The 115,343-nt window shown below is 61.1% G+C and carries 84 protein-coding genes and 2 riboswitches (1 of these 86 running past the window's edge); of the genes, 43 read left to right on the top strand and 41 right to left on the bottom strand.

Going from position 1 to position 115,343, the window contains the following annotated elements:
* The first annotated feature begins 234 nt into the window (after positions 1 to 234).
* The 3 genes from AC27VU_RS03065 to AC27VU_RS03075 all read left to right on the top strand — a co-directional run bounded on the left by AC27VU_RS03065 (position 235) and on the right by AC27VU_RS03075 (position 5,997).
* Positions 235 to 924, top strand: coding sequence for a GntR family transcriptional regulator (locus AC27VU_RS03065; RefSeq protein ID WP_045122485.1), 690 nt, complete (start codon positions 235 to 237; stop codon positions 922 to 924).
* Positions 925 to 1,057: 133 nt separating this feature from the next.
* The gene (locus AC27VU_RS03070) at positions 1,058 to 3,169 is read left to right on the top strand and encodes a hybrid sensor histidine kinase/response regulator (protein WP_488723371.1); all 2,112 of its coding nucleotides are present in this window, start codon (positions 1,058 to 1,060) and stop codon (positions 3,167 to 3,169) included.
* A 194-nt stretch (positions 3,170 to 3,363) separates the two neighbouring features.
* Positions 3,364 to 5,997: an excinuclease ABC subunit UvrA gene (locus AC27VU_RS03075; RefSeq protein ID WP_488723372.1), complete on the top strand. Its 2,634-nt coding sequence runs from the start codon at positions 3,364 to 3,366 to the stop codon at positions 5,995 to 5,997.
* A 243-nt stretch (positions 5,998 to 6,240) separates the two neighbouring features.
* Here the strand turns inward: AC27VU_RS03075 and AC27VU_RS03080 are convergent, their stop codons facing one another.
* Genes AC27VU_RS03080 through AC27VU_RS03105 form a run of 6 tightly spaced genes read right to left on the bottom strand, consistent with a single transcriptional unit; the run spans position 6,241 to position 11,668 of the window.
* Positions 6,241 to 8,184, bottom strand: coding sequence for a response regulator (locus AC27VU_RS03080; RefSeq protein ID WP_488723373.1), 1,944 nt, complete (start codon positions 8,182 to 8,184; stop codon positions 6,241 to 6,243).
* Positions 8,174 to 9,049 carry a sensor histidine kinase gene (locus AC27VU_RS03085; RefSeq protein ID WP_003225574.1) on the bottom strand — a complete coding sequence of 292 codons (876 nt, stop codon included), beginning with the start codon at positions 9,047 to 9,049 and terminating at the stop codon, positions 8,174 to 8,176. Before AC27VU_RS03085 ends, AC27VU_RS03080 begins: the two co-directional genes overlap by 11 nt.
* A complete protein-coding gene (locus AC27VU_RS03090; protein WP_473020066.1) occupies positions 9,042 to 10,052 on the bottom strand; it encodes an ATP-binding protein in 1,011 nt (336 codons plus the stop codon). Before AC27VU_RS03090 ends, AC27VU_RS03085 begins: the two co-directional genes overlap by 8 nt.
* Positions 10,049 to 10,453 (bottom strand): anti-sigma regulatory factor, encoded by a 405-nt coding sequence (locus tag AC27VU_RS03095; protein ID WP_003225570.1) that lies wholly within the window; start codon positions 10,451 to 10,453, stop codon positions 10,049 to 10,051. The genes AC27VU_RS03090 and AC27VU_RS03095 overlap by 4 nt, the downstream gene beginning before the upstream one ends.
* Positions 10,450 to 10,812 carry an STAS domain-containing protein gene (locus AC27VU_RS03100; protein ID WP_003225568.1) on the bottom strand — a complete coding sequence of 121 codons (363 nt, stop codon included), beginning with the start codon at positions 10,810 to 10,812 and terminating at the stop codon, positions 10,450 to 10,452. Before AC27VU_RS03100 ends, AC27VU_RS03095 begins: the two co-directional genes overlap by 4 nt.
* A 4-nt stretch (positions 10,813 to 10,816) precedes the next feature.
* The gene (locus AC27VU_RS03105; protein ID WP_201137441.1) at positions 10,817 to 11,668 is read right to left on the bottom strand and encodes an STAS domain-containing protein; all 852 of its coding nucleotides are present in this window, start codon (positions 11,666 to 11,668) and stop codon (positions 10,817 to 10,819) included.
* 249 nt (positions 11,669 to 11,917) lie between these two features.
* On the opposite strand from AC27VU_RS03105, the gene AC27VU_RS03110 reads away from it, so the two are divergent.
* Positions 11,918 to 12,187 carry a hypothetical protein gene (locus AC27VU_RS03110; RefSeq protein ID WP_262143391.1) on the top strand — a complete coding sequence of 90 codons (270 nt, stop codon included), beginning with the start codon at positions 11,918 to 11,920 and terminating at the stop codon, positions 12,185 to 12,187.
* Between the two features lie 65 nt (positions 12,188 to 12,252).
* Here AC27VU_RS03110 and AC27VU_RS03115 read toward each other — a convergent pair whose 3' ends face one another.
* Entirely contained in the window at positions 12,253 to 12,774 is a 522-nt protein-coding gene (locus AC27VU_RS03115) for a DUF4142 domain-containing protein (protein WP_338802166.1), read from the bottom strand.
* A gap of 204 nt (positions 12,775 to 12,978) precedes the next feature.
* Between AC27VU_RS03115 and AC27VU_RS03120 the strand changes: the two genes are divergently transcribed.
* Complete coding sequence (locus tag AC27VU_RS03120) at positions 12,979 to 13,221, top strand: DUF465 domain-containing protein (protein ID WP_027613686.1); 243 nt, start codon at positions 12,979 to 12,981, stop codon at positions 13,219 to 13,221.
* Between the two features lie 108 nt (positions 13,222 to 13,329).
* Complete coding sequence (locus tag AC27VU_RS03125) at positions 13,330 to 13,494, top strand: hypothetical protein (RefSeq protein WP_488723374.1); 165 nt, start codon at positions 13,330 to 13,332, stop codon at positions 13,492 to 13,494.
* A gap of 152 nt (positions 13,495 to 13,646) precedes the next feature.
* On the opposite strand, the gene AC27VU_RS03130 is transcribed toward AC27VU_RS03125, so the two are convergent.
* The 4 genes from AC27VU_RS03130 to AC27VU_RS03145 form a co-directional block, all read right to left on the bottom strand.
* Positions 13,647 to 14,717 (bottom strand): SMP-30/gluconolactonase/LRE family protein, encoded by a 1,071-nt coding sequence (locus tag AC27VU_RS03130; protein ID WP_262143392.1) that lies wholly within the window; start codon positions 14,715 to 14,717, stop codon positions 13,647 to 13,649.
* Complete coding sequence (locus AC27VU_RS03135; RefSeq protein ID WP_488723375.1) at positions 14,714 to 15,859, bottom strand: sterol desaturase/SRPBCC family protein; 1,146 nt, start codon at positions 15,857 to 15,859, stop codon at positions 14,714 to 14,716. The genes AC27VU_RS03130 and AC27VU_RS03135 overlap by 4 nt, the downstream gene beginning before the upstream one ends.
* A gap of 112 nt (positions 15,860 to 15,971) precedes the next feature.
* Positions 15,972 to 16,835: a LysR family transcriptional regulator gene (locus AC27VU_RS03140; RefSeq protein ID WP_045122483.1), complete on the bottom strand. Its 864-nt coding sequence runs from the start codon at positions 16,833 to 16,835 to the stop codon at positions 15,972 to 15,974.
* Between the two features lie 239 nt (positions 16,836 to 17,074).
* Positions 17,075 to 18,793 carry a hydrogenase maturation protein gene (locus tag AC27VU_RS03145; protein ID WP_488723376.1) on the bottom strand — a complete coding sequence of 573 codons (1,719 nt, stop codon included), beginning with the start codon at positions 18,791 to 18,793 and terminating at the stop codon, positions 17,075 to 17,077.
* Between the two features lie 296 nt (positions 18,794 to 19,089).
* On the opposite strand from AC27VU_RS03145, the gene AC27VU_RS03150 reads away from it, so the two are divergent.
* The 10 genes from AC27VU_RS03150 to AC27VU_RS03195 all read left to right on the top strand — a co-directional run bounded on the left by AC27VU_RS03150 (position 19,090) and on the right by AC27VU_RS03195 (position 33,288).
* Entirely contained in the window at positions 19,090 to 19,599 is a 510-nt protein-coding gene (locus AC27VU_RS03150; protein WP_003225554.1) for a sigma-70 family RNA polymerase sigma factor, read from the top strand.
* Positions 19,596 to 20,543, top strand: a complete 948-nt coding sequence (locus tag AC27VU_RS03155; RefSeq protein ID WP_003225552.1) for a FecR domain-containing protein — start codon at positions 19,596 to 19,598, stop codon at positions 20,541 to 20,543. Before AC27VU_RS03150 ends, AC27VU_RS03155 begins: the two co-directional genes overlap by 4 nt.
* A 90-nt stretch (positions 20,544 to 20,633) precedes the next feature.
* Positions 20,634 to 23,555: a TonB-dependent receptor domain-containing protein gene (locus AC27VU_RS03160; RefSeq protein ID WP_488723377.1), complete on the top strand. Its 2,922-nt coding sequence runs from the start codon at positions 20,634 to 20,636 to the stop codon at positions 23,553 to 23,555.
* A 269-nt stretch (positions 23,556 to 23,824) separates the two neighbouring features.
* Positions 23,825 to 24,301, top strand: a complete 477-nt coding sequence (locus AC27VU_RS03165) for an antitoxin Xre/MbcA/ParS toxin-binding domain-containing protein (protein ID WP_488723378.1) — start codon at positions 23,825 to 23,827, stop codon at positions 24,299 to 24,301.
* Complete coding sequence (locus tag AC27VU_RS03170; RefSeq protein ID WP_003225547.1) at positions 24,298 to 24,801, top strand: RES family NAD+ phosphorylase; 504 nt, start codon at positions 24,298 to 24,300, stop codon at positions 24,799 to 24,801. Before AC27VU_RS03165 ends, AC27VU_RS03170 begins: the two co-directional genes overlap by 4 nt.
* Positions 24,802 to 24,917: 116 nt before the next feature.
* Positions 24,918 to 27,560: a TonB-dependent receptor gene (locus tag AC27VU_RS03175; protein ID WP_488723379.1), complete on the top strand. Its 2,643-nt coding sequence runs from the start codon at positions 24,918 to 24,920 to the stop codon at positions 27,558 to 27,560.
* A 228-nt stretch (positions 27,561 to 27,788) separates the two neighbouring features.
* On the top strand, positions 27,789 to 29,639 hold the full coding sequence (locus AC27VU_RS03180) for an extracellular solute-binding protein (RefSeq protein ID WP_488723380.1): 1,851 nt from the start codon (positions 27,789 to 27,791) through the stop codon (positions 29,637 to 29,639).
* Complete coding sequence (locus tag AC27VU_RS03185; protein ID WP_103484770.1) at positions 29,626 to 30,690, top strand: microcin C ABC transporter permease YejB; 1,065 nt, start codon at positions 29,626 to 29,628, stop codon at positions 30,688 to 30,690. Before AC27VU_RS03180 ends, AC27VU_RS03185 begins: the two co-directional genes overlap by 14 nt.
* A complete protein-coding gene (locus AC27VU_RS03190; RefSeq protein ID WP_488723381.1) occupies positions 30,690 to 31,712 on the top strand; it encodes an ABC transporter permease in 1,023 nt (340 codons plus the stop codon). The genes AC27VU_RS03185 and AC27VU_RS03190 overlap by 1 nt, the downstream gene beginning before the upstream one ends.
* 1 nt (position 31,713) lies before the next feature.
* Positions 31,714 to 33,288, top strand: coding sequence for an ABC transporter ATP-binding protein (locus AC27VU_RS03195; RefSeq protein WP_488723382.1), 1,575 nt, complete (start codon positions 31,714 to 31,716; stop codon positions 33,286 to 33,288).
* 233 nt (positions 33,289 to 33,521) lie between these two features.
* On the opposite strand, the gene AC27VU_RS03200 is transcribed toward AC27VU_RS03195, so the two are convergent.
* Together AC27VU_RS03200 and AC27VU_RS03205 are read right to left on the bottom strand one after the other, a co-directional pair.
* Positions 33,522 to 33,839 carry an SCP2 sterol-binding domain-containing protein gene (locus AC27VU_RS03200; protein WP_007967870.1) on the bottom strand — a complete coding sequence of 106 codons (318 nt, stop codon included), beginning with the start codon at positions 33,837 to 33,839 and terminating at the stop codon, positions 33,522 to 33,524.
* A 64-nt stretch (positions 33,840 to 33,903) separates the two neighbouring features.
* Positions 33,904 to 34,614, bottom strand: a complete 711-nt coding sequence (locus AC27VU_RS03205; protein ID WP_488723383.1) for a histidine phosphatase family protein — start codon at positions 34,612 to 34,614, stop codon at positions 33,904 to 33,906.
* 205 nt (positions 34,615 to 34,819) lie between these two features.
* On the opposite strand from AC27VU_RS03205, the gene sohB reads away from it, so the two are divergent.
* A complete protein-coding gene (sohB, locus tag AC27VU_RS03210; protein ID WP_003225526.1) occupies positions 34,820 to 35,851 on the top strand; it encodes a protease SohB in 1,032 nt (343 codons plus the stop codon).
* 189 nt (positions 35,852 to 36,040) lie between these two features.
* On the top strand, positions 36,041 to 40,870 hold the full coding sequence (locus tag AC27VU_RS03215; protein ID WP_488723384.1) for an NEL-type E3 ubiquitin ligase domain-containing protein: 4,830 nt from the start codon (positions 36,041 to 36,043) through the stop codon (positions 40,868 to 40,870).
* A gap of 57 nt (positions 40,871 to 40,927) precedes the next feature.
* Here the strand turns inward: AC27VU_RS03215 and AC27VU_RS03220 are convergent, their stop codons facing one another.
* Entirely contained in the window at positions 40,928 to 41,422 is a 495-nt protein-coding gene (locus AC27VU_RS03220; RefSeq protein WP_003225515.1) for a DUF934 domain-containing protein, read from the bottom strand.
* Positions 41,406 to 43,064, bottom strand: coding sequence for a nitrite/sulfite reductase (locus AC27VU_RS03225; protein ID WP_003225514.1), 1,659 nt, complete (start codon positions 43,062 to 43,064; stop codon positions 41,406 to 41,408). The genes AC27VU_RS03220 and AC27VU_RS03225 overlap by 17 nt, the downstream gene beginning before the upstream one ends.
* Before the next feature lie 524 nt (positions 43,065 to 43,588).
* Here AC27VU_RS03225 and AC27VU_RS03230 point away from each other — a divergent pair.
* A complete protein-coding gene (locus tag AC27VU_RS03230; protein ID WP_488723385.1) occupies positions 43,589 to 44,662 on the top strand; it encodes an ABC transporter substrate-binding protein in 1,074 nt (357 codons plus the stop codon).
* 6 nt (positions 44,663 to 44,668) lie between these two features.
* On the opposite strand, the gene AC27VU_RS03235 is transcribed toward AC27VU_RS03230, so the two are convergent.
* On the bottom strand, positions 44,669 to 44,887 hold the full coding sequence (locus AC27VU_RS03235; RefSeq protein ID WP_003225504.1) for a DUF2970 domain-containing protein: 219 nt from the start codon (positions 44,885 to 44,887) through the stop codon (positions 44,669 to 44,671).
* A gap of 165 nt (positions 44,888 to 45,052) precedes the next feature.
* Between AC27VU_RS03235 and AC27VU_RS03240 the strand changes: the two genes are divergently transcribed.
* Positions 45,053 to 52,108: an NEL-type E3 ubiquitin ligase domain-containing protein gene (locus AC27VU_RS03240; RefSeq protein ID WP_488723386.1), complete on the top strand. Its 7,056-nt coding sequence runs from the start codon at positions 45,053 to 45,055 to the stop codon at positions 52,106 to 52,108.
* Positions 52,109 to 52,156: 48 nt separating this feature from the next.
* Here AC27VU_RS03240 and metH read toward each other — a convergent pair whose 3' ends face one another.
* Positions 52,157 to 55,867 carry a methionine synthase gene (metH, locus tag AC27VU_RS03245; RefSeq protein ID WP_488723387.1) on the bottom strand — a complete coding sequence of 1,237 codons (3,711 nt, stop codon included), beginning with the start codon at positions 55,865 to 55,867 and terminating at the stop codon, positions 52,157 to 52,159.
* 155 nt (positions 55,868 to 56,022) lie between these two features.
* On the opposite strand from metH, the gene AC27VU_RS03250 reads away from it, so the two are divergent.
* From AC27VU_RS03250 to nfuA, 3 genes are all read left to right on the top strand, one after another.
* A complete protein-coding gene (locus tag AC27VU_RS03250; protein ID WP_488723519.1) occupies positions 56,023 to 58,305 on the top strand; it encodes a fatty acid cis/trans isomerase in 2,283 nt (760 codons plus the stop codon).
* Between the two features lie 182 nt (positions 58,306 to 58,487).
* Complete coding sequence (locus AC27VU_RS03255; RefSeq protein ID WP_488723388.1) at positions 58,488 to 59,513, top strand: acyltransferase family protein; 1,026 nt, start codon at positions 58,488 to 58,490, stop codon at positions 59,511 to 59,513.
* Positions 59,514 to 59,570: 57 nt separating this feature from the next.
* On the top strand, positions 59,571 to 60,155 hold the full coding sequence (gene nfuA, locus AC27VU_RS03260; RefSeq protein WP_003225494.1) for a Fe-S biogenesis protein NfuA: 585 nt from the start codon (positions 59,571 to 59,573) through the stop codon (positions 60,153 to 60,155).
* A gap of 188 nt (positions 60,156 to 60,343) precedes the next feature.
* Here nfuA and cobM read toward each other — a convergent pair whose 3' ends face one another.
* The 4 genes from cobM to AC27VU_RS03280 form a co-directional block, all read right to left on the bottom strand.
* Positions 60,344 to 61,090, bottom strand: coding sequence for a precorrin-4 C(11)-methyltransferase (gene cobM / locus AC27VU_RS03265; RefSeq protein WP_488723389.1), 747 nt, complete (start codon positions 61,088 to 61,090; stop codon positions 60,344 to 60,346).
* An 81-nt stretch (positions 61,091 to 61,171) separates the two neighbouring features.
* On the bottom strand, positions 61,172 to 61,585 hold the full coding sequence (locus AC27VU_RS03270; RefSeq protein WP_003225490.1) for a cobalamin biosynthesis protein: 414 nt from the start codon (positions 61,583 to 61,585) through the stop codon (positions 61,172 to 61,174).
* On the bottom strand, positions 61,582 to 62,280 hold the full coding sequence (locus AC27VU_RS03275; protein ID WP_003225489.1) for a CbtA family protein: 699 nt from the start codon (positions 62,278 to 62,280) through the stop codon (positions 61,582 to 61,584). Before AC27VU_RS03275 ends, AC27VU_RS03270 begins: the two co-directional genes overlap by 4 nt.
* 11 nt (positions 62,281 to 62,291) lie before the next feature.
* Positions 62,292 to 62,489 carry a CbtB domain-containing protein gene (locus tag AC27VU_RS03280; RefSeq protein WP_003225486.1) on the bottom strand — a complete coding sequence of 66 codons (198 nt, stop codon included), beginning with the start codon at positions 62,487 to 62,489 and terminating at the stop codon, positions 62,292 to 62,294.
* A gap of 122 nt (positions 62,490 to 62,611) precedes the next feature.
* Positions 62,612 to 62,832: riboswitch (cobalamin riboswitch) on the bottom strand.
* A gap of 1,053 nt (positions 62,833 to 63,885) precedes the next feature.
* A riboswitch (cobalamin riboswitch) is annotated at positions 63,886 to 64,098 on the top strand.
* A 98-nt stretch (positions 64,099 to 64,196) separates the two neighbouring features.
* Between AC27VU_RS03280 and cobW the strand changes: the two genes are divergently transcribed.
* The 6 genes from cobW to AC27VU_RS03310 all read left to right on the top strand — a co-directional run bounded on the left by cobW (position 64,197) and on the right by AC27VU_RS03310 (position 74,714).
* Positions 64,197 to 65,267: a cobalamin biosynthesis protein CobW gene (cobW, locus tag AC27VU_RS03285; RefSeq protein WP_103485159.1), complete on the top strand. Its 1,071-nt coding sequence runs from the start codon at positions 64,197 to 64,199 to the stop codon at positions 65,265 to 65,267.
* A 3-nt stretch (positions 65,268 to 65,270) separates the two neighbouring features.
* The gene (gene cobN, locus AC27VU_RS03290) at positions 65,271 to 69,119 is read left to right on the top strand and encodes a cobaltochelatase subunit CobN (RefSeq protein WP_488723390.1); all 3,849 of its coding nucleotides are present in this window, start codon (positions 65,271 to 65,273) and stop codon (positions 69,117 to 69,119) included.
* A 143-nt stretch (positions 69,120 to 69,262) separates the two neighbouring features.
* Positions 69,263 to 70,261, top strand: a complete 999-nt coding sequence (locus AC27VU_RS03295; protein ID WP_488723391.1) for a magnesium chelatase ATPase subunit I — start codon at positions 69,263 to 69,265, stop codon at positions 70,259 to 70,261.
* A complete protein-coding gene (locus AC27VU_RS03300; protein ID WP_488723392.1) occupies positions 70,189 to 70,920 on the top strand; it encodes a vWA domain-containing protein in 732 nt (243 codons plus the stop codon). Before AC27VU_RS03295 ends, AC27VU_RS03300 begins: the two co-directional genes overlap by 73 nt.
* A gap of 172 nt (positions 70,921 to 71,092) precedes the next feature.
* Entirely contained in the window at positions 71,093 to 72,739 is a 1,647-nt protein-coding gene (locus AC27VU_RS03305; protein WP_488723393.1) for a phospholipase D-like domain-containing protein, read from the top strand.
* Positions 72,740 to 73,154: 415 nt separating this feature from the next.
* Positions 73,155 to 74,714, top strand: coding sequence for a TerC family protein (locus AC27VU_RS03310; protein WP_488723394.1), 1,560 nt, complete (start codon positions 73,155 to 73,157; stop codon positions 74,712 to 74,714).
* A gap of 103 nt (positions 74,715 to 74,817) precedes the next feature.
* On the opposite strand, the gene AC27VU_RS03315 is transcribed toward AC27VU_RS03310, so the two are convergent.
* The 7 genes from AC27VU_RS03315 to AC27VU_RS03345 form a co-directional block, all read right to left on the bottom strand.
* On the bottom strand, positions 74,818 to 75,894 hold the full coding sequence (locus AC27VU_RS03315) for a GGDEF domain-containing protein (RefSeq protein ID WP_488723395.1): 1,077 nt from the start codon (positions 75,892 to 75,894) through the stop codon (positions 74,818 to 74,820).
* Positions 75,878 to 76,756, bottom strand: coding sequence for a DUF4434 family protein (locus AC27VU_RS03320; protein ID WP_488723396.1), 879 nt, complete (start codon positions 76,754 to 76,756; stop codon positions 75,878 to 75,880). Before AC27VU_RS03320 ends, AC27VU_RS03315 begins: the two co-directional genes overlap by 17 nt.
* On the bottom strand, positions 76,756 to 79,917 hold the full coding sequence (locus tag AC27VU_RS03325) for an NfrA family protein (RefSeq protein ID WP_488723397.1): 3,162 nt from the start codon (positions 79,915 to 79,917) through the stop codon (positions 76,756 to 76,758). The genes AC27VU_RS03320 and AC27VU_RS03325 overlap by 1 nt, the downstream gene beginning before the upstream one ends.
* On the bottom strand, positions 79,914 to 82,088 hold the full coding sequence (gene nfrB / locus AC27VU_RS03330; protein ID WP_262143415.1) for a cyclic di-3',5'-guanylate-activated glycosyltransferase NfrB: 2,175 nt from the start codon (positions 82,086 to 82,088) through the stop codon (positions 79,914 to 79,916). Before nfrB ends, AC27VU_RS03325 begins: the two co-directional genes overlap by 4 nt.
* On the bottom strand, positions 82,085 to 83,239 hold the full coding sequence (gene wecB, locus AC27VU_RS03335; protein WP_045122482.1) for a non-hydrolyzing UDP-N-acetylglucosamine 2-epimerase: 1,155 nt from the start codon (positions 83,237 to 83,239) through the stop codon (positions 82,085 to 82,087). The genes nfrB and wecB overlap by 4 nt, the downstream gene beginning before the upstream one ends.
* A 176-nt stretch (positions 83,240 to 83,415) precedes the next feature.
* The gene (locus AC27VU_RS03340; protein ID WP_262143416.1) at positions 83,416 to 83,847 is read right to left on the bottom strand and encodes a thioredoxin family protein; all 432 of its coding nucleotides are present in this window, start codon (positions 83,845 to 83,847) and stop codon (positions 83,416 to 83,418) included.
* Positions 83,848 to 83,945: 98 nt separating this feature from the next.
* Positions 83,946 to 84,350: a hypothetical protein gene (locus AC27VU_RS03345; RefSeq protein WP_262143417.1), complete on the bottom strand. Its 405-nt coding sequence runs from the start codon at positions 84,348 to 84,350 to the stop codon at positions 83,946 to 83,948.
* 394 nt (positions 84,351 to 84,744) lie between these two features.
* Here AC27VU_RS03345 and AC27VU_RS03350 point away from each other — a divergent pair, with 394 nt between their 5' ends.
* The 8 genes from AC27VU_RS03350 (at position 84,745) to AC27VU_RS03385 (ending at position 91,494) form a co-directional block, all read left to right on the top strand.
* On the top strand, positions 84,745 to 85,593 hold the full coding sequence (locus tag AC27VU_RS03350) for a transporter substrate-binding protein (RefSeq protein WP_003225457.1): 849 nt from the start codon (positions 84,745 to 84,747) through the stop codon (positions 85,591 to 85,593).
* A 50-nt stretch (positions 85,594 to 85,643) separates the two neighbouring features.
* Positions 85,644 to 86,306, top strand: coding sequence for an amino acid ABC transporter permease (locus AC27VU_RS03355; RefSeq protein WP_003225455.1), 663 nt, complete (start codon positions 85,644 to 85,646; stop codon positions 86,304 to 86,306).
* A gap of 9 nt (positions 86,307 to 86,315) precedes the next feature.
* Complete coding sequence (locus AC27VU_RS03360; RefSeq protein ID WP_488723398.1) at positions 86,316 to 86,978, top strand: amino acid ABC transporter permease; 663 nt, start codon at positions 86,316 to 86,318, stop codon at positions 86,976 to 86,978.
* Positions 86,975 to 87,772: an amino acid ABC transporter ATP-binding protein gene (locus AC27VU_RS03365; protein ID WP_473019809.1), complete on the top strand. Its 798-nt coding sequence runs from the start codon at positions 86,975 to 86,977 to the stop codon at positions 87,770 to 87,772. The genes AC27VU_RS03360 and AC27VU_RS03365 overlap by 4 nt, the downstream gene beginning before the upstream one ends.
* A gap of 30 nt (positions 87,773 to 87,802) precedes the next feature.
* Complete coding sequence (locus AC27VU_RS03370; RefSeq protein ID WP_007912330.1) at positions 87,803 to 88,192, top strand: RidA family protein; 390 nt, start codon at positions 87,803 to 87,805, stop codon at positions 88,190 to 88,192.
* Positions 88,193 to 88,403: 211 nt separating this feature from the next.
* A complete protein-coding gene (locus tag AC27VU_RS03375; protein WP_047598577.1) occupies positions 88,404 to 89,168 on the top strand; it encodes an IclR family transcriptional regulator in 765 nt (254 codons plus the stop codon).
* Between the two features lie 43 nt (positions 89,169 to 89,211).
* A complete protein-coding gene (locus tag AC27VU_RS03380; protein WP_488723399.1) occupies positions 89,212 to 90,426 on the top strand; it encodes an amino acid deaminase in 1,215 nt (404 codons plus the stop codon).
* Between the two features lie 132 nt (positions 90,427 to 90,558).
* Positions 90,559 to 91,494 (top strand): sugar kinase, encoded by a 936-nt coding sequence (locus AC27VU_RS03385; protein ID WP_488723400.1) that lies wholly within the window; start codon positions 90,559 to 90,561, stop codon positions 91,492 to 91,494.
* A 123-nt stretch (positions 91,495 to 91,617) separates the two neighbouring features.
* Here AC27VU_RS03385 and AC27VU_RS03390 read toward each other — a convergent pair whose 3' ends face one another.
* Positions 91,618 to 91,893, bottom strand: a complete 276-nt coding sequence (locus AC27VU_RS03390; protein WP_003225447.1) for a peptidylprolyl isomerase — start codon at positions 91,891 to 91,893, stop codon at positions 91,618 to 91,620.
* A 39-nt stretch (positions 91,894 to 91,932) separates the two neighbouring features.
* Positions 91,933 to 94,482 carry a PAS domain-containing hybrid sensor histidine kinase/response regulator gene (locus AC27VU_RS03395; protein ID WP_488723401.1) on the bottom strand — a complete coding sequence of 850 codons (2,550 nt, stop codon included), beginning with the start codon at positions 94,480 to 94,482 and terminating at the stop codon, positions 91,933 to 91,935.
* A 133-nt stretch (positions 94,483 to 94,615) separates the two neighbouring features.
* On the opposite strand from AC27VU_RS03395, the gene AC27VU_RS03400 reads away from it, so the two are divergent.
* The gene (locus tag AC27VU_RS03400) at positions 94,616 to 95,728 is read left to right on the top strand and encodes a PilT/PilU family type 4a pilus ATPase (protein WP_488723402.1); all 1,113 of its coding nucleotides are present in this window, start codon (positions 94,616 to 94,618) and stop codon (positions 95,726 to 95,728) included.
* A gap of 113 nt (positions 95,729 to 95,841) precedes the next feature.
* Here the strand turns inward: AC27VU_RS03400 and AC27VU_RS03405 are convergent, their stop codons facing one another.
* The 10 genes from AC27VU_RS03405 to AC27VU_RS03450 all read right to left on the bottom strand — a co-directional run bounded on the left by AC27VU_RS03405 (position 95,842) and on the right by AC27VU_RS03450 (position 108,919).
* Positions 95,842 to 97,797 (bottom strand): acetoacetate--CoA ligase, encoded by a 1,956-nt coding sequence (locus tag AC27VU_RS03405; RefSeq protein WP_488723403.1) that lies wholly within the window; start codon positions 97,795 to 97,797, stop codon positions 95,842 to 95,844.
* Positions 97,798 to 97,964: 167 nt separating this feature from the next.
* On the bottom strand, positions 97,965 to 98,738 hold the full coding sequence (hbdH, locus tag AC27VU_RS03410; protein WP_488723404.1) for a 3-hydroxybutyrate dehydrogenase: 774 nt from the start codon (positions 98,736 to 98,738) through the stop codon (positions 97,965 to 97,967).
* A gap of 7 nt (positions 98,739 to 98,745) precedes the next feature.
* Positions 98,746 to 100,137: a GntP family permease gene (locus tag AC27VU_RS03415; RefSeq protein WP_400505397.1), complete on the bottom strand. Its 1,392-nt coding sequence runs from the start codon at positions 100,135 to 100,137 to the stop codon at positions 98,746 to 98,748.
* A 278-nt stretch (positions 100,138 to 100,415) separates the two neighbouring features.
* Positions 100,416 to 101,831 carry a sigma-54 interaction domain-containing protein gene (locus tag AC27VU_RS03420; protein ID WP_488723405.1) on the bottom strand — a complete coding sequence of 472 codons (1,416 nt, stop codon included), beginning with the start codon at positions 101,829 to 101,831 and terminating at the stop codon, positions 100,416 to 100,418.
* A gap of 169 nt (positions 101,832 to 102,000) precedes the next feature.
* A complete protein-coding gene (locus tag AC27VU_RS03425; protein ID WP_488723406.1) occupies positions 102,001 to 103,575 on the bottom strand; it encodes an ABC transporter ATP-binding protein in 1,575 nt (524 codons plus the stop codon).
* Positions 103,576 to 103,584: 9 nt separating this feature from the next.
* Positions 103,585 to 104,607 (bottom strand): ABC transporter permease, encoded by a 1,023-nt coding sequence (locus AC27VU_RS03430; RefSeq protein WP_400496399.1) that lies wholly within the window; start codon positions 104,605 to 104,607, stop codon positions 103,585 to 103,587.
* A complete protein-coding gene (locus AC27VU_RS03435; RefSeq protein ID WP_003225430.1) occupies positions 104,607 to 105,668 on the bottom strand; it encodes a microcin C ABC transporter permease YejB in 1,062 nt (353 codons plus the stop codon). Before AC27VU_RS03435 ends, AC27VU_RS03430 begins: the two co-directional genes overlap by 1 nt.
* A complete protein-coding gene (locus AC27VU_RS03440) occupies positions 105,668 to 107,536 on the bottom strand; it encodes an extracellular solute-binding protein (RefSeq protein WP_488723407.1) in 1,869 nt (622 codons plus the stop codon). The genes AC27VU_RS03435 and AC27VU_RS03440 overlap by 1 nt, the downstream gene beginning before the upstream one ends.
* 135 nt (positions 107,537 to 107,671) lie before the next feature.
* Positions 107,672 to 107,953 carry a peptidylprolyl isomerase gene (locus AC27VU_RS03445; RefSeq protein WP_007912303.1) on the bottom strand — a complete coding sequence of 94 codons (282 nt, stop codon included), beginning with the start codon at positions 107,951 to 107,953 and terminating at the stop codon, positions 107,672 to 107,674.
* A 96-nt stretch (positions 107,954 to 108,049) separates the two neighbouring features.
* Positions 108,050 to 108,919, bottom strand: coding sequence for an esterase/lipase family protein (locus AC27VU_RS03450; RefSeq protein WP_488723408.1), 870 nt, complete (start codon positions 108,917 to 108,919; stop codon positions 108,050 to 108,052).
* Positions 108,920 to 109,256: 337 nt separating this feature from the next.
* Here AC27VU_RS03450 and AC27VU_RS03455 point away from each other — a divergent pair, with 337 nt between their 5' ends.
* On the top strand, positions 109,257 to 110,435 hold the full coding sequence (locus AC27VU_RS03455; RefSeq protein ID WP_488723409.1) for a hypothetical protein: 1,179 nt from the start codon (positions 109,257 to 109,259) through the stop codon (positions 110,433 to 110,435).
* Positions 110,436 to 110,507: 72 nt separating this feature from the next.
* On the opposite strand, the gene AC27VU_RS03460 is transcribed toward AC27VU_RS03455, so the two are convergent.
* Positions 110,508 to 111,572 (bottom strand): 3-deoxy-7-phosphoheptulonate synthase, encoded by a 1,065-nt coding sequence (locus tag AC27VU_RS03460; RefSeq protein WP_226499214.1) that lies wholly within the window; start codon positions 111,570 to 111,572, stop codon positions 110,508 to 110,510.
* 618 nt (positions 111,573 to 112,190) lie between these two features.
* Here AC27VU_RS03460 and AC27VU_RS03465 point away from each other — a divergent pair.
* The 4 genes from AC27VU_RS03465 to uvrC form a co-directional block, all read left to right on the top strand.
* Positions 112,191 to 112,952, top strand: coding sequence for a carbon-nitrogen hydrolase family protein (locus tag AC27VU_RS03465; RefSeq protein ID WP_488723410.1), 762 nt, complete (start codon positions 112,191 to 112,193; stop codon positions 112,950 to 112,952).
* Positions 112,949 to 113,392, top strand: a complete 444-nt coding sequence (locus AC27VU_RS03470) for a GNAT family N-acetyltransferase (protein ID WP_488723411.1) — start codon at positions 112,949 to 112,951, stop codon at positions 113,390 to 113,392. The genes AC27VU_RS03465 and AC27VU_RS03470 overlap by 4 nt, the downstream gene beginning before the upstream one ends.
* A gap of 127 nt (positions 113,393 to 113,519) precedes the next feature.
* The gene (gene gacA, locus AC27VU_RS03475) at positions 113,520 to 114,161 is read left to right on the top strand and encodes a response regulator transcription factor GacA (protein WP_024012761.1); all 642 of its coding nucleotides are present in this window, start codon (positions 113,520 to 113,522) and stop codon (positions 114,159 to 114,161) included.
* Between the two features lie 2 nt (positions 114,162 to 114,163).
* Positions 114,164 to 115,343, top strand: the 5' portion of a protein-coding gene (gene uvrC / locus AC27VU_RS03480) for an excinuclease ABC subunit UvrC (protein ID WP_103486481.1). It continues 644 nt past the right edge of the window; the window shows 1,180 of its 1,824 coding nt (coding positions 1-1,180); the start codon lies at positions 114,164 to 114,166; the stop codon falls past the right edge of the window.

A 115,343-nucleotide genomic window follows, 5' to 3' on the forward strand; every position in this document is an offset into this window, starting at 1 on the left:
GGGAAGGCGTTTCGCAGCCGATTTATTTGGCGTCGGCCAAAACCGCTCGCCAACGCCCGGTGCTTCCGTCCACGCTTGCAATGAGCGGGTCGGCAAATCGAAATCATCCCGCCGACCAATCGTATCCAGATCCTGCATCTCGACGCCGAAGGCGATATCCTGCGCCACACTTATCTGTGCAACGGCGCATAACGCTGGAACACCGTGTTCGCCCGAGGCTAAAGGAGTGTTCGAATGACCGAGAAGAAACTGGAAACCACGGTCGACCGCGTCTACCAAGGGATTTACCAGGCGATCAGCAAGCGTTCGCTGCGTCCGGGGATGAAGCTGGGCGAAGCGTCGCTGGCCGAACTGTTCAATGTCAGCCGCACGTCGGTACGCGCCGCGCTCAAGCAACTGGAAGCCGAGGGGCTGGTCACCACCGAACCCAATAAAGGTGCATCGGTGTCGCTGCCGAGCAACGAAGAGATCCGCTCGCTGTTCGAAACCCGTCGGCTGATCGAGATCGGTATGGTCACCGAACTCTGTCGGCGTAAGGACACCGCTGCCATGCAGGTCCTGCGCGAGCACCTGCTACTGGAAGACGCAGCCCACGCGGCGGGCGATCACGAGCAACTGATTTACCTGCTCGGCGAGTTCCACCTCAAACTGGCGCGCAGCCTCAATAACCCGGTGCTGCTCGACTGGTTCCAGAAGCTGATTTCCCGCGCCTCGCTGTACGTCGCCGCGCTGGATGACGACAGCCATGAAGCCTGCCGCGACAACGAACATTTGCGCTTGATCGAATACATTGAAGCGGGTGACCAGAGCGCCGCCATCGAACTGACCTGCACGCATTTGAACGGCATCGAGAAGGCGATTCTCGACGTCGCGGCGAAGATGAAAACTGGCTACCATCCGCTCAAGCACCTGATCGGGGTTTAAAGTCGAATCGGGTGTGAAATCGGCTATAACCTAATGAAACCATTACGGCCGGTGACGCTCGAAACAGACGGGCGTCGCGGCGTTCTGCCGTCGCGATGTATCGGGCAAACACCACAGGACACCGAGTCAATCGATGCAGTTTTTATCCGATAGCCACGGTTGTGAGGGCTGGAAAGGCGAGATGGCCGGGCGCATTTGTGCGTTCGACTGGAGTCAGACCGAACTCGGCCCGCTGGACGCCTGGCCCGCCAGTCTGTGCAGCGCCGTGCAGTTGATGCTGGCGTCCCCCTTGCCGATGGTGATGCTCTGGGGCCGCGCCGGCTACATGATCTACAACGACGCCTACTCGCAGTTTGCCGGTGGCCGCCACCCGTATCTGCTGGGGGTGCCGGTGGAACTGGGCTGGCCGGAAGTCGCCGAATTCAATCGGCATGTGGTCGATACCTGTCTGGCGGGTGGCACCTTGTCGTTTCGCAACAAGGAACTGGTGCTGTTGCGTGATGGCGTGCCCGAAGACGTCTGGATGGATCTGTATTACAGCCCGGTGGCGAACGATGACGGTGTGCCGGCCGGGGTAATGGCGATGGTGGTCGAGACCACCGACCTAGTGCGCTCCGAGCGCCTGCGTCAGGCGGCTGAAGATGCCTATCGCGCCGACAACGAGCGGGTGCGTCTGGCGCTGAATGCCGGAGCCTTGCTTGGCTCGTTTGTCTGGGATGTGAAGAACAATGTGTTGTCGGCGGACGAGCGTTTCGCCCGCACGTTTTCGTATCCACCGGGTCAGGACCTGAGCAATCTGCCGCAGTCCTACTGCGAAGCGCGGATCCACGCGGATGATCTGGCGTGGGTGAACGATCGGGTCAGCCATTCGCTGCAGACCGGTGAGCCCTACAACGCCGAGTACCGGGTACAGCGCCCGGACGGCAGTTATCTGTGGGTGCTGGCCAGCGGCGCCTGCGAGTTCGACGAACACGGTTCGCCGTTTCGATTCCCCGGGGTGTTGATCGACATTCACGAGCGCAAGAACGCCGAAGAGTCCCTGCTCAAATTCACCCGCAACCTCGAACAGCGTGTGGCCGATGAAGTCGGGGCGCGGCTGGCGGCCGAGGAGCAATTGCGTCAGTCGCAGAAGCTCGAAGCCATCGGCGGACTGACCGGCGGCGTGGCCCACGACTTCAACAACCTGCTGCAGGTGATCGCCGGCAATCTGCACCTGCTGGCGCGGCATGAGCCGGACAATGCCAACGTGCAACGGCGGGTTAGCGCGTCGCTGGCGGCGGTCGAGCGTGGGGCCAAGCTGTCGTCGCAATTGCTCGCCTTCGCCCGGCGTCAGCCGTTGTCACCGGCGGTCTGCGATCCACGGCAGATCTTCGATGGTGTCGGCGAACTGCTGCAACGCGCCCTCGGTGAGACCATTCAAATCGACGTGCAGTTGCCGCATGAGCCGTGGCACATCAACGTCGACCGCAATCAACTGGAAAACGCCATTCTGAACCTGGCGATCAACGCCCGGGACGCGATGAAGGGCGAAGGCACCATTGTCCTCAGCGCCGTCAATACTCGGCTGGACAGCAGCTTTTGCACCGGCAAAGGCATCGTTGCCGGCGATTTCGTGCGGGTGATGGTCAGCGATACCGGCGTCGGCATTGCACCGAAAATGCTCGAGCAAGTGTTCGAGCCGTTCTTCACCACCAAGGCCGATGGTCAGGGCACCGGGCTCGGTTTGAGCATGGTGTTCGGCTTCGTCAAACAGAGTGGCGGCCACGTCGAGATCGAAAGCACCGTGGGCGAAGGCACTCGAGTGCAATTGTACTTTCCGCGCAGCCTGCGCCCGATCCTCGAAGAGTCACCGAGCCTCGGCAAGCAGGAGGGTGGCGGCCATGAAACCATTCTGGTGGTCGAGGACAACGACGCGGTGCGCGCCTCGGCCGTGGAGTTGCTGCGCGAAGAGGGTTACCGCGTGCTGACCGCCGGCAATGGCGACGTGGCGATGCAGATGCTGCTGGACGGCGCGAAGGTGGATCTGATTTTCACCGACGTGGTGATGCCGGGGCTGATCAAAAGTTCTGATCTGGCCGCGTGGGCCAAGGTGCAGAGGCCAGCAGTGGCGGTGCTGTTCACCTCCGGCCACACCCGCGACATCATCTCGCGCAACCACCAGTTGAGCCCGGACACGCACTTGCTGGGCAAACCGTATGGCCCGCAGGCGTTGTTGCAGATGATTCGCTCGGTGCTCAGTGCCTGACTGGCTAATTCCCAATTCCCTGTGGAATGGGAGCTTGCTCCCGCTCGGCTGCGCAGCAGTCGTAAACCCGGGAACCGCAGTTTACCTGCCGGGTTGATTCGTCTGGATTTGGGGCCGCTTCGCAGCCCAGCGGGAGCAAGCTCCCTCGCCACAGGTTTTGGGTTCGACTTACATTTTCCGATCAAGGCCCGCCAATGACTTCCAAGCGTAATTCCAAGGCACCCACCGGCATGGTCCGGGTGCGTGGCGCCCGGGAACATAATCTGAAAAACGTCGACGTCGATATCCCCCGTGATGCGCTGGTGGTGTTCACCGGTGTATCCGGTTCGGGCAAGTCGTCGTTGGCCTTTTCGACCTTGTACGCTGAAGCGCAGCGGCGCTATTTCGAGTCGGTGGCGCCGTATGCGCGGCGGCTGATCGACCAGGTTGGCGTGCCGGATGTCGATTCCATCGAAGGCCTGCCGCCCGCCGTGGCCCTGCAACAGCAGCGTGGCACGCCGAGCACGCGTTCGTCGGTGGGCAGCGTGACCACGCTGTCGAGCCTGATCCGCATGCTCTATTCCCGCGCCGGCAGTTACCCGCCGGGTCAGCCGATGCTCTACGCCGAGGATTTTTCGCCGAACACGCCACAGGGTGCGTGCCCCGAGTGCCATGGCCTTGGGCGAGTCTATGAGGTGACCGAGGCGCTGATGGTGCCCGATCCGAACCTGACCATCCGCCAACGCGCCGTGGCCTCCTGGCCGCTGGCCTGGCAAGGGCAGAACCTGCGCGACATCCTCGTGACCATGGGCATCGACGTCGATATTCCCTGGAAGAAACTGCCGAAAAAACAGCGTGACTGGATTCTGTTTACCGAAGAAACCCCGACCGTGCCGGTGTACGCCGGGCTGACCCCGGAAGAAACCCGGGTCGCCCTTAAGCGCAAGATGGAGCCGAGTTATCAGGGCACCTTCACCGGCGCCCGCCGCTACATCCTGCACACCTTCACCCACTCGCAAAGTGCGCTGATGAAGAAGCGTGTTTCGCAGTTCATGCTCGGCAGCCCGTGTCCGTTGTGCGACGGCAAGCGCCTCAAGCGCGAAGCGTTGTCGGTGACCTTTGCCGGTTATGACATCGGTGAACTGTCGCAGATGCCGTTGCTGCAAGTGGCCGAAGTACTGCGGCCAGTCGCAGCTGCAACGTATCTGCAGCAGTCCGAAGAAAGCGGCGAAACCCTCAGTCATGCGCAAACCCGCGAAGCCCGCCAGCAGCGTGTCGCTCATGGTGCCAGCGGCCACACCAGTGCGCCGGACGTGCGCCACACACCGAACCTGTCGCTGGAAAAACGCCTGGCGGCGCAACGGATTGCCGAGGACTTGCTGGAACGGGTCAGCACCCTGACCGATCTGGGGCTGGGTTATCTGGCGCTGGAGCGCAGCACGCCGACGCTGTCGTCCGGCGAGCTGCAGCGTCTGCGTCTGGCGACGCAATTGGGTTCGCAGTTGTTCGGCGTGATCTATGTGCTCGACGAGCCGTCCGCCGGTCTGCATCCGGCCGATGGCGAGGCGCTGTTCGAAGCCTTGCAGCGCTTGAAGGCCGACGGCAATACGCTGTTTGTGGTCGAGCACGATCTGGAAACCATGCGCCGCGCCGACTGGTTGATCGACGTCGGCCCGGCAGCGGGCGAGAAGGGTGGGCAGGTGTTGTACAGCGGCCCGCCGGCCGGGCTGGCCGAGGTTGCAGCGTCGCAGACCCGCGCCTATCTGTTCGCTGATAGCCAGCGGCAGATCCGCACTGTGCGCAAGCCGACCGGGTGGCTGAAACTCGATGGCATCAGCCGCAATAACCTGCACAACCTCAGCGCTGAATTTCCCTTGGGCTGCTTCACCTCGGTGACCGGGGTTTCCGGTTCGGGCAAGTCGAGTCTGGTCAGTCAGGCGTTGCTGGAGCTGGTCGGCGCGCAACTCGGGCGGCCGGTGGTGGAGGACGAGCCGGAAGAACTCAGTCTGGAAGACGATGCGCCACAGACCAGCAGTGGTCAGGTGACAGCGGGGCTGGAGACGATCAAGCGCCTGGTGCAGGTCGATCAAAAACCCATCGGCCGCACGCCACGCTCCAACCTGGCGACCTACACCGGGCTGTTCGACAACGTGCGCAAGCTGTTCGCCGCCACGCCCGAGGCACGGGCGGCGGGGTATGACGCCGGGCAGTTTTCCTTCAACGTCGCCAAGGGCCGCTGCCCGACTTGCGAGGGCGAGGGTTTTGTCAGCGTCGAGTTGCTGTTCATGCCCAGCGTGTATGCGCCGTGCCCGACCTGTCATGGCGCGCGCTACAACCCGCAGACGTTGGCGATTGAGTGGCAAGGCCTGAGCATCGCGCAGGTGTTGCAACTGACCGTGGATGAGGCGGTCGAGGTGTTTGCCGAGCAACCGGGGATTCGCCGTTCGCTGGAGGTGCTGAGGGATATTGGCCTCGGATATCTGCGTCTGGGCCAACCGGCCACCGAGTTGTCGGGGGGTGAAGCGCAGCGGATCAAACTGGCCACCGAGTTGCAGCGCAATCAGCGTGGCGCGACCTTGTATGTGCTGGATGAACCGACCACCGGGCTGCATCCGCGGGACGTCGATCGGTTGTTGGAGCAACTGGATACGCTGGTCACGGCAGGACACACGGTGATCGTGGTCGAGCATGAAATGCGCGTAGTCGCGCAGAGTGACTGGGTGATCGACATCGGCCCGGGGGCCGGGGATCAGGGCGGCAGGATTGTTGTGGCGGGCACCCCGCAGAAAGTCGCAGCGAGCAAGAGGAGCCGCACCGCACCATTTCTGGCCCGGGCCTTGAGCCGATAGCACCCGCCCCATCGCCAGCAGGCTGGCTCCCACAGGTTTTGAGTGTGCACACGGTTGGTGATCAACACAGATCCAGTGTGGGAGCTGGCTTGCCAGCGAAAGCGGTGTGTCAGGCAATGATGATGCTGGATGTACCGACGCCTTCGCGAGCAAGCTCGCTCCCACAGGATTTTGTGGTGTGCTCACGGTAGTTGATCACCACAGATCCAATGTGGGAGCGAGCTTGCTCGCGAAGGCGGTGTGTCAGGCACCATCAAGTGTGCGACGGACCTTGTCCAGCAGTTCGCTTATCTGGAAGGGTTTGACCAGCATATCCATGCCGCTGCCGAGGAACACCTGACGATTGATCGCGGTTTCGGCATAACCGGTCATGAACAGGATCGGCAAGCCGTCACGCCAGCCCCGCGCCACGTCCGCCAGCTCGCGGCCACTCATGCGCGGCAGGCCAACGTCGCTCAGCAGCAGGTTGATCGTCGGGTCATTCTGCAAACGCTCCAGTGCGGTTTCGATATCCGCCGCCTGGGTGCAACGATAACCCGCGTCCTCCAGCACTTCGGTGACGAACATGCGCACCGCCGGCATGTCCTCGACAATCAGCACATGCTCGCCTGAACCCTGCGGGTCGACCACCACCGGAGCAACATCAGCTCCAGTCGGGTCGCTGGTGGCCGGCAGCATGATCGTCACTTCAGTGCCGCGCCGTGCCACGCTGCGAATGTGGGCATCGCCGCCGGACTGGCGGGCGAAACCGTAGATTGTCGACAGTCCCAACCCGGTGCCCTGACCCAGCGGCTTGGTGGTGAAGAACGGGTCAAACACCTTGTCGATCACACTGTGCTCGATGCCGGTGCCGTCATCGCGCACCGACAGTGCGACATAGGCGCCATCGGCCAGGTTCGGATCACCATGGGAATAGGCGGCATAGGTGTTGACCCAGATATTGCCGCCCTTGGGCAGCGCATCCCGGGCGTTGATTACCAGGTTCAGCACCGCGCTTTCCAGTTGCACCGGATCGACCAGGGCAATCGCCGGTTTGCTGGTCAGTTCAAGCTTGAGGGTGATGCGTTCGCCGATGGTACGCACCAGTAATTCTTCCAGTGAGCGCACCTGCTCGTTGATGTCCACCGGTCGCGTGTCCAGCGGCTGTTGGCGGGCGAAAGCCAGCAGGCGATGGGTCAGGGAGGCCGCGCTCATCGCCGAATTGAGTGCCGCTTCGGCGTAGAACTGCACTTTGTCCGGACGCGCATCGGCCATGCGTTTCTGGATCAGTTCGAGGCTGGTGATGATCCCGGTGAGCAGGTTGTTGAAGTCGTGGGCGATGCCGCCGGTGAGCTTGCCCAGCGCGTCCATTTTCTGCACTTGCAGCAGTTGCGCTTCGGCGCGCACCCGCTCGGCGACTTCCTTGGCCAGTTGCGTGGTGGTGTCATCCAGTTGCGCCAGATGCGAGCGCTCGCGATGGCGGTGTTCAGTGACGTCCTCGACAAACACCAGGCTCAACTGCGGCGTGCGGTACGGCGAAATCTGCCACTCGGTTTCGCGGATCTCGCCCTGCACGCGCATGTTCAACGTGCCTTTCCAGCGCTCGCCATCGACCAGCCGCAGGCGCAGCTCATTGAGGATCGCGCCCTGGTCTTCGTCGAAGCATTCGCTCAGGGTTTCGGGGTTGCGATTGTCCTGAATCATCTGCGTGAAGGCGTGGTTGCACTCATGCACCTTCAAGTTGGCATCGAGTACGGCAATTGGCGCCGAGACGTTGACGAAAATCTCGCGGAAACGTGCCTCGCTCTCGCGCAGCGCGTTTTCCGTGTCGCGCACCCGCAGCAGGGTGCGCAGGGTCGCCAGCAAGACGTCCGGGTCCACCGGGTGAATCAGGTAGGCATCGGCGCCGGCGTCGAGGCCGGTGATGATGTCGCCCGTCTGAATCGACGCGGCGGACACGTGGATCACCGGCAGCAACGCAGTGCGTGCATCGGCGCGCAGGATACGCACGATGTCGAAGCCGCTCATGTCCGGCAGGTTGACGTCGAGGATCAGTGCATCAAGTACCTCGCTTGCGATCAGCGCCAGGCCCTCGCTGCCGGTGCCGGCCTCCAGCACTTCGTAGCCATGGCGCTCCAGGCGCCGGCGCAAGGCGTAGCGGGTGGCGACGTTGTCGTCGACGATCAACAGACGGATGTCACGTTTCATCGACGTTCTCCAAGGCGAGCGCCAGTGGAATGATCACGAAAAAGGTCGAGCCGACCCCCGGTGTACTGTCCATCCCGACCTCGCCGCCGAGCAGCGCCGCGAAGCGCTTGCACAGCGACAAGCCGAGGCCGGTGCCGCGCAGGCGTTTCTGCAGTGGCGAGTCGACCTGCGAGAAGTCCTCGAACAATGCACCATGCAGCTCCGGCGCGATACCGATACCGGTGTCGCTGACGGCAAAACGTACTTTGTCCGAGCCTTCAAGTCGCGCCGAAACCCGCACTTCGCCACGTGTGGTGAACTTCAGCGAGTTGGAAATGAAATTGCGCAGGATCTGCGCGAGTTTCTTGTCGTCGGTGTACAGGCGCGGCAGGCCGACCGGTTCTTCGAAGATCAGGTCCACCGCCGAGGCATCGACGATCGGCCGGAACATCCCGCGCAGGGCGGAAAACAGGTCGAACATGTCGAACCACGCCGGGGAAATGGTGATTCGCCCGGCTTCGATCTTCGCCAGATCGAGCAAGTCATCGACCATGTCGCTGAGTTCACGGGCGGCGCTGCTGACGAATGCCACCTGCTTGTGCTGCTCGGGGCTGAGCGGGCCGTCGAGTTCGTCGGCCAGCAAACTGTTGATGCTCAGGATTGAGCCCAGCGGGGTGCGGAACTCATGGCTCATGTACGACAGGAAACGGCTTTTCAGGTCCGAGGCTTGCTTCAGCTCTTCCGCCTGGGTATCGAGTTCGGCGTAGAGCGCCAGCACGCCCTGGTTGGTTTCGTCGAGTTCTTCGCGCAGGGCGGCGGTCTCGCTCTGCAACTGGGCAATCAGCGCAGCCTGCTCGGCGGGGTTCAGGGTTGGCGACTCAGCCATGGGCGGCCTCCAGGGCAACGACCAGCACCGTTACATCGTCGCGCCCGCGACAGAAGTCGCGGTGCAGGACGCTGGCTATCACGGCGGGATGGCGGTGCACCAGGCCGGGGTAGTCTTGAAGATTCCAACGGGACTGCAAGCCGTCGCTGTACATGATCAATAGATGTCCGTTCACGTGAGCATAGTCAAAAGGCTGGGCTTTCCGGTATTGGCCGCCGACGATGCCCGGATGCGAGGCCAGGCCCCGCGACTTGTCGGCGGTGATCAGGCTGGCGCCGATGTTGCCCACGCCAGTAAAGGTCAGGCCGTCGCGGGCGGCATTGAACTGGGCGAACGCGGCGGCGCCGCCACGGCTGCCGATCATGTCGCGGTGCATGTCCTCCATCAGCAGAACCGGGCTGGCGAACGGGGTCGCGGCGAACACCCGCTCGCCGGCCTTGGCCGCGCGCTCGGCATCCTCACCGTGACCGAGGCCGTCGATGATCAGCGCACTGACATTCGCGTCGTTGTACGCCAGATGCCAGGTGTCGCCGCACGCCGGGTCGTTGTGCAACGAGTGCTGGCTGACGCCGTAACGCAGGTCCGGTTGACGGTCGCCGCGCGGGTACAAACGCGCCAGCAGCACCGCGCCACGGGCGTCGGCGTGGACGTCGAAGACTTCGGTCTGCCGCGCCACGGCACCCAGTCCAATGCCCTGGGTGCCACCGGTGGAAAAACCGTCGGTGAGGCAGGCATCGAGGTCAAAGCCCTGAGCACGATCCACCGCGAGCATCTCGATGCCGTACCCGTTGGGGCGCGGCAGCAGGCGCAGGTGAACTTCGCCGCGGCTGGCGTGCTTGAGCACATTGCTGGCCAGTTCGGTGGCAACCAGCGCCACCCGCCCGGCATCGATTGCATCAAAGCCGTGTTGCTCGGCCAGCCGTTGCGCGGTGCGCCGGGCATGGCCGATCTGGCTGCTGTCTTCGATCAGCAGCACCTGGGTCAGCGACCCTGCGATATTCATGTCCATCGGGTGATCGTTATTCGCGTGCCCTTGCCCGGCTCGGTGTCCAGTTCGAACTCCTCGACCAGGCGTTTTGCCCCGGTCAGGCCCAGGCCCATGCCGCTGCCGGAGGTCCAGCCGTCGGTCATCGCCAGTTTGATATCGGCAATACCGGGGCCTTCGTCACGGAACGTCAAGCGCAGACCGACCTTGTGATCTTCATCGAGAATCTGCCAGTCCATGTCGCCGCCGCCACCGTAAACCATGGTGTTGCGGGCCAGTTCGCTGACCGCCGTGACCATTTTGGTCAGGTCGATCAGGCGCATCCCGCATTCGGTGGCCAGTTTGCGGGCGGTCTGGCGTGCGAGCACGACATCCTGCTCGATATGGATGGGTTGAGTACCGCTGCTGCGTACGGTCATTGCCGGTTTACTCGTTCCTGCAGCAGTTTCATCCCGCGCTCGACGTTCAGTGCGGTGCTGACACCCGGCAGGGTCAGGCCGAGTTCGACCAGGGTGATCGCCACCGCCGGCTGCATGCCGACCAGCATGGTTTCGGCGTCCATGATTTTCGACAGGGCGGAAATCGTGCTGATCATCCGGCCAATGAACGAGTCGACCATGTCCAGCGCCGAGATGTCGATCAGCACACCACGCGCCGAGGTGTTGCTGATGCGCTCGGACAAGTCGTCCTGCAACGTGAGGGCGAGCTGGTCATGCATGTCGACCTGAATGGTGACCAGCAGGAACTTGCCCATTTGGAGAATCGGGATACGTTCCATCGGCTCAGACCGCTTGGCCGAGGCTGATGCCCAGGCGGGTGAGGGCGAGTTTCAGTGCGTCGGCCAGGTTCGCCTTGGTCACCACGCCTTGCAGGTCGAGGCCGAGGTGGACGATGGTCTGGGCGATTTGCGGACGTACGCCGCTGATGATGCAGTCGGCACCCATCAGACGAATCGCGGTCACGGTTTTCAGCAGGTGCTGGGCGACCAGCGTGTCGACGGTCGGCACACCGGTGATGTCGATGATGGCGATTTCCGAACCGGTGTCGACAATGCGTTGCAGGAGCGATTCCATCACCACCTGGGTACGTTGCGAATCGAGGGTGCCGATCATTGGCAGCGCCAGCACGCCGTCCCACAGCTTGACCACCGGAGTGGACAGCTCCAGCAGTTCTTCCTGCTGACGCTTGATCACCGCCTCGCGGGATTTCTGGAAGGTGCGGATGGTGTGCAAGCCGAAGGCGTCGAACAACTCGGAAATTTCCCAGAGTTGTTCGGCCAGCAGCGCGGGTTGTTCGCGGTAGTGACTTTGCAGCAGGGAGAACAGCGGGCCTTTGAGGGCGAAGATGAAACTGGCGGTCTGTTGCGAATCCTGACCGAGCAGGGCACGGCTATGGGAGAGCTTTTCGAGGAACTGGCGGGTGGACTCCCAGCCCGGCGCATTGATGTTGGTGCCATTGTCGTCCTGCAGGCCGTTGATCACCAGTTGCAGGAATTCGCTGGTCTGCTGTTGCAGGTCGTGTTCTTTGAGGTTGCGGTTGGCGCCGCTGGCTTCCAGTCCGTTGATCCATTCGCCCAGCAGTTGTGGTTGTTTGTTCTTCATCGCATCGAGTGTGCTGTTCTGCAGTGCTGCCATGTGCCTGTTGCTCCGTAGCGTATTGGGGCCGGTTCTGTAAAAAATGACCGGTGCGAAGTCAGTGACCTTTGCCGTTCGAAATAGTTGTTCGAGTCCGGAAGGATATTTTTGATCTGAGGCATGGAACGCAACGGTATTCTAGTTGGCGAGTTGGCAACCAGCGATGTTTTGAACGTTGGCGCTACCCAGGCTTCGAATCTTCAAGGCCGGCCGGTTTCAGTCGCGCCGGTAGTGAAAAACGAGGTAGCCATGAACGAGCAAACCAAGCAACAACAGAACCAGGGTTCAGAACCGATCAATCGCAACGACCCGGCCATCGACCCGCAAGTGCCGGGCCAGAGCCCGCCAACGCAACCCACGGGTGGTACCGAGCAGGCGCAGAGCGCCGATCCGGCGGTGGATCAGAAGAACAAACACACCGATAACGACAACGAGTTCAGCCCGGGGTTTGAACCTGAGCCAGATCGTCCGAAGCCCGGTGAAGAAACCGATGCCGACATCGACACCGACGGCGGTTAAATCGCCCTGAAACGACAAAAGGCCGCATTCAATGAATGCGGCCTTTTTAGTGTGCAGCGCCCGGTCTATTTGCTCGGGTGTTTGGCCTGCAACTCTTTGGCGGCGGTCAGGTGTTTTTCCAATGCCGGGAGCATTTTCTGCGCAAAGGCCTTCAGCTCGGGGGCGCCTTTGACTTTGTCGTCGGTCACGGTATTGGCCTCTTTCTTGAACAGCTCGATGGTTTCTTCGTGGGCCTTGACCTGGTTGTTGGCGTAGGCCGCATCGAACGATTCATCGCGCATGTCGAGGATCTTTTCCTTGGCCTGCTTGACCAGGGTGGTGGTGTCCGGAACCTTGATGTCATGGGCCTGGGCAATGCTGGCCAGCTCATCGTTGGCCTTGCTGTGGTCAGTGATCATCATGTTGGCGAAGGCCTTGATGTCGGCCGACTGGCTTTTTTCCAGGGCGAGACGGCTGGTTTCGATCTCGGAAATGCCACCGGCTGCGGCGTTGTCGACAAAGCTGTTCGAGGTAGCGGCGAAGGCACTGCCCATGCCGGCGCTCAGGGCGACAGCCAAAACGAGATGACGCAGGTTGAATCCGTCCATTGATGTTTCTCCACACAGGTTTTTGTTGACGTTATGCAATGGAGGGAGTGGAGCGGGAAAAGGTTTGATCGCGTTTCCGACAGGGCGACGAACGGCCACCGCTGGTCTGACAGGAGGTCGACAGAACGGCCCGACCAAGGCCATTCTGATAACTGCCAGCGCAATCGGTCGCGTTGGCTGCCGATCAACTGACGGAGGTGTTCCATGCCGGTGACTCATGACCTGTATCAGGATTTGAAGCTAACGAAGGAAGAGGTCCAGCAAAAACGCACCGAGGATCCGTTTCTGGATGCGCTGATCAACAAGTACTCCCAGGCGGACGCCGAAGTAGTCAAGGCCGAGACGGCGACCTCGGATGCACCCAGCGATGACACACTGAAAAAGCTCAAAGAGAAACGCTTGCAGGTCAAAGACAAGATCGTCGCGCAGTTACAGGCTCGATCCTGACCGTCAGTCGCTTCACCGATCCGCGATGGTGAAATGACTGAACGCAGCCCCCGACCGGCACCTCGAATGTACAGAGTCTTCACTCAGCGACTCTTTGCGAGGTGCCCCATGAACAAACCCAGATTCCCCAGTGAAGAGCAGGGCGGTTTTGACCCGGTTCCCACGCATCCCGAACCCAACAGCCCGGCGCACACCACCACCCACCCCGAAGAGCCGGATGAGGATCTGCCTGAAGACGAAGATCCGGACAAATTCGACAGGTCCGGTAACTGATAGACCGCTATCGCGAGCAGGCTCACTCCTACAACTGGAATGTAATCCCCCTGTGGGAGCGAGCCTGCTCGCGAAGAGACCTGCACATTCAACATCATCGTTGCTTGACACACCGCCTTCGCGAGCAGGCTCGCTCCCACATTGGCCCGGACTCACTTCAACGCATCCGCCAACGGCAACCGCGCCATGTGCGTAGCCTTCAGCGACCCCAGATACAACCAGTCCCCATACTCGCGTGCCGTGGTGATCGGCGAGTAATTTCCGCTGCTGGCGTCCTGCAGATTGGCGATCACCTTGCCCTCAAGATCCAGCCCCAGGACAAACCCGCGTTTCTCCACCGGTTTGGGCAACACCGTCAGCGCGCGCACGATCATCTTGCGTACGAACGGATGCCCGGCGGTGCCATCGAGCAAGGCACTGCGCGGCGCGTAGAGCGCGACCCAGAAGCGGTTGCTGCCGTTGAAGGCGAGGTTGTCCGGCAGGCCGGGCAGGTTGTCGATGAACAGGTCATGGGTGCCAGCCTTGGGCCCCGTCAGCCAGTAGCGGCTGATGCGGTAGGCACCGGTTTCGTTGACCAGCACATAGGCGTCATCCGGGCCGAGGGTCACGCCGTTGGCAAACTCCAGTTTATCGAGGAGTACGCTGGTCTTGCCGGTCTGAAAGTCATAACGCAGCAAACGACCGTCGCCAGCGTGTTCGATGATCGCTTCGCCGTCATGGCCATAGCCCCAGCGGCTGCTGGCGTCGCTGAAATAGGCGTAGTGCCCGGACTTGTCGATCGCCACATCGTCGGTAAAACCGAAGGGCAAGCCATTGGCCTCGGTGGTCAGAGGAATCAATCGACCCTGAGCGTCGAGCGACAGCAGACCTTTGACCGCATCGGCGATCACCAGCAAACCATTGGGATGTCGCGCCAGACCCAGCGGCCGGCCGCCGGTGTCGGTCAGCACCTTGCGCTCCTTGCCATCGAGGCTGGTGCGGATCAGTCGCCCGTCATGCAGGCCGGTGATCAGGAAGTCGCCCTCCAGCAGCAATGCTTCGGGGCCGTCGATGTCGCTCGGGCCTACCTGTTTGGCGGCCTTGAGGCGCTGGTTTTCCGCGTACGGCCCTTCGCTCAGAGACGGCGCCGCTGGCGGCTTCCACGCCACCGGCTGCACCTTGGTCGGCATCAGCAGCAGAAACGCGATGACGAGGATCACCAGCACTGACAGCAGGCGCTTCATGAACGGTGTCCCGTCAGCGCCAAGTGTTTTAACGCCATATCACGCAGGGCCTGCATCGAGGTCGCCGATTCACGTTCGATGCGGCGCTTGAGCAACAAGCGATTGGCAAGGCGCATGCCCAAGCCATCGAATTGGTAATCCAGGGTGCGCACGAACCGCGTGCCATCGGCTTCTGCCGCGCATTCGTAGGTCAGCAGCAGCGATAAACCGTGATCGCCTCGCGCTTTTGCGCACCAGCGTCGACCGGGCAGGTACTCGGTGACCTCCCAGCGCAAATGGCCGGCGCGCCCACCGGCATGAATGTCTTCTTCGAAACGCGCACCGGCATGCAACGGGCCTTGCGGGCCGTCGATTTTCAGCGACGACGGGTGCCATTCGGGCCAGTGGCTGACGTTGGCGGCGTAGCGGAGCACGGCAATCGGCTCGCCAGCGATGTCGATCTGGTGCTGCATGCGGGTCATGGGCGATCTCGAATAGAGCAACGGGGCGGGTTGCGGCTCCCAGTACAGGGTGCCGAACAGGTAATCCATCAGCGGGAAAACGATATTGAAATTGCGTTCCTGCATGCGCTCGCGACGGTGATGCAACTCATGCAGATGACGCATCTGACGGATCCACGGCAGGCGGGTCAGCAGGTTGTGCGGTGGCAAATGCTCGCAGGCGTGAAACACCTCGTAGGCCAGATAGCCCAGCACCATGCAGCCGCCGAACAGCCCGGCGACATTGGTGTTGAGCTGCGCGAGCAGCCACCACAACGGCAGGGTAATGACTAGCGTATGCACCACGATCAGCCAGGCCGGAAACAGAATCACCCGCCAGTCGCGAGCGCCGTCATAGGTCATGTGGCCGGGGGTGAAAAAGCTGTGATGATCGCCGGCGTGCCGGGCGTAGAACAGCTTGGCGAAAGTCTTTTTGTGATGGCCGAGATGGCGATGGACCATGTACACGCCGAAGTTTAAGAACAGCAGGGTCAGCGGCACGCTCAGCCATTCCAGCGGCTGCACCTGATGCGCGCTGCTCCAGAATGTGCCGATCGCCAGCACGCCGAACAGCAGCACGAAGGCGCCGTGCAGCCACGGGTTGTACAACGGATGAATGGCCGCACGGTAGCGGCTGCGGAATGCCTCGGTGGTCTGCCTCACTGCGTTCACCTGTGGGTATTGTTGTTATACCCGGCAGATTAGTCGATCCGGCCGTTTGTGCAGGCCGCACCTTGAGGTCACTTGCGCCATGCTCCGGTGTAAAGCGGCCGATTCAGCTCAACGGGTTCCAGCGTTGCGACCAGTCGTCATCGGTGGCGATCACCTGGCGCAGCAGATCGAAGGCCTGTTGCAGCGTGGCCGAGTCACGTTCGCGGGCGTACACCAGATAGGTCGGGTAACCGAATTCCGGGGCCTTGGTCACCGCTTCCAGCGCCCCGGTTTCCAGATAGCTGCGCACCACGCGCGTGCGGAAGTAGCCGCTGCCGCCATGTTCGAGGATGTATTGCAGGGCCAGCGGGCCGAGGTTGAAACTCAGCGCGGCTTTGGCCTTGTCCGGCAGGGCGGCGTCGTGCTGGCGACGGAAATCCGGACCCCAGTCGATGTAGACGTAGGGATCCGGGCGGTTCGGCGCACGCACCAGAATCAACTTCTCTTCCAACACCTGCTCGACCTGCAGGCCCGGCCAGTATTCGGGCTGATAGACCAGTGCGGCATCGAGCACGCCAAGTTCGAGTTGACGCAGGAGGTTTTCGCCGTCGCGGATTTCCATGCGCAGGGCATGCCCGGGGATCTTCTCGCGCAGTTCGGCGGCCCAACTGAGCATCAACGGATTGCACAGGCTGACTTCGCCGCCGATGTGCAGCACGTTGTGATAACCGTCCAGCAGCGGCAGGTCGCGCCGCGCGGCTTCCCAGGTCTGCACCAGTTGATTGGCATAGACCACGAAGGCTTCGCCATTGGCGGTGAGTTTCGCCCCTGCACGGTTGCGCACGAACAGCGTGCTGCCTAACTGACTTTCAAGTTTCTGCACCCGGGCGGTGATCGCCGTCTGCGTGACGAACAGCTTCTGCGCCGCCGCAGCGAGACTGCCGTGGCGAACGATTTCCAGAAAGGTGCGGGCGAGATCGATGTCCATGGGCGGGCCGGTGTCTGAGGTGCGGGCATTGTAAAGGCAAAAGCCCCTCACCCTAACCCTCTCCCGGAGGGAGAGGGGACTGATTGGGGAATATTGAAGAAATACACCGACTTGAACGATCAGCGTTGAATCCATAATCGACCGAGATATTTCAGGTCGATGCGGGGCGCCAGACACTTTGGTCAGTTCCCTCTCCCTTGGGAGAGGGCCAGGGTGAGGGGAAGGCAGTCACCGCAAAATCAACTGGCCAACTCGGTCGAACGCACCCGCGCCCAGTCTTCCACCAACCGCGCCGGTGTGCCGCAGGCCTTGCGCTTGTAGACGAAGTGGCGGCACTTCTCGGCAAACTGGTTGCGGTTGTAGAGCATGTCTTCCTGCATTTCCTGCAGTTCGTTTTCCCGGCACTGCTGGATCAGCACCTGATCGACCCGCAACTTGCGCTCGCGCACGGCTGCGTAGGTCGGATCGCTCAGCGTTGCGTTGGCCCTCTGCAGCAGCCACAGTGAAAACTCATCCGGGCAGCGCGGACCGATTTCCTGGACCATGCCCAGTTGCAGCGCCTGCGTGGCACTGACCGGCAGACAGGCCTGGGTCAGTTGCTCTGCCATCGCCGGGCCGACGGCGCGGGGCAGGCTGTAGGTCCAGTATTCCGAGCCATACAGGCCCATGCTCTTGTAATGCGGATTGAGCACGATGTCGGCGCGGGCAAACACGATGTCGGCGGCCAGCGCCAGCATCACGCCGCCGGCCCCGGCATTGCCGGTTACGCCGCTGACCACCAGTTGCCGCGCGCTGAGCAGTTCGGCGCAGACATCGTCGATCGCCTGAATATTCGCCCACGCTTCGGCACCCGGGTCCTGCGCAGCCTGGATCACGTTCAGGTGCACACCGTTGGAGAAGCTGCCGCGCCCGCCCTTGATCAACAGCACGCGAGTGTCCCGAGACTTGGCCCAGCGCAGCGCCTCGACCATGCGCTGGCACTGTTCGGTGCTCATCGCGCCGTTGTAGAACTCGAACGTCAGCTCACCGACATGCCCGGATTCGCGATAGCGGATCGGCTGATAGGCCTCGTCGCTGAACGGCTGGCTGGCAATCGACCAGTCGAGGGTCGGTACGTCGGCCAATTGCCCGGCCAGCACATGCCGCGCCGGTTGCTTGAAGGTTTCTTCGCCGGGTAGCGGTTTGCGCCGCAGCGAGCCGATCCACAAGCTGTGATCGCCGGTTGCGACCAGCACCGCGTCGTCATGCACGGCGAGAATCTTGCCGGGAATGCCAGTGCGCTGATCGAGGTGCGCGTCGTACACGTAATACTGCCCGCCGGCCAGACTCGCCAATACCCCGGGCTGGCCGTCGGCGGCGTCGATGCAGCGTTTGATGAAGCGCGAACAGTCGTGCCAGCTGAAGGTACGGTCGTCCTGCTTCATGTTCGGCTGCAAGCGGCCGCGGACTTTGGGGTCGGTGTAATCCAGTGCGACCGGTTGCACGCCGTCGATGAATTTCTCGACCACTTCGCGAATACAGCGAATCGCCGCATCGCTGACCCGACCGTTGTACAGCTCGGACTTGCGCAAGCCCGAGGGCAGATTGAATTCGCAGGTGGCCCAGACCGGGCCGGCGTCCATTTCTTCCACCGCTTGCAGGGCGGTCACGCCCCAGCGCGTCAGTTCATTGCTGATCGCCCAATCCAGCGCGCTGGCGCCACGATCGCCGACGATTCCCGGGTGGATGATCACCACCGGACGCCGGGTATTGCTCCACAGCGCATGCGGCACGCGATCCTTGAGGAACGGGCAGATCACCAGATCGGCGCCGCTGTGTTCGATCTGTTCGCACACCGAGGCTTCATCGGTGAACACCACAACGCTGGGCGAGTGCCCGGCCTGGCGCAGCTCCAGCCAGGCGCGTTGGGTCAGGCCGTTGAATGCCGAGGACAGCAGAATAATCTTCAGTGATCGCATGGTTTTCTTCCTTGAAGGGATAGCCGCGGGCTCCCGGTGAGCCGTCCTTGGCGTTCGATGGAGCGCGCAGATTAGAGAGTGCTTCAGGGCGGGCAACTGACCGGGATCAACGTTGTGTCAGTCAATATTTCTGCGGCGACGGCGCGTCTTATTCTCAATAGTTTGCTTATACTGATTTTTAATTACTTCAAATGTAAGCGGCGCTATTGCACAGTCGCCCCCTGATCTGGAGCCGGACGATCCCGGCAGAACGATGGTTTTTCGCAGCGGGTGGGACCCGTTTCAGGGAGCAAGACATGGGTGATGTTCAAAACCCGCATTACCGGATGATTGGGCAAATGTTCCAAAAGGACTATCGCTGGCTGTGCGCTGCCGTTGGCCGCACGCTGGGTTGCCCGCACAGTGCACAAGACATCGCATCGGAAACCTTCCTACGGGTGTTGGCCCTGCCGGACCCGACCGCCATTCGCGAGCCGCGGGCGTTGCTGACCACCATCGCCCGGCGGCTGGTCTATGAAGGCTGGCGCCGCCAGGACCTGGAACGCGCCTATCTGGAAAGCCTGGCGCTGGCGCCGGAACCGGTGCATCCATCGCCGGAGGAGCGGGCGCTGGTGATCGAGGCGCTGCTGGCGGTCGATCGCCTGCTCAACGGTTTGTCGGCCAAGGCCAAAGCCGCGTTTCTCTACCATCAGCTCGACGGTTTGACCTACAGCGAAATCGGCGAACGGCTGGGGGTTTCCACCAGCCGGGTGCAGCAGTACATGGTCGAGGCCTTCAAGCGTTGCTATCAGGCGATGCAGGCATGAGGCCGGACGAAGCGGTGATCGATGAGGCGGCGCAGTGGATGGCACTGTTGCAGTCCGGCGAGGCCAGCGCAGGCGAGCGTGCCGCGTTCGAAGCGTGGCGCGCGGCCGACCCAAGGCACCAGCGGATCATCGAGCAAATGGGCGGCGGCCTTAACCTGCTGCGTAATCCGACCTTGCGCGGGCTGCCGCGTAACAGCCTGCTGCACAGCCTGAACGCACCGTCGAGTCGACGGCGCTTTCTCAGCGGCAGCTTGAGTGTGCTCGGCATCGCGGTGCTGGCCGGGTTGCTCGGGCGTCGCTACGGCTGGCTGCCGGAAGCCGGAGAACTGGCGACCGGCACCGGCGAACGACGCGATTTCACCCTGGAGGATGGCAGTGCGCTGAGCCTGAATGCGCGGACGCGCGTAGTGACGCAATTCGATGCGGTTCAGCGCTTGTTGGCATTGCGTACGGGCGAGTTGTTGGTGGATGTCGCCAAGGATCCTGCGCGGCCATTCGTGGTCGAGACCGAGCACGGCCGGATGCGTGCGCTGGGGACGAAATTCCTCGTGCAACAAAACGATGATTTCACCCGCCTGGTGATGCTGCACTCGCAGGTCGAAGTGGTTACCGCCGGCGGTGCGCGGCAAGTGGTGGAGGCGGGGGAGAGTCTGCGGTTCAACGCACAGGACATTCTGGCTCTGGAACGCAGTACCGGGCAGGAAAGTGCCTGGGTGCAAGGTCGACTGGAAGTGCGCGACCGACCGTTGAGCGAAGTGATCGACGGCCTGCGCCCATACCGACGCGGCATCCTGCACCTGAGCCCCGAAGTGGCCGATCTGCGCCTGAGCGGTCTCTATCCGCTGGACGATAGCGACCGCACCCTGCAACTGCTGGAGCGCTCGCTGCCAATCCGCGTCACCTGGCACAACCCGTACTGGGTCAGCATCGGTGCACGGTTATAGCGTCATAACTTCTTGGCCTAATCGCCGCCCTATAAAAAGCGCCGGCCCGCTGCTCATTCCCTGCAGACGCCTTCAACAGGGAAGCCCTTGATGATTTCATTCAAACAACAATTACCGCGCCTGACCCTCGCCGCCGCACTGGCGATGGGGTTCGGACCGACAGTGGTTCATGCGCAGGATTCTGCCGCCCAGGTGTACACCTTCGACATCGCCAGCGGCCCGCTCGATGAGGTCCTGCTGGACATCTCGCGTCAGACCGGCGTCCCGATCTCGTTCAGCCAGAATCTGGTGCAAGGCAAACGCAGCAGTGCGGTGCGCGGTGCGTTGGGTGGACGTCAGGCAGTCGAAAAGGCGTTGCTTGGCAGCGGCCTGCAAGTCGAGCAGAGCGCCCAGGGCCTGAGTGTGCGCGAAGGCGAGGCGAACACGCCGGTGGCGGCCAAAGTCAGCGCCGTGGCCCCAGCGACCAGCGCCGATTACCGCATGGAAAAAGTCACCGTCACCGGCTCGCGAATCGCTCGCGCGCAAAGCGATGGTGCGACCCCGGTCAACGTCATCACTCACGAAGAGATGGAAGCGCGCGGCTACAAGAACGTCTACGACGCCCTGGCGACCCAGACGCAAAACACCGGCATGACCCAGGGCGAAGACTATGGCAACACCTGGCAGCCGGCGGCCAGTGCGATCAACCTGCGCGGACTCGGTCCCAATCACACGCTGGTGCTGATCAACGGCCGACGCGTCGCCGATTACCCGACCCCGTACGACGGCAAGGTCAACTTCACCAACTTGGCGAACATTCCCTCGGCGGTCATCGAACGCATCGAAATTCTCAGCAGCGGCGCCTCGGCGATCTACGGTTCGGACGCGATTGCCGGGGTGGTCAACATCATCCTCAAGAAGCAGATCAATGGCATTGACGTCAACCTCAAGGGCGGCACCAGCGAGCGTGGCGGTGGCGACAATCAGCGCCTGCAAATCAGCGGCGGCGGCAGTTGGGGCGACTTCGACGGCTTGTTCGGCCTGGAGCTGACCAACCGCGATCCGATCTGGGCCGACGACCGAGGCTTCATGCAGAGTGGCCCGCTGGCGGACGTCGGTTACCGTCGCGACCTGAGCAACAACCGCTACCTTGGCCCCGGTTGCGGTGCCTATCAAGGCACTTTCGATAACAAGCTGTTGAACAACGGTGGGCGCTGCCGCACCGATCAGATGTACAACGATTACTGGACCATTCAGACGCAAAAGGAAAACTACGACGGCTACACCCGCGGCACGTGGCACTTCAGCGATAGCGGCCAGGTGTTTGCCGACTTGATGTATGGCCTCGATCACATCCAGAACAACACCCGGGGCCCGACCTTCACCTCACCGGATTTCATCAACCAGAACAGCGGCAATCTTGAGCGCTGGTATCGCCGTTACGGAGAAGAGGAAATCGGTGGCCGTACCAGCAACAACAGCAAGTGGACCGACACGTCGTGGACCGGCACCCTCGGCCTCTCGGACAAGATCGCCGACACCGGCTGGAACTACGATCTGGCCGCCAACCGCTCGGAATACCGCAGCGTCAGAACCACGCGCTACACACCGCTGTCATCGATTCAGGATTTCTACCTCGGCCCGCAATTGGGCACACGTAACGGTTACCCGGTGTTCTCTACCGATGCCTCGCGTCTCGATCGCCCACTGACGCCACAGGAATGGGATCAGTTTCGCAGCAACCTGACCCAGAACAGCAAGTCGGTTTCCACCAGCTACAACGCCTCGGTCAACGGCGATCTGTTTGACTTGCCGGCCGGCCCGGTCGGATTTGCCGGTGTGCTGGAGGCGGGCAAGCAGGAATATCGCGTCGACCCGGACGACGGTCTGAATGACGGCACTTTCTATGGCGTGAGCCCGGCACAAAGCTCCGGCGGTTCGCGCAAGCGCTATGCGGCCGGTGGCGAGTTCAGCATTCCGCTGACCGACACCGTGCTGGCCACCGCTGCTGGGCGTTGGGACCAGTACAAATTCAGTGGCCGCAGCGAGCAGCAAAAGACCTATAACCTTGGGCTTGAATGGCGTCCGGTCACCAGCCTGTTGCTGCGCGGCAGCTATGGCACCAGTTTCCGCGCACCGGACCTGAACTACATCTACCAGTCCGACAGCAACGGTTACTACCCGGCGCAGATCGACTACTACGGTTGCAGCCAGGGTGTGCAGGGGGCGTGTGATCGCGGGCGGGTCGACTACACCCAGAGCGGTACCCCGGACCTTGAGTCCGAACGCGGTAAATCCTGGACCTATGGTTTTGTCTGGTCACCGTCGCGCAATTTCGATTTCTCCACCGATTTCTGGCGTGTGGAGATCGACGACCTGCTGACCACCGTCGACGAAAACCGCCTGCTGCAACAAGAGAACGAATGCCGCAACGGCACCCAGGACATCAACTCGGCCAACTGCCAGTCGACCCTGGCGCGCATCGACCGCAACCCGGGCAATGCCGCTATCGATCCCAACCAGTTGCAACGGGTGCGAGTCAATGCGATCAATGCCGCCAGCGAGCGGGTCAGCGGTCTGGACTTCAAGAGCAACATTCGTTGGGGGACCGGCCAGTACGGCGCATTCAGCTCGGCGCTGGGCTACACCCTGGTGCTGTCGCATTTCTACAAGGAGTCGGACGAGGCGCCGACTCAGGACTGGCGCACTTCGCGAACCAATTACGACTGGCGCAGCAAGGTCAACGCCAGTCTGACCTGGGATTACCAGAAAGCCACGGCGACGCTGATGGGCATTCGCTATGGCTCGGTGACCAACGGCGCGGGCGACGGGCGTCTGTCGCCATGGACGGTGTTCAATGCCAGTGCGCGCTACAAGCTCAATGACCGCGCCAGTGTCGGCCTGACCGTGAACAACGTGCTCAACCAGATCAAGCACGATGACTCGGCCGGCTGGCCGTATTACCCGACCGGTAACTATGACCCGTACGGGCGGCAGTGGTGGCTGGATGTGAGTTATCACTTCGGCAGTTGAGCAGGCGTTATTCGTCAGTAACGTCCTACGGAAACAGGTGGGGTTTTCGCATAAGTGGGGATATTTCCGACGACATTCTCAGGTTGGTCGTCGGAAGCGCGATCTATAGCATCGGACATGACATTGAAGTCGTACATGGCCTGGACGCTCAGGCCTCTGATAACGGATGGATCATGCGAACTCATCACCTCGAATACGAAACGCCTGCTTATTCCCATCGCCTTCAATGGCGTGACGATCGTGCCAGATGCCCCGTGGAGGATGTCGCGATGCCCAGCGTCAAGATACCCCGGCTGACGGGTGTGAAGAGGGCCGAGGGCAAACCTGTCGACTTGCTCGTGCATGGCCAGAACATAGGTGACGACGCCTTTCTGATCGTTCAACTTACCGACGAAGGTTTTGAACTGAACGATGTGGTCAACATGCTTTCAACCTCTGAACTGTATCTGCAAGGCGATATGGTCAAACGTATCACCGGCAAGTCGGTCAGAACCGTACGGCGATTACTGAAGGAAGGTAAACCGGTACGGCTTGATCCCCAGCAGAGCGTCGTCGCCTACCAATATGCCTTGGTGCTGGAAAAGGCCATTCACGCCTTCGGGAGGCAGTCACGGGCCGAAGAGTGGCTGCGCAAACCCAGCACCTACCTGAGCGGTCGCGTACCAATGGAGTTTATCCGGCACTCACTGGGATTTCAGATGGTGGAGCAGTATCTGGGGCAGCTGATATACGGGGTTTACCCATGAATCCCTTGCCCTGGGACGAGCATTGGTATGCCTGGCGGCTGGACCCCGAGATTTACGGAGGGACGTGGGACAGCGGGATGGGTTCGAATCTCAATGGTGGCCGATGGAACATACCCGGGCGGCGAGTCGTTTATGCATCAGTCGATCCGTCCTCGGCGATTCTGGAAGTGGCAGCCAATCGCAGTTTTGATGCGCTCGACAGCGAACGTTATGTACTCACGTGCTTTGAGGTCATCAGCGAAGCAAAGGTGAAAATCGTCCAGCCGGAGGAGGTGCCGAATCCTTACTGGTTGAGCCCCGCAAAGCCTTCGCCCAATCAACAACTGTTTGCCGATGCGTTACTCGCTGAGCATCCGTTTGTACTGATCCCCTCGGCGGCGACCCGGCACTCCTGGAATCTGCTGGTGAGCTGCGAATTGGCAGAGGGGCAGTTCAAGATGGTTTCCCAGGAGCGGTTTGGGCTGGATACCCGGTTGCTGAAGGAGAGGGAACTGGCTTGATCCACGCCTGCCATTTTTTGCATAACCTCATCACCCAACGGTCTAAATCGGGCTCTATAAAACGCTGCTGTCCATTGCACATCCCTGCATAAACCAAAACGCAGGGATGGCTGTTCATGATCCATTTTTTACCCGTTCGATCTCGTTTGAGCCTGGCCTTGCTGCTGGCAGTCAACACCTTGCCGGCGGTCGCCGCTGACGAGCCGACAACCCAGCTGCAACGAGTCGAGGTCACCGGCACGGCGATTCGCCGGGTCGATGCTGAAACGGCGGTGCCGGTCACCATTCTGCGAGTTGAAGAACTGCGCGAGCAGGGCGTGACCACCACCGAAGAACTGGTGAGCCGGATTTCCGCAAACCAGTCCTCAGTCGGCTCGGGGCGTTCGGTGGGTTCGAGCAGCGGCGGTGCGTCGTATGCGGATTTGCGCGGCATCGGCCCGAACAAGACCCTGGTGCTGCTCAATGGCCGGCGGCTGAGCAACAACGCGACCAATGCGATCAATGGTTCCGGGGTTGACCTGAATACCATCCCGTTCGCCGCCATCGATCGTGTCGAGGTGCTGCGTGATGGCGCCTCGGCGCTGTACGGCACCGATGCGATCGGTGGGGTGATCAACTTCATCACCAAGACCAGCCTCACCGAAGGGCAGCTCAGCACCAACTACGACACGCCGACCCATGCCGGCGGTGGTGAAAGTCGTAATTTCAGCGGCAGTTGGGGTTTTGGCGATTTGCAGGATGACCGTTTCAACGTGTTCGGCGTGGTCAGTTATGACAAGCAGCAACGCCTGGCTGCCGAGGATCGTGGCTACACCTACAACTATCAGCCTGGACGCGGCCTCGATTACACCTCCGGCACTGCATCACCGGCGAACTGGAGCCAGGGCAGCAACGCCACCAACCCGCTGGCCAGTTCCGGCTGCAACGCCCCGGGCCTGCTGGCGCGCAATGGCATCTGCCGCCAGAGTCTGTGGAACTACCTCGACCTGGTGCCGGAAACCGAGAAGACCTCGGCCTTCGCCAAAGCTACCGGCAAGCTTTCGGACGACCACAACGTCAGCCTCGAATACTTCTGGGCGCGCAACGAAAACCGCACGCAGATCGGTCCCGGCACGTTGATGGGTAACCAGGTCAATCCCGGCACGGCGTTTTATCCCGGCAACGGCATTACCCCAGGCCCGAACAGCTTCGCTCTCGACCCGACGCAGCCGGTCGATGTGAATTGGCGCGAAAGCGCTGTCGGCGCCCGTCAGCATGAAGACGACAACACCGGGCAGCGTTTGCTGCTGAGCTTTGACGGTAGCGTGGTCGGTTGGGACTACAACGTCGGTGCGTCGTACAACCAGAACAAAGTGGTCAATAGTATCGAGGCCGGCTATGTCAACGACCGCGCCGTCAGCGCCGGCATTGCCAATGGCATCATCAACCCGTTCGGTGCGCAGACGGCTGCCGGGCAGGCGCTGCTGGCAGCCAATTCCGTAGACGGCGATTACGGCACGGCGGTCGGCCGCGTGAAGGCGATTGACGGACGTGTCAGCCGCGAAATCGGTGACTGGTTCGGTGCCGGCCCTTCGGCGCTGGCGCTGGGTGGCGAATACCGCAAGGAAGATTTCCATCAGGACTTCGCCCAGTTCGCCGCCGACGTGCAGAGTCTGGGTGTCGACCCCAATGCCAGTGTCGCCGGGGATCGCAGCGTCTCGGCGCAGTACGCCGAGGTCAACGTGCCGGTGCTCGACAGCCTCGAATTGTCCGCCGCCGTGCGCCACGACAAGTACAGCGATTTTGGCAGCACCACCAACCCGAAATACTCGTTCCGCTTCCAGCCGTTCAAGGAACTGGTGGTGCGTGGCGCCTACAGTGAAGGTTTCCGCGCGCCGTCACTGTACGAGTTGTACAACCCCAACTTCACCACATTCACGGTCGCCAACTACAACGACCCTCGGCTGTGCGCAGGCGGCAACCCGAGCAACGGCGGGATCGCCAACCGTGACTGCGCCCAGCAGTTCTACAGCAGAACCGGTGGCAACACTGACCTGAGCCCGGAAACCGCACGCAACGTTACCCTCGGCTTCGTCTATCAGCCGTTCGAACGCCTGACCACCGGGCTGGATTTCTGGTGGATCAACATTGCCAACCAGATCGCGGAGTTCCCGGAATCGGCGGTGTTCGAGAACCCGGAGCTGTATCCGGATCGCCTGATTCGCAAGCCTGACGGTTCCATCGATCACATCGTCACGGGCCTGGCCAACCTCGGCAAGATCAAGACCAATGGTGTCGATGTCAGCTTCGACTACCGTTTGCCGAGCACTCCGTACGGTAACTTCGGGATCGGCCTGCAGGGCACTTATGTCAGTCGGTACGAGTACCAGCAGCAGCTCAAGGGCGACTACATCGACAAGCTCGGCGATTTCCGCGGCGGCGACTTCTCCTCGGCGGGTGCGGTGGCCCGCTGGCACCACAGCCTGACCGGCAGCTGGAACTACGGCCCCTACGGCGTGGCGCTGACCAACCGCTACACCAGCGGCTACCACGACTCCGACCGCGAGACCCACGATTACGTTGGCTCGTACAACGTCTGGGATCTGGCCGGCACCTACACCTGGCGCAAAACGCTGAGCGTAACGCTCGGCGCGAAGAACCTGTTCGATCGTGAGCCACCGTTCAGCAACCAGACCTACACCTTCCAGAGCGGCTACGACCCGAAATACGGCGACCCGTTCGGCCGGACGCTGTACACGCGGGTCAATTACAAGTTCTGAAAATGCCCAGAGGGGGCGGGTTTTAGTCACTTATTGATCTAAAGCCTGCCCTATAAAAATCGCCGGCCTGTTGCACATCACAGGTAGGCAGGACGTTTGGTGACTGTACTGGCGCCTTCGCGAGCAAGCCCGCTCCCACAGGGGAACAGCGGTGAGCACAACTTCCTTATGGGAGCGGGCTTGCTCGCGAAGAGGCCAGTAGCAACACCGTGCAAAAAGGATCTGCCAATGCTATCCAGGCTCATTCTGTTCAGCGCTTTTGCGCTGTTAAGCCCATTCAGTTGGGCCGCCCCGCAACCCGCCCTCACGGTCTACGGCGAAGCCCCCAAATACGCCCCGGACTTTCAACACCTGGCCTACGCTAACCCCAACGCTCCCAAGGGCGGAACGTTGCGCCGCTCTTCACTGGAAAGCGGCCCGTTCGATCACCTGATTCCCTACATCGACAAAGGCACCGGCGTCGCCGACATCGACGGCTGGCTCTACGCGCCGCTGGCCTATCGCAGCAAGGACGAACCCTACAGCGTCTACGGCCTGGTGGCGCAGCAGATGGAACTGGCTGCAGATCGCCGCTGGCTGCGCTTCTACCTCAACCCCAACGCGCGCTTCGACGACGGCACGCCGATCACCGCGCAAGACGTGCGTTACACCTTCGAGCTGTTCACCACTCAGGGCAGCCTCAAATATCGCCAGCAGTTTCGTGATGTCGCCGACGTCGTGGTGGAGTCGCCGACACAAGTGCGCTTCAACTTCAAGAACAACGACAGCCGCACCTTGCCGCTGGATCTGGCGACGCTGCCGGTGTTGCCCGAGCACTGGTGGCGTACGCGCAATTTCGCCGAGGGCGCCGGTTTCGAGATCCCGCCGGGCAGTGGCCCGTACCGGATCAGCGCCGTGGATGCCGGGCGCAGTGTGAAGTTTCAGCGTGTTGCCGACTGGTGGGCCAAGGATCTGCCGATCACTCGCGGCCTCTATAACTTCGATCACTTGAGCGTGGAGTTCTTCGCCGATACCGATGTTGCAAGGCAGGTGCTCAAGGCTGGCGGCTTCGACTATAACCGCGAATTTTCCGCGACCAGTTACACCATCGGCTATGCCGGGGCGGCGCTGGAGCAGGGCAGATTGCTTCGCGAACATCTGGCGCCGGGGGCCGCGCAGGGCTCGCAAGGGTTCGCGTTCAATCTGCAGAAACCGCTGTTTCAGGATCGCCGCGTACGTCAGGCGATTGCCATGCTCTGGGATTTCGAATGGAGCAATCGGCAAATGATGCGCAGCATGTACCTGCGCCAGCGCAGTTACTTCTCGCACAGTGCGTTGTCGGCCACCGAGTTACCGGATGCCGAGGAGCTGAAAATCCTCGAACCGTGGCGCGGCAAGATCCCCGACGAGGTGTTTACCCAAGTCTTCGAAGCGCCGAAAACCGACGGCAGCGGCAACATCCGCGCCGAGCAGTTGCAGGCCTTGAAGCTGCTGGAAGCCGCCGGCTGGAAACCCCGTGGTGATCAGTTGGTGAATGCCAATGGCGAGCCGCTGCAGTTCACTTTTCTCAACGGTCAGAAGGGCTTTGAACGGCTGCTGCTGCCGTTCAAGCGCAACCTGGCGCAGATCGGCATCGGCTTCGATATTCGTCAGGTCGACACCGCGCAATACACCAACCGCGTGCGCAATCGCGACTACGACATGATCGTCGTCGGCTACCCGGTGAGTCAGGCGCCGGGGCGCGAGATGTTCAATTACTTTGGCTCCGACGGCGCCGATGATCCCGGCTCGAACAACTACATGGTGCTGCGCGATCCGGCCGTCGATGCCCTGCTCGAAGGTCTGGTGCAGGCCGACAATCGCGAAAGCCTGCTGCGCCATGCCCATGCCTTGGATCGGGTGTTGCAGTGGGGCTATTACTGGATCCCCAATTACTACCCGCCGGGGATTTCCACGGTGTGGTGGAACCGTTTCGGCCGCCCGGCGACGGCGCCGTTGTACGACGCCGGACTCGACACCTGGTGGGAAATCAGCCCGACCGCGCTGACGGCCGTGCAGATGCAGCAACAGCAAAAGGAGTACGCCCATGTGGGGTTATAGCCTGCGGCGCCTGCTGCTGATCGTGCCGACTTTGCTGGCGATTCTGCTGGTCAATTTTGTCATCGTGCAGGCCGCGCCGGGTGGCCCGGTGGAACAGGCGATTGCCCGGTTGCAGGGCATTGGTGTCGGCGCGGCGGTGGGCGGTGGCCATGTCGAAACCATTGGAGGCGAATCCCGCGCCACCCGGGGTCTCGACCCGAAACTGGTGGCCGACATCGAACGTCAGTACGGCTTCGACAAGCCGGCCGGTGAGCGCCTGTGGCTGATGCTCAAAAGCTACGCGCAGCTGGATTTCGGTCAGAGCTTTTTTCGCGGTGCCAGCGTCACCGAACTGATCTGGCAGAAGCTGCCAGTGACCTTGTCGCTGGGCTTGTGGGCCACGTTGATCACTTATCTGGTGTCGATTCCGCTGGGTATCCGCAAGGCCGTGCACAACGGATCGGCGTTCGATGTCTGGAGCAGCGTGGCGATCATCATCGGCTACGCGATGCCGGGTTTTCTGTTCGCACTGCTGCTGATCATCGTGTTCGCCGGCGGCACCGCGCTGGACTGGTTTCCGGTGCGCGGGCTGGTCTCGGACAACTTCGCGGAGCTGTCACCGTGGGGCAAAGTGGCCGATTACTTCTGGCATCTGGTGCTGCCGGTCACGGCGCTGGTCATCGGCGGATTCGCCACGCTGACGATCCTTACCAAGAACAGTTTTCTCAACGAGATCTCGCGCTTGTACGTGGTGACGGCGCGGGCCAAGGGCCTCAGTCAGCGTCAGGTTTTATACGGTCATGTGTTTCGCAACGCGATGCTGCTGGTGGTCGCGGGGCTGCCGCAAGCACTGGTGACGGTGTTTTTCGGCGGTTCGTTGCTGATCGAAGTGATCTTCTCGCTCGATGGCCTCGGCCGTCTCAGCTACGAGGCGGCCGTGTCGCGAGACTACCCGGTGGTGTTCGGTTCGCTGTTCATCTTCACCCTGTTCGGCCTGCTGATAAAACTGCTCGGCGACCTGTGCTACACGCTGGTCGACCCGCGCATCGACTTCACCGCGAGGACTGCCTGATGTTGACTCTATCTGCCATCGGACAGCGCCGTTGGACGCGGTTCAAGGCCCATCGGCGTGGCTGGTGGTCACTGTGGCTGTTTTTGCTGCTGTTTGGCCTGAGCCTGGGCGGCGAGCTGATCGCCAATGACAAACCGCTAATGGTCGAGTATCAGGGCCAGTGGTACTTCCCGGCATTCAAGCGCTACACCGAGCAGGATTTCGGCGGCGAACTGCCGTTCCAGCCGGACTATCGCAGCGCGCAGGTGCGGCAACTGATCGAGGGGCAGGGCGGGCGGATGTGGTTTGCGCCGATCCCGTTCGGTTTCGATACGGTGAATTACGACCTGACTGAACCGGCACCGAGTCCACCGAGCAGCGAGAACTGGCTGGGCACCGACGATCAGGCGCGGGATGTGCTGGCGCGGGTGATCTTCGGTACGCGGGTGTCGCTGCTGTTTGCCCTTGCGCTGACCGCCGCCAGTGCGCTGATCGGCATTGCTGCCGGGGCCTTGCAAGGCTATTACGGCGGCTGGGTCGATCTGCTCGGGCAGCGGTTGCTGGAGGTGTGGTCGGGGCTGCCGGTGTTGTATCTGCTGATCATCCTGTCCGGGTTCGTCGAGCCGAATTTCTGGTGGCTGTTGGGGATCATGGCGCTGTTTTCCTGGCTGAGTCTGGTCGATGTGGTGCGCGCCGAGTTCCTGCGCAGCCGCGGTCTGGAATACGTGAAAGCCGCGCGGGCGCTGGGGGTTGGCGATGCGCAGGTGATCAGCCGTCACATCTTGCCCAATGCCATGAGTGCGACCCTGACCTATTTGCCGTTCATTCTTACCGGAGCGATTGCGACCTTGTCGGCGCTGGATTTTCTCGGTTTCGGCATGCCCGCCGGCAGCGCTTCATTGGGCGAACTGATCGGTCAGGGCAAGAGCAATCTGCAAGCGCCGTGGTTGGGGCTGACGGCTTTTTTTGCGTTGGCGCTGATTCTTTCTCTGTTGGTGTTCATCGGCGAGGCTTGCCGAGATGCGTTTGATCCAAGGACTTGAGATGAACGATAACCTGATTGAAATCCGCGATCTGCGTGTGGCATTCAACGGCCAGCCAGTGGTGCATGGCATCGACCTCGATATTCGTCCGGGCGAATGCCTGGCGCTGGTCGGGGAGTCTGGCTCCGGCAAATCGGTGACCGCCCACAGCATCCTGCAATTGCTTGACCCGAACATCACGCGGATCGATGGCAGCATTCGTTATGCCGGTGAAGAGCTGCTCGGTGTGCATGAGCGCTATCTGCGGCAGTTACGAGGCAACCGGATCGCGATGATTTTTCAGGAGCCGATGAGTTCGCTGAATCCGCTGCACACCATTGAGCGGCAACTCGGTGAGAGCCTGGCGCTGCACAAAGGCCTGGCGGGCGCGCAAGCCCGTGAGCGCATTCTTGAGTTGCTGGAGCTGGTGGGGATTCAGAAGCCGCGCGAACGGCTCAAGGCCTATCCGCATCAACTCTCCGGAGGTCAACGCCAGCGGGTGATGATTGCCATGGCGCTGGCCTGTGAGCCGCAACTGCTGATCGCCGACGAGCCGACCACGGCGCTGGATGTGACGGTGCAGCGCAGGATTCTGTTGCTGCTCAAAGAGTTGCAGCAGCGGCTCGGCATGGCGCTGCTGATCATCAGCCATGATCTGAATCTGGTGCGCACCATCGCACAGCGGGTGGCGGTGATGCGCAGTGGGCGGATCGTCGAGCAGGCGCCGTGCGAGCAACTGTTCCGTGCGCCGCAGCATCCCTACAGCATCGAGTTGCTCAACGCCGAGCCGGGGGGCGAAGCACTGTGCCGGGATGTGGCGCAGGATTTGTTGCAGGTGCGCGATCTGCATGTGCGCTTTCGCCTGGGTGGTGGCTGGCTGCGGCCGAAGACCTGGCTGGAGGCGGTCAAGGGCATCGATTTGAATCTGCAGCGCGGCAAAACCTTGGGGATTGTTGGTGAGTCGGGGTCGGGCAAGTCGACCTTGGGCCAGGCGATTTTGCGGCTGATCGACGCCGAGGGCAGCATTCGCTTTGCAGGTGAGGCGCTGGAGCAGTTGAGTGGCAAGCAGCTGCGGCCGCTACGCAAACGCCTGCAAGTGGTGTTTCAGGATCCGTTCGGCAGCCTCAGTCCGCGTCTGTGCGTGGCGCAGATCATTGCCGAAGGCTTGCAGGTGCACAGTGATTTGAATGCTGCCGAGCGTGAGCAGGCGGTGATCGATGTGCTGCGTGAAGTCGGGCTTGATCCGGCCACCCGTCATCGCTATCCCCACGAGTTTTCCGGTGGCCAGCGCCAACGGATTGCCATCGCCCGGGCGCTGGTGCTCAAGCCGGATTTGATCTTGCTCGATGAGCCGACCTCGGCGCTGGATCGCACGGTGCAAAAACAGATCGTTGCTTTATTGCGGCGACTGCAGGAAGAGCATGGTCTGACTTATCTGTTCATCAGCCATGACCTGGCGGTGGTGCGAGCGTTGGCCCATGACTTGATTGTAATGAAGGAGGGTGAGGTGTTGGAGCGTGGCGAGACCAATGTGCTGTTCAGCGATGCGCAGCATCCCTATACGCAGGAACTGCTGGCGGCATCATTTGCTGGGTGATGACAGTTCCAACGTAGAAGAAAGTGCATGCTGCAGTTTATGGAGCACCACGTGACCCATGTGGGAGGGGGCTTGCTCCCGAAAGCGGTGTGCCAGGCGGCAAACGTTGTGGCTGATCCCACGCCTTCGGGAGCAAGCCCCCTCCCACCTATGGCCTGTTTATGACGAAACCTGGGAGCCAGACGCAAAAATCCCGCCACAGGGGCGGGATTTTCTTCAAACCGAACCAAGTCTTACGACGGGAACAGCTCGGACAGCTTCATCGACAGCATCATGTCGCCTTCAACGCGCAGCTTGCCGCCCATGAACGCTTGCATGCCGTCGGTTTCACCGCTGACGATGTCTTTCAGAGTTGCGCTGTCCAGTACCAGCGTGCAGTTGGCGTCGGCGTTTTCACCTTCCTGGATGTCGCAAGTACCGTCTTTGACGATCAGCGCGTAGTGCTTGTCTTCGTCGGTGATGTTGAAACCGAAAACCAGATCCAGACCGGCAGCAGCGGCTGGGTTGAACTTGGCTTGCATCGCTTTTACGGCATCAGCTACGGAGGTCATGGTTCGATCCTTTCTTGGGTAATAAGCGCTGGTTGATTACAGCACGGGTCACAGTTATCCGGACTCAGCGGAAAGTGATGAGTTCCGGAGCCTTCAGCAGTTGCAGATGTGCGTGACTGTTGAAGGAAGCCAAAGCCACCTCGCGACCGCGGAACTTCAGCTGGTTGAGCGAGGTGTTGACGATTTGCCAATTCAGTTCAAAGGCCTGCCGGGCAGGCATTTGGGTAATCAGGTGGAGCAGGGCGGTGATGGTGCCGCCGGAGGTGAACACGGCGATTTTCTGGTTGCCGTCGGCCTGTTCGAGGATCCGGTGCAGTCCGCCCTGTACTCGCTCGACGAAACCCAGCCAGCTTTCCAGCCCGGGGGTGTCGTAGGTGCCTGCCAGCCAGCGCTCGATGACCAGGGCGAAGATGCGCTGGAATTCGGCGCGGTTTTGCGCCGCGTTGCGCAGGATGTCGACGGCTTCCGGCTCGTCCGCCAGCATGGCGGGGATCAGGGCGCGGATGATCGCGTCGGCATCGAACTCGTTGAACGCGGAGTCGGTCTCCAGCGTCGGTACCGACAGGCCCTTGGCGGTGAACTGCTCCAGCGCGCTGGTGGCCGTGTGTTGCTGACGACGCAGGTCGCCCGCCAGGCAGCGATCGAAACGGATTCCCAGCTCGGCGAGGTGCTGGCCAAGGACTTCTGCCTGGCGCACACCGATCGGCGACAGGACGTCATAGTCGTCTGCACCAAAGGAGGCCTGGCCATGTCGAATCAAATAGATGCTGCCCACGTCCGCGTCATCCCGGTACGTTGAAGGTTGTGGCGAGGTTATGAGGATGAGGAAGTGCTGTCAATGAAAAAACATACGCTTGTTTGAAATGCCCGTTACAGGCCTGTTGCCAGAGGTTTCACGGCTGGTCGACGGGCCGACGCATGGGTATGCTGGAGCCATCCCGCGCGTGTTTCGTGTCCGCGCATTGTTTTAAGGAGTCTCTGTGGAGTTTTTGTCCGAATACGCCAGCTTCCTGGCCAAAACCGTGACCCTGGTCGTTGCCATTCTGGTGGTCCTGGCCAGTTTCGCTGCATTGCGCAGCAAGGGCCGGCGCAAGTCGGCGGGTCAGCTGCAGGTCAGCAAGCTCAACGATTTCTATAAAGGGCTGCGTGAGCGCCTGGAGCAGACCCTGCTCGACAAGGATCAGCTCAAGGCCTTGCGCAAGGGCCAGGCCAAGGCTGAGAAAGGCGAGAAGAAGCAGAAGAGTAAAACCGAGAGCAAATCCCGGGTGTTCGTGCTCGATTTCGACGGTGACATCAAAGCGTCGGCCACCGAGAGCCTGCGTCACGAAATCACCGCACTGCTGACTCTCGCCACACCAAAGGACGAAGTGGTACTGCGTCTGGAAAGTGGCGGCGGCATGGTTCACAGCTACGGCCTGGCGTCGTCGCAACTGGCGCGTATCCGCGAGGCCGGCGTGCCGCTGACCGTGTGCATCGACAAGGTCGCGGCCAGCGGCGGTTACATGATGGCCTGCATTGGCGAGAAGATCATCAGCGCACCGTTCGCGATCCTCGGTTCGATCGGCGTCGTCGCGCAGTTGCCCAACGTCAATCGCCTGCTGAAAAAGCACGACATCGACTTTGAAGTGCTGACTGCCGGTGAATACAAGCGCACCCTGACCGTGTTTGGCGAAAATACCGAAAAGGGCCGCGAGAAATTCCAGGAAGACCTGGACATTACTCATCAACTGTTCAAGAACTTCGTCGCCCGCTACCGCCCGCAGCTGGCCATCGACGAGGTCGCCACCGGTGAGGTCTGGCTCGGTGTCGCGGCGCTGGACAAACAGCTGGTGGACGAACTCAAGACCAGCGACGAGTACCTCGCCGACCGGGCAAAAAAGGCAGAGGTCTACCACCTGCACTACGCCGAACGCAAAAGCCTGCAGGAACGCATCGGCATGGCGGCCAGCGGTTCGGTGGATCGCGTGTTGCTGAACTGGTGGAGTCGTCTGACCCAGCAACGTTTCTGGTAATGCACTAAAACAATAGCCCCGTTCTCTGTCCTGCCGAGAACGGGGCTGTTTTGTTTTTTGGCGGTATATATGTATTTCTCGAGTTCGAATTGTTGATTCGAACCTCGCTGTTTTTATCGACTATTCACGCTTTTATATAAGGCAGCGCTCGGTAAGCTGGTGATACTTTTCAGCTGTCGAGTGTTCAATATGTCCTCTTTGTCGGTTCGTGATGCCATTCCTGTTTTGACGCCTGAACAGAAAGGCCTGTTTTTCGAGTTAATTAAAAACAATACACCGGACTGGTTGTTGGCGGCTCCCGGTGAGTTGCGTCATAAGCTCTATCAAAGCTTGATTGCCAGTCATCGCTCTCAGAGTGAAACCGGCAAGTCGCTGAGTAGCCTGAAGTCACCGCAAAGCTTCTGTGCGCCGCTGCTTGCCAAGGCGATGGCTGACAAGTTGGGTGAACCGCTGGATATCAATGGGGTGATCTTTCAGCACGTACGCTCGACCTCCAGCCTGCTGGGGCTGCGCAGGAAACTGGTATTGCCGATCGACCGTGATCTGTTGAGCGCCGCCTGTGAAAACTTTGAAGCAAGTGAAACCCAGGCGACAAATTACAACGAAACTTCGCTGATTTATATTCCCGAAAAGATAACCGGGCGCGAACCTCGGATATTGCCGCTACAACCACACGAATTTGCAACGCTGTGTCGGACTCTGGATCTGGGCAAGCAGTATCAGACGCATCTTCGGGCAGTATTCGATGTTGATGCTGAAGTTAATCCATTGCGCAACAAGTGCATTGCCAATTGGCGGAATCGATTTGATGTGGAAAGACATTTGGCACTGATGAAAAAATACATCAGTGCGGATGTACATCAGATGTTGCAGGCAGTAACAACTAACCACAGTCCAATCAAACTTGGCCATAATACCCTGGGTTATCAGGGGCTGCAGATGTTCGGGGTGACGCTGGGCGGCGCGCTGTTCATCGGGCCGGTCAGTGAACACGCCGACGACGACTACCGTTGCGTGGTCTACCTGCCGGGCGATCCATTACACCCGCTGAAGGAGTACGCCTCCTTCAGCGATTTCGAGAGGGAGTTGAGCGAGCGCCTGAAAAAGACGGCGTTCCGCAAGTTCTTCACTCGCTATATCAAGGTCCGTGAGCGCTTGCTCTGGGAGACAGAACTCGATGCCCGCCTGTATCCGCGCAGCAATTCGATGCTGCCACATGCCTCCGGCTATATCACGTTGTCCGGCATCGATTTCGCCGGTGATCCGTTCAGCATGACGTACCGCCAACATGCCGAGCAGACCCTGGCGGATGCCCGGCTGATGGTGGTTCCCACCGACGATGAAGACGAAAAAACCCGGCTGGCCCGACTGGATACCTACAAGACGATCGGCGTCGATCTGCTGCTGATGGCCGCATCGTTTATTCCCGTGCTGGGCGAAGTGTTGCTGGCAGCTACCGCGGTGCAGTTGCTCTGGACCGTCTATGAGGGCATTTCCAGCTGGACCCGGGGCGAGAAGGAGCAGGCAACGGATCACTTTTTCGATGTGGTCGAGAACCTGATCCTGCTGGCGGCGTTCGCGGCGGGAACACGGGCCGCGGGCGCCACGTTCAGAGTCGTTCGGTCATCGGCGTTCATCAAACGCTTGCGCATGATCAGCCTGCCCGCAGGCCAGGCCCGCTTGTGGAAGCCTGACCTGAGCGCCTATCGCCAGCAGCGCCTGCTGCCACAAGGCTTGCCACCCGATGAGCGCGGTTTGCGCTGGGTCGAAGGCCAGGCGTTCCTCACCCTGGACGCGCACCATTATGCCGTGCGCCCCAGGCCGCAGACCGAGTTGTGGGAAGTCCTGGCGCCGTCCGAGGTCGCCAACCGTTATTCGCCGGTGCTCGAAACCAATGGCAGCGGCGCCTGGCGCCATGACACCGAACTGGTGCAGGAGTGGGATCGCCTGACGCTGTTTCGCCGCTTCGGTTTTACCCGGGAACGAATCCCGGACGACGCCGCGTTGCGAGCCCTTGCCGTAAGCGGTGTCGAGGACAGCGTCCTGCGCCAGATTCACATTGATAACGGCCATCCTCCGGCGCTGCTCATCGATACGGTCCGGCGGTTTCGCGCCGACGCGACGGTGACTGAGTTTTTCGATCATTTGCAGACTCCGGCATCCGCGCCATTGGCAGACCCTGATCTGCAACTGCAGGTGCTCACGACATTGGCGGGCTGGCCGGCCGACAGCGCTATACAAGTCGTCGACTCGGCAGGAATCCGGGGCAATGTCTACGGCGCACCAACGGCCACGACTTCCTTGCGAATCACCCAACAGGCACTGGACAAGGGCCAACTGTATTCATGGCTGTTGTCGACCCTCGAAACCCGGCAGCGTGAGACTCTGCTTGGTCTGACGACCACGGATGCGGGAGAGCAAAGCCGCAAGCTCCTGCAAATTGTCAGTGAGCAAGCTGAAAGCCTGCGGGTGCAACTGTTCCAGCGGGTCTACCGACGCAGCGAAGCAGCGAGCAATGGCCGAGCGCAATTGCTGCTCGACAGGTTTGCCGATCTGCCGGCCAGCGTGGCCGAAGAACTGGTGGGCGACGCATTGATTGGCGAGGCGCAGGAGCTGGATGCCGGCCGTATACCATTGCGTCTGGCACAGGAGGTGCGGCGTTATTTGCAGGCTATCGCGGTCTGTCGCGCCTATGAAGGCCTGTATCTGGACAGTGGCGGTGGTTACGACACCAACCGCCTGGTGCTCGACACCCTTGAGCACCTGCCAGGCTGGTCGGGCACCCCGTTGATTGAAATTCTCGAATGGTCGGGCAGCTACGGTAACGTCGCCTCGATCGGCCCGGTCGACGCCCGCGAACGAATGCTGGTCAATGTGCTGGCAGACCGGGTCAGCGTCTTCGATGGCACCGAGCATCCCCTGACTGAATTTGCCGGACGCACCCGCGCACATTATTTTCAGGCGCTCTGGCACGGACTGTCGGCGCCGCGCAAAACCGCACTGGGCTTGCTGGCGGATGCCGGGGCCGAGGTGCTGCGCGAGAATATTACCCGGCTTGCTCTCCAGCGACGCATGACCTTTGCCGTGGCCATGGGCGATCGGCCCGGCGATTTTTCGCCGATGGGCCTGGCAGACCGTTCGCCGGCAGGGCCTGGTGCTCGCTCAAGTGCCAACATTTCAATCGCGGCGCGGCGTGCGCAGGAACTCTACCCGGCGTACGCTCCCGAGCAGATCCAGGCACTGCTCGCCACCCTGGGCAGCGACGAGATCGCGATTCTGATGAAGCTGGAAAAGCTGCGCCTGGAGTTTCTCGGCATCCGCGAAACCTTGAGTCGCTGGGTGAGCGGGCAAACCTGGAGTGCCGGTACCGATCGCGTATGGCAACTCGTGCCACAGTCAGCCAAGCTGCGCGCCATGCGCACCATCATCCGCAGTTGGCGCAAGGAGCCCGGACGGCCCGGTGACGGATTGCCCGACAGCTTGTGCCTGGCGCCAGAGCCTCTGGGCGAGTTGCCGCTGATCGTCGGCGATTTCAGCCACGTCACCCATCTGGTGATGGACGGCGTGGCGCCTACGCTGGGGTTCAACGCTTTTTTGCAGAATTTCAGTCATCTGCGCAGCCTCTCGCTGCGGGAAAATGACCTGACGCAGCTGCCTCCGGCCCTGAACAACATGGCTTGGCTGACGGAGCTGGACCTGAGCAACAACCAGCTGCATTTGTCGTCCGTTTCAGCGTCTGCGCTTGAGCAACTGACCAGGTTGCGCGTACTTGACCTGGACCTGAATCCGCATCTTTCGCACGCCCCCGACGTCAGCTTGCTGGCTGATCTGGAAAGCCTGAAGTTGCGTGGCTGCGCCCTTGAGCAATGGCCTCGGGGCATTGCCGGATTGGCGCGGTTGCGTCTGCTTGATCTGCGCGACAACCAGATCACCGCGCTGCCAGCGGCGGCGTTCGATGGGCCGGCAGCGCTCAGTCGCGCCACCCGGCTGCATGGCAATCCGCTGTCGGCGGAAACGCTGCAACAGATTGCGACGTATCAGCAGGCGAACGGCGTCAGTTTCGGCGTGACGATTCCGACCTATCAGCGCTTGTCGCAACTGAGCGTGGCGTTTGATGGCCAGAGCGCGCGCTGGCTGGTGGGCAGCCCCGAGGCCGAAGCGGCACCGCGCCGCACCACTTGGGACGCGGTGCGGGCGGCGCCCGGCTCGCGGGATTTTTTCAATGTACTGGCGCACTTGGTTCATACGGCCGATTACACGCAGATTTACCCCTACTTCAGCCAGCGGGTGTGGAATGTGGTAGAGGCGGCAGCCGAGGATGCGCGCTTGCGTACGGAGTTGTTTCGTACCGCGCGGGCCGGGGCCATCAGTGTCGATGGCTATTCGGCGGTGTTCAGCGAGATGGAGGTTCAGGTCTTGTGTTTTCGGGCCAGGCTGGCGGCAGGACTGGGCGGCGCGCCGCTGGAGTGGCAACTGACGCATCTGCTCAGGGGGTTGTTTCGCCTGCAGGAGCTGGAGGAGCGAGTGCTGGCTGATATCAACAGTCGCCACCAGCCGGGGGTTCACGAACAGGCGCTGGAATACAGCCTGGCCTACCGCGTGGGGTTGGCCGAGCGCCTGAATCTGCCGGGCCAGCCACACACGCTGAGCCGTCCCTTGCAGGTCGAAGTGTCGCCGGCGGATCTGGATGAGGTGTATCAGGCCGTCATGCGCGTCGAGCGCACTCGTGCATTCTCCGACTGGTGCAGCGGCCAGCGGTTCTGGATCGAGTTTCTCGAATCCACCCAGGCGCCGTCCTTCGTTGCCGTCAGGGAGCGCAGCGCGCAGGCATTGGCACAACTGGAGGGGCAGGCAGGGCTTTCCCGTGAAGCGGCGGCGGTGCAGATGAATGCAATCCACGACAACTTCCGCAACGAACGTCAGGCGTTGCTTCGTCGGCTCACCGAGGAGGCCCTGGCGCGCAACCCGGTCAATGAAGTTGCAGGGAGCCGCGATGTTGATGAAGAGGCGTCAGTCTGACTGAGCTTCGAAGGGCAGGGGAAGAACGCCTTGAGCAACGGCTCAAGGCGTTTTCGATCAGCGGCGACGGAACAGCGGCAGCGGTTCGTCAGTGGCGGCCTGGTAGGTCACCGAGAAGTCTTTCAGGCTTTCCAGTGCATCGTACGGGTCCTTGTCGGCGCGCAGGGCGAACGCATCGAAACCGCAACGGCGCATGTAGAACAGCTGATCGCGCAGCACATCGCCAATCGCCCGCAGTTCACCTTTGAAACCGTAGCGGTCACGCAGCAGGCGGGCGTTGGAGTAGTTGCGGCCATCGGTGAAGGCCGGGAAGTTCAGGGCAATCACCTGGAACTGCGAGACGTCGGCACCGATTTCCTCGGCTTCTTCATCGGCATCCAGCCATACGCCCAGCCCGCCATCGCGGGCCTTGAGCGCGTGAGCATGATCACGCCACAGGGCCAGCGGCACGATCAGGTCGTCGCAGTTGGAGATACCGTCAAGGGTCGCGTCCTTGGGCAGCAAGTGCCAGGTTTCGTCGACCACCTCGTTGTTCTTAATGATTCGCTGCATAGACGCGTTCCTTGAAGAGGTCGATGCCAATACGCTGGTAGGTGTCGATGAAGCGCTCGTCTTCGGTGCGTTGTTCAACGTACACGTCGATCAGCTTCGAGATCACGTCCGGCATGTCGTCCTGGGCGAAGGACGGGCCGAGGATCTTGCCCAGGCTCGCGTCACGGCTGGCGCTGCCGCCGAGGGACACTTGGTAAAACTCTTCACCTTTCTTGTCCACCCCGAGGATGCCGATGTGGCCGACGTGGTGGTGACCGCAGGCGTTCATGCAACCGGAGATGTTCAGGTCTAGCTCACCGATGTCGAACAGGTAGTCCAGGTCGTCGAAACGGCGCTGGATCGATTCGGCGATCGGGATCGACTTGGCGTTGGCCAGGGAGCAGAAATCGCCGCCCGGGCAGCAGATGATGTCGGTCAGCAGACCGATGTTCGGCGTGGCGAAACCGCCTTCACGCAGCTCGCCCCACAGGGTGAACAATTGGCTCTGCTCGACGTCGGCCAGAATGATGTTCTGCTCGTGGGAAGTACGCAGTTGACCGAAGCTGTAGCGCTCGGCCAGATCGGCGACGGCGTCCAGTTGCTTGTCGGTGATGTCGCCCGGAGCAACGCCGGTCGGTTTCAGCGACAGGGTCACGGCCACATAGCCCGGCTTCTTGTGCGCCAGGGTGTTGCGCGAGCGCCAGCGGGCGAAGCCCGGGTGTTCCTTGTCGAGTTCGGCCAGTTGGGCAGTCTGATTGTCCAGAGCCTTGTAGTCCGGGTCGACGAAGTGCTTGGCAACGCGATGCAGTTCGGCTTCGGTCAGTGTGGTCTGACCACCGCGCAGGTGTTCCATCTCGGCATCGACTTTCTGCGCGAACACTTCAGGGGTCAGCGCCTTGACGAGGATCTTGATCCGCGCCTTGTATTTGTTGTCGCGACGGCCATAGCGGTTGTACACACGCAGGATGGCGTCGAGGTAGCTCAACAGGTCCTGCCACGGCAGGAACTCGTTGATGAACGCGCCGACCACCGGGGTACGGCCCAGACCACCGCCGACCAGTACGCGGAAGCCCAGCTCGCCGGCGGCGTTGTGTACCGGCTCAAGGCCGATGTCGTGGACTTCGATGGCCGCACGGTCAGCGGTCGAGCCGTTGACGGCGATCTTGAATTTGCGCGGCAGGTAGGCGAATTCCGGATGGAACGTGGTCCACTGACGGACGATCTCGCACCACGGACGCGGGTCGATCAGTTCGTCTGCAGCGACACCGGCGAACTGGTCGGTGGTGACGTTGCGCAGGCAGTTGCCGCTGGTCTGGATCGCGTGCATCTGCACGGTGGCAAGTTCGGCGAGGATGTCCGGGATGTCTTCCACCGCCGGCCAGTTGAACTGCACGTTCTGCCGGGTACTGATGTGGGCGTAGCCCTTGTCGTAGTCACGGGCAATCTTGGCCATCATGCGCACCTGACGCGAGGTCAGTTGGCCGTAAGGCACTGCCACGCGCAACATCGGCGCGAAACGCTGGATGTACAGGCCATTTTGCAGGCGCAGGGGGCGGAATTCTTCTTCGCTCAGCTCACCTGCCAGATAGCGTCGGGTCTGATCACGGAACTGCTTGACGCGGTCCTCGATGATCCGCTGATCGTACTCGTCGTATACGTACATATAAGTCCTGTTCTCAGGCTTTGGGCTACTCGGAAAACGCTGCGTTTTCGCTTGCTGGAGTCCGATGGTGCCTCTGCAATTACGCGCGCACGGCCGCGCACTCCCTAACGGAGCCGGGGCAATATACCCGTTTGCAGTTATGCGCAAAAGTGATGTTTGAGTATATGTAAAGAACCAAATCGCCTAACGAGAATGGTTGTTGATTAACCCACATTTGTCGCGGGGACAATCATCGTCTTAACTGTGATCGAGTCTTTCTGCAATCACCGATAAAACCGACAAGAGGCGATGCAATGAGCAATCCGACCAAGGCAAAAAAAAGCGATAGCAGTGTCGATGCGTGGGCCATTCTGTTCCTGATCATTCTCGTAGTAGGGACGGCGGTATTCTGGGTCAGTCATCAGTAAACGACCGATTCGGGCCCGCCTCCGACGATTGTCGGACAAAAAACGGGATCAGGCGTCAGTAGCCGCTGATTCGGGGGCTATAATGCGCGGCCATTTTTCCCCGGGCCCGAATCATTCATGTTGAAGTTTTTCCACCTCAGTCTCCTGCTGCTCGGTGCGGTTTTCGGACCCACGGCCCGGGCTGAGTCGGTGCTGTTCCTCAATCCGGGTACCACCCAGGAAGCGTTCTGGGTCAGCTATTCGCAATTCATGCAGGCGGCGGCCCGGGACCTGGGCGTCGACTTGCAGATCCTCTATTCCCAGCGCCAGCCGGAATTCACTTTGGCCCAGGCCAGAGTTGCCCTGCAGGGACCGAATCGTCCCGACTATCTGGTGTTCGTCAACGAGCAGTACGTGGCGCCCCAGATCCTGCGTATGGCGGAGGGCAGCGGGGTCAAACTGTTCATGGTCAACGCGGTGCTGACCGCCGATCAGCAGGCGCTGATCGGGGAGCGGCCTGATCGCATCGGCAGCCTGGTGCCCAATGACGAGGAGGGCGGCTACCTGATGATGAAGGAGCTGATTCGCCTGCATCCGCCCGTGGCACGGGGTGAGTCGATCGAGGTGCTGGCATTCTCCGGCCTGAAGATCACCCCGTCGGCGCAATTGCGCGAACGGGGCATGCAGCGCGCCCTCGCCGAACATCCCCAGGTGCGGCTGCGGCAACTGGTCTACGGCGAGTGGACACAGCAGCGCGCCTACGAACAGGCACGACAACTGGTCGGCCGTTATCCGAACGTATCGCTGGTGTGGTCGGCCAATGACGAAATGGCGTTCGGCGCAATGCGCGCGTTCGCCGAAGTGGGCAAGGTGGCGGGCAAGGATGTGCTGTTCAGTGCGGTCAATACCTCGTCCGAGGCGTTGCGCGCAGTGGTCGATGGACGCTTGAGCGCGCTGGTGGGCGGACACTTCACCCTCGGTGGCTGGGCGCTGGTGGAGTTGCACGACTATGAGCAGGGCGTCGATCTGGATCTTCATGGCGGGCGTGACCGTCAATTGCCGCTGCTGCAACTGATCGACAAGCGTCAGGCTCGGCAAATACTGGCCATGGGCGCTTCGCCGGATTACGGTGTGAGTTTTCGCAAACTGTCCGCCAAGGGGCGCCCCGCGTCCTATCGCTACCCGTTCAACCTGCAGACCCTGATGCACTGAACCCTGTCACACCCCGGCAAAGTGCAGCACCAGCTTGACGATGGCAAACAGCGTCAAGGCAAACATCGCGGTAAACAGGATACCCAGCAGCACGAAATGGCTGGGTTTGCCATGAGTGAAGTCACGTGCCCGGTTTTTCCCGCTCTGCACGCCGAACGCCGCGGCCATGACGCTGTGCAGCATCTGCCAGAAGCTCGGTGGCTTGTTGTCGACTGGATCGTCCATAAATCCCCCGTCTCAAAGGCTGTTCCGACAGCATAGTCAATGCGCCGGTTTGTGCTGCGCCGGCGAAGTGTCCGGTAACAAACGGGTGTCGATGCGATAACTATGTACCGCACACCGGCTGCGGGGAAATGGTGTCCTGACGTCTCACTTTTCAGGAGAGACAGGATGTCCACTCAACTCCCGACGTTGCCCGTCGAAACACGCGCCCCGCGCAATCTGCCCGGTGCAAGCGCGCCGACTCGAACCGGCCCAAGCCTGCATGGTCCGTTGCTGGAACAGACGATTCCCGACTGGCTGGTCGACGCCACACCGGCCCGGCGTGCGGCCTTGAAACAAGCCCCCACGCGGATGCCGGCCTGGCATCAGGCGTTGTCCGCTGCACAGCAGCAGGGCTTGACCGAGCAGGTCACGGCCGGGTTTCGCGCCCAGACCCGACTGGACCAGACCATGGCGGGCCTGGAGGGCATCGAGGCTTTTGCCCAGGCGCTGCTGGTCAAGGCGCTCAAGGCGCAATTCAACGTCGAGGTCGACGTCAACAAGACATTGCTGTGCCTGCGGCGTCCGCTGGAACTCGGCGTGCTCGAAGTGGAAGTCTCCACTTTCGAAGTTCTCAAACTGTCGCTGCTGCAGGCAGCGTTGCACAACTTCGAGGCCTGGGAGTGCGAGGAGGGGGCCTATCATCGCGCCTCGGGGTTCGTCGTCGAGACCGCGACTGCCGGCACGTTCCAGGTGGTCACTCCCGGCATCACGGTGCGTGAGTTTCTGGCGCTGTGCCGCTCGCTGGACATCGGAGCGCTGTACCAGACCCGGGTGAACAGCTTTTTCAACGATACGCAGGCACTGCGCGAACAGTTCATCGACAGCCAGAAAGGTGCCTTGCGCGCCGCAGCCGAACTGGCCCTGCTGAAAAAGGACATCGAAGCCGACGACTATCGCATGCTCCTGTCGGTTGTCGCCGGCGAAATGCGTCCGCAATTGCGCAACAAACCGGTGTGGTTCCGCGACCTGGGCCTGATGAAACGGCGGATGACCGGCTGCGTGGTGTTCAGCATCTGTGAGCGCTATCGCTACACCGATGATTTCATTGTCTACATCCCCCACGATCCGGAGCAGCCGCTCAAACGCTGCAACTTCACGCAGTTGAACGCAATGCTCAAGCGCCGCTTCACGGCGCGGGATCCGGCGGCGGCGCCAGGCGATGCAACCGCCTACCAGCGGTTTTTCAGCCAGTTCGTGGCGTATGCCGATCGCCCGTACTATTTCAGTCAGTTCACCCGCCCGGCCGCGACCACACCCGTGGATCCGCTGCATTCGGTGTGGGTGAAAGTCGCGCAGTTGATCCCGCCGTTTTCTGTTATCGCGCGGATCAAGGAACTGCCGCCCGAGCGTCAGGGCCAACGCGAGCCGCAGGAGGATCCTTACCTCAATCCGGTGGATGTCACGCACCAGGGCTCGGCCGGGCTCTGGGCGGAAAACAGCGATCTGTGGGCTTACCTGTACGAACAGCATCGCGCCCGATTCATCGCCGATGCTCGGGCGCATGCGGTGCCGACCGCCGATGCGGATGCCAAGGCCCGTGCGCGAAAGCTCAACCATCTGCTGGAGCTGGGCATGTTCGCCCTGAACATGGTGTCGATGTTCGTGCCGGTGCTGGGCGAGGTGATGATGACGGTGATGGCCGGGCAACTGCTCTACGAATCGCTTGAAGGCGTGGTCGAGTGGTCCGAAGGTGATCGTCAGGCCGCCAAGGCGCACCTGGTCGATGTGGCGCAGAACCTCGCGCTGATCGGGGTCATGGGCGGTGTGGGCAAAGCCTTCGGCAAATTGAATGCAGTCAAGCCCGAGCCGCTGATCGAGGCGCTGGAACCGGTCGAATGTCCCGACGGCAAGACCCGTCTGTGGCAGCCCGACCTGACGCCCTATGAGAGCCCGGTCAGTCTGGACGCGGCAACCGGCCCCGATGCGCAGGGCCTGTATCGCCTGAACGGCGATACCTGGATTCGCCGGGAGGGCAAGGTGTACCGCACGCAGTACGACGAAAGCCTGCAGAAGTGGCGCATTCTGCACCCGAGCGATCCCACCGCCTATCAACCGATCCTGCAGCACAACCGCCTCGGCGCGTGGCGACATACGCTGGAGCGCCCGCTGACCTGGGATCGACTGACGATGCTCAGGCGTCTCGGACACTCGACCGAGGCCTTTTCCGACCAGCAGTTGCTGGAGATTGCCGATGTCAGCGGCGTCAGCGACGACGCGCTGCGCCAAACGCACCTGGAGCACCAGCCTGCGCCGCTGGCACTGGCCGACACGTTGCGCCTGTACGCAGCTGATCAGGCCACAGGGCGGATCATCGATCAGGTTGAGCAAGGCTTGCCACTCGACGAACAGTATCTGCTGACGCTGCCATTGCTGGGCGAGATGCCGCGCTGGCCGAGCGGACGGGTGCTCGAGGTTTTCGACGGACCCGGGCTGAGCGGGGCACATGTGCGGTATGGCGCGTCGCTGCTGCCGGGTGAACGTCTCAAGGCACCGATCCGCGTGTCGCGCGCCGATGTGCTTGAAGGGCAGTTGCCCGCGCGGATCCTGGCGGCGCTGGACGAGCCGGAGATCCAGTGGATGCTCGGAAGGGAGCCCGCCCGCGTCGTCGAATCGCGCCCGGCCGAGTTGCGAAAACAGTTGGCCGAGCACATGAAAAGCCGCCAGCCGGCGATGTTCGAACAGCTGTATGCCGAGCCGCAACTGCAGGATCCGCACATCGCCAGGCTACAAGCCGCGACCCCCGGCCTGGGCAGCTCTGCCGCGGCCCGGGTGTTGCTCAACGCCAACGCCGAAGAACTGGCCCGCCTGCAAACCGGCAAACGCGTGCCGTTGCGGCTGCTGGAGGAATCACGCGAGTACGCGCGCCAGCGCCGCTTCGATCACGCGGTGGCGGGTTTGCACATGGAAAACATGGCCACCGGCGAACGCCAGTGGCTGGCCCTGCGCGCGCTGCAAAGGCTGCGCGGCTGGCGCGATGATGTGCGGCTGGAGGTGCGCGAGGGCAGTTTCCAGGGGCCGTTGCTCGACAGCATTGGCAGCGAAAGCGCCGGGCAGACCAAATACCTGGTCAAGCGCGGGTCGGTCTATCAGGCGTTCGACGAGCGCGGCGAACCCCTCAACAGCGTGCCGCGTCACGGCGACAATTTCTTCGCTTCGATCATGCATGCATTGCCTGATCAATCCCGGCAGTCACTGGGGTTTGCCGATGTCTCCGCCAGCCTCGACCTGCGTCGGGCGGTGATCGAGCATGTCATGCAGCACCGCAGCGAACTGGTACGGCTGGCGGCCAAACGCCAAGGCGCAAGCAAAGTGTTCAAAGCGCCGGTGCGCGTGCCTCGGCATGGGCCGGGCTATTACGCCAGCGGTCGCGGACTGGGCGTCAATCCGCTGCTGGTGAGCCGGGTGCAGGACCTCTATCCGGCGCTGACCGATCAACAGGCCGGCGCTTTTATCCTCAAACAGTTGTCGCTGGGCAAGAGCGATGCGCAGATTTATGAGCTGTTGCAACGGCGCACGCGTGAATGGACTGAGCTTGAGTCAACGCTTGACCAATGGGAGGGCACGGAAGCGTTGATGGATGCGCCGGCAATCATGGGCGGAAAGTCCAGTGTCGTGCGCAATCTCAAGCAGAGCTGGCGCAACGCCCCCCTGGCGGACATCCAGTCGGGGGCCGGGCGACTCGACCTGGCCTGCGACGAGCAATTGCCCGCATTAACCGCAGATTTCTCCCACGTCCGTGACTTGAGTATTCGCGGGCGGTGCATCACCGATGGCAATGCCGATGCGCTGCTCGCCACCTTCACGCAGGTCAGAAGTCTGCGCATCAATGCCACCAGCGAAACGTTCAGCAACGTACCGGCTGCCTTGAGCGCAATGCCTGAACTGCGAGAATTGACCCTCTACAGCGCGATGCCGTTCGCCGCCGACATGCCGGTGCGGTTGAGCCAACTGACCCAGTTGCAGGCACTGACGGTGTGTGCGTCCAGCTATCAGGCGATTGCTTTTGACTTCAGCGCGCTGCGTAATTTGCGCCGATTGGAAATCAATACACACGGCTTGCTCGAGTGGCCCGCCGGCACCCTGCAGTTGCCCAATCTGGAGCGCCTGAATCTCAGCGACACGGGCATCAGCACGTTGCCAGCGGAGTTGCTTGAAGGGCACGAGAAACTCTGGTCGGGACTGTCCCTCGACTGGTCGAGGTTTTCCCGGGAAAACTTCAAGGTTGCGTACGAATACGTGAAAAGCCATCCCGAACACCTCATTGATCGAGAGGCGATGGTCAGGGATTACTGCAAAGGTGAACTGCGTCGTTTGGGCGAGGGTACGAGCACGTCGCCGGAGCAGGTGTTCAACCGTTTCTTTGAACGCTGGCCGGACGAACCGCAGCGTGTCAGCGCCATCGACGCCTTGAGCGAGCAATACGCAACGCTGGATCGCGGCCTCAATGACTGGCAACAGCAAGTGTTGGTATCGCAGGAATCACTCAAGGAAATCATCGGCCGTTCCAATGCGGCCCATGTCATCCGGACCGGTTGGCGCAAAGGTCTGTTCAAACGCTATGGCTCGACGGTTTCCGCCTCGACCCTGGATTTGTCGGGGCTGATGCTCAGCGATCTACCGCCGTTGCCTGCCGAGGCATTCAGCCATGTGCGCAGCTTGCTGTTGCAGGGCCAGCGTGTGGGCGCGGCGCAGATGCGCAGCTTCGTCAGCGCGTTCGACGAGCTCAAGACTCTCGACCTGAGTGACAACTCGCTGGAGGCGTTGCCATTGCAGCCGGAGCGGCTGGCCAGGCTGTCGCGGCTGGATTTCTCCGCAAACCGGTTGAGCGACACCTTGCAGGTGCAAAAAACACTGGAGGCCTTGCCCGCCCTCGAATACCTGGACCTGCACGACAACCCACTGACCGACTTGAACGTCGGTCGGTTGGGGCGCCTGAAGGCCCTGAGTCTGCGCGACACGAGGATACAAAACTGGCCGACGGGCGCCGAGGATTTGCCGCAGTTATCCTGGGTCGATCTGCGCAACAGTCAGATCGCCGCGCTGCCGCCGACCCTGCTCGAAAGTCATGCGTTGATCCATACCAATCTGACCGGTGCACCGTTGACGGCGCAAGCGTCCGAGGCGCTGCGAGCAGCGCAGCACCGCATCGAACTGGAAGTCGGTTTGCCGGAGGGCGCATTGGCGGCGTTTGCCAACGAGCCGGTGCCTGACGTCTTTCCCCCGGCCGAGGATGGTTTGTCGATCAGCCGCCATCTGCTGCCGCTGGCTCAGGCGTCTGTCAGTGAAGGGCAGGCCTGGATGATCGAAAGCCTGCAACGGATACAACCGGCCCTGACCGATGAGCAGGCCTTGCAGGCCATCGAAGAGTTGCGCGGCAGCGGGCTTGCGGATACGCAGATCAGCGCACGCATCGCCGGCTGGAGCGAGACTTACGATACCCTGGTGCGCACCCTCAATGGCTGGCTCTACACCCGGAATTTCCGCGGAACCGACTGGTCCATCTCGTCGCAGACCCGCAACCTGGCGGCCTGGCGCATCCTCACCTGCTGGCGGGCACGATTGCCCGGCGCGCAGGCTCAGGCGGAGGTTGTGCTGCATCTCAACGGGCTGCAACTGGGCGATCTGCCCCGGCTGCCCCAGGACTTTGCCCACGTCGAGCGCCTGAACCTGACAGGTGTGATGCTCACGGCCGAGGGTTCCAACGATTTTCTTGCGGCGTTTAACCAAGTACGCAATCTGGTGCTCAACGGCAATGAGCTGACAACGTTGCCGGAAGCGGTCCGGCACATGAGTGCGCTGGAATGGCTGGAGCTTTCCAGCAATGGGTTCGACGACGCGGGGCCTCTGTACGAGGCGTTGTCCGGTCTTGAACATCTGCGCTGGCTGGATGTGAGCTACAACAATTTCGAGGCATTCGATGTCAGTTTCCTGCCTCGCCTGGAGAGCCTTGATCTTGCCAGCAACAACCTCACCGAATGGCCGGCCGGTACGCTCGACGCGCAATACCTGCGAAGGCTGGTACTGAGTCGCAACGACATCACCACGATTCCTGAGTCAGCGCTCGAGGGTGACCATGATGACCTGATCGGCGGCACCGACCTGACCGACAACTACAACCTCTCGCCACAGACGCTGGAGCAGATCAGGGCGTATCAGACGCGCACCGGCTACCAGCAGGTCCTGGGTTTTTCGGTTACGGAGCTGGAGGAAATGGTCGATGACGCCACCGGCGGGCTGAGCGAAACCACCGACAGTTTCGAGTCCGACGAGACCCTGCCGCCGGAACCGGCGGATGTCCAGCAGAGGGCTCCGTGGCTGGCCAATCTGGCACCCGAACAGATGGTCACTCGCGGCCAGTTGTGGGACCAGTTGGCGGCCGAGCCGGACAGCGCGGCGTTCTTTCATTTGCTCGAACGTCTGCAGGATACCCGCGAATTCAGGATCGCCAATGCCGATCTGACCCGACGGGTGTGGACGGTCATGGAAGCCGCCGCCAGCAATACGCAACTGCGCGAGGTCATCTTCGCCGGTTCCACCACCCATGGCACCTGCGTTGACGGACGGATCCTCACCTTCAGCGGCCTGGAGAGCAAAGTGTTCACCTATAACGCCTTGCTCGATTTGCCGGCCGGTCGTCCGGGTATCAGGGGGCAGGCCTTGTTGGCGTTGTCACGCCAGCTGTTTCGCCTGGACAAAGTCGATGAGCTGGCGCGCAGCGCCGCGGCCAGCAGCGGTTTTGACGAAGCGGAGGGGCGCCTGGGCTATCGCATCGGGCTGACCGGGGGCTGGGACGACGGGCTGGAATTGCCGGGACAACCGAAAAACATGACGTTCGCGTCCGGCGTTACCCCGCAGCAACTGGTCAACGCCCGGGCCGAGATACTCAACGCGGAACGCTCCGAGCGGTTTCTGGAGGACCTGATTCAGCGCGACTACTGGCTCGACTACCTGCGCGAGCAGCAGCCTGAAGCATTCAGCAAGCTCGATGAAGCGCAATGGCAGGAGGAGGGCGAAGATGAAGGGCTAAGTGTCGACGATCCACTGTATCTGAACAGGCTGTTCGACCAGGCGGCCGAGCGCAATGCCCGGCTCATCGAGTTATCGCGACAGGAGATCGAACAGATCGAATCGTCTGCCTCCGCACCGAGGCCCGGCTCGTCCAGGTCGTTGTCAGGCGCGTAAAGCATGGTGACGGTCAATCCCCGGCACCCCCGGGGATTGACCGGCCGATCACTCGTCGTAACCGAGGTTGGGCGCCAGCCAGCGCTCGGTCACGCTCAGTTCCTGACCTTTGCGCGAGGTGTAGCTCTGCACCTGGTCCTTGTCGACCTTGCCCACGGCGAAATATTGCGCCTGCGGATGGGCGAAGTACCAACCGCTGACCGCGGCTGCCGGGAACATCGCGTAGTGTTCGGTGAGGAACACGCCGCTGCGCCCGGCACGCATTTCGCTGGCCTCGGGGTCGAGCAGGGTGAACAGCGTGGCCTTCTCGGTGTGATCCGGGCAGGCCGGATAACCCGGTGCCGGACGGATACCGGAGTACTGCTCTTTGATCAGCGCGTCGTTGTCCAGCACTTCGTCCTTGGCGTAACCCCAGTGCTCTTTGCGCACTTGCTGGTGCAGCCACTCGGCGCAGGCTTCGGCCAGGCGGTCGGCCAGTGCCTTGACCATGATCGAGTTGTAGTCGTCGCCAACGTCCTGATAGGCCTTGGCGACTTCTTCGGCGCCGATGCCGGCGGTAGTGATGAAACCACCGACGTAGTCGGTCACTTCGCTGTCTTTCGGGGCGACGAAGTCGGCCAGCGAGAAGTTCGGTTTGCCGTCGGTCTTGATGATCTGCTGACGCAGGTGATGCAGGCGTGCCAAGGGCTTGCCGTCATCGCCGTACAGTTCGATGTCGTCGTCATGTACCTGATTGGCCGGCCAGAAACCGAATACCGCACGGGCGCTGATCAGCTTCTCGTCGATCAGCTTGGTGAGCATTTCCCGCGCGTCCTTGTACAGCGCGGTGGCCGCTTCACCGACCACTTCGTCTTCGAGGATGCGCGGGAATTTGCCAGCGAGGTCCCAGGAGATGAAGAACGGCGTCCAGTCGATGTACTCGGCCAGAACATTGAGGTCGATGTTGTCCAGCACCCGGGTGCCGGTGAAAGTCGGTTTGACCGGCGAGTAATTGGCCCAGTCGAACTGCGGCTTCTTGGCAATCGCCGCCGCGTAGCTCAGACGCTCGGTCCGGGCGCTGCGGTTGGCGGTGCGCTCACGCACATCGACGTATTCCAGACGGGTCTTCTCGACGAAGCCGGCCTTGAGTTCCTTGGACAGCAACTGCGTCGCCACGCCGACCGCACGCGAGGCGTCGGTGACGTAGACCACCGCATCGTTGCTGTACTTCGGCTCGATCTTCACCGCGGTGTGCGCCTTGGACGTGGTCGCGCCACCGATCATCAGCGGCAGATGGAAATCCTGACGCTGCATTTCGCGGGCAACGTGAACCATCTCGTCCAGCGACGGAGTGATCAGGCCGGACAGGCCGATGATGTCGCACTTTTCTTCCTTGGCGACCTGGAGGATCTTTTCCGCCGGGACCATCACGCCGAGGTCGACGATGTCATAGCCGTTACAGCCCAGTACCACGCCGACGATGTTCTTGCCGATATCGTGCACGTCGCCTTTGACCGTGGCCATCAGGATCTTGCCCTTGGCTTCCGGCTTGTCGCCTTTTTCCAGTTCGATGAACGGGATCAAATGCGCGACGGCCTGCTTCATTACGCGTGCGGATTTCACCACCTGCGGCAGGAACATTTTGCCGGCACCGAACAGGTCGCCGACGATGTTCATGCCGGACATCAGCGGGCCTTCGATCACTTCGATCGGGCGGGCGAACGACTGGCGCGACTCTTCGGTGTCTTCGACGATATGGGTGGTGATGCCCTTGACCAGCGCGTGCTCCAGACGCTTGTTGACGTCCCAGCTGCGCCACTCTTCGGTCTCGGCTTCCTTGACGCTGCCGTCGCCCTTGTACTTGTCGGCGATGGCGAGGAGGGCGTCGGTGCCTTCCGGCGTGCGGTTGAGGATCACGTCTTCGACGGCGTCACGCAGCTCCTGCGGGATCTGGTCGTAGATCTCCAGTTGACCGGCGTTGACGATACCCATGGTCAGGCCGGCGCGGATCGCGTACAGCAGGAACACCGAGTGGATCGCCTCGCGCACCGGGTTGTTGCCACGGAACGAGAACGACACGTTGGACACGCCACCGGAACTCAGCGCATACGGCAGCTCGTCGCGGATGTACGCACAGGCGTTGATGAAGTCCACGGCGTAGTTGTTGTGTTCTTCGATACCGGTAGCCACGGCGAAGATGTTCGGGTCGAAGATGATGTCTTCCGGCGGGAAGCCGACTTCGTTGACCAGAATGTCGTAGGAGCGTTTGCAGATTTCTTTCTTGCGCGCTTCGGTGTCGGCCTGGCCGGCTTCGTCGAACGCCATCACCACCACTGCAGCGCCGTAGCGCTTGCACAGTTTGGCGTGGTGGATGAACTGCTCGACGCCTTCTTTCATGCTGATCGAGTTGACGATGCCCTTGCCCTGAATGCACTTCAGACCCGCTTCGATCACTTCCCACTTCGAGGAGTCGATCATGATCGGGACGCGCGAGATATCCGGTTCACCGGCGATCAGATTGAGGAAGGTCACCATGGCCTTCTTCGAATCGAGCATGCCTTCGTCCATGTTGATGTCGATCACCTGGGCGCCGGCCTCGACCTGCTGCAGGGCGACTTCCAGGGCTTCGGTGTAATTGTCTTCACGGATCAGACGGGCGAATTTGGCGGAACCAGTGATGTTGGTGCGCTCGCCGACGTTGACGAACAGCGAGCTGCGATCGATGGTGAACGGCTCCAGGCCCGAGAGGCGGCAGGCCTTGGGGATGTCCGGAATCTGCCGCGGTGCGTAACCGGCCACGGCCTTGGCGATGGCTTCGATGTGGCCCGGCGTGGTGCCGCAGCAACCGCCGACGATGTTGAGGAAGCCGCTCTGGGCGAATTCTTCGATGACCTTGGCGGTGTCCACCGGCAACTCGTCGTACTCGCCGAATTCGTTAGGCAGACCGGCGTTCGGGTGCGCCGAAACGTGGGTGCTGGCCTTGTTCGACAGCTCTTCCAGGTATGGACGCAGTTCACTGGCGCCGAGGGCGCAGTTGAGGCCGACCGAAATTGGCTTGGCGTGCGCCACCGAGTTCCAGAACGCTTCGGTGGTCTGGCCCGAGAGGGTGCGGCCGGATGCATCGGTGATGGTCCCGGAAATCATGATCGGCAGTTCGATGTGCAGCTCTTCGAACACGCCTTGCACAGCGAAGATTGCGGCTTTGGCGTTGAGCGTGTCGAAGATGGTTTCGATCAGGATCAGGTCGACGCCGCCCTCGATCAGGCCCTTGGTGGCCTCGGTGTAGTTCTCCACCAGTTCATCAAAGGTGACGTTGCGGTAGCCGGGGTTGTTTACGTCAGGCGACAGCGAGCAGGTGCGGCTGGTAGGGCCGAGCACGCCGGCGACGAAGCGCGGCTTGTCCGGGTTCTCGGCGGTCTTGGCGTCGGCCACCTTGCGCGCCAGTCGTGCGCCTTCTACGTTTAATTCGTACGCCAGCTCTTCCATGCCGTAGTCGGCCATGGAAATGCGCGTGGCGTTGAAGGTGTTGGTTTCCAGAATGTCGGCGCCGGCATCCAGATAAGCCTTTTCGATGCCGCCGATCACGTCCGGACGGGTGATCACCAACAGATCGTTGTTGCCCTTGACGTCACTCGGCCAGTCAGCGAAGCGTTTGCCGCGATAATCCTGTTCTTCGAGCTTGTAGCTCTGGATCATCGTGCCCATGCCGCCGTCGAGAATCAGGATGCGCTCTTTGAGGGCTTGCTTGAGAGCTTGAAGGCGGACGCTGCGATCGGACATTGGGACTACTCGAAAAGACCATGACGAAGGGCCGGGATCATAACAAACCTGTGTGGTTTTGGAGCGTGTGGTGGTTTTGCATGAATATCGCTCATGTTGGTACGGGCGTCATACTGTAGAATCGCGGCGTTTTTTTCAGGATCGGGATCATGGGCATGTCGTACCGCGTCATCAGCATTTTCATGCTGTTCTTAAGCTGCGGCGCCGTTGCGCAAGAGCCCGCGATCTCTTATACCCGAGATATTCAGCCAATCTTCACCGAGAAATGCGTGGCCTGCCATGCCTGCTACGACTCTGCCTGCCAGCTCAATCTGGGCAGCGGCGAAGGTGCAGGGCGGGGCGCGAGCAAGATGCCGGTCTACGATGGCGAGCGTACTCAAGCCGCGCCGACCACTCGATTGTTCTACGACGCCTTCGGCAAACGTGCCTGGCAGCAGAAAGGCTTCTATTCGGTACTTGATGCCCAAGGCAGTCAGGCCGCATTGATGGCGCGGATGCTGGAACTGGGCCACAAAACCCCGCTGACGCCCAACGCCAAACTGCCGGAAGACATCGTCCTCGGCCTGCAACGGGAAAACATGTGCGCGATGCCCGCCGAGTTTGCAGGCTATGCCGGCGCCCACCCGAAAGAAGGCATGCCGCTGGCGGTGACCGGCCTGACCGATCAGCAATACCAGACCCTGCAACGCTGGCTGGCATCCGGTGCGCCGATCGACGAGCAAGGTCTGGCGCCGAGCGCCAAAGAAGCGCTGCAAATCGTCCAGTGGGAAAACCTGCTCAACCAGCCGGGGGCGCGGGAAAGTCTGGTTGGGCGTTGGTTGTTCGAACACTGGTTCCTCGCGCACCTCTATTTCAAGGACGGTGAGCCTGGGCATTTCTTCCAGTGGGTGCGTTCGCGCACGCCGACTGGCCAGCCGATCGACCTGATCGCCACCCGTCGCCCGAATGACGACCCGGGCACTCAGGTTTACTACCGTTTGTGGCCGGTGCAAGGGGTGATCGTGCACAAGACCCACATCACCTATCCGCTGAGCGCGGCGAAGATGGCGCGGGTCAAGAGCCTGTTCTACAGCGGCAACTGGCAGGTCACTGCGTTGCCGGGTTACGGCCCGCAGAGTCGGGCCAACCCGTTTGCCACCTTTGAGGCGATTCCGGCGCAGGCGCGCTATCAGTTCATGCTCGATAACGCCGAATACTTCGTACGCACCTTCATTCGTGGGCCGGTGTGCCGTGGGCAGATTGCGACGGACGTGATCCGCGACAACTTCTGGGCGCTGTTCCAGGCGCCGGAGCACGACCTGTACATCACCGACCCGGTCTATCGCGGCCAGGCCACGCCGCTGCTGGCGATGCCAGGTCAGAACGATGACGTCGGCAGCGTCCTGAGTCTGTGGCACAACTACCGCGACAAACGAAACAAGTACGAAGCGCTGCGTCGCGACAGCTACGCTGATTTACCGGCGCCGAGTTGGTCGACGCTGTGGGCCGGCAACGACAACGCGCTGCTGAGCATTTTCCGTCACTTCGACAGCGCCTCGGTGACCAAAGGCCTGATCGGCGAAGTGCCACAGACGATGTGGCTGTTCGACTATCCGCTGCTGGAGCGCACCTATTACCAGTTGGCGGTCAACTTCGATGTGTTCGGCAACGTTTCCCATCAGGCGCAGACCCGCCTGTATTTCGACCTGATCCGCAACGGCGCCGAACAGAATTTCCTGCGCCTGATGCCGGCCGATTCCCGCGAGGACTACCTCGACGATTGGTATCAGAGTAGCGGCCAGTTCAAGATGTGGCTCGACTACGAAGCAATCGACGACGACAAGCCGACCGCGCTGAAACTTGATCCGAAGGACCCGAAATACGACTTCGCCATGCAGTTGCTGGCGCGTTACGGCGATCTGAATGCGCGGCCCGATCCGATCAACCGCTGTGACGGCGCCTACTGCTCGCGGCCGAATATCGACCCGGCCCTGCAAAATGCCGAGCAGGCGCTGAGTCGCCTGACGTCACGTCCGGCCGCCGGTTTGAAGGTCATCGACCAATTGCCGGAAGCAACCATGTTGCGCATCGAAACCCGCAGCGGCAAACGCGAGATGTACAGCCTGCTGCGCAACCGTGCGCACAGTAACGTGGCGTTCCTGTTGGGCGAGTCGCTGCGCTATCAGCCAGGGCTGGACACCTTGACCATCTACCCGGGCGTACTGAGCAGCTATCCGAATTTCATCTTCAACATTCCGGCCGAGCAAGTGCCGGTCTTTGTCGATGCAATGGAGAATGCCAAGGATGCGCAGCAGTTCGAAAAAATCGTCGAACGCTGGGGGATTCGCCGCAGTCATCCGCAATTCTGGTTCTATTTCCACGATCTGAGCCAATACCTCCACGAAACCGATCCGGTGGAAGAGGGCGTGCTGGACATGAACCGCTACCAGAATCTTTGATCGTTTAATACAGGCCGACTGTCATAGCTTCAGGTAACACACAAATCCCCTGTGGGAGCGAGCCTGCTCGCGAAGGCGGAGTGTCAGGCGCCGAATAAGTTGAATGTGCCGTCGCTTTCGCGAGCAGGCTCGCTCCCACAGGGTGAAGTGGTGTTTTTTGCAATTGTGATCGGGAGCGGCTGATGTTGATTTCAGTGCAGGCCCTGCGAGCGCTTGCCGCGTGGACGGTGGTCTGTCACCACTTCATGCAGATTTTCTTCGACTTCAAGGCGCGCGGCCCGGTCGGGCAATTCTTCATCGACAAGGGCGCAGTCGGCGTCGATGTTTTCTTCGTTATCAGTGGTCTGGTGATTTTCCTCTCCACTGAAAGCAAAGCGCTGCCGCCCGTGCGCTTCCTGCTGTACCGACTTTTTCGCATCGTCCCGGCGTACTGGCTGTACACGCTGTTGATGGCGTTGCTGGTGCTGTTCGCCCGGCCAATGTTGCCGGATCAGACGGTGGATTGGGCGCATTTCCTCGCGTCGTTGTTATTCATCCCTGCGCAAAACCCCGGCGGCTACGGGATTTATCCGACGCTGAATGTCGGCTGGACGCTCAACTACGAAATGTTCTTTTATGTGTTGTTTGCATGCGCGCTGGTGTTCCGCTGGCAGCTGCGCTTGCTGGTGGTCGCCGCGTTGCTGTTTTCGGCGTGCCAGGCGTTCGGCTGGCTCAATGAGTTCTACCGTTCGGACATCGTTTACGAGTTTTTGCTGGGGATCGGCATTGGCGTGCTGTATCGCCGGGGCTGGATCGGCGCGGGGCTGTGGCTGCCGCTGGTGGCGATTGGTGCTGCGATGATGGCGATCTATCACCTGGCACCGGCGCCAAGGTTGTTGAACTGGGGCGTGCCGAGCGCGGTGCTGGTGATGTCCTGTATCGCACTGGAACGCTACGTCGAGCGCAGCCGGGTGATGAAATGGCTCGGTGACTGTTCCTATTCGGTGTACCTGATGCACGTACTGGTGCTGTCGGCGGGTGGTTTTATTGCGCGGCGCTACGGGATCAACCCGTATCTGATGTTCGTTGTCTGTGCTCTGGCCATCGGTGTGGGCTCGTGGCTGAGTTACGAATGGGTGGAAAAACGCAGCTATCAGTGGCTTAAAGCGCGGATTGATCGCGAACCTGTCGGTCAATCAGCTGCCGAGCTTTCCCGACAAAAATACTAGGACTTTGTGCCGCGCGATGATTGGCGTAAACTGCGCCCAAGCCTGCGAGGAGTTTCCATGACCGCTATTACCATTACCGACGCCGCCCACGATTACCTGGCCGATCTGCTCTCCAAGCAGAACACCCCGGGCATCGGCATCCGCGTCTTCATCACCCAGCCTGGCACCCAGTACGCCGAAACCTGCATTGCCTACTGCAAGCCGGGCGAAGAAAAACCTGAAGATACCGCGCTGGGGCTGAAAAGCTTCACCGCTTACATCGACTCGTTCAGCGAAGCGTTCCTCGACGATGCCGTCGTCGACTACGCCACCGACCGCATGGGCGGCCAGCTGACCATCAAGGCGCCAAACGCCAAAGTACCGATGGTCAACGCCGACAGCCCGGTCAACGAGCGCATCAACTACTACCTGCAAACCGAAATCAACCCGGGGCTGGCCAGCCACGGCGGTCAGGTCAGCCTGATCGATGTGGTTGAGGACGGCATCGCCGTGCTGCAGTTCGGCGGCGGCTGCCAAGGCTGCGGCCAGGCCGACGTGACCCTGAAGGAAGGCATCGAACGCACCTTGCTCGAGCGTATTCCAGAGCTCAAAGGTGTTCGCGACGTGACCGACCACACGCAGAAAGAAAACGCCTACTACTGAGTAAGGTGTTCACTGCGAATATGAAAAACGGCGCTGTGGCGAGGGAGCTTGTCGGATCGCCGCACCGTCCCGCTTGACTGCAACGCAGTCACAAACCGGACAATGCATTTACCCGTGATGAATGGATTGTCTAGTTTGGGGATCGCTCCGCGATCCGGCGGGAGCAAGCTCCCTCGCCACAATTGCTTTCAGGGCCTGTACAGGTGCGCATGCCCCGCACGATACAGCGACGATTCGCTAAACACCTCACTCCCCAACACCCGTCCAACCAGAATCAACGCCGTCCGCCGAAACCCCTTGGCCGCAACCTTCGCGGCAATATCCTCCAGTGTCCCCACCACCCAATCCTGATCCGGCCATGTCGCCCGGTGAATCACCGCAATCGGGCAATCCGCGCCGTAATGTGGCAGCAGTTCGCCAATGATCTTCTGCAGATGATTGACCCCCAGGTGAATCGCCATGGTCGCGCCATGCTGCGCCAGACTGCTCAGTTCCTCACCCGCCGGCATCGCAGTTTTATCGGCGTAACGAGTCAGAATCACGCTCTGCGAAACGTCCGGCAGCGTCAGTTCCGCGCCCAGCAACGCCGCGCAGGCAGCCGCAGCCGTCACGCCGGGAACGATCTCGAACGGAATCTGCAACTCGCGCAGATAACGAATCTGCTCGCCAATCGCGCCATACAGGCTTGGATCACCCGAATGCACCCGCGCCACATCCTGGTCCTTGGCATGGGCAGTTTTGATCAATTCAATGATCTGCTCCAGATGCAATTCGGCGCTGTTGACCACGGTTTCGGCCTGATGCCCCTCCAGCACGGCGGCCGGGACCAGCGAACCTGCGTAGATGATCACCGGGCAACTGCGGATCAGCCGCTGGCCTTTGACAGTGATCAATTCCGGGTCGCCGGGGCCGGCGCCGATGAAGTAGACGGTCATGAAGAAATCCTGTGAAAAACGGGGCAGGGCAACGCTTCAGATGAAGATTGCTCATGATCAAACAGGGGGATTATCGGGATTTTACGCAGCGCCGGCCAATGCCAGTGTCGCCTGAGCGTATTTCTGCCGGGAAATCAGCAGTTTTGCCGGAGCCTGGATCAACTGCTCGGCGAGGGCCAGCGCGGCACTTTCCGCGACGCCATAGCAACCGGTGCGCTCGTAGGCGATCTGTGAATGATGGCTTAGCCGCTGCTGGTAACTGGCCAATTCGTCGCTGCTGAAATACAACAGCGGCAAGGCCAGTTGCGCGGCCAGCTCCTGCAAACCGGGCTCATCGCGCTTCAAATCGATGCTGGCCAACGCCTTGACCGCTTCGAGTTCGATGCGATGTGCCTGTAATGCCTGATCGAGTAACGCGCGCAGCGTACTGGCCGGGCAGCCGCGCTGGCAGCCCAGGCCGACCACGAAGGTCGGCGCTGCGCGGTCATCGGTCATGCGTGGTATTGACCAGCGCTTTTGCGGCGGAACAACCAGGCGCTGATCAGGCCCAGGGCCAGCCAGAACGCCACGTTGGTCAACTGCGAAGCGATTTTGAACTGGGCTTCCAGTGCTTCCGGGGCGAGCATCGAGTGCACTTCCGGTTGCGGTGCGCCAATCACGTGCGGCACGGCAAGAATCGCCACGCCCAGCAGCTTCATCAGCCAGTGACGGCTGAACACGATCAGCGCCAGGCCGACTGCAGTGGAGGCGGCGGTGCCGATCCACCACGTTTGCCGCGAAGCCAGATCGGCCGCCGCGGTGCCTGGCAGTTCAGGCGGCAGGCCGAGGGTTGGCGCGAGGACGAAGGTCGCGTAACCGGCGAGGCCCCAGAGCAGGCCCTGCGAGGTTTTGGTCGGTGCGCGCAGGGTGTATAGACCCGCGAGCATCAGGGCGAAACCGACCGCCACCACCAGATTGCCGCCGGTGGTCGAGACCACGCGCTGCCAGCCGTTTTCCGGCTCCCAGGCTTCGGCGTCGTGAGTGTGTGCGGCTGTGCCGGCGGCGTGTTCGTGAACGGCCACCGGTTCGGATTTCTCGAAGGTTTCGGCCTGCAGAATCAGTGGCGAGACCCAGAAGCTTTGCAGCAGGGTCAGCAGCAGGGCGGCCAGCAGACCGGTGAAGCCTGCGGTTTGCGCAATACGCTTGATCATGTCGGCAGGTCTCAGTGGCACGGGAACGCGGCGCTGTGGCGGGTATCGTGAGCGGCGTTGTGCACCGCTTCGATGTGCGAGAAGCCGGCGAAGTACACCAGACTGGCGCCCAGGATAGACGCGAAGATCGCGGCGGTCAGGCGTTGGCTCAACGTGGCGGTGCTGGAGATTTTGTCGGTGTTGCTGCCGGTGCTGCTGATGATTGACATGGCGCTTCCCTCTGGAGTGTCAGCGGGTTGATAGAGCGCATGAAAACCCCTGCGAGTCGGGCACGCAGAGGTTCGAACAGCGCCCGCCCACCGCGGGTTTGTTATGTTCAGCGACGCAAAATGCGCACTGTGTGTTGCGGGCCGGTCTCCGGGCTCACGAGGGGTTGGCGTCAGGCCGACCTGCAAGCGTCACCTTCCCATGCCGTACGGCACAGTGGATTCGACGCTTCGCTCGCTTACCGTTGCGGGGGCAGCACCGGACTGACATGGCTTTGAGTAAAGCACATGATTCACCGGTTTCCCGTTTCACCCTGTGAAGGGCACCCGTAACAAGTTGTGTAGGAGAGCATGGGTTGGGGAATGTAGTCAATTTTGTGGGTGGATCCGGTGCTGCGGGTGTTGCTGATTAGGGTTCCGCCCTTACGGCGGGTCACTTTTGGCAAACGCCCCAAAAGTAACCAAAAGGTCTGTGCCCTGACGTTCGGCCCTCGCTTAGGCTCGGGTTCCTTCGCTCCGGGATTCATCCGGGGGGCAGCGCCTACGGTTTGCTTCGCTGCACCTCCTCTCGCTGTGTTTGGCTGCGCCAAACGGTCGCTGCGCTCCCACCCCCGGATAACTCCCTCCACTCAGCCTGCCGACGGGCCCTGAGATCAAAAGCTTTACTCGAGCTAACGCTCATTGTGTTGAGTGGGGCGGCTGCGCCGCATGGGGCTGCACGCAATCTGAACTGTAGGAGCCAGCCTGCTGGCGATGGCGGCCTGACAGCCGACCAATTTCTTGCGGATGCACCCGGCTCAACTGTGGGAGCGGGCTTGCTCGCGAAGGCGGCCTACCAGCCGACCAATTTCTAACTGAATGCATCCAATGCCATGCAGGAACTGCCGAAGGCTGTGATCTTTTGATCTGCTTTGGCTTTGGCTTTGGCTTTGGCTTTGGCTTTGGCTTTGGCTTTGGCTTTGGCTTTGGCTTTTGATGTGGCTTTTGATCTTCAGCCCCTTCGGCAGGCCGAGCGAAGGTGTCCATCCGGGGGTTAGGCGCGCAGCGCCATGCGGCGAAGCCGCATCCATCGAGAGGAGGTGCAGCGAAGCAAACCGTAGGCGATGCCCCCGGATGGACACCGTAGCGAGGGAACACTGAGCCTCAGCGAAGTGCCGTACGCCGGGGCAAAGCCTTTTGGGTTACCTTTTCGGCGTTTGGAAAAGGTGACTCGCTGTAAGAGCGAAACCGCCAGCGGCGACACCCGCAGAAACGGATATGCCCCCAATCCAAAAAAACCAAACCCCTTAACGCGAAGTCTGGCAAAAGTGACCCGCCGCAACGGCGAAACCGTAATCAGCAACCCCCGCAGCAACGGATATGCCCCCAATCCAAACATTGACCCATCCTCAAGCCATGCGTAGCCTTGCGCTTTCGAGGTTCTTCGGCCCACGCCGAAGCTAAGAAGGGAACGCGGTCAAAGCCGCGGCTGCCCCCGCAACTGTGAACGGTGAAATTCGTTGCCACGCCACTGCCAGCTCAATCCACAGAGCCAGCGGGAAGGCGCAGCGAATGCCGGGCCCAAGGCCTGAACACCGTCAGCCAGGAGACCTGCCTCGTCACAGATTTCTCACTACAACCGGGCGGGGTGATCCGGTGGCGAATTCTTCCGCGCGCACGTTCGCAGCGGATCTCGTCCCGTATGCCCGCCCCCTTGCCAAAGGGCATCCGATGAAAACACTGGCCAAACTCCCCGTCACCATCGTCACCGGTTTTCTCGGCTCGGGCAAAACCACCTTGCTGCGGCACATGCTCGACAACGCTCAGGGCCGTCGCATCGCCGTGATCGTCAACGAGTTCGGCGAACTGGGCATCGACGGTGAAATCCTCAAGCAATGCACCATCGGCTGCACCGAAGAAGAAGCCACCGGCCGCGTCTACGAACTGGCCAACGGCTGCCTGTGCTGCACGGTCCAGGAAGAGTTTTTCCCGGTGATGCGCGAACTGGTTGCGCGTCGCGGCGACCTCGACCACATCCTGATCGAGACGTCCGGTCTGGCCCTGCCAAAACCACTGGTGCAAGCTTTCCAGTGGCCGGAAATTCGCAGCGCCTGCACGGTTGACGCGGTGATCACCGTGGTCGACAGCCCGGCCGTGGCCGCTGGCACGTTTGCCGCGTTCCCGGATCAGGTCGATGCCCAGCGCAAACTCGATCCGAACCTCGATCACGAATCGCCACTTCATGAGTTGTTCGCCGACCAACTGGCCAGCGCCGACCTGGTGATCCTGAACAAGGCCGACCAGACCAGCGCGGAAGATCTGGCTCGCGTTCGCGCTGAAGTCGCCGAAGAACTGCCGCCCGCAGTAAAAATCATCGAAGCCAGCAACGGTCGCCTGCCGCTGGACGTGCTGATCGGCCTCGGCGCCGGCTCTGAAGAACACATCGACAGCCGCCACAGCCATCACGACCACCACCACGACGGTGATGACGATCACGATGACCACGATCACGACGCCTTCGATTCGATCTCGATCGAACTGCCGCAAGCCGACGAAAGCCTGCTGCTCGACGCGCTGACGCAACTGGTGGTCAAGCACGGCATCCTGCGCGTGAAGGGCTTCGCGGCGATTCCGAACAAGCCGATGCGCCTGTTGATTCAAGGCGTAGGCACGCGTTTCGACAAGCACTTCGACCGGCAGTGGGGTGCTGACGAAGCGCGCGTCACCCGTCTGGTGCTGATTGGTCAGGAACTCGACGCTGCGCAACTCGAAGCGCAACTGCGCGCCGCGCTCAGCGTTTAAGCCATGCACCTGCTCAGGACCCAGCCCGGCGGTTTCGTGTCGGATGACAACATTGCCGACCTTGGACAAACCCCCGCCGAGCTGGTGATCCTGTGCAGCGGCGATTCCAGCCTGGCGCTGCTCGCCGAAGCGGCGCAGCAATTGCCCGAGGATTACCCGAGCCTGCGCCTGGCCAATCCGATGCAGGTGCAGAATCACGCCTCGGTCGATCTATATGTCGATGAGGTGTTGCGTCACGCCAAGGTGATTCTGATTTCGCTGCACGGCGGCATCGCCTATTGGCGTTACGGTGTCGAGCGTCTGGTGGAATTGTCCGAGCGCGGCGTGCAGGTGATTCTGGTGCCCGGTGATGACCGTCCCGACCCGGAACTCAGCGACCTGAGCACCGTGCCCGCCGAAGATCGCGACCGCCTCTGGCAGTTCCTGCGTCAGGGCGGCATGGGCAATGCGCTGGATTTCTTTCGTTGTCTGGCCAACCGCTGGCTGGCGCGGGATTACGCCTGGGGCGAGCCGCAAGCGCTGCCGCGTACGGCGATTTACCACCCACAGAAAAACACCGCCGCACTGAGCGACTGGCAAGCCGAATGGCTGCCCGGTCAACCGGTCGCGGCGGTGTTGTTTTATCGCTCGCATTTGCAAGCGGCCAACACCGCGTTCATCGATGTGTTCTGCCAGCGCTTGCAGGCGGCGGGGCTTAATCCGTTGCCGATTGCCGTCGCCAGCCTGAAAGAGCCCGGCTGCCTGTCGGTGGTCGAGGACTGGCTGGATGAGGTCGAGGCGGCGGTGATTCTCAACACCACCGGCTTCGCGCAATCCAGCCCGGAAGCCCCGCATCTGCGGCCGTTCCGGCGCAATATTCCGGTGATTCAGGCGATCTGCGCTCAGGACAACGAACCGGGCTGGCGCGACAGCGAGCAGGGCCTCGGGCCACGGGATCTGGCGATGCACATCGCCTTGCCGGAACTTGATGGACGCATCATCAGCCGGCCGATCAGCTTCAAGGATCTGGCCTGGCGCAGTGAGCGCAGCCAGTCCGATGTGGTCTGCTACCGGGCGCAACCCGAACGCATGGATTTCGTCGCCGAACTGGCCCGGCGCTGGAGCGATCTGGCGCGGCTGCCGAACGCGGAAAAACGCATCGCGCTGATCCTCGCTAACTACCCGACCCGCGATGGTCGGATCGGCAATGGCGTCGGTCTCGACACACCAGCGGCAGCGTTGAATATCCTGCGCGCGTTGCAGGCGGAAGGCTTCCCGTTGACGGCTGAGTTGCCGGACAGCGGCACCGCGTTGATCCAGCAATTGCTCGGCGGCGTCAGCAATGACCTCGATAGCATTGACCTGCGTCCGTGCCAGCAAAGCCTGGCGATGGACGCCTATCTGGCGATGTTCAACGCGCTGCCGGAAGCCAATCGCGCGGCAGTGCTGGAACGCTGGGGCACGCCGCAAAACGATCCGATGTGCCGTGACGGACGGATGATGATCGCCGGTCTGCGTTTTGGCCTGACCTTCGTCGGCATTCAACCGGCGCGCGGTTATCAGGTCGATCCGAGCGCGGTGTACCACGACCCGGATCTGGTGCCACCGCACGGCTATCTGGCGTTCTATTTCTGGCTGCGCAACACCTACGGTGCCCACGCGGTGATTCACGTCGGCAAGCACGGCAACCTCGAATGGCTGCCGGGCAAGGGCGTGGGGCTTTCGGAGAATTGCTGGCCGGACGCGCTGCTCGGGCCGCTGCCGAACATCTATCCGTTTATCGTCAATGACCCGGGCGAGGGCGCCCAGGCCAAACGGCGTACGCAAGCGGTGATCATCGACCACCTGATGCCGCCGCTGACCCGCGCCGAAACCTACGGCCCGTTGCGCAATCTGGAGCTGCTGGCCGACGAATATTACGAGGCGCAACTGCTCGATCCGCGTCGTGCGCGGGAGTTGCAGCGCGACATTCTGCAACTGGTGCGCGAAACGCAGATCGACCGCGAACTGCAACTCGACGCCGGTCTGGACAGCGACGCCGATGCAGCGATCTGGCTGCCGCGTCTGGACACCTATTTATGTGACCTGAAGGAATCGCAGATTCGCGATGGCCTGCACATTTTCGGCGAGTCGCCGACCGGACGTTTACGCATCGATACGCTGCTGGCCTTGCTGCGCATTCCGCGTGGCGACGGCAAGGGCGCGCAGTCGAGTTTACTGCGGGCGTTGGCCAAGGCGTTTGAATTGGGCTTTGATCCGCTGGATTGTGCGCTCGCTGATCCCTGGAACGGCCCACGTCCGATAGAGCTGCATAACGTCAGCGACGAAGTCTGGCGCAGCGCCGGCGACACCCGCGAACGGCTCGAACTGTTCGCCACCCAACTGATTTCCCAAACACTACAAATCCCCTGTGGGAGCGAGCTTGCTCGCGAAAGCGGTGGGTCAGGTATATCAATGACGACTGACACGACGCTTTCGCGAGCAAGCTCGCTCCCACAAGGGGCGTGTTGGGCTGAAGTGAGCGCGATCATTGATAACCTGCGCGAAGTCGTCGCCCCACGCCTCGACGCCTGCGGTCCCGCTGAAATGCGCGGCCTGCTCGACGCCCTCGGCGGTCGCTTTGTCCCCGCCGGCCCAAGTGGCGCACCCAGCCGTGGCCGTCTCGACGTGTTGCCCACCGGGCGCAACTTCTACTCGGTGGACGTGCGCAACCTGCCGACCACCACCGCGTGGCGCATCGGTTTCCAGTCCGCCACGTTGATCCTTGAGCGCCACTTGCAGGATCACGGTGATCACCTGCGTCAGCTCGGTCTGTCGGTGTGGGGCACTGCGACCATGCGTACCGGCGGTGACGACATCGCTCAGGCCATGGCGCTGATGGGCGTGCGTCCGGTGTGGGCCACCGGCAGTCAGCGCGTCGATGACTTCGAGATTCTGCCGCTGAGCCTGCTCGACCGGCCACGGGTCGATGTCACGCTGCGGGTCTCGGGCTTCTTCCGCGATGCCTTTGCCAACCTGATTCGCCTGTTCGACGCGGCCGTGCAAGCGGTGGCGGCGCTGGACGAACCGGATGACCTCAATCCGCTGGCGGCGAAAGTGCGCGCTGAGCGTGAAGCGCTGCTGCAATCCGGGCTGGATGCCGATGCGGCGCGGCGCCAGGCCGGCTGGCGGATCTTCGGCGCCAAGCCCGGGGCTTACGGCGCCGGTGTGCAAGGCGCGATCGATGGGCGCCTGTGGCAGACCCGCGAGGATCTGGCCGAGGTTTACCTGAACTGGGGTGCCTACGCTTACGGCGGTGCTGACGAAGGCACCGCCGCCCGCGAGCAGTTCGTCCAGCGTCTGAGCCAGGTGCAGGCGGTGCTACAGAACCAGGACAATCGCGAGCATGACCTGCTCGACTCCAACGACTATTACCAGTTTCAGGGCGGCATGCTCGCGGCGGTGGAAACCCTGCGCGGCGAAGCAGCGGCCAGTTATCACGGCGATCACAGCCAGCCGGATCTGCCGAAAATCCGCACCCTGAAAGAAGAACTGAACCGGGTGATCCGCTCGCGGGCGGCCAATCCAAAATGGATCGACGGGGTCAAACGCCACGGCTATAAAGGCGCGTTCGAGCTGGCGGCGACGGTCGATAACCTGTTCGCCTTCGATGCCACCACGCAGCTGATTGACGATCATCAGTACGCGTTGCTGGCCGACGCTTATTTGCTCGATCCGGCGACCCGGGATTTTGTTCGCGAACACAATCCGCATGCGCTGCGCGACATGACCGAGCGCATGCTGGAAGCGCAGCAGCGCGGGATGTGGCAGGAACCCGGGGCCTACAAAGAGGCCTTGGAAAACCTGCTGCTGGATATAGAAGAAGACACCTGACACACCACAATCCCTTGTAGGAGTGAGCCTGCTCGCGATAGCGGTGTATCAGCAAACCTATTTGTCGCTGACCCACCGCTATCGCGAGCAGGCTCACTCCTACATTGAAATGCATTCACTCCGACCATGACCGAGTATTGAAGATGACCGACACCCCGCATTTCCCGCTCTCCGCCGTGGTCGGCGCCGATGACCTGAAACTCGCGCTGTGCCTCACCGCCATCGACCCGAAAATCGGTGGCGTGCTGATCGAAGGCCCGCGCGGCATGGCCAAATCGACCCTGGCCCGTGGCCTCGCCGATCTGTTGGCGAGCGGGCAGTTCGTCACGCTGCCGCTGGGCGCTACCGAAGAGCGTCTGGTCGGCACCCTCGATCTCGACGCGGCGCTGAGCGCAGGCCGTGCGCAGTTTTCTCCCGGTGTATTGGCCAAGGCTGACGGTGGTGTGCTCTACGTCGATGAAGTGAATTTGCTGCCCGATCATCTGGTGGATCTGCTGCTTGATGTGGCGGCCAGCGGCACTAACCTGATCGAACGCGACGGCATCTCCCATCGGCATTCGGCGCGGTTCGTCTTGATCGGCACGATGAACCCGGAAGAGGGCGAATTGCGGCCTCAGCTGCTTGACCGTTTCGGCCTGAACGTCGCTCTCAGCGGCCACACCGCGCCGACCGAACGCGGGCAGATTATCCGCCGCCGACTGGATTTCGACAGCGATCCACAGGCGTTCTGCGCGCAGTGGGAAGCACAGCAGCAAGCGCTGCGCGAACGCTGCGAACAGGCGCGCATCGCCTTGGCGAGCATTCCGCTGGACGACGATGCGTTGGCGAGCATCACTGAGCGTTGCTTTGCGGCCGGCGTCGATGGCTTGCGTGCCGATCTGGTCTGGCTGCGCGCCGCCCGTGCTCACGCGGCGTGGCGTGGTGCTGCAGCGATTGCCGAGCAAGACATCGACGCGGTGGCGGAATTTGCCCTGCGTCATCGCCGTCGTGAATCGTCTTCGTCCAGCCCGCAGCCTCCCGCGCAGAACTCAGCCAATACCCAAGCCGAACCAAGTGACGGCCAGGGGCAGTGGGGCGACATGCCCGCCCCGGCACTGGCCACGGGCGCCCGCCGCGAAGTGCCGAGCTGGCCAAAAAAGTAACCGGCATTCGTCCCCGATCCGACGCGGGGGCGAATGCCAGACCCCGCGCCGGACGCCTCGATCACGGACGCCAGGGCAAGCGCCACGCCGCGTGCAGCGGCCTGGTGAACTGGCCGGGAACGCTGCTCAACGGCCGCCCGCAAACCCGTGAGGACTTGCAGTTCCAGTTGCGCACTCGTTCTCCCCATGAGTTGTGGCTGGTGATCGTCGATGCGTCGGCTTCGACGCGTCGGCATCAGGCATTAAGTGATGCCAAAGGCCTGCTCGCACAATTGTTCGATGACGCTTATCGGCAACGGGCACGGCTGGCACTGTTGACCGCCAGCGGTACCACGCCGAAATGGCAGGTTCAGGGTTTGAAGGCGTCGAGTAGCTTGCGCACCTGGCTGGAGGCGTTGGGCGCTGGCGGCGGCACGCCATTGGTGGCGGCGTTGGCGCAGGCGCAGCAGTGGCTGGTGCAGCGGCAAAAGCGCTTTCCGGCCGAGCAGCAGCGCTTGCTGGTGGTCACGGATGGGCGTTTGAAAGCCTTGCCGTCGATGCCGGCGCTGGAGTGTCCGGGATTGTTGATCGACATTGAGCGCGGGCCCATCCGATTGGCACGGGCGCGGGAATTAGCGGCGGCGCTGAATGTGGATTATCGGCACATTGATGATCTGTGATGCCTGAGCGGGCCTCTTCGCGAGCAAGCCCGCTCCCACAAGGAATGTGAACGCTGCTTGACCTGTGGGAGCGGGCTTGCTCGCGAAGAGGTCACCTCGGTTCAAACGGATTTCATCAAAACTTGCAGCGCTGCTCTATGCTCCACCCCAGCCCAATCACAAGGAGTGAATCATGCGGGTACTGGTCGCCAATCCTCAGGACGATTTTCGCGTCAAAGCCTACGCCGGCACCAACGGCGTGTTGCTCGCCATGGACCTCGCCGAGCCCCGACGCAAAGGCCTGCTCGGCTTCGCCATCGAGAAGCAGCAGGGTGACAGGCCGTGGTTGTTCCTGTTCAACAGCCTGACGTTTCCCGGCAAGGCTCACACTTTCCCCCAGTATCACGCCACGCCCAGCGATAAGGCCCCTTTGCAGAAATTCCGCTGGGCCGATTACGCGGTGGATCCGGGGACAACGATGCACTATCGCGTGCATCTGGCCTACGGCACGGCGGATGCACCGCAACTGGGCGAATCGCTGGAGCTGAGCATCAGCAGTGACGATGGTCATCCGGCCAACCAAAGCGTGATCTTCAACCGCGCCGTGGCCGCCAGTCAGGCCTTCCAGCGCAAGTTTCCCGAGCTCGACGCGCAGATCAGCGCCAACAAGAACCTGCCCATCGAAGCCTGGCCCGATGCGGCACGACTGTGGCTGGAGAACGGCCTGCTGGAGCGTTTGCTCGGGTACATCGAGCGCGCTGTCGACGCCAATTGGGCGCTGGATATCGCGATCTACGAGTATCAGTTGCAGGCGATCATCGATGCGGTGAACGCGGCGTTCGCCCGCGGGGTTCAAGTGCGTGTGCTGTACCACGCTCGACCTGATGATTCCGATACCGCCCTGAACGAAGCGAACCTGGCGAAGTTGCCGGCGGCAAACAAGCGCGCTCGCGTCACTCATGAGATCTTCCACGATAAATTTATTGTCCTCAGCCGTGTCGATGGCAGCGGGCAGCGCCAACCGCAGGCGGTGCTTTGCGGCAGTACCAATTTCACGGCCAATGGCGTGTATCGCCAGGCTAACGTGGTGCATACGCTCGACGACGTGACGATTGCCACGCGTTATTTGCAAACCTTCGAAGAAGTCTGGGCCAACCCCACCGATGTCGGCGCGACGCGTACCTGGATTACTCAACATAACCCGATGGACCCAACGCAGCCGCTGTTTGCCGGGTTCTCGCCACGCAGCGGTGGTGGCGATTTGCGTGAGTTCGTCGAAATCATCGAGGCGGCCAAAAAGGACGTATTGTTCGTCACGGCTTTTACCCTGCCGGACATGATTCTCAACGCGCTGCTCGGCAAACCGCATGACGACATCCTGCGTTACGGTCTGCAAAACACCGCGAGCAGCATCACCGGGTTTCATGCCGACCGCACAGCCGAATTCGCCGCCACGGCATTACTCAATACCGGGCTGGAAGGCTGGCTCAAGGAAAGCATGAAAGGCCAGAAGGGCAACCTGCTGGTGCACACCAAAGCCGTAGTCACCGACTTCACCACCGATGCGCCGACCATCATCAGCGGCAGTCACAACCTCAGTACGTCAGCCAGTAACGGCAATGACGAGAACTTCCTGATCATTCGTGGCGACACCGATCTGGCTGACCGCTATGGCCTGGAGTTGCTGCGTTTCTATGAGCATTACCGTTTTCGCTATTTCGCGAAAAAACTCGAGCTCAAGCAAGTGAGTCCGTTGGCGGTGGATGACAGCTGGACCAATGATTACTACGTGGAAGGGGATTTGCGGCAGTTGTCGCGGTTGCGTTTTGCCGGGCGATGATCTGGCGTGTTTGATGACCCCTTCGCGAGCAAGCCCGCTCCCACATTGGCCCCTCTTTGAACTCAGAACTTGCGTCCGACGAATAACCCCTGTGGGAGCGGGCTTGCTCGCGAAAGGGCTAACAGGAAAAACACATTTCTTCTGCTCTTACAGATTTTGAAATGATTTGCCGCTGTAGAAAATGTGCCCTGAGCCTGTACGCTCCAAGGCCATTTTTCATTCAGGATTTGCATGAACACCCTCTCGGAGCCTCCCAGTCGTACTTTCTCCTCGCGCCATGGCGCGGTCTTGACGCACTCGCAGCATCCGGTTTTCCGACTCCCGACTATCGTTGACAACGCGGCATCAGAGCCTTCGCGTTGCACTTTGCCGTGCCCGGCAGCCTGAATTCACTGACGAGAGATCAAGACATTTTATGGAATGGTTAGCGGATCCCACGGCCTGGTTAGGCTTGTTGACTTTGATCGTGCTGGAACTGGTGCTGGGTATCGACAACCTGGTGTTCATCGCAATCCTGGCGGACAAACTGCCGCCGCATCAGCGCGATCGCGCGCGGATCATCGGCCTGTCGCTGGCGCTGATCATGCGCCTGGGCCTGTTGGCGAGTATTTCCTGGCTGGTCACCCTCACGCAGCCGTTGTTCGAGGTGTTCGGCAAGAGCTTCTCCGGCCGTGACCTGATCATGCTGTTCGGTGGTGTATTCCTGCTGTTCAAGGCGACGATGGAGCTGCACGAACGACTCGAAGGCCACGTCGGCCAGCGCTCGAGCAACGCCGCTTACGCGCTGTTCTGGCCAATCGTCGCGCAGATCGTGGTGCTCGACGCGGTGTTCTCGCTGGACGCGGTAATCACCGCCGTCGGCATGGTGGATGAACTGGCGGTGATGATGATCGCGGTGATCATTTCCATCGGTCTGATGATCGTCGCCAGCAAGCCGTTGACCCGCTTCGTCAACGCGCACCCGACGGTGATCATGCTGTGTCTGGGCTTCCTGATGATGATCGGTTTTGCCCTGACGGCCGAAGGCCTGGGCTTCCACATCCCGAAAGGCTATCTGTACGCGGCGATTGGTTTCTCGATCCTGATCGAGGTGTTCAACCAGATTGCCCGGGCCCGGCGCAAACGTTCGATGCAAGGCCTGCGCCCCATACGTGAGCGTACGGCCCATGCGGTGATGCGCCTGCTGGGCGGGCGCAAGTTGGAAGTGGAGGAGGTCGGCGAGGAAATCTCCGACCTGCTGGATGACGGCGAAGCACCGAGTGCGGAGCTGTTCGACCGCCGCGAGCGGGTGATGATCAGTGGCGTGCTGCAACTGGCCGAGCGTCCGATTCGGAACTTGATGACCGTGCGCGCCGACGTCGACACCATCGATCTGGCCGACGACGCCGAGACGATTCGCACAAAATTGATGCACTCATCGTATTCACGTCTGCCGCTGATTCGCAACGGCGCGGTGGATGAGCCCTTGGGCTTCGTGCACAAGAAGGAACTGCTCAAGGAATACCTGGCCGGTGCCGAGCCGAACCTGGAGCACTTGGCGCGCAAGACCATCAACCTGCTCGACAGCTATTCGATCCTCAATGCGCTGGAGCAGATGCGTGCGGCGTCGACCCACATTGCCTTCGTGGTCAACGAGTTCGGTGACTTCGTTGGCGTGTTGACCATGACCGATATCCTCGAATCGATTGCCGGCGAATTGCCCGATGCCAGCGAAATCGAAGGTCCGGATGTGATCGAAGAACAGGGCGGGTTCATCGTCAACGGTGCGTTGAACCTGACTCGTGTTCGCCAACGTACCGGGTTTGGTGCGCAGCCAACAGAGGATTACCAAACGCTGGCCGGGTTGGTGATGAGCCTGCTGGACCGCTTGCCGATGATTGGCGATCGATTGCAGTGCGAGGGCTGGCAGATGACCGTGATGGCGGTGGAGGAGCGGCGGGTGACGCGGGTGTTGCTGGTGCGTGAAATCGAGTAATCCTTGGGCGCTCCTTTCGCGAGCAGGCTCGCTCCCACTCTGGAACACATTCCACAGTGGGAGCGAGCCTGCTCGCGAATGCAATCTGTCCTGCGCCATAAAATCACTGATGAAAAGTAAAGCGATCCTTGCCCGAATGCTTTGACTCATACAACGCTTCATCCGCCTTGATCAGTGCCTGATTCAAGGTGTCGCCATCTTCCACCCGGGCCACACCCATGCTGATCGTGACCGGGTGCTGTGTCGGTTGTTCGCGAATCACCCGGCACAACTTGCCAGCCAGGGCCTCGACATCCTCGCGCCGCACACCCGCCAGATAAATCGCAAACTCCTCGCCACCCAGACGCGCGAAATTGTGCTGCGCCATCACCGTTTTGATATCGGCTGCCACGCGCTTCAGCACTTCATCACCAATGTCGTGACCGTACACATCATTTACTTTCTTGAAGTTATCGATGTCGATCATCGCCAGGTAATGATCATGCTGGCGGGGAACTGTTTTCAGGTGGTTTTGCGCGACGGTCATGAACGATCGACGATTGGGGATTTCGGTCAGCGTGTCGTTATAGGCCTGATCCAGCAGCAGCCTGGACATGATGTAGTTGTAGAGCTTGGCCTCACGCAGTTTGAGGAAGGTGTAGATGCTCAACGAGCAGAGAAACACGTTGTAGCAGGCGGTCATCACGCCCCTGAGTTCAATCAGGGTGGTGGGGGTATTGATGAACGGGTTGAGTACCAGCCAGATGATGGCTTGCGTCGCGAAAAATGCCCAGCGACTCAGTGGCAGCACCGATACGCTGTAGAGCATGCTCGCCGCGGCGAGTACCAGCCATGAGCTGTGAACCGCGAGCGGGACGCCGGTGATGATCAGCCGCACGCCCACGGTCAGGCCCAGTACGAACAGCAGCGTGATCACATCGAAATGGCGAGCCTTGCGGGTGAAACCCATGACCACTGTCAGCGTGGAAAAGAACGTGACAAAAGCCATCGAACGCCAGGTGAATCCCTGTTCTCCGAGGAAGCTGACGACCAGATCGAACACCAGCCAGATGGCGAAACTCGCGACGTAGATCAGCAGACTGAACGTGTGCAGCCGTTCGAATTCATGCTGGATGAACTCGGCCCGCAACTCGGCGGGCGCAGTTTTCTTCAGTACCTGCTCTTCAACGAGTCTGTACATTGCTGCCTTGCTGTTTGCGCTGGTTGTCGAGGATCACCCGAGCCCAAGGGCGGTAACGCAGGGAAAACACAGCGCTGACGTGACAGCCGGTGGATGCCGCATCGGGCAGCGCAGGTTCCGCACGAAACGGCTGGCCCTCGGCACTGACCTGACGGAATGCCTCGCGCACAATACCCACGGAGCAGGGCAGAGCGCTGGCATAGCCATTGCGCACCAGCGGTGACAATTTGCCCGTGCCTGCACCATCCTGCCACCACACCTGAACATCGGCGCTACTCAGCTCGCCCAGCCATTGCCCGTTGACCGTCGGTGCGAGTTTGCCGGCGCTGAACGCACTGATGTGCAGCGGTGCGTCGAGCTTGCCGGCGAAAGCCTTGAGCTGTCGTTGCAACGTGGCTCGGCGATCGGTCGCCAGGAAGTGGAAGTCATCCAGTTCCATCGGCAAATACCAGCCACTGACAGGCAATTTCCAGTCCTTGCGCAGTGTTTGCTGTTGCGCCAGTGACCGACCCAACTGTGCCTGCCAGTAGGTGGCGAGCCCGGCGGTATCCAGTTCGTCGATACGCTGGTAGTAGGCCGGATCCATCTTCAGCCCGAGCACCAGTTGCAAACCCTGTTCCCGAGCCAGTTTCAGGCTGTTGGCGAGCCAGCCACTGGTGCCGCCAAAGTCCGAATCGCCATAAGCTGTCCACTGCACGATCACTGTGCTGATGCCTTGGCGGGCGGTGTCTCGCCAGATTTGTTGCCACTGCGCCTGACTGAGGCTGGCATCGACATTCAGCGGTTGATAAAACACGCGCTCATCAGCACGCACCACCACTGCGCCCAGCATCAGGCAGAAAAACAGCATCCAGCGCGCCATCAGAAATTCCACTCCACACCCAGCAGCACACCGTTGCCGCCGTCATACAGATTGCCGCCCAGTGATTGCTGGTACTCGGTGCGCACTGTCAGTTTCGAACGGTAAGCGTTGTAGCGGTCATCGTCATACCACCATTGCCAGCGCAGACCGACACCGGTGCGCAGGTCCTGACGCCAGTCGTTGCTCGGGTCCTGACTGGCAAATTCGAGGAAGCCATACGGCATGATCGTTTGCGCGGCGTTGGACGGCAGCTTCCACGCATGACCCTGTTGGAAACGCGACAACCACTGGTGATCGCCAGCCTTGGTCCACCATGCGGCATCAAGATAGAGAAAGCGCTCATCCCAGTCGCTTTCATCGACACGCCAATCGTTGCGGTACTGGCCCTGATCGAGGAACGAGGCTGTGGCGCGTAGCAGGTAATCGGTAGTGGTGTGGCCGTCCTGACGATGATCGTCGAGCTGATCCGAGAATTTATGCGGGTTGATCATCTGCCCGAGGCTCAGGCCATGGTTGTCCTGGTCATCGAACTGGCTCTGCTTGTAGATTTCGGCGTAGAGGTTGATGTTCTGCGTGCCCCACGGTTTGTAGCGCAGGCCGACACCCGCTGCGGCAGACTCGGCGTAGCTGGAGCGACTCTGACCACCGAGCAAAACCCGCCCGTAGACCGACAGCGTGCTTCCCGCGCGGCTGGGTTCTTCACCCAGTGCGTGGTCCCACATCGCCACTTGCACGTTCTGTGAACTGGCGCTGCGGCGTGAGCCCTTGGTGTTGTCGTCACGCAGGAAATCGTTGGTCGAAACACCGGCAGGCGACCAGGTGCTGGCGAGGGTGAAAGTGTCACGCCGTGAGAGCGTTTCGTGGGCGCGACGCTGGCGATAGCGCCGGGCTTCCATGCTGCCATCTTCATCGTCGGCGGCTACCGGGTTTTGTTCCAGATCGATTATTCGGCGTAATTCCTTGCGCGCCGAGGCGCTGTCCTCGACTTCGTCATAGCGCCAGGCCAAAGTTTCGCCGAGACGATAATCCTCGGGGAAATCCCGGGTCGCCTGCTGCAGGTACGGAATCGCCCGGGCGCGTTCTTCGCGAGTCGGCGCGCCGGACAGGCGCATGCCGTAATCGGCGCGGTAACGCGGGTTGTTCGGATCGCGACGTACCGCTTCCGCCAGCCAGGCATTGCTTTGCGGCAAGTCGCCAGCCTTTTGTGCAGTGACGGAAGCGGCATAGAAATGCCCGGCATCCGGCGCTTGCTGCAAGGCCTGACGTTGGCGCTGCAACGCCTGGGCGTGGTCGCCACGGGCATCGGCAATCGCTGCGCCGAGTGCCCATTCATTGGCGCCGCGGGTTGTGCTTTGCTGCCAGTAACCCTCGGCAGTCTGGCTATCACCGGCATTCAGCGCACTGCGGCTGGCGGTCAAACGTGCGTTGTCGCTGAGTTCGGCGGCGGGAATGCTGCGCCAGATCGCCAAGGCACCAGCGGAGTCACCTGCGGCCTCCAGCGCATAGGCCAGCGGCAGACGGCTGCCGCGGTCGCCGAGTTTTTCTGCCTGTTGGTAATAAACCACCGCTTCACCGGGGCGGTCCGGCATTGCACAGCGGCCGAGCGCACGATAATCGCCGGCGGCCTGCGGGTGGCTGCCAATTGCTTGCTGCACGGCATCGCACTGACCGTTTTCCGCCAGTTGCGCAAGCAGTTGGCCACGGCTGGCGCCGTCGATCTGGCTGATCAGCGATGCCATCCGCCGCTGTTGTGCGGGCGTGGTGTCTTTGGATAACGCATAGATTCCGGCCAGACGCTGCAGGGCGGTGCCCGGCAGACGACCGCCGAAGCGGTCATAGGCGTTTTCCAGCAGCTCCTGCGCGTGGGCACGATCACCGCTGCTGAGAGCGAGGAAACTGGCCTGATTCAGCGAAGCCAGATCGCCGGTCTGACGGTAGTGGTATTCCCACAGCGTTTGTTCTTCGGTACGGCGACCCATGGACTGGGCCAGTTGCGCGCGACGCTTGACCACCGCTGGAGTCTGCTCCTGCCCCGCAAGCCAGACCATGACTTTGCTGCTCTGCCCCTGTTCCTGCCAGACATCGAGCAGTTGTGCCTGTCGCCGGTTTTCCCAGGGCTGCGGCAAGGTCGTGCTTTGCAACAGATCGGTGGCTTGCAGGCGCTGAGCGAGTACCAGCCACGCTTGGGGATCATCGGTTGGCTGGCAACTGCGTAACTGCGTCAGCGCTGCTTCAGGATCGTGGCGCGACAGCCAGTCGACGGTTTCCAGGCAGGGGCGCTGCAGGTCGTTGCTCAGGCGCTGCACGGTGGGCGCATCATCGGTCTGCCGGGCCAGTTCCCACAGCCGCTGGCGTTGTGTCGGATCCGCCAAATCCGCAGCGGGCAATGACTGCAACCAGCGCTGAGCCTGTTGATCGTGGCCCATGGCAATGGCGCGATCGACCATCGCCAGACGTACCTTGCGCGCGGCGTCAGGGCTTGGTGCCTGTTGCAGCAGTTGCTGCAACGGTTTTTCGTCCAGACGCTGCACGTAGGCGTTGGCCAGACGTTGCCAGCCTTCGGCATCCAGTTGCTTGCGTGCCGCGAGCGGGGCCAACTGATCGATGGTGCCGCTCCAGTCACGCAGTTGCTCAGACCAGTTGGCGCGGGCCAGACGCAGGATGTTGTCATCGCCCCTGGGCGCCAGTTGCGCCAGCCAGTCGTGGGCCTTGGCTGCGCCGCCGAATTTGGCCAGGCTCAAACTGTAGGCCTGCCACAGACGCACACGGTCGTTTAGATCGCTGGTTGCCATCCATTGCTCGACCTGGGTGCTGCTCGGCGGATCCTGTTCGATCCAGGTCAGGCGCAGGTCGAGAGTGGCTGCGCTGTCGCGTTCCGGCAACGCTTCGACGGCGTCCTTGTAGCGGCGTTGTTTGGCCAGGGCGTCCACCAGCAGCGCCCGAGCTTCATCATTTTTTGGAACCTTCTCCAGCAGGTGGCGCATCAGGCGTTCGACTTCTTTCCAGTTGCCTTTCTTCGCTTCCCGATAGCTGCGGTCCATGTAGGGATAGCTGCGAAACTGTTCGAAATCGCTCAGTGGCGCGGCTTGCAGCGGGTAGGCGCTGCTCAGGCCGAGCAGCAGGCTGCCCATCAATAAAGTGTGACGATGTACTGGATTCATGCGACCTCCCGGACGATGCGGTAAGCCGCTTGTTGTTCACTGGCCTGATCGGCCAGGGCTTGATCGAGAACTTCCTGAGTGATCATGCCGCGGGAAATCAGGTGTTCACCGAGGGACATGTGTTCCGCATCGAAATCGATCAGCGCTTGATTGAACAGGGTCGGCGGAACCATGCCGCGCACCTGCAGCAGGTTGCCGAGCAGTACCTGATGGCGACTGACGCGTTCCAGCAGGTCTTCATCGTCCTGATGGCGCTCAAGCACTTGCAGCATATGACGCACTTCCTCACTTTGTCGGGGGCTGGCGTACCAGTAACGAATCCCCAGCGTCACCCGGCCCTGCGGTGCCAGTCGGCAGCGCACCGGGCGTTTCAATTGACGGCTGATCGCACCGAGCGATACCTGACTGACCGGGCCTTCGGAGGCGAGCACCAGAGTGTCGCCTTCCTCGGCGACCGGCAGTACGCCGTAGTGCGAAGCGACCCGGCGCGGCACGGCGTCGATCAGGCGCTGGTCGAGCTTGAACGGATTGAGCGGTGCCCATTCCAGTTCCAGCTGCTCGGCGAGTTCCTGTACCAGTTGGGTGCTGTTGATGTATTCACGCAACAGCAGCTCGCGGCCCAGGCGCCGACGCACCGGGCTGGTGATCGCCGCTTCCAGTTGTTCCTCCGTGAGCAGGCCTTTTTCCACCAGACGATGACCCAGCGGTGTGCGTTGCGCCTTGGTCAATGCCGGGAATTCGTGGGTGGTCTTGTCCCACGCCACGCGTCGCGAGTCGCCCATCGCCATGACCTGACGCAGGGCCCGCACGTTGGCGAAGAAGTTGACGAAGTTGCTCCACATCATTCGTGGCGCCGAGAGCAGGCCTTCGACCAGCCCGTAATAGCGGGTGACGAACCAGCCACGCTGGAACAGGCGATTGAGCAGCATGAAGCCGTTGAGCCAAAGCAATGCCGAGAGCAGCGAACTGTCGGAGAGAATCGATGGATAACGCCACGATTCGGGGGAAATCACGGTGATCAGCCACATCGCGATGAGGACCACGAACAGCAGGTTGACCAGAAAACTCAACATGTAGGCGATCAGCCCGCGACGGTCACGCCACAGGAAGTAGTTGAGCAGGCCCTTGCGGCTCCAGCCGAGGTTCTTGGTGCCTTGAAACACGATGCCGACGATCCAGCGCGACTTCTGCCGGATCGCGTGTTGCAGATCGCGGGGAAAGTGCTCGCGCACGCAGATCACCTGGGAGAATTCGCGGTTCATGCCGAATACCCACGGTTGCTCCAGTGCCAGCTTCGGATCGCTGACCGAGTAACGGGCAAAAATGCACTTCATGCCTTTCTGCTTGAGCCGGAAGCCGATGTCGTAATCCTCGGTGAGACTCTGTACATCGAACGCGATACCGTCACCGTCTTCGAGCAGGGCGCTGATGGCTTTTCGACTGAAGCAAGTGCCGACCCCGGCGCTGGGTACCTGACCGGTCAGGGCTTCACGGACGATGACGTCCTTGCCGTGGTTCTCGGCGAATTCGTCGACATAGTGCCCGGCGGTAAAACCTTTCCACTCAGGCGCGTAGGGGTAGACCGGAATCTGGATCAGATCCTTGTTTGGCAGCAGGTAGTTGAAGAGGCGCAATTCCATCGGCGAAATCACGTCTTCGGCGTCATGCAGGATGAACCCGGCGAACTGGATTTTCGCCTCGCTTTCAAAACGCAGGATCGCGTCGATGATGTTGTTCAGGCAATCGGCCTTGCTGGTCGGGCCGGGGCGGGCGCAGACCACTTTGTGCACGTTGGGATAGTGCTGGCAGACCGCGTCGACGTCGGCCTGGGTTTCGGCGTCGTTGGGGTAGGTGCCGACGAAAATCTGATAATTTTCGTAATCGATGGTCGAGGCGGCCAGGCGCGCCATTTCGCCGACGACACCGACTTCGTTCCACGCCGGCACCATGATTGCCAGCGGTTTTTCGGGGATGGTGTAGAGACGTTGCTCGTCCGCGCGCTCGAATTTTTCGTAGATCCGCCAGCGCCGGATCAGCTTGCGAAACCAGTAGACAAGGTCGATGAACAGGTCATCCAGACCAAGGATGAACATCAACAGGGCGAGGGCGATCGCCACATATTTAAGACCAAACAGCACATACGCAAAGAAGTCGACCCAACCCAGACTCATACGTCGCTACCCACCGCCGAGCGAGCACTCAACCAGGCATGAAGGCGAGTGGCAATGAGTTCGCTGGCGTGGCCGTCGCCGTACGGGAAGTGCACGCGGCTCATGCGGGTGTAGGTGTCCTGGTCGTCCAGCAACTGGCTGGCCTCTTTGACGATGCGGGACTTGTCGGTCCCCACCAGCAGCATGGTGCCGCTTTCCAGCACGGATGGCCGTTCGGTCACATCGCGCAGCACCAGTAGCGGTTTGCCGATGGCCGGGGCTTCCTCCTGCACGCCGCCGGAATCGGTGAGGATGAAATGCGCTCGGCCCATCAGCCACACGAAGTTCGGGTAGTCCTGCGGGGCGATCAGATAGATGTTGGGTTTGTCCGAGAGCGTGCCATACACCACTTCCTGCACCAGCGGGTTGAGGTGCACCGGGTAAACGAACTGAACGTCGGGATAACGCTCGGCCAGTTCTGCCAATGCCTGGCAGATATTGCGGAAACCATCGCCGATGTTTTCCCGGCGATGGCTGGTGATCAGGATCATCCGGCGCTGATCATCGAGGACAGCCAACGGCGAGTCGGCGGCTGGATGCCAGTTGGTTTGCTGCTGGTGATCGCGCATCCACAGCAAGGCATCGATCACGGTATTGCCGGTGATCTCGATGTTGTCCTCGGGCACACCTTCGCGAAGCAGGTTGGCGGCGGTCTTGGAGGTGGGCGGGAAATGCAGGTCGGCAATCACGCCGGTCAAGCGTCGATTCGCCTCTTCAGGCCATGGTGCGCGCAGGTTGCCGGTGCGTAAGCCTGCTTCGACGTGGCCGATGGGTAGCTGACGATTGAACGCAGCGAGGGCGGCGATGAAGCTGGTGGTGGTGTCGCCGTGTACCAGCACGATGTCCGGCTTGACGCGTTCGTAGGCTTGATCGAGTTGTCCGAGCAGGTTCTGCGAGAGACCGTTGATGGTCTGACCCTGGGTCATCACCTGCAGGTCTTCGTCGAGCGTCAGTTCAAAGGCGTCGAGCACCTGGGCGAGCATCTCGCGGTGCTGGCCGGTGGAGCAGATGTTCAGTTGGATGTCGGGCCACTGGCGCAGAACCCTGGCCAGGGGGGCCATTTTGATGGCCTCCGGACGAGTACCGAAAACCATCATGACTTTGAAAGACATTGATCCCTCCTGGGACATGGCAACGCCGGGCTAAATCACCTGACGCCTGTGTTCGCTTGCCGAGAAATAAAAGAAAAGCAGCCGGAATGGAGCTTGTCCAATCCGGCCCGAGGCTTGTGTGTTACCGATAATTTGGAACGAAAGTGCCATCGGTTGATGGCTCTTAGGTGGCACTTTCAGGAAAAGTTCCATCGATGTGCGCGGGGGACGGTGCAGAGTGTGCGCAAGGTGCGCCGCAGCCAGGCCAGATCATGCCGAGGTGGGCGGATGACTGCTGGCGCTTTGGTTTTGCCGACGTGCCGGGCGAAATCTTCACTTAATGTTTCTTCAGTGCCGATGCCCTTGAGCTTCTTCATGAGTTTGCCGTTCTTGTAGAACAGCACGGTCGGCGTGCCGGTGACCAGTGGATGGCGCGGCGACTCAGTGGTGTTGAGCATGTAAATGTTCGCCCGGAGCCGATACGGCTCGGCCACCTCACGAAACACCGGCCCGGCCCATTCGCAGGCAGGACAGTGTTCATTGGCGAAGTACAGGATCACCGGGCGCCAGGTTTTCAGGGCTTTGCGGTAGACAGGCGACAAAGCGGAGAGGGGTACATTCAGGCTCACGATTAGCTCCTTTTCTCGCTTCATCGACGACGCGATCAAGAGATTGAAAAAGCGAGTCATCATTGGCGATGACCCGCTCATCAACTTGAAACGTTGTGTCAGCTCAATTTGGAAAGCGTTACATCACCGAAATACGAGCCAGGCTTGCCGTTTTCTCCATCGTTGGCTTCCAGTTTGACTACGAACTTGATAGTCGCGTTATTGGCCTTAAACTTCTTGGAAAGAACTTCCCAGCTTTGCCCGCCCCCGACATTAAGTGAAACTGGCTCACCCGTCGGGTGAGCCTGCACCGTGATACGACCCGCTGCCCCCGGGTTGGTCTTCATCCGCGCGGATAACATGAATGTCCCACCATCACCGTCTGGCGTGGGCACCTCCTGACTGATAAATGCAGGAGAAGCAATAACGCAATCGCCGTTTTCATAATGAACTTTGTCCGCCTCGGACGCGCTCCAATGAGCACCTTGCTGGGAAAAGTCACCGTTTTTAATCAAATTAGCCATTTCACTCATCCTTGTTCGGTTATTGATGTTTCTGCTGAGCAGAGACTTCAGTAGGCCTCCGGGATCCGTTGGAAACAACTGTCAACTCTGACAGGTAGAGGTTGAAATCCGACAAACGGCAATTCGAAAAAAGAGACCTTGCGAAAGCTCTCCGTGCATCGAATACGCACATCGCTGCACTTGAATGTGACGTTACTACCCACACGATCGCTGAATTGTCCAAAAGCGGCGCCTCTGCGTGCCAGATGTCTCGTTAGCTAACCAGCTGAATAACTTGAAGTTCCACATACGGGCGATTTCGTCCGCGAGCTGTGGCACACTTTCTGCTGTCTATTCCGTAGTAACAAACCGTGTTCCGGTATAGCGGAATAAACATCATCCTGGAGTGCTTGCCATGCATCGCCGTCCTTCGTTGTTCAAAGCGTGTGTTTTTGTTCTTGCGGCTTCGTCCGCTGTCATGGGCATGGCCCAGGCAGCCGACAGCAAGCTCGACAGTGTTCTGGCCCGTGGCAAGTTGATTGTCGGCACCGGCAGCACCAATGCGCCGTGGCACTTTCAAGGTGCGGACGGCAAGTTGCAGGGCTTTGATATCGACATCGCCAGGATGGTGGCCAAGGGCTTGTTCAATGATCCGAACAAGGTCGAGTTTGTGGTGCAGTCGTCCGATGCGCGAATTCCCAATCTGCTGACCGACAAGGTCGACATGAGCTGCCAGTTCATCACCGTTACCGCCAGCCGTGCGCAGCAAGTGGCATTCACCCTGCCGTACTACCGCGAAGGTGTCGGTCTGCTGCTGCCGGCCAACAGCAAATACAAGGAAATCGAAGACCTGCAGGCTGCCGGTGATAGCGTTACCGTGGCTGTGCTGCAAAACGTCTATGCCGAAGAACTGGTGCATCAGGCACTGCCCAAGGCCAAGGTTGATCAGTACGACAGTGTCGACCTGATGTATCAGGCGGTGAACTCCGGTCGCGCCGATGCGGCAGCCACCGACCAGTCTTCGGTCAAATACCTGATGGTGCAGAACCCGGGCCGCTACCGCAGCCCGACCTACGCGTGGAGCCCGCAGACCTACGCTTGCGCCGTCAAACGTGGCGATCAGGACTGGCTGAATTTCGTTAACACCGTGCTGCACGAAGCCATGACCGGCGTCGAGTTCCCGACTTACGCAGCATCCTTCAAGCAATGGTTCGGTGTGGATCTGCCGTCGCCGGCCATCGGTTTCCCAGTCGAATTCAAATGACCCCGTGAGAGCGGGGCGCCTCAATCGCCCCGCTCAAGGTACTGCTGACCATGAACTATCAGTTGAACTTTGCCGCCGTGTGGCGCGATTTCGACACCTTGCTGGCGGGGCTCGGTCTGGGCCTTGAACTGGCGCTGGTGTCGATCGCCATCGGCTGCGTGATCGGCCTGCTGATGGCGTTTGCCTTGCTGTCGAAGCATCGCGCCTTGCGGGTGCTGGCCTCGGTGTACGTCACGGTGGTGCGTAACACGCCGATTCTGGTGTTGATTCTGTTGATCTACTTTGCCTTGCCGAGCCTGGGGATCCGCCTGGACAAGATCCCGTCGTTCATCATCACCTTGTCGCTGTATGCGGGCGCCTATCTGACCGAAGTGTTCCGTGGCGGCTTGCTGAGCATCCCCAAAGGCCAGCGCGAGGCGGGGCTGGCAATCGGTCTCGGTGAATGGCAGGTCAAGGCCTACGTCACGGTGCCGGTGATGCTGCGCAACGTGCTGCCGGCGCTGTCGAACAACTTTATCTCGCTGTTCAAGGACACCTCGCTGGCCGCCGCGATTGCGGTGCCGGAGCTGACCTATTACGCGCGCAAGATCAACGTCGAGAGCTACCGGGTGATCGAAACCTGGCTGGTGACCACGGCGTTGTATGTCGCGGCCTGTTACCTCATTGCCATGCTGCTGCGCTACCTCGAGCAGCGTCTGGCGATTCGCCGATAGGAGGCTGCGATGTACGAATCTCCCAGTTGGTTGCATGAATTATGGGTGGCACGCGAGACGTTGCTGCAAGGCTTCCTGACCAGTGTGCAGGTGTCGGCGCTGGCGATTCTGTTCGGCACGCTGCTCGGTGTTGTCACCGGTCTGGTGCTGACCTACGGCAAGTTCTGGATGCGCGCGCCGTTCCGCTTTTACGTTGACCTGATTCGCGGCACGCCGGTGTTTGTGCTGGTGCTGGCCTGCTTCTATATGGCGCCAGCGCTGGGCTGGCAGATCAGTGCGTTTCAGGCGGGTGCGCTGGGCCTGACGCTGTTTTGCGGTTCGCACGTCGCCGAGATTGTGCGCGGCGCCTTGCAGGCCTTGCCACGCGGGCAGATGGAAGCGAGCAAGGCAATCGGCCTGACGTTTTATCAATCCCTCGGTTACGTGCTGTTGCCCCAGGCGTTGCGGCAGATCCTGCCGACCTGGGTCAACTCGTCCACCGAAATCGTCAAGGCCTCGACCCTGCTCTCGGTGATCGGCGTCGCCGAATTACTGCTCAGAACCCAACAGATCATCGCCCGGACCTTCATGACTCTGGAGTTTTATCTGTTCGCCGGTTTTCTGTTCTTCGTCATCAACTACGGCATCGAATTACTCGGCCGGCACATTGAAAAGCGGGTGGCCCTGCCATGACTCAAGCTCAAGTTTCCAAGGTTCAGAACGGTCAGCCGCTGCTGGACATCCGTGGCCTGCACAAGCAGTACGGTGCGGTCGAAGTGCTCAAGGGTGTCGACCTGAGCATGCAGCGCGGCAACGTCGTAACGCTGATCGGCTCCAGCGGTTCGGGCAAGACCACGTTGCTGCGCTGCGTGAACATGCTCGAAGAGTTTCAGGGCGGGCAGATCCTGCTCGACGGCGAGTCCATCGGCTATGACGAGGTCGGTGGCAAACGCGTGCGTCACGCGGAAAAAGTCATCGCCCGCCATCGCGCGATGACCGGCATGGCCTTCCAGCAATTCAACCTGTTCCCGCACCTGACCGCGTTGCAGAACGTCACCCTCGGTCTGCTCAAGGTCAAGAAAATGCACAAGGACCAAGCCGTGGTGCTGGCCGAAAAATGGCTGGAGCGGGTCGGCCTGCTGGAACGGCGCAATCACTTTCCCGGACAGTTGTCCGGCGGTCAGCAACAGCGCGTGGCGATTGCCCGGGCGATTGCGATGAACCCCAGCCTGATGCTGTTCGACGAAGTCACCTCGGCCCTCGATCCGGAGCTGGTCGGTGAAGTGTTGAACGTGATCAAGGGCCTGGCCGAAGACGGCATGACCATGTTGCTGGTGACCCACGAAATGCGTTTCGCCTTCGAGGTCTCGGACAAGATCGTGTTCATGAATCAGGGGCGGATCGAAGAGCAGGGGCCGCCCAAGGAACTGTTCGAACGCCCGCAATCGCCGCGTCTGGCCGAGTTTCTCAAGAGCACGCGGTTCTAATTTTTTGTTTTGTCATCAGGAGAAGTACCCATGAGCATTACTCGATACGGCACCGGCAGCACCGCCGCTGGCGGTCAGCCACGTCCCTTCGCGCGCGCCGTTGAGGCGGATGGCTGGCTGCACGTGTCCGGCCAGGTGCCAGCAGTGGATGGCGAGATCATCGTTGGCGGCATCGTCGAGCAGACCCACCAGACCATGAAGAACCTGATCGCGATTCTCGAAGAGGCCGGTTATGGCCTGGAAGATGTGGTGCGTGCCGGCGTATGGCTGGACGATCCGCGGGATTTCAGCAGTTTCAACAAGGTCTTCGGCGAGTACTTCAAACCTGAACACGCTCCGGCGCGGGCCTGTGTGCAGGCGAGCATGATGGTGGATTGCAAGGTCGAGATCGATTGCATCGCGTACAAGAAAAAGGCCTGAGTTATGGCTCTCCCCTCACCCTAACCCTCTCCCGGAGGGAGAGGGGACTGATCTGTATCGATGCGAATTTTGCGTATGACGCTTACATTTACATCGATACGGTCAGGCTCCCTCTACCTCCGGGAGAGGGCGGGGGGTGAGGGCCTCGATCCAACTGACACAACACCTCAGGCCAGTTACCATCCCGGCACTTCTTATGGGAACCACTGACATGACCGAAGACACCATCAAACGCCGGGCCCGTGGTCTGGACCGGGCGTTCGATATCCTCGATTTCCTCAAGGAGATCGGCCAGCCGTTGCGTCCGAACGACATCGCCAACGGTATCGGCAGCCCGAAATCCACGGTCTACGAACTGGTGGCGTCACTGCTGGAACGACGGATTCTGGAGCCGGTGGGCAAGGACGGTCACGTCTATCTGGGGCGCCAGTTGTACTTCCTCGGGCAGGCGCATTTGCGCCATTTCGACCTCAGTCGCGAAGCCGATCACGCCTTGCAGGAGATCGTCAGCCAGACCCGGGAAACCGCGCAGATGTGCCTGCTCAACGGGCGCAAATACACCGTGGCACTGATGAAGGAAGGCGAGCGGCATTTCCGCATTTCTTCCGACATTGGCGAAAACGCACCGATCCCGTGGACGGCTTCAGGACGCCTGTTGCTCGCGCATCTGAGCGACCAGCAAATCATCGACCTGATCGACGAAGACGATTACATCCTGCCCGACGGCGAACGCCTGCCGCTGGAGCGCTTTCTTGCGGAGATCCGGCAGGCCGGCATCGACGGCTTCTTCTCCTTCGACAGCGTTGCCGACACCTTCACCCATTGCTTTGCCGCTCCGGTCAAAGACCCCGGCGGCGTGGCCATCTGCACCCTGTGCATCGTCGCCCCACGGGCCGATGCGAAGAACAATTACGACGACTATCGCCGGGTGCTGATCGAGAGCGCGAACAGCCTCGCCCGGCGCATCAACGAATAACCGCGGCCGCCTGCGGCCGCGACTGAATGCGAGGAGTTTGACCATGACGACTGCCATCAATACCGCTGTGGAAAAGGGCGCCGCTGCGATTGGCGCGCACCTTGTGCGTGACGTCAGCCTGCCGGCGCTGGTGCTGCACCGCGAGGCGCTGGAGCACAACATTCGCTGGATGCAGAAGTTCGTCAGCGACAGTGGCGCCGAACTCGCGCCCCACGGCAAGACCAGCATGACCCCGGCGCTGTTCCAGCGTCAGCTCGACGCCGGCGCCTGGGGCATCACCCTCGCCAGCGCCACCCAGACCCGCGCCGCTTATGCCCACGGTGTACGCCGGGTGCTGATGGCCAACCAACTGGTCGGCACGCCGAACATGGCACTGATTGCCGATCTGCTGGCCGATGCCGATTTCGATTTCTACTGCATGGTCGATCACCCGGACAACGTCGCCGATCTCGGCGCCTACTTCGCCTCGCGTGGAGTGAAGTTGAACGTGATGATCGAATACGGCGTGGTCGGAGGCCGTTGCGGTTGCCGCAGCGAGCAGGAAGTCATCGCGCTGGCTCAGGCGATCAACGCGCAACCGGCGCTGGCCCTGACCGGAATCGAAGGTTACGAAGGGGTGATCCACGGCGATCACGCGGTCAGCGGCATTCGCGAATTCGCCGCGTCGCTGGTGCGTCTGGCGGTGCAGTTGCAGGACAGCGGCGCGTTCGCCATCGCCAAGCCGATCATCACCGCCTCGGGTTCGGCGTGGTACGACCTGATTGCCGAGTCGTTCGAAACGCAGAACGCCGGCGGGCGCTTCCTGAGTGTGTTGCGTCCGGGCAGTTATGTCGCGCATGACCATGGCATCTATAAGGACGCGCAATGCTGCGTGCTGGATCGTCGCAGCGATCTGCACGAAGGCCTGCGTCCGGCGCTGGAGGTCTGGGCGCATGTACAGTCGATGCCGGAGCCGGGTTTTGCGGTGATCGCCCTCGGCAAGCGCGACGTGGCGTTCGATGCCGGGCTGCCAGTGCCGTTGCTGCGTTACAAGGCCGGTGTGTTGCCGGCGGTGGGCGACGATGTCGGCGCGTGCAAGGTGACGGCGGTGATGGACCAGCATGCGTTCATGAGCGTGGCAGCGGGGGTTGAGTTGCGGGTGGGCGACATCATTTCCTTCGGTACCTCGCACCCGTGTCTGACGTTCGACAAGTGGCGGGTGGGGTTGCTGGTGGATGAGCAGTTGGCGGTGGTCGAAAGCATGGAGACTTGTTTCTAAGGCTTCAGACCGAGTCGTGGCCATTCGCGAGCAAGCTCGCTCCCACAAGGGAATGCATTCCAAATTGTGGGAGCGAGCTTGCTCGCGAAGGAGCCAGTCCAGACATCCGCGAATCAACAGAGACTGCACAAGATGAGCACCCTCAGCCCCCTGGGCCCGAACACTCCGCGCATCGCCCTGATCGGCGAGTGCATGATCGAACTCCAGCACCGCGCCGATGGCAGCCTGCAGCAAAGCTTCGGCGGCGATACCTTGAACACCGCGGTGTACCTGTCCCGCGCTCTCGGCGACAAGGCCCGGGTCGATTACGTCACCGCGCTCGGCGACGACAGCTTCAGCGATGCCATGTGCCAGAATTGGGCCGATGAAGGCATTGGCCTGGACATGGTGCAGCGTCTGCCCGGTCGCTTGCCCGGCTTGTACTGCATCCAGACCGACGCCAACGGCGAGCGGCGTTTCCTCTACTGGCGCAATGAAGCGGCGGTGCGCGACTGCTTCACTACTCCAGCGGCCGAGCCGATTCTGGCGGCGCTGGCGGACTACGACGTGCTGTATTTCAGCGGCATCACCCTCGCGGTGTTAGGCGCGAAGGGCCGCGAACGCTTGATCCAGACCCTGATCGAAGCCCGCCAGCGCGATGCGCGGATCGTCTTCGACAACAACTATCGACCGCGGCTGTGGGCCTCACAGGAAGAGGCGCGGGCGGCCTATCGCAGCGTGTTGCCGCATGTCGATCTGGCGTTGCTGACCGTCGATGACGAACAGGCGCTGTTCCATTTTGCCGATTGCGACGCGGTGTTCGAGGCGTACGCGCAGATCGGCACGCCGGAAGTGGTGCTCAAGCGCGGCGCCGAGGCGTGCCTGCTTCGTTGTGAGGGCGAGGCGTTCGAAGTGCCGGCGCAGAAGGTTGCCAAAGTTGTGGATACCACGGCGGCAGGGGATTCGTTCAGTGCGGCGTATCTGGCGAGGCGCTTGCTGGGAGGCAGTCCGGTCGAGGCGGCGGAGGCGGGGCATTGGCTGGCGAGTCGGGTGATTCAGGTGCCGGGGGCGTTGATTCCGAAAGAATGAGTGTTCTTGTGGCGAGGGAGCTTGCTCCCGCTCGACTGCGCAGCAGGCGCAAGCCTTATTGGGGCGGCTCCGCCACCCAGCGGGAGCAAGCTCCCTCGCCACAAACGCCCGAAAGCAAAGCCTTCAATCGCGGAAAAACACCTGCACCAGGTGATAGCCGAACTTGCTCTTGATCGGCCCATGCACCGTGCGCAGCGGCTTTTTGAAGATCACCGCATCAATCGCACCGACCATCTGCCCTGGCCGCACTTCACCCAGATCACCGCCGCGTTTGCCGGACGGGCAGGTCGAGTATTTTTTTGCCAGCACATCGAACGCTTCGCCCTTGGCAATGCGTTGTTTGAGCTGTTCGGCCTCTTCGGCGGTTTTCACCAGAATGTGGCGGGCTTGGGCTTTCATCGTGCGATACCTGTAACGGGGTGACGGCGGGGCGCGGGATTATGCCTCAAGTGAGGGCGTTTGGTTGATCATCTCGCGGATCTTGTTGGCCAGCACTTCAATCGAAAACGGCTTGGCCACCATGTCCATGCCATCCTCGAGAAAGCCCTGACGCTCGGCGGCTTTCTGCGCATAACCGGTCATGAACAGCACTTTCAGGCCCGGACGATGCTGGCGAGCGATTTCCGCCAGTTGCCGGCCGTTCATCCCCGGCAGGCCGACGTCGGTCACCAGCAGATCAACACGCAGCTCCGATTCCAGCAGCGGCAGGGCGGCGCTGGCGTCGGCGGCTTCGTGGGCGAGGTAGCCCAGCTCCTTGAGCAGATCGAGCACCAGCATGCGCACCGCCGGGTCATCTTCAACCACCACCACGGTTTCGCCACAGGTGGCGGTTGGCGCAGTGCTGGTCGGCTCCACCAGCGGATGTTCGGGCTCCAGCAGGTTCAGGCGCGGCAGGTACAAGCGCACGCAGGTGCCGTGATCCGGCAGGCTGTCGAGGCTGACATGGCCGCCCGATTGCTGAGCGAAACCATAAATCATCGACAGTCCCAGCCCGGTGCCCTGGCCGATCGGTTTGGTGGTGAAGAACGGATCGAACGCCTTGGCGCGCACCGACGGGGTCATGCCGGTGCCGTTGTCGCTGACCGCCAGCATCAGGTAGTCGCCGGCCTTGACCGGTTCGAGGGTGGTGATGTCGTTGCCGTCGAGGTAGACGTTGGCGGTTTCGATCAGCAGCTCACCACCATCGGGCATCGCATCGCGGGCGTTGATCACCAGATTGAGCAGGGCGTTTTCCAGTTGACTGACGTCGGTGCTGATCGGCCACACATCGTCGGCCAGCCGCAGCGTGAGTTCGATCGGGTCGCCCTTGGTGCGGCGGATCAAATCTTCCAGCGAATGAATCAGTTCATTGACGTTGAGGGTTTTGCGGTCCAGCGACTGCCGGCGCGAGAACGCCAGCAGGCGATGGGTCAGCGCCGCCGCACGGTTGGCCGACGACACCGCCGCCTCGGTGAAACGCCCGATTTCATGGGCGCGGCCGTCGGCGATGTAGCGTTGCATCAGATCGAGGCTGCCGATGATTCCGGTGAGCATGTTGTTGAAGTCGTGTGCGATACCGCCGGTGAGCTGACCGACCGCTTCCATTTTCTGTGCATGGCGCAACGCATCTTCGGCGCGCTCGCGTTCGAACATCTCGTTTTGCAGGCGCTGATTGGCCTGGGCCAGTTGTTCGGTGCGGGCGCTGACCCGTTCTTCGAGGGTTTCATTGAGATTGCGCAGCGCTTCTTCGGTCTTCTTCCGTTCGCTTTCGTCGATCACAAAAATGTAGAAACCGTTGACCGCGCCATCGGCACCGTGGCGCGGCAGGTAGTTCATCAGCGCGTGGCGGCTGCTGCCGTCACGGTGCGGGGTGTACAGGCTGAACGAGCAGGGCCGCCCGGCCAGTGCCTCGGCAATGTATGGCGCGCGCAGAAAGTAGGCCTCTTCGCCGATCACCTCGCGAATGGTGCGCCCATACAGTTCCTGCGGCGTGAGGCCGTACCAGTCCAGATAGGCGGCGTTGTTCAGACGGAAGCGTTCTTCGTGGTCGACATAGCTGATGAGGATCGGCATTGCATTGATGATCAGCTGCAATTCCGTCTGGCTCTGACGCAGTGCCTGCTCGGTGTGCTTGCGCTCGGTCAGGTCCAGTGCGGCGCCGAGGAAACGCACCGGTCGTCCATGGTGATCCTTGTAACAGCGGCCGCGGGCAAACACCCAGCGCAGTTCGCCGTCGGCTTTCAGCAGGCGATATTCCTCGGCGTACTCGGTACCGTGGGTGATGCAATGCTTGATGCTGCGGGCGATCAGGGCGCGGTCTTCGGGATGCACGCCTTGCAGGTAGTCGCTGATCGGCAGCTGGCTGGCCAGCGCCGGATCGATGCCGTGCAACTGGGCGAAATGCGCGTCGGCGATGAAACGATCTTCGCCGATGTCCCAGTCCCAGGTGCCGACCGCATCGGTGGCCGCCAAGGCCAGTTGGAGGCGTTCTTCAGTGTCGCGCTGGGCCCTGAGACTTTCTTCGGAACGGCGTTGCAGTTCGAGGGCGATGCGCCGACGTTCGTTGGTTTCGATGGCGGTTACCAGAATCCCCGCCACTTGCGCATTTTCATCGCGGATCGGACTGTAGGTCAGGTCCAGCCAGAAGTCAGACTCTATGCCTTCGCGTTGCAGGGTGAATCGCCGTTCGCTGTAGGTGCGCACCTGGCCTTGTAGGACGGCTCGATAAATCGGGTCGGTAAAGTCCTGAAGTTCTGGCCATATAAGGTGCGCCGGCTGTCCGAAAGCGTGCGGATGCTTACTGCCGGCGAGCATCGCAAAGCCATTGTTGTAGATCTGCGTGAGCTGCGGCCCCCACAACAGCAGCATCGGCATCGGCGAGTGAATCACGATGTCCACCGCGGTGCGCAGGCTTTGCGGCCAGGTGCCAGAAGCGCCCAACGGAGTGCGGCTCCAGTCGGTACGGGCGATCAGGGCTTGGGCGTCATCGGGGGAGGGTGCTGCGTTCATCACATCTATCCTGAGCGTCGGTCAGTGCGTTGGCATCTACTATTCTTGCACTTGCGGTAGACGCTGTATGACCCGTCACGTCACGACAGCGGGTCATTTCTGTTCATTGAAAGCTTCGCGGGTGCTTTTTGCCATGGAAATCGATGCACTGTTGCTCCGTCTGTCGAGCCAGCACGGCTCTGACCTGTTCCTGTCCACGGGAGCGCCACCCAGTGCGCGCATCGATGGCGTGCTGACGTCGTTCAGCGAGCGGCCGTTCAAGCCCGGTGAGGTCGAGGCCATCGCCAACTCCTTGATGGACGCCGAGCAGCGGCGCGAGTTCGATCGGGAACTGGAAATGAACCTGGCGATTTCCCGCACCGGTATCGGACGTTTTCGCCTGAACATCTTCAAGCAACGCAATGACGTGTCGATCGTGATCCGCAACGTCAAACTCGATATCCCGCGCTTCGAAGACCTCAAACTGCCGCCGGTGCTGCTGGAAACGGTGATGCTCAAACAAGGGCTGATCCTGTTCGTCGGTGCCACCGACTCCGGCAAATCCACTTCGCTGGCAGCGCTCATCGATCACCGCAACCGCCACAGCAGCGGGCACATCATCACCATCGAAGACCCGGTGGAGTATATCCATCGACACCAGCGCTCGATCATCAATCAACGCGAGGTCGGCGTCGATACCCGCAGTTTTCATGCAGCGCTGAAAAACACTCTGCGTCAGGCCCCGGACGTGGTGCTGATCGGCGAAATTCGCGACCGCGAGACCATGGAACATGCGCTGACATTCGCCGACACCGGGCACCTGGTGCTGTCGACGTTGCATGCGCACAACGCCAATCAGGCGCTGGACCGTATCGTCAATCTGTTCCCCGAAGAGCGCCGCCCGCAGTTGCTGCACGCGCTGGGCAACAATCTCAAAGCGTTTGTCTCGCAACGGCTGGTGCGCACTGTGGACGGCCAGCGCCGGGCGGCGGTCGAAGTGATGCTCGGCACGCCCACCATCGCCGACCTGATCCGTCGCAACGAATTGGGCGAACTCAAGGGCATCATGGAAAAGTCTGGCGAGGTCGGCATGCAGACCTTCGACGCGGCGCTGTACGGGCTGGTGGTGGAGGGCGTGATCAGCGAAGACGAAGCGCTCAAGCATGCGGATTCGCAGAACAACCTGCGCCTGCGCCTGAAACTGCATGCCGAGGCGGGGCCGGCACCCGCGCCCACTACATCAGGCGATTGGGGCCTGATGGATTAACACCCCACCCCTGTGGGAGCGGGCTTGCTCGCGAAAGCGGTGGGTCAGTCACATTGTTATCGACTGACAGATTGCCTTCGCGAGCAAGCCCGCTCCCACAAGGGGATGGCGTGCTAATCCGACAGCTCCGGGCGATTGCGGAACTGCTCCAAGGCCTCGGGATTGGCCAGCGCATCGGTATTTTTCACCGGCTCACCGTGCACCACATTGCGCACCGCGAGTTCCACCACTTTGCCGCTGATGGTGCGTGGAATATCGGTCACCGCGACGATCTTCGCCGGCACATGGCGCGGTGTGGTGTTGGCGCGGATCACCTGGCGGATCTGCTGTTGCAGTTCGTCATCCAGCGCAACACCGTCCTGCAGGCGCACAAACAGTACCACCCGCACATCGTCCTGCCATTGCTGCCCGATCGCCACGCTGTCCAGCACCTGCGGGACTTTCTCGACCTGACGATAGATTTCCGCCGTGCCGATGCGCACGCCGCCGGGGTTGAGCACGGCGTCGGAGCGGCCATGGATCATCATCCCGCCGTGAGGCAGCTGCTCAGCGTAATCGCCCTGGGCCCAGACGCCCGGGAACAAGCTGAAATAGGATTTGCGCAGTTTTTCGCCGTCAGGGTCTTGCCACAGGCCGATGGGCATGGCCGGGAAGTGCCGGGTGCAGACCAGCTCGCCTTTTTCACCGATCACGGCAACGCCGGCGTCGTTCCACACCTCAACCGCCATGCCCAGGCTTTTGCCCATGATTTCGCCTCGGCGTACCGCCGACAGCGGGTTGCCGTTGACGAAGCACGACACCACATCGGTGCCGCCCGACATCGACGCCAGGCACACATCGCGCTTGACGTCGCGGTAGACGAAGTCATAGCTCTGCGGCGACAGCGCGGAACCGGTACAGAGCAAGGTCTTCAGGCTACTCAGATCATGGCTGAACGCAGGCTTCAAGCCGCTGCTTTCCAGTGTTGCGAGAAATTTCGGGCTGGTGCCGAACACGCTGATGCGCTCGTCGTCGATCAGATCCAGCAGTCGCTCATGGCCGGGGTGAAACGGCGAGCCGTCATACAGCACCACCGCGCTACCGACCGCGAGCGCCGAGACCAGCCAGTTCCACATCATCCAGCCGCAAGTGGTGTAGTAGAACAACCGATCACCGGGGCCGAGATCAACGTGCAGTCCGTGTTCCTTGGCATGCTGCAGCAGCACGCCGCCAGTGCTGTGCACGATGCATTTCGGTACGCCGGTGGTGCCACTGGAATACAGCACGTACAACGGATGATTGAACGGTACCGGGACAAAACGCGGTTCGCCGCCGGGTTGGTAGAAATCGTCCCACAACGTCACGTTGGCGTGGCTGTGGTAATCCTCGGCACGGGCCTGTTCGCGGGCATAGGGCACGATGATCAACTGCTGCAGCGACGGCAGTTGCGCGAGAATTTCGTTGACCTTGGTGGTCTGGTCGATGTCTTTGCCGGCGTAACGGTAGCCGGCGCAGGTGATCAACACCTTGGGTTCGATCTGGCCGAAACGGTCGATCACGCTTTGGGTGCCGAAGTCCGGCGACGAGCACGACCAGATCGCGCCGAGGCTGGTGGTCGCGAGCATCGCCACCAGGGTTTGCCAGGTGTTGGGCATGCACGCGGCCACCCGATCGCCGAGGCCGATTCCGCAGGCCATCAGGCTGGCCTGAAAACCGGCGACTTGCTCGGCCAGTTCGGCCCAGGTCAGTTGTTCGCGCTGGCCGTTTTCCGCCACGGCAATCACCGCGACTGCATCGTCACGACGGCGCAGCAGGTGCTCGGCAAAATTCAGGGTCGCACCGGGAAACCATTCGGCACTGGGCATTTGCGCGCCCTCACGCAGGACGGCGTCGGGCTGGGTGTGAAAGCGGATATCGAAGAAGTCGACGATCGCCTGCCAGAACGCCTCGCGCTGATCCACGCTCCAGCGGTGCAGGTCGGTGTAGCTGCTCAGGGCCAGGCCATGACGCTGATTGATATCGCGGCGGAAATTGTCCATGCGCGATTGGGCGATACGCTCGGCATCGGGTTGCCAGAGGATGTCGGACATTGGTTTGCCTCTTGTTTTGTTGGTCAAGCACACAGGTCAGAGTGCAGCACTTACTTATGTGGCGAGGGAGCTTGCTCCCGATCGGCTGCGCAGCAGTCGTAAATTGTCGGGGGCGGCTTCGCCACCCAGCGGGAGCGAGCTCCCTCGCCACAGGGGGCCTGCGCTACCTATTGCGCCAACCACCCCCCATCAATATTCCACGCCGCCCCCCGCACCTGACTTCCAGCCTCGCTGCACAGAAACAACACCAATTCCCCCAGATGCTGCGGCGTGACGAACTCCAGCGACGGCTGCTTCTCCGCCAGCAGATCATGCTGCGCCTGCTGCGGGTCGACCCCTTTGGCAGCACGATCATCGATCTGTTTCTGCACCAGCGGCGTCAGCACCCAGCCCGGACAGATCGCATTGCAGGTGACGTTGCTGGTAGCCGTTTCCAGGCCAACCACTTTGGTCAAACCAATCACGCCATGCTTGGCCGCAACATACGCGGCTTTGCCGGTCGAACCCACCTGACCATGCACCGAAGCAATGTTGACGATCCGCCCCCAGCCCTTGGCGCGCATCCCCGGCAAGCTGAGGCGGGTGCTGTGGAACACCGATGACAGGTTGATCGCGATGATCGAGTCCCAGCGCTCTACCGGGAACTCCTCAACGGCGGCGACATGCTGGATCCCGGCGTTGTTGACCAGAATGTCGACGCCGCCAAATTCACGTTCGGCGTAAGCGATCATCTCGGCGATCTGCGCCGGATCGCTGACATCGGCTGGGTGGTGACCGACCTTGCCGGCGAACTGGCCGACTTCGGCGATCACGCTCGACGCATCGCCAAAACCGTTGAGAATCAGATTGGCGCCGGCCTTGGCCAGGCTCAGGGCGATGCCCAAACCGATGCCGCTGGTGGAGCCGGTGACCAGTGCGGTCTTGCCCGAAAGAGTCGTCATGAATACCTCACACAATGCCAGTGGCGTAGAAAGTGCCGATCACTACGAAGACCGCCAGGGTCTTGATCAGCGTAATACAGAAAATGTCTTTATAGGCTTCGCGGTGGGTCAGGCCGGTAACCGCCAGCAGGGTGATCACCGCGCCGTTGTGCGGCAGAGTGTCCATGCCGCCGCTGGCCATCGCGGCCACGCGGTGCAGCACTTCCAGCGGAATGTTCGCCGCGTGCGCCGCTGCGATGAACTGCTCGGACATCGCCGCCAGCGCGATGCTCATGCCGCCCGACGCCGAACCGGTGATACCCGCCAGCAGGGTGACGGTAATCGCTTCGTTGACCAATGGATTGGGGATTTGCTTGAGCCAGTCGGCCAGCACCAGAAAGCCTGGCAACGAAGCGATTACCGCACCGAAGCCGTATTCCGAGGCGGTGTTCATTGCCGCCAGCAATGCGCCGCTGACCGCGCTTTTGCTGCCTTCGGCGAGTTTGCTGCGGATCGCCTTGAAGCCGAACACCAGCACCATCAGGATGCCGATCAGCAATGCCGCCTGCACCGCCCAGATCGCCGTGAGCTTGGCGATTTCCGTGGTCACCGGCGTGGCCATCCCCGGCAGCGCAAGGCTGTGGGTCTTGCCGTACCACTGCGGAATCCACTGGGTGAACAACAGGTTCATGATGCCCACCGCCAGCAGGGGCGACAGGGCGATCCATGGGTTCGGCAACTGCAGATCTTCGGCCGTTTCCGGCTCGTTACGCAGTTCGGTGCCGTAGCCTTCACCCGCGCGCTGCGCCTTGTTGCGTTGGCGCTGCAGGAACAGCATGCCGGCGCAGAACACGAAGATTGTGCCAATCACCCCCAGCCACGGCGCGGCCCACGCGGTGGTGTTGAAGAAGGTGCTGGGGATGATGTTCTGGATCTGCGGAGTGCCGGGCAGGGCGTCCATGGTGAAGGAGAACGCGCCGAGGGCGATGGTCGCCGGGATCAGGCGCTTGGGAATATTGCTCTGGCGGAACATCTCGGCGGCAAACGGATACACCGCAAACACCACCACGAACAACGATACGCCGCCGTAGGTGAGCAGGGCGCAAACCAGCACGATCACCAGCATCGCCTGTCGGGTGCCGAGCAAGCCAATCGCCGCAGCCACGATCGAACGGGAGAACCCCGACAATTCGATCAACTTGCCGAACACGGCGCCGAGCAGGAATACCGGGAAATACAGTTTGATGAAACCGACCATTTTCTCCATGAACACCCCGGTGAAGGCAGGGGCGACGGCGGACGGGTCGGTGAGCAGGACAGCGCCGAGGGCGGCAATCGGGGCGAAGAGGATGACGCTGTAGCCACGGTAGGCGGCGAGCATCAGCAGCGCGAGAGCTGCCAAGGCAATGATCACACTCATGGTGTGTCTCCAGGGATTGTTATTTTTGTGGGTGAAGCGGGTGTGGGGAGGGCTTTAGCGAGATCTGTGCCAGATATTCAAACCATTGAAATGTAAGGGTTTTATAGGTTTCAGCGTGTTGAGAGTTGAAGGGTTGTCTCTTTCTGGAGATTTTTGCTGAGAGGGCTGACGCCTTCGCGAGCAAGCCCGCTCCCACATTTGGAATGCGTACCCCCCTGTGGGAGCGGGCTTGCTCGCGAAGCTCTGGCTGTTGTCTTTTTTTGGAGACTTAAGTCTCTTTATTGAGACTCGGCGATGCCCAAGGCCAGCATCTTCTTGTACAGCGTCGAGCGTCCCAACCCCAGCCGAGCCGCCGCCTCCGGCACTTTGCCCGCACATTGCGCGAGGGTGGACTGGATCAACTGCCGGTCAAACCGCTGCCGTGCCTCGGCGAATGTCTCCTCGGCCAACGGTTCCAGCGTCGAAACCGACGGACGCTCAACCGGGGTAAAGGTGCCGATGGCTGCACGAATATCCTCTTCAGTGAGGATCAGGTCATCGCTGAGCAGCGCCGCGCGCTCCAGCACGTTGCGCAATTCACGAATGTTCCCCGGCCAAGCATGTTGTCCGAGCAGTTCCAACGCCGCGCGGCTGAGTTCATGCTGGCTACGCAACTCTTCAAGGATCGCTTCGCTGAGCGCCGGCAAATCGTCGAGACGCTCGCGCAGCGGCGGAACCTGGATCGGCAGCACGTTGAGGCGGTAATACAGATCGGCGCGGAACTCACCGCGCTTGATCGCGGCTTGAAGATCGGTCGAAGTCGCCGCGATCACTCGCACATCGCTCTGAATCACGTCGTTGGAGCCAACCGGTTCGAATTCCTTTTCCTGCAGCACCCGCAGCAGTTTGCTCTGCAGCGGCAACGGCATGTCACCGATCTCATCGAGAAACAGCGTGCCGCCCTGCGCGATCTGCAACTTGCCGGTCCGACCCTTGCGGTCAGCGCCGGTAAACGCACCGGGCGCGGTGCCGAAAAACTCGGCTTCCAGCAGCGCTTCGGGAATCGCCGCACTGTTGATGCTGACGAAGGCTTTGTGCGCCCGGGGCGAGGCGCTGTGAATCGCCTGGGCCAGCAACTCCTTGCCGGTGCCGGTTTCGCCGAGCAGCAACACCGGTGAATCGGTGCTCGCACTGCGGCGGGCGCGGCGTTTGACTTCGAGGCTGGCGCTGCTGGTGCCGATGAAATGGGCGAAGTTGTATTTGGTCTGCCGCGCCCGCAGCAGCGAGCGGGTCGAGGCCAGTTCTTCCTGCATGCTCAGGTAGCGCTTGAGCATCGGTGACAGGCTGCGCAATTCGTCGAACAGGGCAAACCCGATAGCGCCGATCACCGCGCCGGCGTCGTCGTGGATCGGCAGACGCATCACCACCAGCGGCTCTTTCGGCGTGTCCTGCATGTCCAGCAGAATGGGGCGGCCGGTGCGCACCACTTCACGCAGCAGGCTGCCGGGGATCACGCTTTCGCAGGGTTTGCCGATGGCTTTTTTCGCCGATTCAAGACCAAAACGCCGCGCATAGCGCTCGTTCATCCAGACGATGTTCGCGTCACGATCGACAATCACCGTGCCTTCGCTGGACTGCTCGATGATCTCGAACAGCGAGCGGATCGCCAGCGTGCGAACGCGTTGGTAGTCCTTGAGGCTTTCGGTGGTGTTCATGCGTGGGTTGATCCGGAGTTTGGGTTGTCTGTAAGGCCTTCTTCGCGAGCAAGCCCGCTCCCACAGGTTTCTCTGGGGTACCCAATATTTGGGTACAACCCGAATCCCTGTGGGAGCGGGCTTGCTCGCGAAGGCCGCGACTCGGTTTCAAGTCAAACAGTGATCATGCCTACCCCGGATGCGCCGCCGCCAACAGCTCCTTGGTGTAAGGATGCTGCGGCGAGTCAAACACCTCATAGCTGGCACCGCGTTCAACCACTTTGCCGTCCTTGATCACGATCATGTCATGCGCCAGTGCCCGTACCACCGCCAGGTCGTGGCTGATGAACAGGTAGGTCAGGCCGTGTTTTTCCTGAAGGTCGCGGAGCAGGGCGACCACTTGTTTCTGCACGGTACGGTCAAGGGCCGAAGTCGGCTCGTCGAGCAGGATCAGCGCCGGTTTCAGCACCAGCGCCCGGGCGATGGCGATGCGCTGGCGCTGACCTCCGGAAAATTCGTGCGGGTAGCGATGACGACTCTCCGGGTCCAGGCCAACCTCCTTGAGCACGCGGATCACCTGTGCATCGCACTCTTCGGCGCTGGACTGGCAATGCACCTCCAGCCCTTCACTGATGATTTGCGCCACGGACATCCGTGGACTGAGACTGCCGAACGGGTCCTGAAACACCACCTGCATCTGCCGACGCCACGGCCGCAACTGCTTCTGATCGAGACCGTCGAGGGCCGCGCCCTGAAAGCGGATGCTGCCCTCGGAGTCGAGCAGCCGCAGAATCGCCTGGCCCAGGGTCGATTTACCCGAACCGGACTCGCCGACGATGCCCAGGGTTTTGCCGCGCTGGATATTCAGGCTGATGCCGTCCACCGCCCGCAAATATTGTTTGCGCTGGAACAGCCCGCCACCGACAACGAACTCGACCCGAAGATCATCCACCTCCAGCACGTTCTCGCGCTCGTCCCGGGGCAGGGCTTCGCCCTCCGGTTCGGCATTCAGCAGCACGCAGCTGTAAGGGTGCTTCGGTTCGGTAAACAGGGTTTCGCACGGCGCCTGCTCGACGATCTCGCCAGCCTTCATCACGCACACCCGTTGCGCGATGCTGCGCACCAGATTGAGGTCGTGACTGATCAGCAGCAGCGACATGCCCAGGCGTTGTTGCAAGGACTTGAGCAGCAGCAGGATCTTGCGCTGCACCGTCACATCCAGCGCCGTGGTCGGTTCATCGGCGATCAGCAGTTCCGGCTCGCAAGCCAGGGCCATGGCGATCATCACCCGTTGCCGCTGGCCGCCGGACAGTTGATGCGGATAGGCCTTGAGGCGTTCTTCGGGCTTTTGAATACCCACCAGTTCCAGCAGTTCAAGGATGCGTTGTTGCGCCGCTTTACCGCCCAGTCCCCGATGCACCAGCAGGGTTTCGCCGATCTGCTTTTCGATGGTGTGCAGCGGATTGAGCGAGGTCATCGGCTCCTGGAAGATCATCGCGATGCGGTTGCCACGCAGTTCACGCAGGACCTTGGGATCGGCGCCGAGCAGTTCCTGACCGCGATAGCGAATGCTGCCACTGGTTTGCGCATCGCCTTCGGGGAGCAATTGCAGGATCGAATGCGCGGTTACCGACTTGCCCGAGCCCGACTCGCCGACCAGGGCCAGGCACTCGCCGGGGCGGATGTCCAGGCACAGGTTGCGCACCGCCGGCTGGCCATGGAAGGCGACATTCAGGTCACGGATTTCGATCAGGTTATCAGTCATGGTCACACTTCAGGATCGAGGGTCGAACGCGTCACGTAACGCTTCGCCGATGAACACCAGTAAAGAAAGAATCAGCGCCAAAGTGAAAAACGCCGTCAGCCCGAGCCATGGCGCTTGCAGGTTTTGTTTGCCCTGACCGATCAGTTCGCCCAGCGAAGCACTGCCGGCGGGCATGCCGAAACCAAGGAAGTCGAGGGCGGTGAGAGTGGAAATCGCCCCGGTCAGAATGAACGGCAAGTAACTCAGCGTCGCGTTCATCGCATTGGGCAGGATGTGCCGGAAAATCACTTTGCGATCAGTCAGGCCCAACGCGCGAGCCGCTTTGACGTATTCCAGGTTACGTCCGCGCAGAAACTCCGCGCGCACCACATCCACCAGTGCCAGCCACGAAAACAGCGCCATGATCCCCAGCAGCCACCAGAAATTCGGCTCGACGAAACCGGACAGAATGATCAGCAGATACAGCACCGGCAATCCGCTCCAGACCTCCAGCACGCGCTGCCCGAGCAGATCGACCCAGCCGCCGTAATAACCTTGCAGAGCGCCGGCGGCGATGCCAATCAACGCGCTGATAGCGGTCAGCATCAGGGCAAACAGGATCGACACCCGGGCGCCGAAAATCACCCGCGCCAACACGTCGCGCGCCTGATCGTCGGTGCCCAGCCAGTTGACCTTGGAGGGCGGGCTCGGCGCGGGTTGGTTGAGATCGTAGTTGGGGGTGTCCTCGCTGAACGGGATCGGCGGGAACAGCAGCCAGCCACCGTCCTTGCGGATCAGGTTCTGCACATACTCACTGCGGTAATCGGCCTGGAACGGCAGTTGCCCGCCAAACTCCTGCTCGGTGTAGCGCTTGAATACCGGGAAGTAGAGTTGGTTTTGATAGCTGACGACCAGCGGTTTGTCGTTGGCGATCAGTTCACCACCAAGGCTGAGCAGGAACAGGCCGATAAACAGCCACAACGACCACCAGCCACGGCGGTTTTTCTTGAATCGTGCAAAACGGCGACGGCCCAGAGGCGAGAGCTTGAACATCAGGCGTTCCTCGCGGCGAAGTCGATACGGGGGTCGACCAGGGTGTAGCACAAGTCGCCGATCAGTTTTATCAGCAGGCCGAACAGGGTGAAGATGAACAACGAGCCGAACACCACCGGATAGTCCCGGGAAACCGCCGCTTCGTAGCTCATGCGGCCGAGGCCGTCGAGGGAAAAGATCACTTCGATCAGCAGCGAACCGGCAAAAAACACACTGATGAACGCCTGCGGAATTCCCGAAACCACCAGCAGCATCGCGTTGCGGAACACGTGGCCGTAAAGCACACGGCGTTCGCTCAAGCCTTTGGCGCGTGCGGTGACCACATATTGTCGGGTGATTTCATTGAGGAACGAGTTCTTGGTGAGGATCGTCAGCGTGGCGAAACCACCGATGACCAGTGCTGTCACGGGCAACACCAGATGCCAGAAGTAATCGGCGATCTTGCCCAGGGTCGACAGCGATTCGAAGTTGTCGGAGACCAGCCCGCGCACCGGAAACCAGTTCAATGACGTGCCACCGGCAAACACCACAATCAGGAACATCGCGAACAGAAATGCCGGCATCGCGTAGCCAATGATGATCGCAGTGCTGCTCCAGATATCGAAATGGCTGCCGTGATGCACCGCCTTGCGGATGCCCAGCGGGATCGACACCAGATAGGTGATCAGCGTCGCCCACAGGCCGAGGGAAATGGTCACCGGCATTTTTTCCAGAATCAGGTCGGTGACCGTCGCGCCGCGGAAAAAGCTTTTGCCAAAATCCAGCTGCGCGTAGTTCTTGAGCATCAGCCACAGGCGTTCATGCGCCGGTTTGTCGAAACCGTACTGTTTTTCGATGTCCTTGATCAGTTGCGGATCGAGGCCACGGCTGGCACGCGAAGTGCTGCTCATGGTCTCGCTGGAACTGCCGCCGACACTGGCACCGCCGATCCCTTGCAGATGAGCGATGGCCTGTTCGACCGGGCCGCCGGGTGCCGCCTGAATGATCACGAAATTGACCAGCAGAATGATCACCAGCGTCGGAATGATCAGCAGCAGGCGCCGCAGAATGTATGCCCACATCAGTGCGGTCCTCCGGGTCTGCCACGGCCGATTTTTGCGGCGGTCATCTGCTGGTTGGTCAGCGGCGTACTGCTGATTTCCCACCAGCTCTCGATCGCTTCGTCATTGCTGGCCTGTATCGCCGGCATGCCGAAACGGTTCCACCACACGGTGGAGGTGCCCGGCGGGTAATAATTGGGAATCCAGTAGTAATTCCATTGCAACACCCGGTCCAGGGCGTGGGCGTAGTGCAGCATGTCGCTTTGGGTCGAGGCGCGGATCAGGCCATTGATCAAGGTATCGACTGCCGGATTCTTCAGCACCATGTAATTGTTGGCGCCGGGGTCGTTGGCCGAAATCGAACCGAAGTAATTGAGCAGCTCGCCACCCGGAGACGTGGTGACCGGATAGCCGGTGACGATCATGTCGTAGTCGCGGCTCATCAGGCGATTGACGTATTGCGAGGAGTCGATGCGGCGGATATTCAGGTCGATGCCGATCTGTTTCAGCGTGCGCTTGTAAGGCAGAAGCAGACGGTCCATGCCGTTCTGGCTGACCAGGAAGGTGAAACTTAACGGCTCGCCCTCGGCGTTGACCAATTGGTCGCCATCAGGTTTCCAGCCGGCTTGTTCCAGCAATTGCAGGGCTTGCAGTTGCTTGTCGCGGATCAAACCGCTGCCATCGGTTTTCGGCGCTTCGAAGACCTGGGTGAACACCTCATCGGGAATTTGCCCGCGCAACGGTTCGAGGATTTTCAGCTCGGCGGCATCTGGCAACTCGCGGGCTGCCAGTGCGGAGTTGGAGAAATAGCTCTGCTGGCGGATGTACATGTTGCGCATCATCTGCCGGTTGCTCCACTCGAAATCCCAGAGCATCGCCAGCGCCTGGCGTACCCGACGATCCTGAAACATCGGTTTCTGCAGGTTGAATACAAAGCCCTGGGCCGATTGCGGGGCTTCGGTGGCGAGGTGGGCTTTCTGCAAGCGGCCGTCACTCAGCGCGGGGCTGTCGTAGCCGATCGAATAGCCGGTCGCGGAAAACTCGCGGTTGTAGTCATAGGCGCCACCGCGCAGAACCTGACGGGCGACATCGGTGTCGCCGAAATACTCGATGCTGAAGTGATCGAAGTTATACAGGCCGCGACTGACCGGTAGATCCTTGCCCCACCAGTCAGGGTTGCGCTCGAAGGTGATGCTGCGCCCGGAGTCGACCTTGCCGACCCGGTACGGGCCGCTGCCCAGTGGCGGTTCATAACCACCACCGCCGGCGAAGTCGCGGGTTTTCCACCAGTGCTCGGGAAATACCGGCAGGGTGGCGATGTCCAGCGGCAAGGTGCGGTTTTCATTGCTCTTGAAATCGAAACGCACGGTCAGCGGCGCTTCCACTTCCACGCCTTTGACGTCGGCGAACTGCGTGCGATAACGCAGGCTGCCCTGGGTCATCAACAGGTCATAGGTGTAACGCACATCTTCGGCAGTGATCGGCTTGCCGTCGGCGAAGCGTGCCTTGGGATTGATGAAGAAGCGCAGCGACAGGCCATCCTCCGAGCGCTCCATCTTTTGCGCCACCAGGCCGTAGACCGTGTAAGGCTCATCCATCGAGCGCTGGGCCAGAGGCGAGTAGAGCATGCCGTCGATCTGGGTGACGCCGATGCCTTTGTCTATATAAGGCAGGATGTGATCGAAATGCCCGATCTCTATCGCCGAGCGGCGCATGGTGCCGCCCTTGGGCGCCTGCGGGTTGGTGTAGTCGAAATGGCTGAAACCGGCCGGGTATTTGGCGGGTTCGCCATAGACGGTCAAAGCGTGTTGCGGGGTGGCGTCCACACCAGCGGCGCCGAACAACAGGGCCACGGCAGTGAACAGCAAAGTCGGGAAAGCCAGTCGCATTGTCAGCCTTAAAGCCGGGTGATCGATAAGCGCAATTTGTACGCGAGCGGCGCGTCAGTCGCCAGCCGTATCCTGTAACCAAAACACAACGGCCCACCAAAAGGCGGGCCGTGGCACAGCAAACCGGACGCGGGATCAGTCCTGGCGGCTGGTGACTTCGAGCAGGTGATAACCGAACTGGGTCTTCACCGGGCCTTGCACGACGTTGATCGGCGCGCTGAAGACCACGGTGTCGAATTCCTTGACCATCTGGCCAGGACCGAACGAACCCAGGTCGCCGCCCTGACGGCTGGACGGGCAGGTAGAGTTGGCCTTGGCGACTTCGGCGAAATCAGCACCGCCTTCGATCTGGGCCTTGAGTTCGTTGCACTTGTCTTCGCTGGAAACCAGGATGTGGCGGGCAGTGGCTTTAGCCATGGGGAAACTCTCCAATCTATTTCAGTAAAGTGTGGAGCCTACCGGATTCAGTAAGCGATTTCTCGGCAAAGTTCCACTCGGCTTATTGGCGTATGTCTACAGTTGTGCGGCTTTCAGGCGCAGAGCGTGCTCGACGTAGAGTTCGACGGGATCAGGGGCGGGGTTTAGTAAACCGTCTGGTCGCCGCAGGGTGGCGAGGTGGTTGAAGGGGTAGTCGGAGCGGATGACCGAGCCCAAGTGCGAGCTGTAGCGGCCCACGAAACCATCGTTCTGTCCGGCTTCCGCGACGAAATGGCCGGACAACGCCCGGCAGACGGCATGTACCGGATCAAGCGGCGCAAGCCATCCTTCCTGCAGCGTGCCGCTCCAGGAATAGTAGTGAACGTCATTGACCCGTTCCGCGCCTTGGCCGCCCCAGGTAGAAGGCAGGCCTTGAGGATACTTCTTGTTGAATTGGCTGACCGCCTGTGTGGTCAGGGCGTTCAGCGCTGCCACGGCATTCTGCGGCAGGGTCGGTTGACCACTGAGTAGCGAGAGGAAATCAGCGAACCGGGTCGCCACCTGCTCTGCCACCTGCTCCGGCAGGCTCCCCGGAATCAGTGCCTGGCGCAACGTGTCCGCCAGTTCCGAACCGTGGTTGGGTCCACTGACCGACGTGACCGAGGCGATCTTGTGCGGTGCCACTGCTGCGGCGAAACGGCTGGCCAGCGCACCTTGGCTATGTCCGATCAGGTTGACCCTGGCGGCCCCTGTGCCCTGCAGGACCCGTTCAATCTGCAGCAGCAGTTGCTGGCCACGAACTTCGTTGTCATGGGCCGCCGACAGCTGCGGCACAAACACTTGTCCACCTGCCTCCCTCAGTGCTTGCTTGACATCATGAAAAAGCTCGAAACGGCCGATACGGTCAAACCCGAACAGGCCATGGACCAAAAGGATGGGGTAGCGGGTTGTCGCATTCCGTTGCATGTTCCTGCCTCTTTTGCAGATGCTTGTCAGTGGTTGGTGCGTGCCACTGTAAAACAGGCCTACGGGTTGGCGATGTCTGAAAAATCCTCGGAGTGAAGGGGAATCTGGACTAAAAATGGTGCGAATTTTCGTTTCTGCTTGAGGGGCTAGTCGGAACATTTGGCAATCTTTTGCCGCGTATCGACAGATTCGTCGCTGTCTGCCTACGTCAGACGGTGTGTTTGCCTCGGGGGTGCGGGGCTTTGGGCTGACTTCGCCGATTCGCTGGATGAGGTTCAATGGATTTCGTTCGACGCTGCCTTGATGGCAGCGTTCTATCCAAGGAATGGAGCTGCGAATGTCTATTTACGAAGTCACTAGCGAGTCTTGTGCAATGCCGCCGGCAAACATTGTCCCCTTGTCGGTTGCCACCGAAGGAGGCGGCCATCTGAGCTTGAAGGTGGACGGTGAAAATTTCGAATTCAGCTATCGACCGGCGTCTGCACCCGCTTCATCGCCAGCCTTGGACCTGTCCGCCCCGACGGTCGAGGTGTTGGAGGGCGGGATGCTTGATCCTTCTCTGAGCCATGCATTCGTCAGGGTTGCGCCTTACCCCGACATGATGTGCGGTGACAAACTGGTGCTGAGCTGGCGAGGGCTCGATGACGAAGGGTTGGCTTATAGCCATGAGGCCACCCGCTCGGTAAGTGAAGGCCAGGTGGGCGAGGAAATCGTCTTTGTCATAAAAGGTCTGCACATTGCGCCGCTGGAGCGCGGTTCGCTGGAGCTTTACTGGACGCTGCATAGCGTTGCACTGCCTCAGCCGGTGTCATCCCGTCGCCTGCAACTGGATGTGGGCGATCCAGAGCCTGAGCTGCTTGCACCGATCATTGAAGAAACAGTGGGCGGGACGCTCGATCCGTCCCGTGTTCCACAGGGTACAAGTGTCACTGTGCGCCCCTATGCCCGGATGGCGGCCGGCGACCGGATCAGCCTGTCCTGGCAAGGCGCCGAGGGAGCGCCGGCATTCAATGATGTGTTGACCGTGGAGCCGTTTGCCGTTGGTGAAGCGCTGTCTTTCTGGATTAACGCCGATTGCATCGCTGCCCATTCCACACAAGAGGTGAACGTCAGTTACCGGGTCAAATCAGCAGCGGCGCAAGTAAGGAAGTCTGCGAACTCGCGAATTCTGATCGCACCGTTGATTCGGGGGGATCTCGCGGCGCCACAAGTGCTGGAAGCGCAAGACGGTGAGCTGGAAGCGGCAGATGCGGTAGACGGGGTTACTGTGGTGATCGGCGATGCCCAGGCCGAGGAGGGAGAACTGGTGTACCTGAAATGCGATGGCGAGTATTTCAGTCATCGCGATGACCGGGACATCACTCGGGAGAACGCTGGGCAACCTTTGGTGTTCATCGTGCCGTACCGCTTCTGGCGCGAGCATCGGGAAACCGTGGTGCAGGTGTCGTATTCGGTGGAGCGACTGGATGATGCCAGTCAGGCTTCCGGCGTTGCCCGGGTCCGAGTGCGGCCGTAACTCTGGATTGAGCTGAGCGATGGTCCGACCTTTGCGGGTTACTGATTCAACCCGCAAAGGCTGTTCTGAGCGTCAGGCTTTCAGTCGTTTGGCTGCGTTCGACAGCAACTGCTCCGTCGCGCCGAACCCCAGGCAACCATCGGTGACGGATACGCCATAACGCAGGGCGGGGCTCAAAGGCTGGCAGCCCTCGAACAGATGGGACTCGATCATCATGCCGATCAAGGAGCGATCACCTTGCAGCCGTTGCTCGAGTACCTCGTTGAACACGTCGGGCTGGCGCAGTGGATCCTTGCCGCTGTTGGCGTGGCTGCAATCGACCATGATTCGGCTCGGAATCTTCAAGCGATTCAGGTCGGCATGTACCCGGGCGACGCTTTCGCGATCGTAGTTCGGGCCTTGATGACCACCGCGCAGTACCAGATGAGTGTCGGGGTTGCCCGGTGTCTGAATGATCGCCGGGTGCCCTTGGCTGTCGACGCCGAAGTGTCGATGTGGATGGGCTGCCGAACGCATGGCATCGACGGCTACGGTTACGCCACCGTCGGTACCGTTCTTGAAACCGACGGGCATGCTCAGGCCGCTGGCCATTTCCCGGTGGATCTGCGACTCGGTGGTGCGTGCGCCGATGGCAACCCAACTGAGCAGGTCGTCGAAGTAGCCGGCAGCCATTGGCTGCAGCAACTCGGTAGCGATAGGCAGTCCCAGACGGATCATTTCAAGCATCAATTCACGCGACAGGGTCAGGCCGGCGGCCATGTCATCGCTGCCGTCCAGGTGTGGGTCGTAGGCAAGACCTTTCCAGCCAACGGTGGTGCGTGGTTTTTCGACGTAGGCGCGCATCACCAGCAGCATTTCGTTGCTGACTTCATGGGCCAGGCGGGAAAGCTTTTCCGCGTATTCGAGTGCGGAGCGTGGATCGTGAATCGAGCAAGGGCCGACGACGACCAGCAGGCGATGGTCTTCGCCATTGAGAATCGCGCGGACCGCCTGGCGGTGGGCTGCGACTTGCTGGGCGAGGGCATTGCTCAGGGGCAATTGCTGTTTGAGCTGCAACGAGCTGGGCAGACGCAGGGTCAGTGCTTCGTTGGCAGAGTTCAGGGTGGTCAGTGGCAGAGCAGAAACAGACGAGTTCATATTCGGAATTCCTGGGCTGGCGGCGGGTGCTTCCCGCTCACTCGGCCCTACTGGGGTGTTCGACAATTGGCCGGATTGGCTGCGTGTGTGTGCTTGCCACCTGTGGGTGACCGATCGGAGGCGGCAGGCTGTCCCGAGCGGAGGCTGCTAAATCGCCAGGCGGTAAAAGTGTCGTAACGGTAATAAGTGGCGTAGTTCATGTCGTGATTCCTCAAAGTGTCTGGTGTGTTGCTGAAAAAGTTATGGGCCTGAAAAAACAAAACCCCCGGTCGGGAGGCCGACCGGGGGTTGAGAATTCTCTGGTAGGCGACCCGTTTTTATGGGCGCCGTGTGGGTATCAGGCGCGCCACTGGCTAAACCAATACCCAAAATAAAAGCTTGCTGGAGCGCAAACGTCATTCGCCCGTGCAGCCGCAACCGAGCGCAGGGCGCTAGCGGAACGAAGCTGTGAGAGGGCGTTGAACATGGTCTGTCTCCGATGAATGCGCCGAGCTTACTAGAGGCCCATATGCCTGAGCAATCAGAAATTGCTATTGCTCATTCAAGGCGTTACCTATCGCTTGAGTGCCACGGACGTTGTGACACACTGCGTGTTTTGCATCACTGTAGGGATGAATAATGTCGACGTTCACCATCGCTGCCGCCCAATCGTTTTCCGTTGCTGGTGATCTGGCGGCAAACATCACCCGTCATTTGCGTTTCATGGCCACGGCGGCGGAGCAGGGCGTCGAGCTGCTGGTGTTCCCGGAGTTGTCGTTGACAGGCTACGAAGGCCAGATGGCCGCAGACCTGGCAATCGATCCGCAGGATCCGGTGCTGCAACCCTTGCGCGATTGCGCTCGCGAGCTTGGGCTGAGCGCCGTCGTCGGCATGCCGATTCGCCAGAAGGGCAGTCCGCAGGTATTGATCGGCGCTCTGACGTTAGGCAGAGACGGCTCTCTAGAGGTTTACAGCAAACAACATTTGCACAGCGGCGAAGAGCTTTTCTATGCCCCAGGGACTGATGGTTCGACCTTGCGCATAGGGCGCGACACCGTCGCGCTCGCGGTCTGCGCTGATTTTTCCCACTCCAGCCACGCGGCAGCGGCCGCCGGTGCTGGCGCCGACCTGTACGCAGCAGGCGTGCTGATTGGCGAAAAAGGCTATGGCGTGGATAGCGCAATACTGCAGGGCTATGCCCAAAGCCACTCAATGGCGGTGCTGATGGCCAATCACGCCGGGTTAACAGGTGGATGGCAGTCGGCGGGGCGCAGCGCGGTCTGGTCTGAAAACGGGGCGCTGGTCATCGCCGCGCCAGGCCCAGGTGAACTTCTGGTAATCGCTCGACGTGATGCTGGCGAATGGATCGGGCGGACAGTCCATGTGACGGTGGGGCAATGACCTACCATTTGCGTCGCGCTGAGCCGGATGATCGGGAATTTGCCCGCGAACTGACGTGCCGGAACATGCTGCGCTATTACATTGAGCACGATTTGCTGTGGCAGGACGAAGCGTTCGATGTTGCCTGGAATGGTCGGGACAACTGGCTGATCATTCTTGATGAAGTTCTCTTGGGATTTTTCAGCCTCAGTCGGGATCGTCGGGCGCTGTACATCCGCGAGCTGCAAATAACCGAGGCCTTCCGCAGGCAGGGCGCAGGATCCTGGGCGATTGATCAGGTTATTGCCATGGCCCGCACCGAAGGACTTCCGGCGCTGCGTCTGACAGTATTCAAAAATAATCCGGCACAAAGCCTGTATAAGAGAAAGGGCTTGATCAGGTGTGGCGAGGACGAGTGTTTCCTGAGGATGCAGCTCGATTTCGGTACACCTGTGCTCTGAAACCCACGGCCGGCAAGCCCTCGATGATGAATTGAAACTTTTTAAATGATGCTTGCCGCTAGGTCTGTCTGGCACTTTTTGCTAAGGTGTCCGGCATCCCAATAAGACCATATCGCGAGGTGTCTGCTTGATTAGGGTGCTAGTGGTCGATGACCATGATCTCGTTCGTACAGGCATTACACGTATGCTGGCCGATATCGATGGCTTGCAGGTGGTTGGACAGGCCGAGTCCGGGGAAGAATCCCTGATCAAGGCCCGTGAGTTGAAACCCGATGTAGTCCTGATGGACGTCAAGATGCCCGGTATTGGTGGCCTTGAGGCCACGCGCAAGCTGCTGCGCAGTCATCCGGACATCAAGGTCGTCGCTGTCACTGTGTGCGAGGAAGATCCATTTCCTACGCGCCTGCTGCAGGCGGGCGCCGCCGGCTACCTGACCAAGGGCGCTGGATTGCCGGAGATGGTCCAGGCCATCCGACTGGTGTTTGCCGGGCAGCGTTACATCAGTCCGCAGATTGCCCAGCAACTGGCGATCAAGTCGTTCCAGCCAACCAACGATTCACCTTTTGATGCCTTGTCCGAACGGGAAATCCAGATCGCGTTGATGATTGTCGGCTGCCAGAAGGTGCAGATCATCTCCGACAAACTCTGCCTGTCGCCGAAAACGGTGAACACCTATCGCTACCGGATCTTCGAAAAGCTGTCGATCAGCAGCGACGTTGAGCTGACGCTGTTGGCAGTACGCCACGGCATGGTTGATGCCAGCGCCTGATCATGACTGAAGCATTTGATCCCGGCGCCTTTCTGGCGACTGTCAGTGGGCGTCCTGGCGTCTATCGCATGTTCGACAGCGAGGCGCGCCTGCTGTACGTAGGCAAGGCAAAGAACCTGAAGAAGCGCCTTGCCAGCTATTTTCGCAAGACCGGGCTGGCGCCGAAAACCGCTGCGCTGGTCGGGCGTATCGCGCAGGTCGAAACCACCATCACCGCCAACGAAACCGAGGCGTTGCTGCTTGAGCAGACCCTGATCAAGGAGTGGCGGCCGCCGTATAACATTCTGTTGCGCGATGATAAGTCCTACCCTTATGTGTTTCTGTCTGACGGCCAGTTCCCACGCCTGAGCATCCACCGTGGTGCGAAGAAGGCCAAGGGCAAGTATTTCGGCCCGTACCCGAGCGCCGGGGCCATTCGCGAAAGCCTCAGCCTGCTGCAAAAGACCTTTTTCGTCCGCCAGTGCGAAGACAGTTACTACAAGAATCGCACTCGCCCGTGCCTTCAATATCAGATCAAGCGTTGCAAGGCGCCTTGTGTCGGCCTTGTCGAACCGGAGGTCTACGCCGAGGATGTGCGCCATTCGGTGATGTTTCTCGAGGGGCGCAGTCATGCGCTGACCAATGAACTGTCCACGGCAATGGAAGAGGCGGCGATCAATCTTGAATTCGAGCGCGCCGCCGAGTTGCGTGACCAGATTGCCTTGCTGCGCCGGGTCCAGGATCAACAAAGCATGGAAGGCGGCACGGGCGACATCGATGTCATTGCAGCCTTCGTCAATCCAGGTGGCGCCTGTGTTCATCTGATCAGCGTGCGCGGCGGACGAGTGCTGGGCAGCAAGAACTTCTTTCCTCAGGTCGGTATCGAGGAGGAGGTTGCCGAAGTCATGGCGGCGTTCCTCGGTCAATATTTCATCAGCAGTCCGGAACGCGACCTGCCGAGCGAGTTGATCGTCAACGTGGTTCCTGAAGACGCCACCGCCCTGATCGAAGCGATCCATGAGCTACGTGGTCGTGAACTGACCATCAGTCACCGGGTGCGTGGCACCCGGGCTCGCTGGCAGCAGTTGGCAGTCACCAATGCCGAACAGGCGCTGGGTGCACGCCTGGCCAATCGTCAACACACGGCTGCACGCTTCGATGCGCTGGCTGAAGTGCTGAATCTGGATGAGCCACCGCAGCGAC

It is taken from the genome of Pseudomonas sp. 14P5.3.2, from assembly GCF_057799175.1.

What these genes read in the sequence shown, in the direction of transcription:
- AC27VU_RS03065 (WP_045122485.1), top strand. Translation starts at nt 235, where the DNA reads ATGACCGAGAAGAAACTGGAAACCACGGTCGACCGCGTCTACCAAGGG.
- AC27VU_RS03070 (WP_488723371.1), top strand. Translation starts at nt 1,058, where the DNA reads ATGCAGTTTTTATCCGATAGCCACGGTTGTGAGGGCTGGAAAGGCGAG.
- AC27VU_RS03075 (WP_488723372.1), top strand. Translation starts at nt 3,364, where the DNA reads ATGACTTCCAAGCGTAATTCCAAGGCACCCACCGGCATGGTCCGGGTG.
- AC27VU_RS03080 (WP_488723373.1), bottom strand. Translation starts at nt 8,184, where the DNA reads ATGAAACGTGACATCCGTCTGTTGATCGTCGACGACAACGTCGCCACC.
- AC27VU_RS03085 (WP_003225574.1), bottom strand. Translation starts at nt 9,049, where the DNA reads ATGGCTGAGTCGCCAACCCTGAACCCCGCCGAGCAGGCTGCGCTGATT.
- AC27VU_RS03090 (WP_473020066.1), bottom strand. Translation starts at nt 10,052, where the DNA reads ATGAATATCGCAGGGTCGCTGACCCAGGTGCTGCTGATCGAAGACAGC.
- AC27VU_RS03095 (WP_003225570.1), bottom strand. Translation starts at nt 10,453, where the DNA reads ATGACCGTACGCAGCAGCGGTACTCAACCCATCCATATCGAGCAGGAT.
- AC27VU_RS03100 (WP_003225568.1), bottom strand. Translation starts at nt 10,812, where the DNA reads ATGGAACGTATCCCGATTCTCCAAATGGGCAAGTTCCTGCTGGTCACC.
- AC27VU_RS03105 (WP_201137441.1), bottom strand. Translation starts at nt 11,668, where the DNA reads ATGGCAGCACTGCAGAACAGCACACTCGATGCGATGAAGAACAAACAA.
- AC27VU_RS03110 (WP_262143391.1), top strand. Translation starts at nt 11,918, where the DNA reads ATGAACGAGCAAACCAAGCAACAACAGAACCAGGGTTCAGAACCGATC.
- AC27VU_RS03115 (WP_338802166.1), bottom strand. Translation starts at nt 12,774, where the DNA reads ATGGACGGATTCAACCTGCGTCATCTCGTTTTGGCTGTCGCCCTGAGC.
- AC27VU_RS03120 (WP_027613686.1), top strand. Translation starts at nt 12,979, where the DNA reads ATGCCGGTGACTCATGACCTGTATCAGGATTTGAAGCTAACGAAGGAA.
- AC27VU_RS03125 (WP_488723374.1), top strand. Translation starts at nt 13,330, where the DNA reads ATGAACAAACCCAGATTCCCCAGTGAAGAGCAGGGCGGTTTTGACCCG.
- AC27VU_RS03130 (WP_262143392.1), bottom strand. Translation starts at nt 14,717, where the DNA reads ATGAAGCGCCTGCTGTCAGTGCTGGTGATCCTCGTCATCGCGTTTCTG.
- AC27VU_RS03140 (WP_045122483.1), bottom strand. Translation starts at nt 16,835, where the DNA reads ATGGACATCGATCTCGCCCGCACCTTTCTGGAAATCGTTCGCCACGGC.
- AC27VU_RS03145 (WP_488723376.1), bottom strand. Translation starts at nt 18,793, where the DNA reads ATGCGATCACTGAAGATTATTCTGCTGTCCTCGGCATTCAACGGCCTG.
- AC27VU_RS03150 (WP_003225554.1), top strand. Translation starts at nt 19,090, where the DNA reads ATGGGTGATGTTCAAAACCCGCATTACCGGATGATTGGGCAAATGTTC.
- AC27VU_RS03155 (WP_003225552.1), top strand. Translation starts at nt 19,596, where the DNA reads ATGAGGCCGGACGAAGCGGTGATCGATGAGGCGGCGCAGTGGATGGCA.
- AC27VU_RS03160 (WP_488723377.1), top strand. Translation starts at nt 20,634, where the DNA reads ATGATTTCATTCAAACAACAATTACCGCGCCTGACCCTCGCCGCCGCA.
- AC27VU_RS03165 (WP_488723378.1), top strand. Translation starts at nt 23,825, where the DNA reads ATGCCCAGCGTCAAGATACCCCGGCTGACGGGTGTGAAGAGGGCCGAG.
- AC27VU_RS03170 (WP_003225547.1), top strand. Translation starts at nt 24,298, where the DNA reads ATGAATCCCTTGCCCTGGGACGAGCATTGGTATGCCTGGCGGCTGGAC.
- AC27VU_RS03175 (WP_488723379.1), top strand. Translation starts at nt 24,918, where the DNA reads ATGATCCATTTTTTACCCGTTCGATCTCGTTTGAGCCTGGCCTTGCTG.
- AC27VU_RS03180 (WP_488723380.1), top strand. Translation starts at nt 27,789, where the DNA reads ATGCTATCCAGGCTCATTCTGTTCAGCGCTTTTGCGCTGTTAAGCCCA.
- AC27VU_RS03185 (WP_103484770.1), top strand. Translation starts at nt 29,626, where the DNA reads ATGTGGGGTTATAGCCTGCGGCGCCTGCTGCTGATCGTGCCGACTTTG.
- AC27VU_RS03190 (WP_488723381.1), top strand. Translation starts at nt 30,690, where the DNA reads ATGTTGACTCTATCTGCCATCGGACAGCGCCGTTGGACGCGGTTCAAG.
- AC27VU_RS03195 (WP_488723382.1), top strand. Translation starts at nt 31,714, where the DNA reads ATGAACGATAACCTGATTGAAATCCGCGATCTGCGTGTGGCATTCAAC.
- AC27VU_RS03200 (WP_007967870.1), bottom strand. Translation starts at nt 33,839, where the DNA reads ATGACCTCCGTAGCTGATGCCGTAAAAGCGATGCAAGCCAAGTTCAAC.
- AC27VU_RS03215 (WP_488723384.1), top strand. Translation starts at nt 36,041, where the DNA reads ATGTCCTCTTTGTCGGTTCGTGATGCCATTCCTGTTTTGACGCCTGAA.
- AC27VU_RS03220 (WP_003225515.1), bottom strand. Translation starts at nt 41,422, where the DNA reads ATGCAGCGAATCATTAAGAACAACGAGGTGGTCGACGAAACCTGGCAC.
- AC27VU_RS03225 (WP_003225514.1), bottom strand. Translation starts at nt 43,064, where the DNA reads ATGTACGTATACGACGAGTACGATCAGCGGATCATCGAGGACCGCGTC.
- AC27VU_RS03230 (WP_488723385.1), top strand. Translation starts at nt 43,589, where the DNA reads ATGTTGAAGTTTTTCCACCTCAGTCTCCTGCTGCTCGGTGCGGTTTTC.
- AC27VU_RS03235 (WP_003225504.1), bottom strand. Translation starts at nt 44,887, where the DNA reads ATGGACGATCCAGTCGACAACAAGCCACCGAGCTTCTGGCAGATGCTG.
- AC27VU_RS03240 (WP_488723386.1), top strand. Translation starts at nt 45,053, where the DNA reads ATGTCCACTCAACTCCCGACGTTGCCCGTCGAAACACGCGCCCCGCGC.
- metH (WP_488723387.1), bottom strand. Translation starts at nt 55,867, where the DNA reads ATGTCCGATCGCAGCGTCCGCCTTCAAGCTCTCAAGCAAGCCCTCAAA.
- AC27VU_RS03250 (WP_488723519.1), top strand. Translation starts at nt 56,023, where the DNA reads ATGTCGTACCGCGTCATCAGCATTTTCATGCTGTTCTTAAGCTGCGGC.
- AC27VU_RS03255 (WP_488723388.1), top strand. Translation starts at nt 58,488, where the DNA reads ATGTTGATTTCAGTGCAGGCCCTGCGAGCGCTTGCCGCGTGGACGGTG.
- nfuA (WP_003225494.1), top strand. Translation starts at nt 59,571, where the DNA reads ATGACCGCTATTACCATTACCGACGCCGCCCACGATTACCTGGCCGAT.
- cobM (WP_488723389.1), bottom strand. Translation starts at nt 61,090, where the DNA reads ATGACCGTCTACTTCATCGGCGCCGGCCCCGGCGACCCGGAATTGATC.
- AC27VU_RS03270 (WP_003225490.1), bottom strand. Translation starts at nt 61,585, where the DNA reads ATGACCGATGACCGCGCAGCGCCGACCTTCGTGGTCGGCCTGGGCTGC.
- AC27VU_RS03275 (WP_003225489.1), bottom strand. Translation starts at nt 62,280, where the DNA reads ATGATCAAGCGTATTGCGCAAACCGCAGGCTTCACCGGTCTGCTGGCC.
- AC27VU_RS03280 (WP_003225486.1), bottom strand. Translation starts at nt 62,489, where the DNA reads ATGTCAATCATCAGCAGCACCGGCAGCAACACCGACAAAATCTCCAGC.
- cobW (WP_103485159.1), top strand. Translation starts at nt 64,197, where the DNA reads ATGAAAACACTGGCCAAACTCCCCGTCACCATCGTCACCGGTTTTCTC.
- cobN (WP_488723390.1), top strand. Translation starts at nt 65,271, where the DNA reads ATGCACCTGCTCAGGACCCAGCCCGGCGGTTTCGTGTCGGATGACAAC.
- AC27VU_RS03295 (WP_488723391.1), top strand. Translation starts at nt 69,263, where the DNA reads ATGACCGACACCCCGCATTTCCCGCTCTCCGCCGTGGTCGGCGCCGAT.
- AC27VU_RS03305 (WP_488723393.1), top strand. Translation starts at nt 71,093, where the DNA reads ATGCGGGTACTGGTCGCCAATCCTCAGGACGATTTTCGCGTCAAAGCC.
- AC27VU_RS03310 (WP_488723394.1), top strand. Translation starts at nt 73,155, where the DNA reads ATGGAATGGTTAGCGGATCCCACGGCCTGGTTAGGCTTGTTGACTTTG.
- AC27VU_RS03315 (WP_488723395.1), bottom strand. Translation starts at nt 75,894, where the DNA reads ATGTACAGACTCGTTGAAGAGCAGGTACTGAAGAAAACTGCGCCCGCC.
- AC27VU_RS03320 (WP_488723396.1), bottom strand. Translation starts at nt 76,756, where the DNA reads ATGGCGCGCTGGATGCTGTTTTTCTGCCTGATGCTGGGCGCAGTGGTG.
- AC27VU_RS03325 (WP_488723397.1), bottom strand. Translation starts at nt 79,917, where the DNA reads ATGAATCCAGTACATCGTCACACTTTATTGATGGGCAGCCTGCTGCTC.
- nfrB (WP_262143415.1), bottom strand. Translation starts at nt 82,088, where the DNA reads ATGAGTCTGGGTTGGGTCGACTTCTTTGCGTATGTGCTGTTTGGTCTT.
- wecB (WP_045122482.1), bottom strand. Translation starts at nt 83,239, where the DNA reads ATGTCTTTCAAAGTCATGATGGTTTTCGGTACTCGTCCGGAGGCCATC.
- AC27VU_RS03345 (WP_262143417.1), bottom strand. Translation starts at nt 84,350, where the DNA reads ATGGCTAATTTGATTAAAAACGGTGACTTTTCCCAGCAAGGTGCTCAT.
- AC27VU_RS03350 (WP_003225457.1), top strand. Translation starts at nt 84,745, where the DNA reads ATGCATCGCCGTCCTTCGTTGTTCAAAGCGTGTGTTTTTGTTCTTGCG.
- AC27VU_RS03355 (WP_003225455.1), top strand. Translation starts at nt 85,644, where the DNA reads ATGAACTATCAGTTGAACTTTGCCGCCGTGTGGCGCGATTTCGACACC.
- AC27VU_RS03360 (WP_488723398.1), top strand. Translation starts at nt 86,316, where the DNA reads ATGTACGAATCTCCCAGTTGGTTGCATGAATTATGGGTGGCACGCGAG.
- AC27VU_RS03365 (WP_473019809.1), top strand. Translation starts at nt 86,975, where the DNA reads ATGACTCAAGCTCAAGTTTCCAAGGTTCAGAACGGTCAGCCGCTGCTG.
- AC27VU_RS03370 (WP_007912330.1), top strand. Translation starts at nt 87,803, where the DNA reads ATGAGCATTACTCGATACGGCACCGGCAGCACCGCCGCTGGCGGTCAG.
- AC27VU_RS03375 (WP_047598577.1), top strand. Translation starts at nt 88,404, where the DNA reads ATGACCGAAGACACCATCAAACGCCGGGCCCGTGGTCTGGACCGGGCG.
- AC27VU_RS03380 (WP_488723399.1), top strand. Translation starts at nt 89,212, where the DNA reads ATGACGACTGCCATCAATACCGCTGTGGAAAAGGGCGCCGCTGCGATT.
- AC27VU_RS03385 (WP_488723400.1), top strand. Translation starts at nt 90,559, where the DNA reads ATGAGCACCCTCAGCCCCCTGGGCCCGAACACTCCGCGCATCGCCCTG.
- AC27VU_RS03390 (WP_003225447.1), bottom strand. Translation starts at nt 91,893, where the DNA reads ATGAAAGCCCAAGCCCGCCACATTCTGGTGAAAACCGCCGAAGAGGCC.
- AC27VU_RS03395 (WP_488723401.1), bottom strand. Translation starts at nt 94,482, where the DNA reads ATGAACGCAGCACCCTCCCCCGATGACGCCCAAGCCCTGATCGCCCGT.
- AC27VU_RS03400 (WP_488723402.1), top strand. Translation starts at nt 94,616, where the DNA reads ATGGAAATCGATGCACTGTTGCTCCGTCTGTCGAGCCAGCACGGCTCT.
- AC27VU_RS03405 (WP_488723403.1), bottom strand. Translation starts at nt 97,797, where the DNA reads ATGTCCGACATCCTCTGGCAACCCGATGCCGAGCGTATCGCCCAATCG.
- hbdH (WP_488723404.1), bottom strand. Translation starts at nt 98,738, where the DNA reads ATGACGACTCTTTCGGGCAAGACCGCACTGGTCACCGGCTCCACCAGC.
- AC27VU_RS03415 (WP_400505397.1), bottom strand. Translation starts at nt 100,137, where the DNA reads ATGAGTGTGATCATTGCCTTGGCAGCTCTCGCGCTGCTGATGCTCGCC.
- AC27VU_RS03420 (WP_488723405.1), bottom strand. Translation starts at nt 101,831, where the DNA reads ATGAACACCACCGAAAGCCTCAAGGACTACCAACGCGTTCGCACGCTG.
- AC27VU_RS03425 (WP_488723406.1), bottom strand. Translation starts at nt 103,575, where the DNA reads ATGACTGATAACCTGATCGAAATCCGTGACCTGAATGTCGCCTTCCAT.
- AC27VU_RS03430 (WP_400496399.1), bottom strand. Translation starts at nt 104,607, where the DNA reads ATGTTCAAGCTCTCGCCTCTGGGCCGTCGCCGTTTTGCACGATTCAAG.
- AC27VU_RS03435 (WP_003225430.1), bottom strand. Translation starts at nt 105,668, where the DNA reads ATGTGGGCATACATTCTGCGGCGCCTGCTGCTGATCATTCCGACGCTG.
- AC27VU_RS03440 (WP_488723407.1), bottom strand. Translation starts at nt 107,536, where the DNA reads ATGCGACTGGCTTTCCCGACTTTGCTGTTCACTGCCGTGGCCCTGTTG.
- AC27VU_RS03445 (WP_007912303.1), bottom strand. Translation starts at nt 107,953, where the DNA reads ATGGCTAAAGCCACTGCCCGCCACATCCTGGTTTCCAGCGAAGACAAG.
- AC27VU_RS03450 (WP_488723408.1), bottom strand. Translation starts at nt 108,919, where the DNA reads ATGCAACGGAATGCGACAACCCGCTACCCCATCCTTTTGGTCCATGGC.
- AC27VU_RS03455 (WP_488723409.1), top strand. Translation starts at nt 109,257, where the DNA reads ATGTCTATTTACGAAGTCACTAGCGAGTCTTGTGCAATGCCGCCGGCA.
- AC27VU_RS03460 (WP_226499214.1), bottom strand. Translation starts at nt 111,572, where the DNA reads ATGAACTCGTCTGTTTCTGCTCTGCCACTGACCACCCTGAACTCTGCC.
- AC27VU_RS03465 (WP_488723410.1), top strand. Translation starts at nt 112,191, where the DNA reads ATGTCGACGTTCACCATCGCTGCCGCCCAATCGTTTTCCGTTGCTGGT.
- AC27VU_RS03470 (WP_488723411.1), top strand. Translation starts at nt 112,949, where the DNA reads ATGACCTACCATTTGCGTCGCGCTGAGCCGGATGATCGGGAATTTGCC.